Raw genomic sequence first — 115,343 nt, forward strand, 5'->3', positions numbered from 1 at the left:
TATTAACCCCCACTACACCCAACGCTGCGATAAGCGCAGTGATACATGTGCCTATATTTGCGCCCAATGTGAACGGATAGATATCCTTAGCTTTTAAAAATAAGCGAAGCAAAAAGCCACGTAAAGCGGCTTAATTAGAGTATGGGAAACACCTATGTTAAGAAAGCTATTTTTGTCCTCTTTTGCGTTCACTCTATCTTTTTCTGTATGGGCGAACGACGCGTTCTTTGAAGGCGCATCAGCGCTCGACAAGGGCGATATACAATCTGCAATCACGCTTTTTAAGCAGGCTGCTAGTGAAGGGCATGATATTGCGCCTTATACGCTCGGTGTGTTGTATGAAAAAGGTGAGGGCGTTAAACAAGATTTTTATCAGGCAAAAATCTGGTATTCAAAAGCTGTCGATAAAGGACACAGAGGTGCCAGGGCGAGATTGCCGATCATAGAATCAAAAATCGCTGCCCTTGAAGAAGGCAATTAGTGTCCATGCGCATTCCTGTTCAGCAAGGAATGCGTTTTGATATCTTTAGGTCTTCATTTTTTATGGAATCGAATGACTTTTCTGTCTAACTCCTCCTTCATTCTTTCTGCTTGCAGTGCGTTGTAGTAACGGTTAAGCAGGTTATCATTCACCATTTTCAATGTTCTGCTATAACATGACACCTCTACTTCCTTAGGGTTGTTCGGGTCAAACTCTTTAACTTGGTTCGAGCCTTCCATGCTGTCTACCATGATGTCGTTTATGTATTTATGGATCTCGTCTATGAAAGACGCGATATCAACACCTGCACTCTTTAATTCCTGATTTACTTTGCTAATAGCCAACGACAACACAGCGAATTCTAAATGGTACGCCCCCGTACTCATAAATATGTCAAATTTAGAATTATGTTTTATTTGACGCTTTGTATCTAATTCTCTCATATAGATTTGAAGTAATGCTTCTTCTGCGTTCATGTATGCATCTATCCTTTCTGTTAAACGATGATTGCATTTTGCATGCTTTCTGAAGCCTGCCGCGTCATTAAGAGCCCTTTTTTCTGCCGTTAATTCATTTTGCTGTGTTCTCAGTGAAAAACATTTGCCTTAAAAATAAAGGGTATACGGATTTAATGGTTGATGGGGCACCTTCACCCCATCAACCATTAAATCCGTATACCCAAATAAATTTGATATGCATGTCGTCCCGTCCGGGTTTGCTAAAGTGGGCAGCTGGTCTCGACACGACCAATATCCTCATCATATCAACCGCATCAAAAAGATCAATTGTTAGTATTGTCTGAGTAGAACCCTCAAAACCTTCAAAAATTCGGCATCTAGCTGACCACCGAACCTGCCAATCCCAAGGCATTCTTCACTTCTCAATTCAAACAACGAGGAGTGACTATGGAACCTGTGAGTATTCCATCCTATATCGATGACCCGCCGCACTTCCTGCTTTGGAGTGCCGATGAGATGGCTCCCATTCTGTTGGGGCTAGTGATCGGCATTTTTACCGGTAATGCCTTGGTTTTATGCCTGTTGGGGTTGGTGACAACCAAGCTCTATCGGCGTTTTCGTGATGGTCGCCCAGATGGTTTTATTCTTCACGCCATCTACTGGGCCGGACTGTTGCCAACCAAAGCCAAGACGATCCCTAACCCATTTATCAGGAGCTATCTGCCGTGAAGTTCGACGTGTTTTTAAAATCATGGCAAGGCACGCAATTAGAGAACCGATGGCAACGGTTTCTGATTGCAGTGCTGGTGCTATCTAACTTGCTGCTTGCGGTTGCGGCATTTTCTCGCAATACCGTAGTGGCCATTCAACCACCAACCTTGTCTGAAACGGCTGAAGTGTCACGAAACCAAGCCACTCAACCTTACCTGGAGTCCTGGGGGCTCTACCTGGCTGAGCTTATGGGCAACGTGACGCCGGGTAATGTGTCCTTTATCCGGGTTGCTATAGAACCACTGCTTTCTCCAGCGGTGTACCAGCAAGTGGTCGATGCACTGGAGATTCAGGCAAGACAAATCCGGGAAGACCGAGTCACGCTCAAATTCCAACCCAGACAAGTGGAGTATGAGTATGAAACCGGCCATGTCTTTGTGACCGGTTATTCCTTGGTCTCTGGACCATCTGGAGATGAACAGCGCCAAACTCGCACCTATGAGTTTGACATCGATATTGAGCAATACCGTCCAAAGCTCAGTTGGATGGATACGTATGAGGGGCAAGCTAGAACGAAGCGAGTTCGTGAAAAGTTGACCCAAGAGCAAAACCGGAGGGTGAATGATGCGAACCAAAATTAATCGATGGATAACACCAAACTTAATCGCAATGAGCTTGAGTGGCGTCCTGTTATCTCAAGCGTCGTATGCAGACGTGGAATTGCCGATTGTGCCAGCTAGTGTGATGAAGCAGCCCGCTACAGCAAATTCGCCGGTTCAAACCAATACGGTTTCAACGGATGTGCCAACAACGTTACTGATGACACCGGGGGTTAATGAACTGATCCCTGTAGCACTTGGTCATCTGAATCGGATTGTGACGCCGTTTGAATCGCCTCAGGTGAGAACAACCAGTGATGCTCAGACGCAAATCAAGGGGAATGTTGTATATGTAGCCACGGACAAAGAATCACCGGTTTCACTTTACATCACTCCGCCTGGTCAGGAAGCTCCCGCATTATCTGTCACCTTAGTACCTCGTCGTATTCCACCGCGTGAAATCACCTTAGCTATTGATGGTCAGCAGTGGCCTATTAAGGGCGTCGTGAACCGAAAAGCCGCCACTTGGGAAACGGCTCAGCCATACGTCGATAGCTTACGTGATTTACTCAGACGCCTTGCACTAAATGAGTTACCACAAGGCTATGACATCCGTTTAGCTGGCCAAACTGACACAAGCCCGAAATGTTTTCAGCCTGGCTTAAAGTTTGGTTTTAAACAGGGGCAAATTGTGACGGGACATTACTTCACCGTCTATGTAGGACTGGTTGAAAGCTTTGCCGATGGGCCGATAGAAGCCAGTGAAATAGCCTGTCATGCACCAGATATAGTGGCAAGCGCCTACTGGCCTCGCAATATCTTGTTGCCGGGTGAAAAGACTGAGTTGTATGTGGTTGTTCGCAATCATCGTGAAGAAGCGGTGGAAAGTCAGCGACCTTCGCTTCTTGTGGGAGGTGAATAACGATGAAAGCACAATGGGAACAAATGAGCCCGAACATGAAGCGGGGCCTATCGGTTGCTGGTATTGCTGGTGGTCTCATCCTTATGGTGATGGTGTTTTCACCTAATCCTGACGATGACTCAAGTAGTCGGAACCGACAGGAAACGATCCGGCACATTCTTACGGATACCAATACTCGTGATGTTGGGGTCGATAGTTTGGCTGCGAACGTAAAACTACTCAGTGAGCGCAATGAACAGTTACGTCGTGAAGTTGAGCGCTTGCGTCGTGACGTCGATTCAGGACGGCTAAGCCCAGGTTCGCCTTCTATACCAAGTGAAGTCAATGCGGAGCTGGCCCGCCTTAGAGCGGAACTTGATGATGTTCGCGCTGGAGGTGATGCAGCAGTTGAAGGCACAAATAGCCGCTTTGAAGTACCTTTATCTGCCATGGAATTGCCTGAAGAAGAAAAGCCACTGCCGTCTAACCCAGACGACTATTTTGCCAATGCGCCACTTCCTGATCCGCTCTATCAGCAGCCAGCCAATGGCCAAGGTACACGAGCTCGGGATGTTCCATTGCCGCCAATCACGATTCGTATGATTGAGCCTGAAGTGGTTGCTGAACCAGAGGTTGTTGTGCAAGAAGCGCCGCCTTTGTATTTACCGGCGGGCAGCATCATCTCAGGTACTTTGATCACAGGTTTGGATGCACCTACTCACGAGTCCGCAAGACGCGAACCTTTTCCTGCATTGCTGAGGATTCAAAAGGAAGCCATTTTACCCAACCGATTTAGAGCGGATATCAAAGAGTGTTTCTTGATCGCCGCAGGTTACGGTGATTTGAGCTCTGAGCGTGCTTATTTGCGAGGCGAGACCATTTCATGTGTGAGAGAAGACGGTGGCGTCATTGAAACACGACTGGATTCTTATGCTGTAGGTGAAGACGGCAAAGCCGGCATTCGTGGCCGATTGGTGTCGAAACAAGGCCAGCTGGTGGCCAAGTCGATGATGGCCGGATTCCTTCAGGGCTTGGCTGGCGCATTTGATGTAAATCCTGTTCCGACGATTCAGACGGGTAATGCCGGTGATACTCAGCTGTACCAGCAAGTCATGAGCCAAGAAGCATTACAAGGCGCTGCGATTAAAGGCACAGGTAAAGCATTGGATAGAGTGGCCAAGTTCTATTTGGACATGGCTGAAAATATGTTCCCAGTCATAGAGGTAGACGCTGCAAGGAAAATTGAAGTCATAGTCACTCGTGGTGCCTCGTTGTCGTTGGCCACTTCTCAAGGGGGTGGTGCAAGAAGATGAAAAAATCCTGCATGTTGCTAACCGATCGAAGTCCGTTTCAGACAATAAGATGTGTATCCAGAGGAGAGTTAACCATGACGACATCAATGCAGAACAACCCAAAGCACCAGTCAAAACAGTGGTCTAAAGCTGGATTACTTTTATTGGCAGTCGGCTCAACCTTATTGTCTGGCTGTAGTTCATTGGGTCTTGGGAGTAGTGAATATGGATGCCCAGGTATGCCTGACGGTGTGCGCTGTTTATCTGCTCGTGAAGTCTATGAGCTTACCAGTTATGGCGCTGCACCCAAGACGATTGATGCTGTGGCGACTCGAATTGGTTCTCCCTCTGGGTATTCACAATCTGATTTAGAGACAGGACTGCTGAGCCATCCAGCATTACCCGAGACGCAGCAATCTGCACCTATTCGCATTCCTTCAAGGGTAATGCGGATTTGGATTGCGCCTTGGGAGGATGACCGTGGAGATCTGAATTTATCCAGCTACGTGTTTACCGAAATTGAACCGCGCCGGTGGGATATTGGGGTGTCAGCACCTCGAACGGTTTCGCCAGTGCTACGTCCACTTCAGACTCAAAGCGATTCAGCCTCAGCGGGAGCTGATGGTAAGCGCGATAACTTGAGTATCTACGGAGAAACTAACGAATGACAAATGCAGTTCGCAGCATTCAGACTCAGCGCCTAATGACCATTGGTGCGCTTGGTTTAATGGCGTTAATGATTTCGGAGCCCTCATTTGCAGGCACCGGTGGTGATGCTTTCACCGATGTGTGGGATACCCTAAAAGATTGGACCCAAGGTACTTTGGGACGGATCGTAGCGGGAGCCATGGTTCTGGTGGGTATTGTGGGCGGTATCGCTCGCCAAAGCTTGATGGCCTTTGCCTTGGGCATTGGTGGCGGTATGGGTCTCTACAACACACCAACAGTCGTTGAAAGTGTCATGTCTGCAACTTTACCTGTTGTTGCTAGCACTCAAGAAGTCATTGGCACAACAATTCCAGCAATCAGCGCCGTTTTACTGGGCACCTTATAACAATAAAAAACGCCCAAGCGGCCAGATTTCTGACGGCTTGGGCGTCATCCCACCCCGTCCCCGATTACCATGACGGCGTTTCAGTTAATAGGTTTCCCATTCACTTAGCTTGATTACAAGCTGCGGCCATGAATACCGAAAAGAATGCTAGCGCCGCCACTGCAAAAGGCAGTTAGCGGGGCTTTTCTTGAGGGAGCACATTCAAACAGGCTACTAGCCTGATATTTTGAGATTTAGGCGCTCGTTTCTTTTGAGTTAGAGTTACACACTACCAAACAGCTGGATGAATATCAGGAATGATGGCGCTTCATTTGTTGTGTTCATGAGGTTAAAAATAATACGCTTGACCTTCCCATCATGGTAAGCCCTAGACTGTTTAATATCTGAACCAACAATGAGAAATACATCATGAGCATTCATAAAAACCAGCTCTCCAGCAATGCTGAAGCCCGGGTTAGCTTACCTATTGAGGGTATGACCTGTGCAAGTTGTGTAGGACGAGTTGAAGCAGCTTTAAACAAAGTTGAAGGCGTCGTAAACGCAAGTGTCAATCTTGCGACTGAGCTGGCGGATATTCATCTTAAAGCTCCTGTTGATCGACTGAAGTTAATCGAAGCAATTGAAAAGGTAGGATATGAAGTTCCTGTAACATCCGTTGAACTTTCAGTGCAAGGTATGACATGTGCTTCGTGTGTTGGCCGTGTTGAAAAGGCACTCTTAGCGGTTGATGGTGTAAAGGCGGCAACGGTTAACCTTGCAACTGAGAGGGCAACTATTCGCGGAGTGGCTGGCATAGACGATCTCATATCTGCTATTCAAAAAGTTGGCTATGAAGCCCGTGTCATCGATACCCAAAATCAGGTCAGTAATGAGTCTGAAGTAAGAAAGGACGCAGAGAAGGCTTTATTAAAGAAAGATTTAGTTATTGCAACAGCACTGGCTCTGCCGGTATTTGTTCTCGAAATGGGATCTCACATGATTCCAAGAATGCAACACTGGGTGATGAATACCATTGGGATCCAGGAAAGCTGGTACGTCCAGTTTGTATTGACATTGTTAGTCTTAGTGGTTCCAGGTCGTCGATTCTACATGAAAGGCATTCCTGCTCTTACGCGGCTTGCTCCTGACATGAATTCACTGGTCTCTGTCGGGACTATTGCTGCTTTTGGTTATTCTGTGGTTGCTACGTTTGTACCATACCTTTTGCCTGAGGGTACCGTTAATGTGTACTACGAAGCTGCTGCAGTGATTGTCGCTCTCATTCTTTTGGGACGATTTATGGAGGCGAGAGCTAAGGGGAGAACGTCTGAGGCTATCAAACGCTTAGTAGGCTTGCAGGCTAAGGAGGCGCACGTGCTCCGTAATGGCGTAATGAATGATATTCCTGTCAAAGACGTTGTGCTTGGAGACATTATCGAAGTTCGCCCGGGAGAAAGGATTCCGGTCGATGGAGAGGTAAGTGAAGGTACCAGTTTTATAGATGAATCGATGATAACTGGTGAGCCTATACCAGTGGAAAAAATCGTTGGCAGTGGAGTTGTCGGAGGGACTGTGAACCAGAAAGGAGCACTGAGGTTGCGTGCTACTGCGGTTGGTGGTCAGACAATGCTGTCACAAATCATACGGATGGTAGAACAGGCCCAGGGGTCAAAGTTACCTATACAAGCTGTTGTGGACAGAGTGACATTGTGGTTTGTTCCAGCTGTGATGTTGGCAGCACTTTTTACATTCCTGATTTGGTTAGTATTTGGTCCATCACCAGCCCTGTCTTTCGCATTGGTTAATGCTGTGGCAGTGCTAATCATTGCATGTCCATGTGCAATGGGACTCGCGACACCGACATCTATCATGGTTGGTACAGGTCGTGGTGCAGAAATGGGAATTTTATTCCGCAAGGGAGAAGCCCTACAGTTACTCAAAGATGCCAAAGTTGTTGCTGTAGACAAAACCGGAACTCTGACTGAAGGTCGTCCAGTCATGACAGATCTGGAACTAGCTCAGGGTTTTGAACGTAATGAGGTATTAGCAAAAGTTGCCGCAGTTGAATCACGTTCTGAGCACCCTATTGCTCGCGCTATTGTTGAGTCGGCAGAAGGAGACGGCATTTTACTGCCAGAGCTTACTGAGTTTGATTCAATCACTGGTATGGGAGTACGAGCGACTGTTGAAGGGAGCCTTGTAGAAGTAGGCGCTGATCGATTTATGCGTGAGTTAGCATTGGAGGTAACGTATTTTTCCCGGATTTCTGAACGCCTCGGGAATGAGGGGAAATCACCTCTCTATGTTGCTATAGATGGTCGGTTGGCTGCAATTATTGCTGTAGCTGACCCTATTAAATCAAGTACTCCAGTAGCTATAAAGGCATTACATCAGCTTGGTCTCAAGGTCGCCATGATTACCGGTGACAATGCGAATACAGCTCAGGCTATTGCTAAACAATTAGATATTGATGAAGTGGTTGCGGAAGTGTTACCTGAAGGCAAAGTTGAAGCGGTGCGTCGACTGCAAGAAAATTACGGTAAAGTTGCTTTTGTCGGCGATGGGATAAACGATGCCCCGGCACTTGCAGTTGCAGATATTGGACTTGCAATTGGTACAGGAACAGATATAGCCGTGGAGTCAGCTGATGTTGTCTTAATGTCAGGAAACTTGCAGGGAGTTCCTAATGCTATTGGATTGTCTAAGGCAACAATCGGTAACATCAGACAAAATCTCTTTTGGGCATTTGCTTACAATGCAGCATTGATTCCAGTGGCTGCAGGACTGCTATACCCAGCTTATGGAATACTGCTCTCTCCAATTTTTGCAGCAGGGGCGATGGCGCTATCAAGCGTGTTCGTTCTGGGAAACTCATTGCGTCTGCGTCGGTTCCAGCCTCCTTTGGTTGAGGACGCTGAGCATTAACGCTGAGCATTAACAAGGTGGGCTTATGAATATCGGAGAAGCATCGCGTAAATCAGGAATATCCACCAAGATGATTCGTTATTACGAGCAAATTGGATTAATCCCTGCCTCCGAGCGTACGGAGTCAGGTTATCGTAAGTATGCTCTCAATGATGTTCATAGATTGGTTTTTATTCGTAGTGCCCGAGATCTCGGGTTCTCTCTGGAAGATATAGAAGGCTTGCTTACGTTATGGAATGACAAATCTCGCCAGAGCATTGATGTTAAACGCCTGGCTCAGGAGAACATTGCTGACTTAGAACGACGTATGGAAAGTATACGTCAAATGACTGAGAAACTACGAGTTTTAATCCGGAGTTGTGCTGGGGATGAGCGGTCAGAATGTCCTATTCTTAGGACATTAACCAATGCTTCGGGCAAAGCCCGCACCGTAAACCGAGGAGGAGCGGTACAGCGCCGCTCTGGAGATAAGCTGAGCGGCAAAATGTAGTACTTTAAATTGGCCCATAATGGTGTAAGACTACGCAGTTTTAACACCATCACATTTTTTTCATTTTAAACAAGCGCGTGGCATCACTAATGCCCCCCTAAATGGTTGGTTGGTGCGGTTAAGGAAAGATCGCTATCACTTTCATCAGCTGTCAATTTTTGGACTATGCAACATTTATCTATGCTGCGGTCAGCGCTACAAAAAGCATTCAGCTCCTTACGTTGCTCTTCTAACGCTACTAATTCTTTGATTCGATGCTGAATGTGAATTAGGTGGGCGTTGATGATTGCATCTATCGGGCCACATTCTTTACCCTGATTATTGATTGCTAACAGCAAAGCGCGAATTTCCTCATGGGTCATATCGAGAGAACGGCAGCGGCGGATGAATAGTAGTTTTTCAAGACGGGTTTTGTCGTAGTGACGATAATTATTTCCTATGTCTCGTAAAGGTGCCTGCAGTGGACCTTCTTTCTAGTAGTAACGAATCGTTTCTACCGGACAGCCTGCTTTACGCGCCAACTCACCAATTTTCATATATCCCTCGTTTGAACTTGACTCTGTAGTTAGATTAGGGTCTTCAGTAGTCAGTATAGTAAACATATTGGGCAAGTGGTCCCGCAAAAAAGTAAAACTCTAGTAGGAAGGAAGCTGCTAGTTGTATTTAAAAATTAAGCTTGGTTGTGGGAGGCAAGATTCAGAAATCAGGCGAATTGAACAAGGCGAATGGTCATTTGTATGTTCATAATGATTGCAACCATTCGCATGTTGAAAAAGACCTAAATCATGATAAGCCTACTTACAAAGGTTGTGGCCATGACCATGACCAGAAATCGCATGATCAAGATGATCATGGCCTTAGTGGAGACTGTTGCGCGGCTGCGCCTACAAAGATTAAATAATCTGGGGGGGGCGAACTGAAATCCGCATTATGCAAATGGATTGTCCTGTAGAGGAAAAACTGATTAAAAAGAAATAAGGGGATGTATATGGCAGTTATGGGCCTTAATTCTAGACAGTGGCCAGAAGCTGCGATGATTATGGTGCTCTTTACTATTGCTGAACTCATTGAAGCAAAATCACTCGATAGAGCTCGAAATGCAATCGGATCTCTAATGAATTTGACTCTCAAAACTGCAATGGTCCAACTATCAGTATGAACGATGACACCTTGAGGCTGCCCTCGCCAGAACAGCGCCATGGTCAGCACATCGCATATGATGATGATTTGGTTAAAGCAATGGTTCAATGGGTAGATAATTTTTTGAACACTAGATGATCAGTGGAGTCAGATGAATTAAGTCGGCATTTATTTTTGAACTTTAAGAATTATTTATTATTAAACCATGTGGGAAATCTAAACGATCAAGATTTTAATATCATACAAAAAATCTATCGACTTCTCTTGACCTTCCGGTTAGGGGAAGGTTTAACCTGAAGTTAGGTGGGGGCTGGTGAGATTTTTGGGAACAGGTTAATGGTTACTTGGTTCAATGGATTAGGAAATTTCCTTCAATAAATGTTACCCGAAACTATGTTACTTAAAGCTAACTACAGTATTAGTAAAAATCATTTGGGAGGTGAAGATGAACATTGGTGATGCAGCCCGCTTATCGGGAGTTTCGGCGAAAATGATTCGTTACTATGAGGAGGTTGGGCTAATACCATCAGTCTCCAGAACAGAGGCTGGTTATCGGATCTACAAAGATGCCGATGTTTATAAGTTACATTTTATACGTCGATGTCGAGATCTCGGTTTTTCTCTGTCACAGGCAGGAGAGTTACTTTCTCTTTGGGGAAATCATTCGCGTCAGAGTGCAGATGTTAAAAGTATAGTTGAATCTCATATTAATGATTTAACCTTAAAAATTGAAGAATTTCAACGTATGGCATCAATTCTTACCACACTCTCTGCTTGCTGCGCGGGAAATGAAAAACCCGACTGCCCAATACTGAAGGCTCTCTACCTCGCGGATACTTCCCATCTGCAGGACATAGAAAGCTGCCCTTAAACTTTCGACTCCCTTCAATGTTATTAGGTGATCGCCATGGGTGGGAATACGCAGTTTAGCTCGAAAGCTAGACCTTTGTCGTCAGGATGAGGTCGCATGCGGCCTGATTTTTAATTTATTAAAATTCATATGATTAAAGTCAACTTTATTTAATCAGTGCTAACAAGTAAGTTTGTGAGTGATTGGAAGCTGCTGTGGTCAAAAGTCGAAAAGAAAAAAGTACCGAAGCGAACTCCAAGTGTTTATTGGGTTTGTATAAGTCTCGGAAAATTAGTGGGTTGGTTTGATTCAAAAAGGACGGGACGAGTCGGCAGGGAGCGGTTATGGGAAGGATAGTTTTACCACAAACCATCCTTGAAGGTTACCTGTTAGCCAAGTCTCTTGATCAATGAGATGTGATCAAGAGACAGGCACCTTGGTCAGGGCGCACTCGATTCGGACGATGCAGCTCGTGCAGGTCATGCCCTCGATGGGCAGGCTGATCGCTGCTACGGTGGCACGACCAGCACTTGTTAATGGCATGCTCAAGGTGTCTTCTCAAAATTGAAATTAGACATACAGGGTACTTGAGGGTTACTATGTTGTAAGGTTAAGCCCTATTTTGAGCGCTGCTGGTTTGGACGATTTCGCTGCGCATAGACGCGGCGCGCCTTGGCTCGCAGGCTGTCTCCTGATCTTTGTCGGCGAGTGCGATCAAATTATCGCAGCCTCGTTAATTCTGAACGGCATGAGTAGCTGTTCGAGAGTTGGAATTTTTGAGAAATGACTTTACGCAAACAAGTTAACGCGCCCCGCGGTGCAAGCGACGATCTGGCTTCTTTGTCACAGAATGACGTTACGATCCTGGCCGAGACCTTCCGCCTACTGGGCGACCCGTCTCGGTTGAGAATAATGCTGTGCTGCATGAAGGGTTCCTCCTCGGTTGGGGACATCGCGGAATCCCTCGAGCTTTCGCAGTCGCTGGTCAGTCACCACCTGCGGCTGCTGCGTGGAGCCCGCCTTGTGAAGGGGGTGCGCCAGGCCAAGCAAATTTTCTATGAGGTGGACGACAAGCATGTGAACCAAGTGCTGCTGGACATGTCCACTCACATCGTCGAAGAGCACAACGACGATTAGCCGCGGGCGAAGCGCTCGTTGCGATGCGGATTGCGATCTATTACAAGCTGGGGCCGTATGACCGCCCGCGGCTACACTCAATGAGATGAATGCGGGTCCAATTCTGATCAATCAGAAGTTCAGCGCGCTTATCGACCGCAAGTGAGGCCTTATTGAATGCCATCGCGATGACCGCCTCAGCCACAAGTTCGCTGATCTGCGGGCCGACTACATGTACGCCGAGGATTTCGTCTGTCGTAGGATTTGCGATCACCTTGACGAGACCCGCTGTCTCGCTCAATGCACGCGCGCGACCGTTAGCCATGAACGGAAATGTACAGCTACGATATGCTGCGCCCGCGTATTTGAGCTGCTGCTCGGTGCGACCTACCCAGGCGATTTCCGGGCTGGTGTAGATGACGTTGGGGATCGTGTTGAAATCGACATGACCGCGATGGCCTGCAATGCGCTCGACCACAGCGACACCTTCTGCGCTCGACCACAGCGACACCTTCTTCCTCTGCCATGTGCGCTAGCATCAGGCCGCGCACCACATCGGCGATGGCCCAGATACTGGGCACGCTGGTGCGCCATTCGCCGTTCACCACGACGGCTCCGCGCCCATCCAGTTCAAGGCCGACGGCGGCCCGAGTCATAAACGCCAGACCGTTTAAGAACTGCACCTTGTTTTTTCGGAACAGATAGAGTTTGCCTTCGTTGCTCGACTTCACGACCTGATTCTTGCGCTCCAGCATCACAGCCACGTCCATGCGTAGCTCGCCCGTGGACATGATGCCGAGCGCGCCGAAGTGGTGCTTGGCTTGGTCTAAGTTTTTGGACGACTGCAGCAGCGCCTTTGACGGGATGCACCCGATGTTGTTGCATGTACCGTCTTGGGTAGGCTTGCCTTCCTTGGTTTTCCAGGCATCGACGCAGGCGACATTCATGCCTAACTGCTCGGCGCGAATCGCTGCGATGTCGCCACCAGGCCCGGCGCCAATGACGATGACGATGACGATGACGTCGAAGTTCGTGTCCATGATTGAAATCTCCTAGATGTTTTCAGGCGCTTTCCTGCGTGGTGCTCGCGCTGCGGTTTTGGCCAGCCAGCGCCCCGTCCGATCTGGCTCACGACCATCCGAACCTTCCGGCGGGTCATCCTCTATCTGCGTCAGCACTTGGATCTGGGCCAACATCATCACGACCTGATTGTGGACGACCTGCACAGGGTGTGGCCAAGAGGATAGGCGTACTAAATAGCCGCATCGCCGCCACTCATCTTTCGCAGTCCTTAGTATGGTTTGCTAAAAATACATTGCATAAACATATGTTCATGTATTATATTTTACGTACAGTCAACCACCTAATTTCTGCGCGAGGCCCTGATGTCCCAATCGCACGATGAACATGGTCACGACCATGACCACACTCCAAAAGTGACCGGCGCTAACGAACGCAAGGTCTTGCTGTCCTTCTTCCTGATCTTCGGCTTCATGATCGTGGAGGCTGTCGGCGGCGTGCTGTCGGGCTCGCTGGCCCTTCTGGCCGATGCGGGCCACATGCTGACCGATGCAGCAGCGCTGGCTCTGGCATACGCGGCATTCCGGTTCGGGCGCCGACCAGCTGACAGCAAGCGCACCTTTGGCTACCTTCGGTTCGAGGTCATCGCCGGCTTCCTGAACGCTGTGACGCTCTTTGTGATCGTGGCATGGATCGCCTATGAAGCATGGGAGCGACTGCAAGCTCCGCCCGCCATCCTTGCCGGCCCGATGATGATCGTCGCCGTGCTTGGATTGTTGGTAAACGTTCTGGTGTTGTGGATCATGACCCGCGGAGAGACCGATCACGTCAACGTGAAGGGGGCCATCCTGCACGTGATGGGCGACCTGCTGGGCTCGGTCGGTGCCATCGTCGCTGCAGTGGTCATCTATCTCATTGGTTGGACGCCAATTGACCCCATCCTGTCGGTGCTGGTGGCAGCCCTGATCCTGCGCAGCGCCTGGAAGCTCCTGGCGAAATCGATCCACATTTTGCTCGAAGGTGCGCCCGAGGACGCTTCTCCGGAGCAGGTGGAACAAGGCCTGATGGGCGCGGTGCCTGGCTTGGCGGCCGTCAGTCATGTGCATGTATGGCAGCTTACCTCTGGTCGCACGATGGCCACGCTGCACGTTCGCCCTAGTGTGGCTGAGGAAGCGCGCACCGTGGTCAAGTGCGTAGAGGTGGTGCTTCGAGAGCAATTTGGCATCGAGCACGTGACGGTCGGGATCGAATGGAACTCTCCTGGTGAAAAGAACCTTTGCAGCTTGCAGCCGACAGGTGGGCCGCAAGGGCACACCCCACATGAGCATGACACTAGCCACAGCCATGAAAAGGGTCATAAGCACGACCATTCCGTCCCGGGTCATCAACACTGATGCTGCAGCCAGCGTAGTGCTGGCAGCTCAGGGACAAGAAATCCATGACTTCTCGAAAACACGCCAATGGCGACAATGCTCAGAATTGCGCCACCAATGCTCAGCGTTCGGCCCCAGAGCTCTTGGCGCTCTCTCATAGTGACGTCGCTGTTCTCGCTGAGACTTTTCTCCTGTTAGGAGATCAATCGCGCCTGAAGATCCTGCTACAGTGCATGCGCGGATCAGTCGCGGTGGGCGACATCGCAGAAACGCTCGATCTATCCCAATTCTTGGTCAGTCATCATCTGCGGCTCCTGCGTGGAGCTCGACTTGTGCGTGGATAACGTCAGGCGAAACATATCTTCTACGGCATCGCGGATGAGCACATCAGTCAAGTGTTTCAGGACATGGTCTGTCACTTCTCTGAGGAATGATTGCGAATTGCGTCGAACGCAAAGATGCCTACTTTTTGCTGGGCATTTTCGCGATTGCGCAAGAGAGGTGCCAGCCCGTCAGCAACTGTAATGCGCCATCCCAGTCCTGAGTAAGCGCGACTTCGCCCATGCGTGATGTTTGGGTGACGGTTGTATGAATCTGACCGCACTCAATCCCCTGGGCCTCATCAGCCGACGCCAGCTTTCACTCCCCCCCATCGTGAGCGTAGAAATTAACCATGCTAACTTCATGAATTAAATAATTGAACATATCTTCATATGTGTGCTAAAATTCAATCTGCATTTTGAAAATGTGTCGAAACTGTAAGCACGTGCGCCGCACGCCGCACGCCACAACCACAGACGATCGTAAACAGAAGGACAACAGCCTTCTTTTTTAATGATTAACACATGGATGTATGTTCATGTGTTTGTTATATTTAAGCAGTATGTGCGGCGTGCGGCGAACCTAACTTGCAAAGTGTTCAGAGAACTTGGAGGTAGATATGACAAGGGAAATAACGGAGTACCAGGACAAGGCTAGGGAGCAGCTGAGCTTCCGTGTGGAGGGCATGGATTGCGCGAGCTGCGTCGGCAAAATCGAGAAGGCCCTTTCCCGAATGGATGGGCTGACGGACGTGCAAGTCAATTTTTCTAGTGAAACGCTGACGTTGACTCGCAATCTGAAAAGCCGCTTCACTGCTCGCGATGTAGCTAAGAAAATCAAAACTTTGGGGTTCGGTGTGGAAGAACTGCCAGTGTCGTCGCTCTCGATTGCGGCCGTATCGCGCCAATCGGTCCATGCACATGACCACAGCGAAGATCACAAGGATGGTCACGCTTGCGGCGGTGATCATGGGCACGGCCACACGCAAAAGACAAACGGCGGGCATGAACACGGCTCCTGCAGTGGACATGATCACACCTCACACGCTCGCCGCGAGCCCCCTGGTAACCCACCCAACGTTTCGATGCACGTGGAAGGCATGGACTGCGCGAGCTGCGTTGGCAAGATTGAAACGGCTCTTGCTCGCATGGCGGGCGTATCAGATGCCCGCATCAACTTCACGGCAGAAACGCTTGAGCTGACGCTCGCGTCTGGAAGTCCTACACATATTGGCGACATCGAGAAGACCATCAAAAGCCTGGGTTTCGGCGTCTCCGACGTGCGCCGCCTTGATGGATCCTCGCCTGCCGCGCCTGCCCGCGTGCCCTCAGCTATCACTCAACGCTGGTGGCAGACGAAGAAGGGTAAGCATGTGCAGGGCCTAGCAGCTCTCATGGGCTCGGCCTATGCAGTTGCTCAATTTATCCCCGGCTATGCCGAATGGATCTTCGCCGCTGCCGTGATCGCTGGCGTACTCCCGTTCGCGCGCAAAGCCTTCGCGCTGGCCATATCTGGCTCCCCGTTCTCCATCGAAACACTGATGGTTGTCGCCTCGCTGGGCGCGCTCGTGATTGGCGAGGCCGAGGAGGCCGCTGCTGTGGTGTTCCTGTTCGCGGTCGGCGAGCTGCTTGAAAGTGTGGCCGCTGGCCGCGCCCGCGCCGGCATTAAAGCGCTGGCTTCTCTGGTGCCTAAAACTGCTGTCTTGCTCGACGCCAATGGTGGGCAGCGCGAAGTGCCCGCTGCCTCCCTGAGCGTGAACGACCGGGTTTTGGTGCGCCCGGGTGATCGAGTGCCCGCTGACGGCAAGATCTTCCGCGGCGAAAGCAGTCTCGATGAATCTCCGATCACAGGGGAGTCCGTGCCGCGTCAAAAGGCCGGTGGCGATGACGTATTTGCCGGCTCGATCAACGTCGACGGTGTGCTTGAAGTTCTGGTTGAGAAGGCTGCATCGGACAACACCATCTCGCGCATCATCCAGCTCGTCGAGCAAGCTCAATCCTCCAAGGCGCCGACGGCACGCTTCATCGAAAAGTTCAGCCGTTACTACACCCCGGCCGTGATGGCCATCGCGGCGCTGATCGTCGTGGTTCCCCCGCTTACCATGGGTGGTGATTGGGGCACTTGGCTGTACCGTGGTCTTGCTTTGCTGCTAATCGCGTGCCCGTGCGCCTTGGTTTTGTCAACGCCGGCGGCCATTGCCTCGGGACTGGCTGTTGCTACTCGCCGAGGTTTGCTGATTAAAGGTGGCAACGCCTTGGAAACCATTGGTCGCGTTCGCACAGTCGCCTTCGATAAGACTGGCACGCTGACAGAGGGCAAGCCGCGCATCACTGAAGTCGTGCCTTTCGGGCAATCCAAGCAGCAACAGGTACTGGCGCTCGCCGCCGCCGTCGAGTCTGGATCGAATCACCCGTTGGCGAAGGCAATCGTTGCCCACGCCAAGAGCCTCGATGTGGAGGTTCCACAAGCCACCGAAGCATTCGCTATCCCGGGCAAGGCAGTTCGCGCTACCGTGAACGGCAGCAAGCTAGCCGTGGGATCGCCCGTCCATGCAGGGCAGATGGCCACGCTGACCCTCGCGCACCAGCAGGAAATCGCCAAGCTGGAAGATGGTGGCAAGACGGTGGTGGTTCTGTTCGACGAAGCAAGCAAGAATGTCATGGGCCTGTTGGCCTTGCGTGACGAACCTCGCCGTGACGCCCGCGAAGGCGTGGCCCAGCTCAAGGCGATGGGTGTGCGCTCGGTCATGCTCACCGGTGACAATCGGAGAACTGCGCAGGCCATCGCCGGCAAGCTGGATATCGAGTGGGAGAGTGAGTTGCTTCCGCAAGACAAGTTGCGCCTGGTCAACGACTTGAAGCGCGACGCGAAGGTGGCGATGGTCGGCGACGGCATCAACGACGCGCCGGCCTTGGCGACCGCCGATGTAGGGATCGCCATGGGCGGCGGCACCGACGTGGCCCTAGAGACCGCAGACGCTGCTCTGCTCAAGAGCCGCGTCACGGACGTTGCGCACCTGGTGGCGCTGTCCCGCGCGACGATGGCCAACATCCACCAGAACGTAGTGTTCGCCATTGGCCTCAAGGGCCTGTTCCTAGTCACCAGTGTGCTGGGTATCACTGGCCTTTGGGTTGCTGTGCTGGCCGACACCGGTGCCACCGCTTTGGTCACGCTCAATGCGCTGCGCCTACTCCGCTTTAAGGGTGCCCAAGAGCCAGCCGATGGCCAGAACGGAGGTCATCAAAGCTCTGTGTCCGTACAGGATGCCCATTGAGGTATTGCAGAGGGCTTGAACTGCCGTTGTTGCGGCGCCAAGCCCTTCCATATCTTCATCTGTAAATCGATCTCCGAAAACATCGATGTTAGGCGATAAACGAATGCCTTTAGAACAACGAGTTTAAATAGATGGGATGATCGGACGTGGATAATGGGCTCAGATGCGTCCCTTTCGGCCGTAACTGCATCTCATGCGTTCACCGGGAGGCCGGAAGGTTCCAGAGCTTGTAGTCCAGTCCCATGCTCGTCATGGTCATCGAAAAAGGCTTGACCTTGACGTGGTTGTAAGGGCTAGCCTTTAGAAACATATGCGAACCGCTTCGGATGGACCGAAGCCCCGTAATAAAAAAGGTAACTTCCATGCATAAAAAAATCAGGATCATTTTGGTAGCTAGCGTCATCGCGGCCGTCGGGGGGATAGCGGTGGCTGCCCGAGATGGCAAGGATGAAAGTAAACCAGCAGCACCACCAGCTGGCGCACCGATGGCACCGCAGGTGCCTGTGGCTGAGGCCATCACGCGCACAATCACGCCGTCAACTGAGTTCACCGGCTTTTTGGCCGCACCGAAGGTGGTCGAGTTGCGCTCGCGTGTGGGGGGGCCGTCGACGCGGTGAGCGTGCCCGAGGGAAGTCTGGTACGCAAGGGGCAATTGTTGTTCCAGATTGACCCACGGCCTTTCCAAGTCGCGCTCGACACCGCCACGGCGCAGTTGCGGCAGGCTGAGGTGCTGTCCAGTCAGGCTCAGGCCGACTTTGATCGTGCCGAGCGGCTTGTTGCCACTGGCGCCCTGTCTCGGAAGACCTATGACGATGCAGTCTCCGCACGCAATGCGCGTCAGGCGCAGGTACAGGCGGCAAAGGCCACAGTCGCAGCGGCGCAGCTCGACCTGTCCTACGCGCGGGTATCGGCACCAATTGCCGGGCGCGTGGACCGAGTGCTGGTGACCGAGGGCAACCTGGTCAGCGGCGGCGGTGCAGGAGCAGCCACGCTACTTACCACGATCGTGTCCATCGATCCTGTGCACGTCTATTTCGACATCGATGAGGCAACCTACGTCAATGTGGTGAGCCGCTCGAGACCTGGTTCAGGGACTCATGCTTCGTTGCCCGTTCAAGTAGGCTTGAGCACTGACAGAAACTTTCCGTACAAGGGCGTGCTCGACTTCGTCGGCAATGCGATTGATAGAAGTACCGGCACGATCCGCGCTCGCGCGGTCGTCCCCAACCCTGATGGACGGCTGACGCCTGGGCTGTTTGCGAGGGCCAAGCTCTCCACCGCAAGCTCTCGGCAGGCCGTCCTCATCGACGACCAAGCGGTTGGCACCGATCAAGGCCGAAACTATGTTCTGGTCGTGGGTGAAAACAACCAAGCTCAGTATCGTCCGATTGAGCTGGGTCCCGTAGTCGACGGTCTGCGCGTTATAAACGGTGGCCTGCAGGGTGGCGAAAAAATCATAATCAAAGGCCTCGTACGACCTGGTATGACTGTCACGCCGCGCATGGTGCCCATGCAGGGGCCGGCAGCACCGGCCGCCGGCGCTCCCGACGCGACTAAGACTGCGGCTAGTGCCCCGGCAGTCCCTGCGGAGTCTGCCAAGGCCGCTGGGGCCGATCAGGTCAAGGCTGACAGCGCAGCTGGCTCAGCGGAGGCTCGCAAATGAATTTCCCCCGTTTCTTCATCAACCGCCCTATCTTCGCAATCGTCCTTTCGGTGCTGATGCTGATCGCGGGCGCGATCAGCTACTTCCAGTTGCCACTGAGCGAGTACCCTCAGGTTACCCCCCCAACGGTACAGGTCACGGCGAGCTATCCCGGCGCCAATCCGCAAGTGATTGCCGACACCGTGGCATCGCCGCTAGAGCAAGCCATCAACGGCGTGGAAGGCATGATGTACATGCAGTCCCAGATGTCCACGGACGGAAAGATGGTGCTCACCATCTCTTTCGAGCAACACATCAACGCCGATATCGCGCAAATCCAGGTGCAGAACCGGGTGTCGCGTGCGCTACCCCGGTTGCCACCCGAGGTCCAACGCATCGGCGTTGTGACTGAGAAGACCGCGCCCGACATCCTGATGGTTGTGAACATGCTATCGCCAGGGGATCGTTACGACCCGCTGTATGTGTCCAACTACGCGATGCTCAACGTCCGTGACGAACTGGCACGCCTGCCGGGCATCGCCAACGTGTTGCTTGGTGGTGAGGGTGAGTACGCGATGCGGGTCTGGCTCGACCCCGAAAAGGTTGCGTCTCGTGGCATGACCGCTAGCGATGTGGTCGCCGCCATTCGGGAGCAGAACGTGCAGGTTGCGGCCGGCTCTATCGGTCAGCAGCCTAACGCCTCGTCTGCCTTTCAGGTCACCGTCAACGCACTCGGGCGTCTCACCACCGAAGAGCAATTCGGCGATATCGTCATCAAGGCTGGCACCCACGGCCAGGTTACACGCTTGCGCGACGTGGCACGTGTGGAGTTAGGTGCGGAGAACTACACCATGCGCGCCCAACTTGATGGCGGCAACACGGTTGGCATTCAGATCCTGATGACGCCTGGCTCCAATGCACTAGATGTGTCTAGCGCGGTACGCGCGACGATGGATCGTCTACAAGCAAGCTTTCCAGAGGGCATCGAGTACAAGATCGCCTACGATCCTACGGTCTTCGTGCGGGCCTCGCTTCAGTCTGTAGCGGTCACGCTGCTAGAGGCGATTCTGCTGGTGGTGATCGTGGTGGTGCTGTTCCTGCAATCCTGGAGAGCGTCGATCATCCCGCTGATCGCCGTGCCGGTCTCGCTGGTCGGCACCTTCGCCGTAATGCACATGTTCGGCTTCTCGTTGAACACACTGTCATTGTTCGGCCTCGTACTCTCAATCGGCATTGTTGTGGACGACGCCATCGTCGTGGTAGAAAACGTGGAGCGCCACATGGCACTTGGCGAGTCGCCCAAGGACGCAGCGCTCAAAGCCATGGACGAGGTTACTGGCCCGATCCTGGCCATCACCTCGGTGCTGGCGGCGGTCTTCATTCCCTCGGCGTTCCTGTCTGGGCTGCAAGGCGAGTTCTATCGCCAGTTCGCGCTGACCATCGCGTTCTCGACCATCCTATCGGCGATCAATTCGCTCACACTGTCGCCCGCGCTGGCCGCCATCCTGCTCAAGCCGCATCATGGCGCGGCCCAGCCCGATCGAGTCACGCGCCTCATCGACGGCCTGTTTGGTGGCTTCTTCCGCCGCTTCAACCGCTTCTTTGACAGCGCCTCGAATGCTTATGTCGGAGGCGTGCGCCGCGCAGTTCGCGGAAGTGCTGTGGTGCTGCTGCTCTATGTCGGTTTCCTGGGGTTGACGTGGCTGGGCTTTCATAAGGTACCTGCCGGCTTTGTGCCCGCACAGGACAAGTATTACCTCGTGGGCATCGCCCAGCTTCCGACTGGTGCCTCGCTGGACCGCACCGACGCGGTTGTCAAGGAAATGAGCAAGATCGCGCTTGCCGAGCCTGGCGTCGAAAGCGTGATGGCATTCCCCGGCTTCTCCTTCAACGGCCCAGTGAATCAGCCCAACACCGCGCTGGTGTTCGCCATGCTCAAGCCCTTCAACGAACGAAAGGACCCGTCGTTGTCGGCGTTCGCCATTCAAGGCAGGCTCATGGGCAAATTCAGTCAAATACCGGACGGCTTCGTCGGGATTTTTCCTCCGCCACCGGTGCCTGGCCTGGGTTCAATGGGCGGCTTCAAGTTGCAGATCGAAGACCGTGCGGGCCTGGGGCCAGACGCACTTGCACAGGCCCAAGGTCAGATCATGGGCAAAGCCATGCAAGCGCCTGAGCTGGCCAACATGTTGGCCAGCTTCCAGGCCAATGCTCCACAGTTGCAGGTGGACATCGACCGCGTAAAGGCCAAGTCGCAAGGTGTGTCGCTGACCGAAGTTTTTGACACGCTGCAGATCAATCTGGGCTCGCTTTATGTCAATGACTTCAATCGATTTGGCCGAACTTACCGAGTGATGACGCAGGCCGATGCGAAGTTCCGTATGCAGGCTGAAGACATTGGCATGCTGAAGGTGCGGAACGCTTCGGGGGACATGATCCCGTTGAGCGCGATCGCGACGATCTCACGTAGCTCCGGTCCCGATCGAGTGATGCACTACAACGGGTTCCCATCAGCTGACATCAGCGGCGGACCAGCACCGGGCTATTCGTCTGGCCAGGCTACTGCCGCGATCGAGAAGATCGTGAGCGAATCGCTGCCGGACGGCATGACCTACGAATGGACTGACTTGACGTTCCAAGAAAAGCGGGTTGGCAACACCTCCATCTACATTTTTGCGTTGGCAGTGCTGTTGGCATTCTTGTTCCTGGCAGCTCAGTACAACAGTTGGTCGCTTCCATTCGCTGTTCTGTTGATCGCGCCCATGGCGTTGCTTTCGGCGATCGCCGGTGTTTGGCTTACGGGCGGCGACAACAATATCTTCACGCAAATTGGCTTCGTGGTGCTCGTAGGCCTGGCAGCCAAGAATGCAATTCTGATCGTGGAGTTTGCCCGTGCCAAGGAGAGTGAAGGTGTCGATCCGTTGGCGGCCGTGCTTGAAGCGGCGCGGCTGCGGCTGCGCCCGATTCTGATGACGTCACTGGCTTTTATCGCTGGCGTGATACCGCTGGTGCTCGCGAGTGGAGCGGGTGCCGAGATGCGTCACGCAATGGGTATCGCTGTGTTCGCCGGCATGTTGGGCGTGACGGCATTCGGTCTGGTGCTCACGCCGGTGTTCTACGTCGTAGTGCGCAAGCTGGCGTTGCGTCGTGAAGCCAGTCAAGCCCGCGTCGGTATGAGCGACAAGCATAACGGCCAGGAGGAATTTTGAGATGAAGAAACCTTTCGCACTCACACAACCTGCCAAGAGCTTGGCACCGGTAGCTTTCGCGATAGCGTTAGCCGGTTGTTCCATGGCACCCAAGTACGATCGGCCGCCAGCGCCGATTGATATAGTATATCCTTCGGGCGCGGCCTATGCAGAACCGGCGAAAGCGACGCCAGAGGCCCCAGTCACGGACGCGGCCGATATCGGCTGGCGAGATTTCTTCCGCGACCCGCTGTTGCAACAATTGATCGGTATCGCGCTGGAGAGCAACCGCGACATGCGCAAAGCTGCGCTCAACGTTGAGGCGGCGCAGGCACTGTACCGCATTCAGCGCGCTGAGGTGCTCCCGAACTTGGGGGTATCCGGCAGAGGGGCCGCAGAACGACTGCCAGCCGATCTCAGCAACACCGGCGCTGCCGACGTCGTGCGTCGTTACGAGGTTGCTGGGGTGACCGCTGCCTGGGAACTGGACGTCTGGGGCCGTATCCGCAGCCTCAGCAACCAAGCGCTGGCTTCCTACTTGGCTATGGACGAGACTCGCATAGCGACGCAGATGAGTTTGATCTCTGAGGTTGCTAACGCCTATCTCACGTTGCGGGCTGACCAGGAGTTACTGCAGTTAACAGGCGAGACGCTCGGCACGCAAAAGCGTTCGCATGAACTTACTGCCCAACTGTTCGAGGCTGGCAATGCCACGCAACTTGACGTGCGCCGCTCGGAAATTGTACTGCGTACAGCCGAGGCCAACTTCGCGGACTACACACGTCAAACGGCCAAAGACCGAAACGCGCTAGTGCTACTGCTCGGCCAGCCGCTGACGCTTGAGCTGTCGCAGCAACTTGACAAAGCCATAGTGCTGCCGGATGGCATCGTGCCGACCGAACTGCCCAGTGGCCTACCTTCTGAGTTGCTCGTGCGCCGACCGGATGTGCGCGCGGCCGAGCAGGTACTTCTGGGTGCCAACGCCAGTATCGGAGCAGCGCGAGCCGCTTTCTTCCCCACCATCAGCTTGACGGGTTCGGCGGGGACGGCAAGCGCATCGCTTGATGGGCTCTTCGAATCGGGTTCGCGCGCCTGGAGCTTCTTGCCGCAGATTACGGTGCCTATTTTCCGGGGTGGCGCGTTGCGCGCCAATCTGGATGTGGCGCACGTAAAAAAGCGCATCGAGATCGCCAACTACGAGAAGTCCATTCAAGTTGCTTTTAGTGAAGTGGCTGATGGCCTTGCCGGCAAGCGAACACTTGATGAGCAGATTCGTTCAGAGCAATTCCTGGTTGCTGCTAGTCAGGGCATGTATGACCTGGCCGAGCAACGTTTCAGGGAAGGTGTGGACGATAACCTCACCTTGCTTGACGCGCAGCGTACGCTGTACAGCGCGCAGCAGACGTTGGTGCGTACGCGTCTGGCTCGGTTGAGCAACCTTATCGCGCTCTACAAGGCTCTGGGAGGCGGGTGGACAGAGAGCACACCAAGTGGTGTGGCGCAAGCGAGTCGATAGTTAGTTTTTCCCTACTGGCACTGGTATTGGATATTCGTACCAAGAAATGACGCATGGTGGCAGTCGCCTCCATGCGTGTGTAGATGAGTATGAAAACCGGCGAGCTTGCAAAGCTAACGAGGACTCCCTGGGTTCTACGAGGCTCAGGGTCTTTTACCTGCTCCTGATCGTTATAGCAACAACTAAAGGCAATAAAGGCAGGAGCAAGTTGAGCGGTTGCAGCTTATACTAAGTTGCAAAGTATTAGGTATCAGTCTGGAGCAGATCCGGACTATCTCAGGGGGTAGCTTTGACCGACATTTTTGATGTATTACAGGTAAATTTGGGATCGCTTTACGTCAATGATTTTAATGGATTTGGCCGTACCTACCGTGTAATAACTCAAGCTGATGCCCCATTCCGTATGCAGGCAGACGATATTGGATTATTGAAAGTCAGGAATTCTGCTGGTGATATGATCCCTTTATAAGTATTGATCAATATCAAACTAACTTCAGATCCTGATCGCGTTATGAGATACAACGGCTATCCATCCGCTGATATTACGGGAGGTACTGCATCAGGATATTCTTTTGGTCAGGCTACAGATGCTATTGAGAAAATAGTTAAGGAAAATCTACCTGAAGGTATGGCGTACGAATGGACTGATCTGACCTATCAGGAAAAATTAGCGGGCAATTCCGCACTGTATATTTTCCCATTGGCGGTATTCTTTGCATTCTTGATTCTTGCCGCTCAGTACAACAGTTGGTCGCTTCCATTTGCTGTGCTGCTTATTGCACCAATGGCACTCCTTTCTGCAATTGGCGGTATATGGATCTAAACGGTGATAATAACATCTATACTCAAATTGGCTTCGTTGTTTTAGTCGGGCTGGCCGCAAAAAATGCCATTTTAATCGTTGATTTTGCAAGGACTCAGGAGAATTAGTGACGATCACCGCTTGGGGCCGTACTCGAGGCAGCGTACTTACGTTTGCGTCCTATTTTGATGACTTCTCTTGTATTTATTGCTGGTGTGATATCTCTTGTACTAGCTAGTGGTGCTGGAGCAGAAATGCGTCACGCCATGGGTATTGCAGTGTTTGCCGGTATGCTTGGTGTAACCTTCTTTGGATTACTACTTACGCCGGTGTTTTACGTTATAGTAAGAAATCTGTCATTAAGAAAAAACGCAGAAAGTATAGTCAATCTTTAGTGAAAAGATATCAGAGTGAAATGAGTTTAGACCTTGACCTTACAACAGTGGAAAGCCCTACAATCAGAAGTACTCAAACCAAACTGGAGGTATATAAATGCAATTTCATTTAGAAAATATGACATGTGGGGGCTGCGCCCGGACGGTAACTAAAGCAATTAAGGATATAGACCCAGAGGCTACAGTTTTAACTGATCCTCCGACTCGTAAGGTGACGGTAAAAACTTCATTATCAGTTGAAAAGGTCTCCTATGCTCTAATTGAAGCAGGCTTCCCTCCTCGGGATTAGTATTTTCCTTTTACGGTTGCCTCCTGAATGAGGCAACTTTAAATTTCGCATTCAGGGCATTCATTCATAGACTGGACCTTAAGAATTAAGCCCATGCAGTATCCCATCTAACGTGATGTTTTGTTTGTCTTTTGACTGTTGGGCTTTTTGGGCGTTCTTCGTTATATAACGGGTCGCCCAATCTATCCTCTCCGCTATTTCTGACCATGCGTGCTGGCTGATGCTTTCAAGATCGGCAACAGCCAAATTTCCACATTTTTGGCGGCCTTGAATAGCTAGACTGATGGCATGATTTGAAGAAAGACGCTTCGCCGAATGATCAGAGCGAGCAGGCTTGACCATACCAAACCATCTACAATCGCTTTCTGTGCCGCCATAAATTTCTGCAAGTTTGTATGGGATTTCAACTCTTTGAATCGCAACTTCACCTGCCAGCGACAACGATAGATTGCCATAACATCATCCGCTTAGTAGGTTTCCCGCGGGAGGTTGATAAGCCAGATGCAAAATCGTATTTCTCCGGCAAAACAGAGCCTTATTACTCTGAATATCTGCTTTCCTCGACGAACTTGCAAATCGAGCGTAAGCGCCTCATAAACCGCGCATTCTAATCACCTAACACGCAGAATAAGATCAAGTCTCCAACCATAAGGAGATTTAAAATGGCAAACGATGCACCAACCAATAATGGCAAACGCTAATCAAGCAATCTGAATCGAGTTCATTATCAACACTCACATTTTGTAAGCTCAATCAACTCAATCCCTCAACGTTCTCTGCCAAGCGCCAGCAACTCAACAACACTGGCGCATCTCAAGGTTTTGTTAGAGCAGAAGTCGTTGAAAAGATAACTCAGTATCAGGCCCAAGTGGCAACCGCCAACATGACACTCTTCGTCAATGATATCGAACTGCGCAATCCCCAATGCACGCCAGTAAGTAACCTGGCTGAACTCATCGGTGCGCTATCATGAAAGGCATGCTGAGCTCACTAGAGATTTATCTGTATCGTGAAAGTGTCGATTTTAGAAAGTCCATCAACGGCCTTGCCGCGATTATCGAAAGTGACACCGATTTACCGTTAGTAAGTGGCGCATTATTCCTGTTCACCAAAAACAGCGCGATAAAATCAAAGTGTTGTGCTGGCGTGTGCCACGAACAAAAGGTTAATACCTTTTGGATCTGTATTTCTGATGAGAGAAGGCCTCTCGAAATCTACCTGTAGGGGGCGGTTTCAAAACCACCAAGTGCTTCTGTAAAGTGCGGTTTGGAGACTTATCTGATCGCTCATTCAACACTGAGTTCACCTTCGCAGGTGATCTACACTTCGGAGCAGCTATTTAGTAAGGTATTCAATTCTTCAATCTATCTAACCGAGTCCACATAGGACAACTGCATAGACTGGAGCCTCGATTTACATTAACGAGGACTCCTCATGCGAAAACTATCTCCATTTATTCTGGCGCTTGCGCTGTCTCCTTTTGTTCAAGCTGAACCTGTGTCTGAAGTGTCGCCCGTTGGCAAAATTGACGGCATGGTTTCTTTACCTGTCACGGGTATGAAAGCGGTCGAAAGCAATAACCGTATTATTTTTATGTCAGACAGTGGCCGGTTCGTCATTGATGGCACGCTCTATGATGCCTGGTCCAAAAAGCCGCTTACCAGCCTTGAAGAAATTCGAGAAGCGGGAAACACGCTGGACTTAAGTCGCCTTGGCTTAAAAATGGCTGATTTGAACCCACTGACTTTAGGCGAAGGCAAAAAGAAAGTGGTGGTCTTTGTTGACCCTCGGTGCCCACATTGCCATGAGCTTTTGAAACAAGCCCTGCCGTTAACCAAAGAATACACCTTCCAAATTCTCCCTGTGCCAGTGCTTGGTCCAGATTCAGAGCGTCAGGTTCGCCAGCTTGGCTGTGCGCGTGACAAGAAAGCGGCCACCGATGCATTGCTGAATGGCCGGATTGGTAACCTAGAACAGGATGATGCCTGCAACTTAGAACCAATGCAGCGTACCTTGGTGACGGCTCAAATTCTGGGCATTCAAGGTGTGCCTTTCATTGTCGCCAATGATGGTCGCATCAGCCGAGGTCGTCCTTATGACCTTTCTGCTTGGTTGGAGGGGCGTTAATGAAAGCCTCTTTGTATTCAGGACAACGCGCTTCAGAGCTATTGCCAGTATTGGCCTATTCAGACGATGAGCAACTGTTTTTCATGGAAGACCAAAGTGTTGGCTTTGGTTTTCTATGTGACCCATTGCCGGGTGGTGATGAGTCTGTTGCAGACAGGGTTAATGTTCTACTCAACAACGACTGGCCAAAAGACACTTTGCTGCAATTTGGCCTTTACGCCTCGCCTGATATTCAAACCGACCTTCAGCGCATGATGGGCTTACGGCATCGTCAATCTGATCCATTGCTTAGGGCGTCGATACGCAAACGTGCGGATTTCCTCGATGGGGGCACGGTTCAATCGATAGAAGAATCGACCCAGACTCAGGTACGCAACTTTCAACTGATCGTCACCTGCAAATTGCCTTTGGAAAGTCCTATTCCGACGGAGCGTGAGTTGAGTCGAGCATCCGCGCTTCGGGCTTCTTTCTCGCAAGCGCTGGCAACGGTTGGTTTTCGCGTCACTGAGATGACTGACCGAAACTGGCTCGCGGCAATAAGTGCTCAGCTTAACTGGGGAAAAGATGCTTCCTGGCGTAATCCATCACCAATCCGCAGTGAGGCAGATAAACCACTTCGGGAGCAAGTGTTGGATTATGACCGAGCTATCAAGGTGGATAGCCAAGGTCTGATGCTGGGCGATTACCGAGTTAAAACCTTATCGTTTAAACGCTTGCCTGAGCGGATCTGGTTTGGTCATGCCGCAAGTTTTGCGGGCGATATGATGACGGGCAGTCGCGGTTTACGCGGCAGCTTTTTGCTAAATGTCACCATTCACTTTCCCTCAGCTGAGGCGATGCGATCTCGTTTAGAGACGAAGCGTCAGTGGGCGGTCAATCAGGCCTATGGCCCGATGCTCAAGTTTGTGCCGGTGCTTGCAGCCAAGAAAAAGAGATTTGATGTTCTTTTTGAAGCTTTGCAAGAAGGTGATCGTCCTATTCGGGCAAATATGACTTTGACGCTGTTTTCCCCAACGGAAGAAGCGTCCATCAGTTCTGTTTCAAATGCTCGAACCTATTTCAAAGAACTCGGATTTGAGCTGATGGAAGACAAGTACTTCTGTTTGCCCATTTTTCTGAATGCCCTGCCATTTGGTGCCGACCGCCAGGCGATGAACGACTTGTTTCGATTCAAGACCATGGCGACACGGCATGTGATCCCTCTGTTGCCTTTGTTTGCGGATTGGAAAGGCACTGGCACGCCGGTGATTAACTTTGTTTCCCGTAATGGCCAGATCATGAGTGTGTCCCTTTATGACTCGGGCAGTAATTACAATTGTTGCATCGCGGCGCAATCGGGATCGGGTAAGTCATTCCTGGTGAACGAAATCATCTCCTCCTACCTATCAGAAGGCGGGCAATGCTGGGTGATTGATGTTGGCCGCTCTTATGAAAAGCTGTGTGAAGTCTATGACGGTGAGTTCTTACAGTTCGGGCGAGACAGTGGCATTTGCTTAAATCCGTTTGAAATCGTTGAGGACTATGACGAAGAAGCGGATGTGTTGGTTGGGTTATTGGCCGCAATGGCCGCACCTACGCAGTCATTAACCGATTTTCAGATGGCAAACCTAAAGCGTCAGACCCGTGAACTGTGGGAGAAAAAAGGTCGTGCCATGTTGGTTGATGATGTGGCAGAGGCTTTAAAAAATCATGAAGACCGACGTGTGCAAGACGTGGGTGAGCAGCTCTATCCGTTTACGACACAGGGCGAATATGGCCGATTCTTTAATGGCCACAACAATATTCGCTTCAAAAACCGTTTCACCGTTCTGGAGTTAGAAGAGCTTAAGGGGCGTAAGCATCTACAACAAGTAGTGTTGCTTCAGCTTATCTACCAAATCCAACAAGAGATGTACTTAGGTGAGCGGGATCGTCGCAAGATTGTGTTCATTGATGAAGCTTGGGATCTGCTGACTCAAGGTGATGTCGGTAAGTTCATTGAGACGGGTTACCGTCGATTTCGAAAATATGGCGGCAGTGCTGTAACGGTAACGCAGTCGGTCAACGATTTGTATGACAGCCCAACAGGTAAAGCCATCGCTGAAAACTCGGCCAATATGTACCTGCTTGGCCAAAAAGCTGAAACCATCAACGCGCTCAAAAAAGAAGGCCGCTTGCCACTAGGTGAAGGCGGCTATGAATACCTGAAAACGGTTCATACCGTCACGGGTGTCTATTCCGAGATTTTCTTTATTACCGAAATGGGCACCGGGATTGGCCGCCTCATTGTCGATCCGTTTCACAAGCTGTTGTACTCGTCCCGTGCAGAAGATGTAAACGCGATTAAACAGTTAACGCGCAAAGGCCTTTCTGTTGCTGATGCCATCTCTCAGTTGTTGAAGGAGCGAGGCTATGAATAAGACCACGCTTTGGCCATTTATGGCCTCTATTACTTTGTCTATTGCAGGCAGCGGTTTAATGACCAGCTGGCTCTTAATGAAAACACTCGAACCCATCCACAGCCAGTTGGCGTTAAGTACGCCCATTGCAGTCGTAGATTTTGGGGAGGCGGTGTTGTCACTGGGCCCCAATGCCAGCGAACAAGACATCGAATCCAGGTTGCTTCAGACCAATCAGCAAATTGAAAAGTTAAAAACAGCCGGTTTTATCGTGCTGGATGCCCAAGCGGTGGTGGGTGCTGATGATTCCGTATTTGTGCCAGTAGGCTCAAAGGAGGTGTCTCATGCAGATACTCCGTAAAAGAATGCCTTGGCGGCCATACCTCATCCGGTTGACTGTTCTTGCGTTAATCATGGCCTTGGTAGGCACCTACGCCATGATGCGCTACCGAATAGGTATTGATACCCAGCAAGAGCGCTGCCTGCCTGATACCACGGTGTATCTGATTGACCTATGGAATAAAGAGCCCGTTAAGGATGGTTTGTATGCCTTCCACTCAAAAGGACTTGCTCCGTTATATAACGACGGTACTCGGATGCTGAAACGCCTAACAGGGATGCCAGGGGATGAAGTCAAGGTGACGCCTGAGCATGTACTGGTGAATGGTGCTGAAGTCTCTACCGGCATGGCATTAGCCCAGCGTCTTGGTGTGGCTGAAACAGAATTTAGCCGCTCATTGACGCTGCAAGAAAACGAGTATTGGTTTTCCGGTGAGGCCGCAACGAGTTTCGACTCCCGCTATTGGAACGCCGTTAAGCGCGAGCAGATTGTCGGTCGCGCTTGGCCGCTTTGGTAGGAGGTAGATGATGCAAAGACTATGTCTCTTATTTTTGTTGGTTGCGCCATTGGCTTGGGTTCAAGTGTCCTGGGCACAAGAGCCTTTTCCGTTGTCTGACGAAGACAAAAAGATCGTCGAAATGAGCCGCAGCATTTTACAAAGTGCTGTGGATGGTTCATCTGAATTTATTGAGCCTTTTGCACCGATTGAACAACCTGCGTCGCTCAAACACAACGATGAATGGTTGATTTTTGCGTCGTCTTCACTGGGAGATTCGTCACTGAAGCAGCTATTTAAAGAGGCCAGTGCTACCGGCGCTATTGTGTTGTTTCGGGGAATTCCTGAAGGAAAGACCTTGGGGGCGGCTATCCGTGATTGGCATACGCTGATGACGGGGCTTGATCCTGTTCCTCAGGTTCGAATCGATCCGAAAGCCTTTGTGCACTGGCGGGTGACTAGCGTGCCTGCCATTTTCCGCATAGAAGATGACAAGGTGACTGCAAGTGCACTAGGGGTTTACAGCAACGACTGGTTGCAGCGTCAAATTGAAACAGGCAATACCGGTTCATTGGGTCAACGCGGTCCTATTCATTCCATTTTAGAACCGGATTTGATGCAAGTGGCGATGCAGCGTTTACAGTCGATTGACCTGGGCGCATTAAAGAAAAAAGCCATTGAGCGTTTCTGGTCTCGCCAAACTTTCACTGACTTACCCAAAGCCACGCAGTATCGGATAAGAATGGTTGATCCAACCATCGTCATGAAGCGGCCACTATTGGATGCCAATGGCCGAACATTGATCCCAGCAGGAACGCGTATTAACCCGCTAAAAGCCTTGCCGTTTACTCAGCAGCTTGTGGTGTTTAATGCGTCGAACGCTGAAGAAGTGGACGCAGTTGCGCATTGGCTTGAGACGCAAGATAGGACACTGCGCCGCATTACGCTTATCACCACGCAGCTCGACCGTACTCAAGGTTGGAATAGCCTCAATGCGCTCGAAAAGACATTGGACAGTCCGGTTTACCTTCTCAATGCCTCGCTAAAGCAGCGCTTTGATCTGCAAGTCACCCCATCGTTTGTTCAAGCAAAGGGGCTCGCGTTTGAAATAGAAGAAATTCCAGCAAAGGAGCTTGTTCATGAAAAAGCTCAATAATACGTATCGTCTGTTGCGGACTCTCGTTGTCATGTTTGTCCTGGGCGCATCTATTTCTGCTAAAGCCGAACTGACCTGCCCAGACGCGGGTTTATTGTCCGGTAAGTTGCTGACGGATGTTTGCTGGTCATGCATTTTTCCTATCCGGGTTGCAGGTCTTCCACTTGGCTCTGGCAGTGTCCCAAGCGGCGCATCAAACAAGTCGTTTTGCTTATGTGAAGACAACTTAGGTGTGCCAAGGCCAGGTATTGTTACCAGCATGTGGGAGCCAGCGCGTCTGATTGAACTGGTCAGAACGCCGGGTTGTTCGCCTTCACTGGGAGGGATTCGCTTACCGTTAGGTGATAGGCGATTGCAAGGTGGTCATGGTGAAGGTGAATACGATACCGGTGATCTTGCTTTCTATCATTACCATTATTACGCCTTTCCGCTTTTGGTCATGCTCGATTTGTTCATGGATGGCAATTGCAATGCCGATGGTTACATGGATTTTGACTTGATGTATTTGTCGGAATTGGACCCAACATGGCTGAACGATGAACTGGCCTTTTTTACTCAGCCTGAAGCTGCTGCTGTTGCTAATCCATTGGCTATCTCTGCTTGTACCGCTGACGCTGCTTCATCAACGCTTGGTAAACCCATCGATCAGTTGTTTTGGTGTGCTGGCAGTTGGGGCCATCTCTATCCGTTATCTGGCCACACCTTAGCCTTTGGTTCATTAGCAGAAAACACCAGCCATTTAGCGGCGCGTGCAATCGCGGCTCAACACAGGCGTGGTCTTGCAAGACGAACAATGGGGAGCAGTGCGCTATGCCGACCTGTTATCGAACCCATGCTGCCGAAATCCCAATACAAGATGAGTATGTTCTTCCCTGTACCGGAAACTGAAAGTGCGCATGTCATCGGTGAAAGCACCATGAAATGGGGAGAGTGGCGAACGATCCCCGGTGCCGGTGAAGATGCGCTCTACATTTTGTGGCGCTGGCAAGACTGCTGTAACTCGGGAGGTTAACCATGAAACCAACACTTTTTACCCGAGTTTTAGCGGGTATTTTATCAATCACTATGGCGTGCCTGCCCTTACATGGTGTGGCCGCTGATGTGCAGCGCCAATCCGGCTTAAGCGGACAACAAGAAGGTAAGCAATTGCTGCAAAACTGGACGATGCCCGCACTCAATGGCAATACATTGTCGGTGCCGAATGGCAGTGGTAATGAGTCCATTAACTTGCAAGAGCTTTTCCCTGGTATGGATCAGGGCTCATTGGATGTCTTAACGGGCGTTTATGGCTCTGATGCCAGCATGAATCAATTGGGGACACAGCGCCAAGAGAGCATGGCATCCGAAAGTGGCGCTACGGGTGAAGCATTTCGTTCGCTACAGGAAATCAAAGACAGGTCTCGGCCAGATATGGTCAATGATCCGCTTTGGGCATTAACTGATGCGGTTCAAACTGACCCAAATCTATTAACGCAAAGCTTCCCCGGCTGTGAGTCTCAAGGTGAAGGCAGCCCAAACTACCAGCAATGTGACAGGCTCAATACAGCGGTTAACAGCTGCACGATTACTCACGATTACACGGCAGGCATTATTGAGCATGTTTCAGGACCAATGAACCTTCGCTCTTGTGGTGAGGGATGTCTTGAAGTTTGGATTGGACGAATTGGCGACAACTACTGGAGTGGCCGTTGTAAAGTGTTTGAACAGGCCATCACACTCAAAGTCGTGAACCCCGATGCGATTACCTCAGCCGTTCTTGAATACGCCAAATGGGATGACTACATGCAAGTGTGGCTTGGTGATCAGAAAGTCTGGTCTGGGCCGAACAATAACTTTCCACCAGAAACGGCTGGCCGCTGCGAGCTCAGTACAAGTTGGGAGCGCAATCCTAATACTGACTTAACCTCTAAGCTAAAAGCGGTAGAGCCCGGTTTAGAAGTGCCAGTAAAAATTCGCGTATCGGTAACGGGTAGTGGTGAGGGGTATGCACGTATCAAGGTGCGCTTTGATCCAACCAAGGTGGTGATGAATGATAGTTGGTCGCCACAATCCTGTATCGAACAAGCAGCGGATATCCCGACTAAGTTTTCAGACTACAGCATTCAATGCACGGATCAGCCGTCTTCAACCAACGGATGTACGGTGGTCAATGGTGTTTCAGTTTGTGAATCCTACTTTGCTCCAAGCCCTGTTGCTGGCATATCGCCTTTGTGTCGGCGTGTACAAGTCAGTGTGGATGATGAAAGCTATAAGGGGATTGAAAATCAGGCCTGCCAAGTGCTTGAAGCGAATCCTTCCTGTGGATTCATGTCGTCAGAATGTGCCGAAACCAATGATAAAGGTGAATGCATTCGTTTTACCGATACCTATGACTGTGGATTGCAAACCAGCGATCCAAAGTGCGTGGTATCCAATCTTATGCCGAGTAGTTTTGAGGCATGTGAGCCTACTCAGACGATTACGCCATTTACTGAAACCAAGCATGTACCGGATTACCAGGTGTGCGAGAAGATCAGCACGCTTACTCAGTGTCAGTTAGAACGACGTGTATCCGCTGAAACCCATCAACAAAGCTGGTCCATTGAGCGCGGTTGCTTTAGCTCTGAAACGCTCAGCTTTGTTCCACAGCACAGCAGTACCATGCAAACTGGAAACGCGACGCTGAGAGTGTTTGATAATCAAAATACTGAGATAAAAATCACCGAGTCGCCGTCCAAGGCAAATGGCTGGAAAACGACACTCTCATTGACGGGCAACAAGGAGACGGTCACAGAGACGAAACCGTCCATTAAATACCCTGAAATGACCTGTCCAAAAGGAACCTTGGTTGGCTCATTGTGCAAGGTCGTTAATGGGTCGATTATTTCGTGGCATGAACCGCAGGAAGTCACGCGTTCCAGATGTGAGTCCGGCTGGAACAAAGTCGATTTCGATACTTGCAGCCGAGAAGTTCAGAAGTGTTTGGCTCCTGCGAAACTGAGTGCTTCCTTGACCTTCTCTGGCAAATACTTAGAGCAAGACGTTGTTCATCAATCAAGTGATCCGGGCATAGACCAATGCTTGATGCAAACGGATCAGTTCACTGCGGTGCAGTGGCAGTGTTTGGATACGGGCATAAAACGAATCGACGGGTTAACAGTTGGTAGTGGCGAGTTGGCCAATCTTGGAAGCCTTTATCCGACGGTTGTTTCGTCTCCTGCTCATTTAACCAGTCGTGGCAGCTCTGATGGACTGGGGCTCTCATGCTGGAGGGCAAAAGCGACCTACAATGCTTCGACTGCTCATCCAGAATTCAACATGGGCAGCTCAGATAGCTGGGTAGATGCCAATGGTAATACACAAACCATCGTCAATAACGGACAAAACACGACCACCAATACGTGTGCCGCGCTGGAGCAAAACCCGGCCTGCCAGTATGTCAGAACCGAATGCACTGAAGGCGGGGCTGGTCATGAAGGCTTCTGTTATATCCAAAGTTTGGTGTATGACTGTGGACAAAGCGTTGAAGTGCAAAATGCACGAATGGAAACTCAATACAACTGTGAGGGGCCAGTTCGCTGTATGGGCACAGATTGTTTAGAGCCAGAGTCAATCAAGCAGGCTAACTTTGCAGAGGCCGCCGCGATGCTTAATGCGGCGCAGTTTATGACCAATGATATGTCATGCACGGGAGCTGATGGCCAAGATAACGTCGAGTGTACGGTCTTTAAAGGTAATGCTGGCCAGTGCAAAAAAGCCGTTGGCGGTATAGTGGATTGCTGTGAAAAGCCAAGTGGCGTGTCGTTATCGGATTACATCACAATGATTGTGGCGGTCAACAAGCTTGATACGGCAGTCATGGCCATGAATCCGTCGTCGGCAATCTATGGTTCCTGGAATACGCTTAGGGAGCCAATCACGAGTACTTGGAGTGCGGTCAAAGAGCCCTTTGTGTCTGCTTGGGACTCTCTTATGGGGGCTGGGCCATCAACGGCTGCTGGCGCGGGAGCGGAGCAAGCTGCGACTGGCTTCATGCAGGTGTTGACCAACAAAACGGCTGAATGGGTAGGTACGACCTTTGGTTCGGGGGCGCAATCGGCACTGTTTAGTAACGTTGGTGGCGCAGTTGGAGCCGATGGTGTCGTTTCGGGTGGTAACTTTGCGCTGGGTGGCGCTGCGGGCGCGGTTCTGAGTACGGTTATGACGGCCTACATGATTTACTCAGTCACCATGATCCTCATTCAGCTTATCTGGAAATGTGAGCAGAGTGAGTTTGAGATGAACGCTAAGCGGGTATTGAAGAGTTGCCACTATGTGGGCTCTTACTGCAAGTCTAAGTTCTTAGGTGCCTGTGTTGAGAAACGGCAATCATATTGCTGCTTTACTTCGCCGCTTTCACGGATCATTCAAGAGCAAGTGCGTCCGCAATTGGGCCTTGGCTGGGGCAGTGCGAAATCTCCAAACTGTGAAGGATTGACCGCGAGTCAGTTAAACCAGGTGGATTGGAGCCAAGTCAATCTGGATGAATGGATAGGTATCTTATCGATAACAGGCAACCTACCCGAAGTACCGTCACTGGATCTGGAAAGACTCACAGGCTCAGGAAGTACGCTAAACGTTGATGGAAATCGTCAGAGTGCCGCAGACAGAGCCCTTGAACGGCTAAACGGAATGGATGCCCAGAAACTGCGTCAGGAGGCGACGGAGGAAATTTCGGGGAATAACTAGAAGAAAAAATCTTTGTCAGCTCCAGTATATTTTGGAGCTGACATCGCGCTAGATGTTGCATTATATTTAGTAAAGAGAACGTTTTTGAGGACGGTTTATGGCTTTGCAAGTTTTGAACTGAGTAGTTTAGCTAATGACTTTTTAAATGTGCGTTAAATCGGTAATAAACTGTGCTGCATATTGAAGATATTCCTGTTGTGGAGTTCGAATTACATCCCATCTTTTAGCATAGTTAAGGGGCCTGTCGCGTTGTTTAGCGTATGTAAGAACAAGCCGACGCTTGGCACGGGATACACCAACAAAGAAAGCACACAGATTAGAATCTTGATCCCCAAAAAATATTTCGTTCTCAACGGCCAAAATTATCGTTGAGTCGAACTCCAATCCTTTGCTCTTATGGATAGTCAGAATACGCACAGCCTGATCATCAGAGAAACGAGTCAAGGCTTGAGGCAAGTCGGGGGTAAGTTCAAGCAATTCTTCAATGCGCGCTTTGGTATCTCCCACAACTTCACCTAATCTGGCATGTGACTCATAGTCAGGCGAGAGAGCAACAAGAGTCTCCATTCCTATTTTCTTCAAAAATCTACACACAGAATCCCACCATCCCGAAAACGGTTCATCCAACAACTCGGCCATGGCGATGATTTTTCGCTGTTCCTTGAAGAAGCTTTGGAAATTTTGCCTGACGCTAGACTGCACCTCGTCATCGGCAAAGGGAATCAATTGATTCATCAGCCGAATCCAGGCTTTGGGCTCTCGCTGGCCATAGAGACAGGACAAATAGTCAACAACGAGCCTTGCGGCAGGTTCGACAGTAATATCCTGCATCTCCTGCTCATTCCGGTACGGTATTCCCCTAACTTCCAATGCCACCATCAGGTGATTGGCGTAAAGATCTAGTTGTTTGGACACTAATACGGCGATTTCGGATAACGGAACCTGTTCATTTCTTATCCACCCGGCAATCAAATCGGCCAAGTACTCAGCTTCACCCTGGGCATTCTCGAATTGCCACGCGAAGACCTCTCCCTCTTCACCAGCAAGTTGGTGATCTGGCATGACGGAAGCCGGATCGAGCACGCGAATTATCTCGTTCTGCATCCGAAGCAGGCGTGGTTTTGAACGAAAGTTTCGGTACATGTTTAATGGGACCGCTGAAAAATCCCTAGCGAACGTTTGGAAAATTCCGTCCAATGCACCTGCCCATCCCATGATTTTCTGCTTGGTATCACCGACAGCAGTGAGACGAATGCTCGTACCTTGGAAGGCTACCTTCACGAGTTCATACTGCTGATCCGTGCAGTCCTGGAATTCATCCAAGAAAACATCGCTGTAAGTTTGGCGTATGGCATTTCTTGCGACAGTGGAGGCCTTAAGAATTTGAATTGCTAGCGGTACAAGATCATGAAATGTAATTTGCCTTTTTGTGACTTTTCTTTCGCCAATCGAATAATCCAGATCAAGAGCATCATTACCAGTAAGCACTACTCGGAAGCGATCAATAATACGCTTTGCAAACGCATGAAATGTGTAGCTATCAAAACGGGAAGCCAATTCTTGTCCACAGCGTTGCTGGATTCGCTCCTTCAAGTTTTTGCTGGCGTCAACTTTGAAAGAGATAGCGAGTATTCTCTTCGGATAACGGCAGGTTCCGGTTCGTAGGAGGAAGTCAGCTCTTTGTGCAAGCATTTCCGTCTTGCCCGCGCCCGGCCCCGCCGTCAGTGCAAGACAGCGCGCTTGTTCCTTCGCAGCCCGCAGTGCATTGGGTTCAAGAGTTAGCCCATCCGAAGGCAGCCATGCATCTACAGCAATCACTCGGGCAGTTCCGCAAGCTTGGCGATCACGGCATCAGTGAGTCGTCCAAATGATTCAGGCATGTTCGCCAGCAAATCCTCGTCGCTTAGTTGAGCGAGAGCTTCGATATGAGCAGCGGGCTTGCTGCCCAGTTTAAAAAGCTTGTGATACGTAGAGAAAAGATTTAACTCGTCATAGCTATATTGGGATGGGTCATGATGGCTCTTGCCTAACACGGCTTTAATTGTTGAGTCATCCGGAACTTCCTGCTGAACACCGTAAGCATCTGGGAAAGCAAGGAGCATTGAAAAATCTAAATCCATTGGAAATGAGAAAAACACACCACGCATTTCCAGCTCTGCAAATACACTCTTAGTGCCGTTTTCAAAGAAGTGGTGGGTACGAACAGGTACTTTGTCATCATTCCAATCTGATAAAGAAAAAGTATTTGGCAGAACTTTTTCAGGTTGATATAAGCCAAGTTGGTTATTTACATACTTTATTCTTCCCCAGCCCGCTTGATATCTGCCCACATCTAAATCGAGAAGGGTCAAAAATGGGATTTGCAGTGCTGATAACAGGCGCCAAAAATGATTGACATGCCTACCTCCAAGCGGAGCAATCGTAACCGCTGATTCATCAACTGGCGCACCCTTTGCTTGGAAAAGGCGCGGTAGTACAATTTCTTCGCTATCCCCTTCACCCAACACAACCAAACGTGAGAAGTAAATCTCAGGGAATGCCTGGACAGCCTCGCGTACAAACTTGTGCGCTTCATCGGTTTTAGCGGGTAATTGGATTTTCGTAATTCTTGATTGCCGGGTTTCGGTAAGTCGAAGATATCGAATATGTTCCGGATCGACACGTCGTAACATTGACGGAGCATGCGTAGCGATTAGGGCCTGAGCATCCTCGTTGCTCGTCATGGAGTTCAGAGCGCTGACAATCCGCCCCAGATAGTGAGGCGAGAGGCTGTTCTCTGGTTCCTCAAGGGCAATCAAAGTAAAGACTGGCGGACGCAATTTTTCTGGGTCAAAAGAGCCGTCCTCACCGGCAAGGACAGCACGCCCAATTGCTTGAGATGAAAGAACCAATGACAGATAGAGCATCGACTTCTGGCCGTCACTGAGTCTGGAAAAATCGACAAGATGTTCATCATGTCCAGGCGAGAATGATACGGACAAATGACGAAGCAACGCCTCGATCTCAGATGCCACAAAAGTAATCTTGGGATCTGTAAAGTAGCTGCCTTTATGAAGGGTGCCCCAAGTTTTCTTCAGGTGGGCACTAAAAGCATTGACCGATGGATTAGCAGCCAAACTCTCACTAATCTGGTCGGTGAACCCTTTGACTTCCTCCCGTTCATTTTCCCAGTTCACTGCCCGTAGCAAGCGGCCAAGCAGCGCGTTCGTTCCATATGCTATGTGGTCAGTCGGATCTCTTCTTGCGGGCAGATAGTGGACTTGTATGTGATTTCGTTCAGACCTTGGAACCGTTTGAGGATTTAGAGGCGAACCATCCGGGCCAGCTTCAAGCACATACACAAAAGTCTCATCAATATCCCCATCCAGGCCCATAGTGGCACTTAGGCGATATCGTACCCTAGGAATTCCGTCAGGGTCATCAAGGCGCATGTGACTGAAATGGGGAGCAACGGTCGAGTTATCTTCTTCATCCTCCAACTCGGGGAACACGAAGTCCGCCTCAATCCATAACTGCCTTTCTTCGGGCGCTTCTTGTTCATCGTGCGGGACATGGAAGTCTAAGCGCTGAATACGGCGTAATGATGGATCAAATGCAAACAGTCGGCACAAAGCCTGGAGTGCAGCAGTCTTGCCTGACCCGTTGGGGCCAATCAGATAGGTAATATTTTCCAGTGTCAGTTCTGTTGGTTCAGCACCAAAACTCTGAAAATTTGAAACCCGAATACTGTGCAGTTTCATCCTTTTTTCCTAATACATATGGCCCGAAAAATTAAATCTTCCCGTTCCATGGGTGATTTTTACAGAACAAGAATTCCCTACACTCGAGCCCGTGCACGTTCTCTAGCCTTAAGCTCTATGCGTTGTGATATTTGGCTATACAGCTGGGCTTCCTCATTCTCTCGATCAGTGACAGTCACAACCAAGGCATAGTCTTCTTGTTCGAAACTCAACGCCTCACCCCAATCTCTATCTTGTCGAGTAATTACAACAAACCACTTTTCAGAAGGCTTCGGCTGTTTAATCCGCCAAGTTGAAGATTGAACTGTACCTTTACCTCTTAATTCAGCACTTATGTCCCTATTACTTGTAGCATCATCATTTCTGGTTTTAGTTTCATCCTGAGTACTGTGATTGAAATGCCTTTGAACAGACTCAAGCGACTGATCTTTGACTAACCTAAAAGACATTTTAGTGGCCACATAGTCTATCCTAGTTGTCCTGACCGCTGGACAATAAGACAGAGTAACTCTAATTTCTCTGGAAGCACGCTGAGACCTTAAAAAATCATCGGGAAGCGGCAGTTCGAAAAAGTGATGCGAGTTGTTTTCAATTTTCTCTTCAGCCATTAAGACAACGGCATTTTGTGAAGATCTAAAAAGCTCCCCCTCATCAACAGCACCATAACCAGCTATATCTCTAAACGCATCTCGTCCATTTGCGCTCCTATAAGATTTCTTCATATCTTCAGGAAAGCTGCTTTCAATCTCCGACAGCATATTCGCATGATTAACCAGTAGTGCTCTGAGCAAATTAGCAGAAGCCTTCGGGTAGTTATTCAATAAACGACCTGCAAGATGGGTAATGTAAGGTGCCGCAAAACTTGTTCCGCTAATTTCGCTAAACAATGTGTTCCCAACGAATCGACTATTACAGGTCAGTACCCCCATGCCTCGCATAACTGCATTGAGTTCGTTGCCTGTTCTTATTGGAGAAGCCAAGTTTCCACCCATAGCTACCAGCTCGGGTTTAATTGCACCTTTAATAGTGGGACCGTGACGTGTAAATGGGGATGGTTGATTTTCTGTGGCTGGAGCCAATTGCCCAATTTCAGGATACCGTTGAGCATCGAAAGTCGCATTATGTCGAGCCAAGCTTCCCACCGTTAGAACGTTTAGTGCCGGAGCTGGATCTATGATAATACTTTCGTCAGCTAGAAGGTATTCTGGAAACTCGTCTCTCCAGCTATGTCTTGGCACATCTGGATCGATAGAGCCTGAGAAGTTCCCAGCAGAAACGACAAATAAGATATTGAAGTCCCTAGCCAATTTATCCAAGACATACGCAATTCCTCGAATATGACGATTATCGTAAGGTGCATTGGAATTCCCTAACGACAAATTGAAAATCCGACATTGGTGTTCTTCGACAAAATAGGTTACAGCTTCAATGAGAGTTTTTTCGATAGAACTGGAGTCAAATTCTGCATTCTCATCAAGAATTCTACCATTGAAAATCCAAAGTTCAGGGTGCCAATAATTTGTTGAGTTACACGCTTCCAAGTCACCATACAGAGCTACACCAGCAACAGCAGTGCCATGACCATTCAAATCCATGCCGTCTGTATCACCAATAAAGTCTGCACTTTCCGCAATTGCGGGTGCCAACAGGGGGTGGTTAGTATTTACTCCGCTATCAAGGACGCAAACTCTTGCAGCTTGATGAGTAGGGGATTGTATTCCTTCAGGAATTCTATTGATGTCACAATTTAGTTGGCTATAGCGAATACCGCTCTTGGGGGGGAGATCAACAAGTCTGACATCAGAGTGATTCAGCAGTAGATTAGCCTGACTAGAGTTAACCTCCAAACGGTACATTACTAAGCTATCAAGGTTAACTTTATCTGTTCGCCGTATTCCGTTATGAGCTAGCCAACGCTCAAATGCATCACAAGTGCTTAATCTCTCTGGGTGATGAGCAACAGCTACAGGCCAAAGCTCTACATCTAAGAGAAACTTCTCTGACCTTGGTAAGCCATGCCTTCTTAGAGCCCAACTTTTCCGGTCATCACTTGTCCAGTTATCGATTCCCTCTATGGCCTCGAGAATCTGCTTGTACGTCAATTCTGTCTCGTCCAAACCTAAGCGTTGCAGGTGATCTTCAAACACAGTCATTCCGGTTTCATCAACAAAAACAACACACAGATGATTGTCTTCTTGGCTTACAAACTCGATACCATGTTTGTTTAGATGGGTAATATCGAGAAGTCCTGTATAACGAATTTTCAGTACAAAATTACCCGGACGTGACGTTTGCTGACTTTGTGCGAATCTGATTGATTCAGTTAAGTCTCTAGATAATTTTTGACCATGCCCCCGAAGATCACCTCGTGGATGTTTTGGGATATTGACTTTCCTTGTTCTACGTTCATTTTCAAGCAGTTCTCTTTCAATCTTAAGATGTTCATAATTAGCCATTCCTAGTCCCTTTTTTAACTTTCTCGAGAAGCTGCTTGCTTCAAGTCCTTAACGGTCAAAAATTCCTGACTACGTAGGATCATCCTTTTTACTGCTCTACGAACAATACGTTCAATATCAGCGCCACTCTTTGTAGAAAATATCCCGAGGATAGATTTATCATCTAACTCAAATTGGCGACGTACACCACGCAATTTGAGTGAAAGAATTTGTTGTATTTGCAGCTCATCAGGTAATGGGAAGTCAATTTTTTCATCGAAGCGTCGCCAGATAGCACTGTCTAAAATGTGCTCATGGTTTGTAGCTGCTAAAATTAGACTCTTCCCTTGATAAGCGTCCATCATCTGAAGCACTGCGTTAACGACGCGGCGTAACTCACCATGTTCACCTGAGTCAGAACGTTCTTTGCCTATGGCGTCAAATTCATCAAATAAAACCACCATAGAATGTTCAGAAACAAAATCAAAAACTTTGCGAAGATTCGCGGCTGTTTCACCCAAAAAAGAAGATACCAACGCATCGAGACGAACAATTGCAAGAGGTAAATCAAGCTCAAAAGCAATGACCTCAGCTGCTAAGGTTTTCCCGCAACCTGGAGGACCATGAAAAATAATTTTTCCAGAAGGCTTCATTCCAAAACTTCTCAGTACATCGACACGGCGGTGTTCCTCAAGAAGTTCCTCGATGGGTGCGATACTAGATTCAGGTAAAACCATTTCTTCTATTGGTCGCTGAGCTTGTCGAACATCTAAAAGTGGTAGTCCTCGCTCTTTATCTACAGGAGGAGTAGGCAAAGCGTTACGTCCATTTTGTTTAAGCGGTCTTAAATGCTCACCATACAATATCTGCTCAAGATCATTTGCAAGAAGGTGATGTTGCTTTTGACGCTCATCTTGAATAACAGCTTCTGAAGCAAGCCGAAAGGCCTCGGAATCACCAATGGTTCCAGCCCTAATCAACTGTCTCAGTATTTTACCGTTAGCCACTATTATTCCCCTTTGCAATGTTCATTTATAATCGAATTACTCAGTCGTTTATCGTATTAAATACTAATTATTTCATCATATTAATAACGATTTAAAATAATCAGACGTAACTACTTAGTATTATCTGAGGCTATGATGGTGCTTAGCCCATTCGATTTTGCATAATCCAAAATTAGTATTTCTATCATAGACGCTTGAGAGCGATGTTCTTTTTCCGCTGCTGCTTTTAGCAACAGCTTGATTTCTTTAGATGTTCGTATTGACAAAGTCTCTTCTTTGGAACGCGACACTGTGCTTCTCCATGATAAATAAGCAATACAATGTACTGCATTATGCGTACATTGTATACTGTTTATTGAACTCATTACCGATAGCATGGATAGCGATATAGTGCCCCTTCGAGAGGGGCTGGTTGATGGGAGCCTAGTTGGCTAGTTGGCGGGGTTATCTGTTTCCTCTTCAGTGATATCGTCATCGGTTGAAGGCACCGCTTGCTCAACTTCTGCTTCTTTACCCTTAGCTTGGGCTGATTTTCGTGCTCGAATTTCGATATCAATAATGCGTCGTGCAAGTTTGATAATGCGCTGTTGCCATGCGTAGTTGCCATCAACGCGTTGCTTGTTGCTAAGCACGCTAGATAACCAGAGTGTGTCCATTGAGATCATCAACGCATCGAGTTTGCGCACTAAGCCAACAAACTGGCCAACCTGAGGCGAGCTGATTTTGGCGTTGAAGGTAATCGGATCGGTGTAGTCAGGTACTTCATCGATACCGTTGGACTCCATCAGTTTGTCCAAACGAGCTTGTTCGTTGTCTACCGCCATAGCGCAATCCTCGATCAGCTGGCTAATGATCTGTTCCACTTCATCAATTTCGTTCTCATCGCCAATGATGCGTAGGATGACATCGATTCCGTAGAGCGCACTGACCGTGCGCCTAAAAACACGGTCAACGACACGTTGCGCCTGTAAGCTGTTAATTGTGAATGATTGTTCAAAGATGGGTTTTGAGTAATTGGGTTTTGCTTGGGCCATAAGTTTGCTCCTGATATGACAATAATCAGTCCCTAGACTAATCCTCTGTGAGGTAATGGCCTTTCAGCTAGGTGGAAGAATTGAGCATCTTTCTAACTATCCTGTCTGGATAAGACGGTTACACTGACTATCAAATATTGCTGATCTGTTTCAGTGATATCTGCGCCTGAGAGCATGAGCTCAAAGGAAGCCCGCCGCTGAGTTTTCTCAGTGGTACTAAGAGGTAGCTAGCCTCCTTAAACAAATAGCCTGCATGTTTTTACATGCTCAACCATGCGTTCCTTACGGTTCGCCTTTTCACCACCCAGCTGGGGGAGTTTTCCCCAGTTGGGGGTGACTCCTTCAAAACCAACATAAGGAGTCACCAATGGAATATATCTTCGGATTTATTATCCAAATCGCAGGCATTATGTTGCTTGCAAAACTGAGCTGGTCGCTTTTGCGATTGCTTGCTCGTCAAAGCGTGCGCCCGTTTCGATTTGTACTTACTCAAATCAAGCGATTGCTCACACCAACACCAAAACGTCGTCCAATGGCAGTGCCTAAAGCTCCTGGTATGCCCCGTTTGACATCTGCGTTTTACAAAGAGCCACATCAGTACGACATGGCTTTACTCGAAATACCAACCTATCTGCGTCGTCAGTCTTCTTTGCCCAGCCGGGTAGAAGCGACTGTGTGCACAGAGTTCAACTAAGACGAGGAGAACATCATGAAAAACCAAGTAACACTCATAGGCTACGTTGGTGCTGAGCCAGAGACGCGAGCCTATCCATCAGGTGATTTGGTGACCAGCATTTCGCTGGCCACTTCTGAGAAATGGCGCGACCGTCAATCCAATGAGCTCAAAGAGCATACGGAATGGCATCGGGTTGTTTTTCGAGATCGTGGTGGATTTAAGTTAGGGCTAAGGGCAAAAGATTTAATCCAAAAAGGCGCGAAGCTTTTTGTTCAAGGTCCTCAGCGCACGCGTTCATGGGAGAAAGATGGTATTAAGCATCGATTGACCGAAGTGGACGCGGACGAGTTTTTGCTTCTTGATAGTGTGAACAAAGCATCTGAGCCATCACCAGCGGATGATGCGAGCTCCCAAGCTAATTGGGCACAAACTTATCCTGCACCAGATTTTTAACCGAGCAAAAACGCTTTAACCCAGCCGGGAGTACTTTCCCGTCAGGGGCAGACTCCCACTTTGATTGTCGGAGTCCATAATGGAAAAACCAAAGCTAATCCAACGCTTTGCTGAGCGCTTTAGTGTCGATCCAAACAAATTGTTCGATACCCTAAAAGCAACAGCATTCAAGCAACGTGACGGTAGTGCACCGACCAATGAGCAGATGATGGCGCTCTTGGTGGTTGCAGATCAGTACGGCTTGAACCCTTTCACCAAAGAGATTTTTGCGTTCCCTGATAAACAAGCTGGAATTATTCCAGTGGTAGGTGTCGATGGATGGTCTCGCATCATCAATCAACACGACCAGTTTGATGGCATGGAGTTTAAGACTTCAGAAAACAAAGTCTCACTGGATGGCGCGAAAGAATGCCCTGAATGGATGGAATGCATCATCTATCGGCGCGACCGTTCGCACCCAGTCAAAATCACTGAGTATCTGGATGAAGTCTATCGACCACCTTTTGAAGGTAACGGCAAAAATGGCCCTTACCGTGTAGATGGTCCATGGCAGACGCACACTAAGCGAATGCTAAGACATAAATCCATGATCCAGTGTTCCCGCATTGCGTTTGGCTTTGTGGGAATTTTCGATCAAGACGAAGCAGAGCGAATTATCGAAGGCCAAGCAACACACGTTGTTGAGCCATCGGTGATTCCACCCGAGCAAGTTGATGATCGAACCCGAGGGCTTGTTTACAAGCTTATCGAGCGGGCGGAAGCTTCAAACGCTTGGAATAGTGCATTGGAATATGCCAATGAACATTTTCAAGGTGTTGAACTGACGTTTGCGAAACAAGAAATATTTAATGCACAGCAACAAGCAGCCAAAGCGCTCACACAGCCTTTAGCTTCTTAGCGCCACGCATTCATTTTACTAACCCTGGCGGGATTATTCTCCCGTCAGGGGGAAGGTCTCGTCTTTTTTTGGAGATCTTCCATGACTAAATCAGCCTCACTTTTTCGCTTGGTATTGGTTGTTGCCCTTGTCTTAGGTTCGATTCAAGCCGGTAAAGCGGCAATTGATTCGGTTCAAGCAAGTGTTGTTCAGCACCAAACAGCGTTAGCACAAGCAGCAAAGTAACCACTTAACCCTGAAGGGGAGTTCTCTCCTTCGGGGGAGTCTCCCCCTCAAAGGAGGCAATATGAAGGTTATCGACCTATCACAACGTACTCCTGCATGGCACCAGTGGCGCATTGCAGGGGTTACGGCATCTGAAGCCCCAATTATTATGGGGCGTTCACCCTACAAAACACCTTGGCGATTATGGGCAGAAAAAACTGGATTCGTATTACCGGAAGACCTGTCGAATAATCCAAATGTGCTTCGCGGTATAAGGTTGGAGCCTCAAGCAAGGCGAGCATTTGAGAATGCGCATAATGACTTTCTTCTGCCGTTATGTGCAGAAGCCGATCATAACGCAATCTTTCGAGCCAGCTTTGATGGCATCAACGATGCGGGCGAACCCGTTGAACTGAAATGTCCTTGCCAGTCAGTTTTTGAGGATGTGCAAGCTCACCGAGAACAAAGCGAGGCGTACCAGTTGTATTGGGTACAAGTACAGCATCAAATACTGGTCGCCAATAGCACGCGTGGTTGGTTGGTATTCTATTTTGAGGATCAACTGATTGAGTTTGAAATACAACGAGACGCGGCGTTCTTAACTGAGTTGCAAGAAACGGCGCTTCAGTTTTGGGAGTTAGTTCAAACTAAAAAAGAACCGCCAAAATGCCCTGAGCAAGATTGTTTTGTTCCCAAGGGTGAAGCCCAATACCGTTGGACATCGCTGTCTCGACAGTATTGCTCAGCACACGCCGAAGTGGTCCGACTGGAAAACCACATTAAATCTTTGAAAGAGGAAATGCGAGATGCTCAGTCGAAATTGGTCGCTATGATGGGTAACTACGCTCATGCCGACTATGCTGGGGTCAAACTCAGCCGCTACATGATGGCAGGTGCGGTGGACTATAAGCAATTGGCCACCGATAAATTAGGCGAGCTGGATGAACAGGTTTTAGCCGCTTACCGAAAAGCGCCACAAGAGCGGTTGCGCATCAGCACCAATAAGCCAGATCAGCCCGTTGAAACACCAATCAAAATCAGCCTTGAGCAAGAGAACTTAGTTCTGCCAGGTGACTCGCCGAGCTCATTCTACTTTTAACGTTCACTTGGAGCCGATTTCGGCTCCTTTCTAATGCGCTTATACCAAGTGCATCAGAAAGCAGTTTCACTCGTAGCCAATGCTGGATACGAATGATAGAGCGAGCTGAACTCTTACATACACAGCCATACCACAATCAACACACCACCCGACGGGGACTTCATTCCCTGTTGGGGCATGGGGCCTCGTCAAAACTGATGAGGTTTATCATGACTGAACAATCCCCATTTTTGGTTCAAGTGAATCAAGCGTTTAATGTCCCGGCTCCTGATGCTTTCGTTCTGGAAGGATTTGGTGCCGACACTACCCATCCAAACATTCCCGTTCGCAAGGACGAGTATGTTTTTAGAAAAGAAGACTTACGTGACGTATTGGCGTTTTTGTCTAACCCAGACGGTGACGGTTTGTATATTACAGGCCCCACTGGATGCGGTAAGACCTCGCTAATTTGCCAAGTTGCTTCTCGATTGAATTGGCCTGTTCAGCAAATTACTGCGCACGGTCGATTGGAGTTGTCCGATCTTATCGGTCACCACACGCTGGTTAATGGCAACATGACCTTTGTGTATGGACCGCTGGCAATGGCTGTCAAGCATGGCCATTTGCTGATCATTAATGAAATGGATCTTGCTGAGCCTGCTGAACTGGCTGGGCTCAATGACATTTTGGAAGGTGCCCCGTTGGTCATCGCACAAAATGGCGGTGAGATCATCATGCCACATAACAAGTTTCGTTTTATCGCAACCGGCAACAGTGCGGGCAGCGGTGATCAAACGGGCTTGTATCAAGGTGTGCTTCAACAGAATTTGGCTTTTCTTGATCGCTTTAGAATCATCGAAGCGACCTATGCAGAGCCTTCTGTAGAGGAAGCCATTCTGGAGAACGTTGCGCCGGGCTTGCCAGAAGTCTTTCGCCAAAAAATGGTGAAGGTGGCTGGTGACATTCGTCGTCTTTTTATTGGGGGCGCGGATGGCGGTGCTGAGCTTAGTATCACCATGTCCACTCGGACCTTGGTGCGCTGGGCAAAGTTAACACTTGCTTTTAAAGGTGCTCCTAACGCAGTGGAGTATGCACTGGTTCGGTCTTTGACGGCTCGTGCTGAGTTGGAGCAACGTGAAGCCATTCACCGTATTGCCGCTGATGTCTTCGGTGATCACTGGGAGGATTGATGATGGAAAAGTGCTTTGCTCTTTACCGTTACAGTCATTCTGATGGGACAGCCAAAGAATGGGCCATTTATGTTGGATCAGATAACCAGGAGATTGAAGTTCGGTTTGGAAAAGCCGGTCAATTGTCGCAGCAGCGATTGATTGATTCGACTGATCCTAACGCAGAAGCAGACCGAAGAATCAATGAGAAAATCAACAAGGGTTATCGATTTGTTGGACACGTCGGTATTGATCATCAAGGGCGGCCATTTGAACTCTCAAATGCGCTTGATAGTGTCGCGTGCGCCAATAACGTCAGTTGGGAGTTTCGTACTCGCAAGGACGTCAATGGCCAAATCTCGCTGGCGCAAAAAGCGTTGTTCGATATGGCAAAGCTGCTTGAAGCCTATGGCTTGGCTGTTATTGATGATAACCGGGTCAGGATTGGAGAATGGTCATTAGGATTTTGCAAAAGCGGATTACCTAGTACCAATCAAATCAGCATGGTGTCAGGTGAAGGCGCTGGCATTGTTAACACTGATGATGGCCCATGGCCATTGTTATTGTTACTGGCCTTTAAGCGTCAATTACCACCACTGTGTTCGCTCACAGTAGCGAGTCCTGATGGGATAGAAGTATCTGACCAACTGAAGTTGGAAAAAGATGTATTGAGGCTTTTAGGCAGTGATTTAGAGCGGGTTCGCCCGATAGCTGAAGCACTGGACTTAATGCCTGCGAAAATCGATCTCAACCAATCGTCGCCTGATTCGCAAAATTACTATTTCTGATAGTGATGTTGCCATTAGCGCGTCAACTACTACCACCCAAATGGGGGCCATTGCTCCTGTTGGGAGTGGTGCGTCCCCATCTCGCATGAGGATGCACTATGAGTATTCAAACCCTCGACAAACTTTTGATTTGTCACATCGACTGTTCCATCTGGAGCGGTAGAAAAAAACTAAGGCCTGAAGATTTCAGATTAGCCAATGGTAGCCAACTTCCACCGAAGGATGTTGCCAGCTTAGGGAGTAAAAAAATTTGCGACCCTGAGGCATTGGCGAACTTTGAAAGGCTTAAGAAAGAAGCGCAGCGCTTGTGTGAGCAAGTCGGTGTGCGGTTTTTAGGTGGCTATGCCGTCCCTGAGGACCGAATTGATCAGATTGTTCCAGAGCTTGACCGGATCGGTCAGGAGTTTGCGCAGTGCAAGCAGTTGTTCTTGGACAACTATGATCAGGTGACGTTTGACTGGGTTGCAAAACACCCGGAATTTGCAGATGCAATCCGGCGTGCGCTGTCACCCATCGAAGACGTGGAACAACGGCTTCAGTTCGATTATGCCATCTATCGAATGCAACCGGCTGAACAAGGTGGTGGCTTAGATGACAAGGTCAATGGCATGGGACACACCCTCTTTAGGGAGGTGGCTCGTGATGCCAATGAACTGTTTGAGCGTTCCGTTGCAGGTAAGAATCAAATCAGCCAGCGAGCCCTTAATCCTCTCAAGCGATTAAGAGACAAGTTGGATGGTTTGTCATTCCTGGATCATCGAGTTCAGCCGATGGTTGAAGCGATGGACAATTTATTTGTTCGTCTGCCGAAGACCGGCCCTGTGACAGACAATCTCTATCACGAACTGATGGCGACCATTTTAATTTTGTCTGATCCAGACAAGATGAGAATGCACGGTGAAGGTCAATTGGATATCAGACAACTGATGCCCAAACCTGAACCTAAACCCGCACAGCCAGTATCTACTCAGGCAGATAACTTACGTGCAATACCACAACCAACCGTCAGACCAAACCTTGGTTCGACTGTACCAAACTCATTTTATTTCTAACGTCCTTGAGGGCATGTTGCCCTGAAGGGCGCATGTCCTCTGAACTATGTAAGAGGAAATTATGCAATCAACCATCCATAACCCCAGCCAACTGAACCAGTTTGAACCGCATTTTCGTGGTGTGACTGATGCGGTTGAAAGTGAATCGATACCAGAAGTGGCGTGTTGTCGAGCGTTAGTACAACGGTCGTACTCAACACATAGTGTCGTGATCCCTAAGAACCCTGTGCTGATCGCAGATGCGGACGCACAAGGTGTTTGGTTATCAGCCATGGTATTTGTTCCAAACATGGCATTGCAGCAAGCCGCTTTTGAGCGGGACTGGCTGCAATATCAACACGAGGTGTCTACTCAGTTACAGGACCAGTACGGTCTGACATTGGATGACATCCTGAGTTTAGACCAGCTTAAAACGTCATTTGAACAGCACGAGAGTCCAGCTCAATTGGTGGCTTGGTTAGGTCAAAAATACGACCTGGATAAGCTAAAAGCACAGGTTTAAACATCCACATTCCCAGCGGGGAAACGCTCCCGCTGAGGGAGTATTCCCCCTAATGATTAGGAGACTCCCATGAATCATCCATTAAAAAACGCACTGCCAATCGTTGCCGCCGCTTATGGCGAAAAGTTTGGTGTGAAGGTGCTTATTCAAGGACAAGATGCGTTTACCGATGGTGAGCGGATTGTGATCCCAACAGCAAACCCAGACGACCCACACTATCAACAGATAGCTTGGGGTTATCTGGCTCATGAAGCGGCGCATATTCGGCATACTAATTTTGAAATGGTGCAGAAGGCGTCGTCCAAGCCGATCCGAAAGGCACTTCTCAATATCATTGAGGATGTTCGCATTGAAAACGAATTGGCAAAGGATTACCCCGGAACCCGGCGCAGTATTTCGCAAGTGATTGAGTACATGGTGGACACACAGCAAATGTGTGTACCTGAACAGCTTGAGCCTGCATCTAACTTGCAAGCATGGTTGTTGTTCCGTTTGAGATGCCATTTTCTGGGCCAGAAAGCGCTGACGCCTTTGTATCAAGCAGTCGATGAAAGAGTGAGACAACTCTTTCCTGCCGCAGCGATGAGCCGGTTAAGCGCCATGCTGACAGCAGTGCCTAGCCTAGTGTCTACAGGTGAAGTGCTAAAACTTGTCGATGCCATCGTTTCCATGTTGGAAGAAGAATCTCGTCCACCACAGGATGAGTCGGATGCTGATGGCGGTGATGACATTGGACAAGATGCGAGTAATTACAGCAATAACAGTAGTGACAGTCAAACCCCGGAAGCAGACTCGTCTGCAATGGGGGATGCTGCTGAAACGGGGGATTCAGATCACTCTGATCAAGCTGACAATTTGCGACAAGCCTTAGAGGCCAGTGCTGCTCAGTTTGAACCCGATACCTTTGCCCAAGTGGCAGAAGTGTTGTCGGAACAAGCTGAAGGACATCAGGGTGTCACTCCACTCAGTTTGCCCCAAGCAGAGCACGCTATGTTGGGTGATGAGGCCATCTTGACCTTATCGGCGTCTGAGTCCGCTCAAATTCGAGCCCGACTTAGGGGCATGGTTCAGTCCAGTCAGGACAATCGGAATCATGCCAAACGGCACGGTCTTCGAGTTGCAACCCATCGTCTTGCCGCTTCACAAGCAGGTGAGTCGAGATTGTTTATTCAAAGGCAACCTCGCATTGCGCCTAATGCTGCTGTGCACTTGCTGGTCGATATATCGGGTTCAATGGGTAAACCCATTGGCGAAGGTAATCGAAAGTACTTTCATGTTGCCAATGAAGCCGCTTTGGCTTTGGCCATGGCACTGGAAGGCATACCGGGTGTTGTACCTGCGGTCAGTTATTTTCCTGGTATTCATCAGGAAGTTTCTATCGCGTTATTGCCCAAGCAATCGGTTCGACATCGGGCCGCCTGTTTTGACCAAAAACCACGAGGTTGTACGCCTATGGCACAAGCAATGTGGTTTGCGGCAAACAGTTTGTTAGCGCAAAAACAGAAGCGAAAGCTAATGATAGTGCTAACGGATGGTGACCCAGATGATTGGGCTGCCACGCATGACATTGTTGACCGGTGCAGACGCAGTGGCTTTGAGCTGCTGGGGATCGGGATTCAAACACGCAGTGTTGAGAAATTCTTTCCTCAAAGCATTGTGATTAATGACGTCAAAGATCTAAAGCGTGAGTTATTCGAAGTAACACAACAACTGTTAATTCAGTAACCACATCAATTATACCACCCTGCGGGGACGATTCCGTCCCCTTCAGGGCATGGGTTCGTCTCCGCTTTTTTTTGTGGAGACTCCTATGAAAAACAAAAAGTTCTTAGCTGGCGAAGAAGCCGGTACTTACATCGTTCCTGAGCAAGTGACTGAAGCGGATATTTTAGATATGGCGCTCAAGCTTGCCCGTGGTCGATTGAGTAAAGGTCGCAAAATTGAACAGCCATCATCGGCGTTCTCATACCTGCAAACACTGATGCACGAGTATGAGCACGAAGTCTTTGGCGTGCTGTTTCTTGATACAAAGCATCGCGTTATTCGATTTGAAGAGCTGTTCAAAGGCACTTTAGATGCGGCGAGCGTGTATCCAAGGGAAGTAACAAAGCGTGCGCTAGAGCTTAATGCGGCAGCAGTGATACTGGTTCATAACCATCCATCGGGTGATCCTGAGCCCAGTGAAGCTGATAAACGCATAACTCATCGACTCCGTGACGCCTTGTCACTTGTTGATATTCGAACGCTTGACCATGTTGTGGTCGCATCCGAGGGCTGCGTTTCGCTTGCCGAACGCGGTTATCTTTAATGAATGGGCGCATTGCCCATTCTCCTACATCACAAAAGCAGTCCCATCAACACACATCATCACAGCTCGAATTTCTATTTGAGTTTGATGATGCCCCAGTCACTTGGTCTGACACGGAAATCTGGCAGTTACGCGAAGGCATTCTATTGGATGCGATCCGAGTATTGCTGGACGGTCGTGTCAGCACTCGGTTGCGCAAGGATGTGTTGTCGTGGATTCAAAATGACGAAATAGCGCCATTTTGCTTTCGTGTTTGCTCAATGGCTGCGGTTGTCGATCCTGATGTGCTTCGTGATTCCATCATGTGGCTATTAAGACGACATGGTATCCAGCTTGACTAACGTTCCTGCATTAACCAAACGGCTCATTGCAGGACCCAAGCTGACTTTTACCTCCTGTGGTAGGAGTCGGCATTTTACTTAAGGAGGTTATATGGCGTTACCTTTACAAATTGACACAGTAAGGCCATATCTCAATGGCCAATGGCTTCAAGTCTTGGCGGCGTTGGTGCCAGAACTTGATGCTGCTATTGCTCGAAAAGGCCGTCATGTGGCTTGTCCTGTTCATGGCGGTCGTGATGGCTTTAGGCTGTTCAAAGATGCTGAATATACCGGTGGTGGCGTTTGTAATACCTGCGGTATCTTTCATGATGGCTTTGAACTGTTGTCTTGGATTAATGGATGGAACTTTGCTCAGTCTATTGAAGCAATCGGTCAAGTTCTAGGTATTCAACCCGGACAAGTACCAACTCGGGTAATACCGAGTAACGCTGTTGACTGGAAGACGAAAAGGCAGGAAGAGGACAAAGCGATTATCCATCGCTTGAATCAAACCTGGGGAGAAACGTTTTCTCTTGCAGATACTCGTGCGCAACCAGTTTGGAACTACATGCATCGTCGTGGCATTGTTACCCGGCTTCGTCCTGAATGGGATTCGGTGCTGAGGTTTCATCCAAACTTGCCTTACCATGATGAAGATGGCCTGTTTATCGATAGCTACCCAGCGCTGCTAGGTAAAATCGTTACTCAGCAAGGGCGTTCGGCCACGTTCCATCGGATCTACCTAAGTGAAGATGGATTCAAAGCGCCGGTTGAAAGGCCTAAAAAGATGATGCCGATACCAAGTGACAGAACAATCACAGGTGGTGCCATTCCGATTGGTGAGCCTGGTGAGGTACTAGGTGTTTCTGAAGGTATCGAAACGGCTTTAGCGGTTACCAGAGCAACGGGACAAACATGTTGGTCGGTTGTGAATGCAACCCTACTGGCTAGGTTTGAACCACCAAGTAATGTGAAAATGCTGTACATCTGGGCAGATCATGATCTCTCTGAGACCGGCCTGAATGCAGCGAATGAACTCAAGAAAAAAGCCTGGCAGAAAGGCATTCTGACACAAGTCTTGATCCCTCCGATACCAACGTCACTTGGCGTGAAAAGTTGGGATTGGAATGATGTGCTGAATGTTTACGGTGCCATGGGCTTTCCGAAAGTTCATATCTGATCCAAGGGGCTTCGGCCCCTTTTTTTACGCCTTGCATATTTGAAAAAACATGGAGAATGAAAAATAGAGAACCAATAGGAGAAACAAACATGATGGTATTAACCCTGTTAACAAAGCAGATTGATGGTGAATTTACGGTTTACTGGAAGACCGGCCTTCGAAGAGGTGGTGAGCTAAAGGTCGATTTAGGTGAGCAATACGACAAGCTACCTGAGCAGCAAAAGCCAATTGCAGCTGAGCTTTATGCTATTCATCACCTACTGTCAGTGAAAGAGGTGATGGGAAGTAACCGAAGCGGTCATGGGCTTCAAATCCGGGTCAGTAAAGGAGCTATCAAAAAGTTACAGAAACAACGCTCAACTCAGCATTCACTTTACAGCCTGACTAGGTTTTTGCTAACTCGATACCAGGAAGCACAGATCTCGGTAGAGAAGCAGGACGATTGGCTCTCACATTCCTTCGAAGAATACAGCGTCGATAATGCTACAGTGAGAGACATCGATGAGGTCATCAACGTTCCGAAAATTGGACCTGTCGTGGTGACTCGTCACGCGCTTGAAAGATTCGTGGAACGGCTTTCAGACGGCGTACCTAAGCATCCTTGGAAGTCTTTGTGCTCAAAGCTGCTATGTTCGGGGCTAACTAAAACTCAGTTGCCAGAAAACGTCGCTATCCAAAAAGCAAAAAAATATGCACAAGAGGCCGAGGTCTGGCAGCATGTGGGGAGCAATATGTACTTTGTTATGATTCCTGGTGGCTCAATTAAAACGTTGGTTACGGTTTTCGAAGTAAAGTGAGCTAATGTGTATTGGCGATACTTACTTAGGTGCCGATAGCAGACCTCAGCAACCTGGTACAACTCAATGATACCTTTTCCATTATCCTCTTTTATGAATTAAATCAGGAGTATCATTACTCCTAACCAAAGACATTCATTTTACTTAATCAGTACTATTTCGGTATAACGCTAATAACTCAGTGGGTAGTAAGAAGTTCAACAACAAATAACTCTAGGCACGATGAGTGCCCAAAATGTTTATCATTTAGAGCTGATGGTCGAAGAAATTAACTCGCGTAGCCAAATGCCTTTGTCTTCATTGTTTCGGCTGGAATGCCACAGCATGGCAATATCAAAATCCGCAACGGCGATCGGCGGCTTAACAGTAATGAGATCGTCCGAAAAGCCCTCCGCCAACGCCATTTTTTCTGGCACGATGGCAATTAGATCGCGCTTTTTCAATAAATGCCGAATGGTGAGAAAATTGCGCGAAGCCACGGTGACTTTACGCCTCAAGCCGTGTTCTGCGAGCTTTTGGTCTACTTGTGTCTTTAAGCTCCCATCGGGACTTACCAGAGCTTGCTCGATGTTAGCGAACGCTTCCAGAGACAGCTGTGTTTCCCCTTTCAATACCTGTTTATCACACATGCACACGTGTTTTTCGGTGTACAAGTACAAGCTCTCAAAGTTGTCATCTAACAACGGAATGCTGCCAATAATGACATCGAGCTTTTCCTGCTCTGTTAATGCCACGTAGTTGCTACGATTGACGTTAATAAAACTGATCTGCGCCTCTGGTGCGCGCTGACGTATTTCGTCATAAACCCGAGGCGCAAAGATAAACTCAGCATAATCCGTTAACCCAATGCGACATACACCCGCGTAATTTTCAGGTTGGAAGGCAGACTTAGTGAGCAAGTCTTTGGCGATAGAGTCCAGCAAGTTATGCACGGTTGGCGCGATGTGGTGAGCGTGCTCTGTGGGCTGCATCTTATGCCCTTTGCGCTCAAAAAGCGGGTCATCAAACAACAACCTCAAACGAGATAAACTATGGCTCATCGCCGACTGGCTAACGCAACTTTTCTCTGCCGCGACGCTAACGCTTCGATGGCGATACAGGTAGGAAAACGTCACCAACAAGTTCAAGTCAATGTTGCGCCACTGAATGTCCTCTTTCACTTCAACACCCTCATCCCATTTCATTCATAGATGAAATCAAAATCATCAATTTGAGTCATTTTATAGCATTCGATAAATTAGCAAAAATGCTTTTTAAATAAACAGGCTCGACATGTTCACTATCTTCAAGACTTTTTTCTGGCTGGGTTGGTTCAGCTTCGGCGGCCCAGCGGCTCATATTGGTTATTTTCGCCAAACCTTTGTTGAGAAACTGAAATGGCTTGATGACAGCGAGTACGCTCAAATTGTCGCGCTCAGTCAGTTTTTGCCGGGACCGGGATCAAGCCAAGTCGGCTTTGCATTGGGTTATAAGCGCGGCGGTTTAAGTGGTGCATGCGCAGCATTTGTCGGATTCACGCTTCCTTCGGTGATCATCATGTTGGCGCTAGCGATGGTGAGTAGCCAAATCACCGACACCGCAATGTTTCAAAACATCGTTCACGGGCTAAAACTACTAGCTGTCGTTGTCGTGGCGGATGCGACCTGGGGCATGTACAAAAACTTCTGCCAAAGCAAACTGACCGCTGGTTTGTGCGTCGCGACTGCGATTGCGTTGTTGGTGGCACCAAGCATCATGACGCAAATGTTCGTGTTGCTCGGAGCCGGTATTGTCGGTTTGCGATATCTGAGGAAAGGCTCCGTGCCATCAACCGAGCCGTTTAAACCGTCTATAGCGCCACTGGCTCTATTTGCGGTGCTTTTACTCGGCTTACCGTTAGTGGCTCATACGTTGCCTTTGCTTGGGCTGTTTAGTGATTTTTTCCAAGCTGGTAGCTTAGTGTTTGGTGGCGGTCATGTGGTGCTGCCGCTTCTGCAAAACATTGTTGGCGATCAGCTCAGCCCAGATGTATTTTTAACAGGCTACGCCGCTGCACAAGCTGTACCGGGGCCAATGTTCACCTTTGCAACTTTTATCGGTTATGAGCTTTCGGATACGCCAATTTTAGGTGCGCTGATCGCAACGCTTGGTGTATTCCTACCAGGTTTTCTTTTACTGCTTGGCGTACTTAAAAACTGGCAAGCACTGGCAAGCAAACCGTTGGTCTCCGGCGCCATCAACGGTGTAAACGCCTCGGTAGTAGGATTGCTACTCTCGGCACTTTACCAGCCAGTATTTAGCAGCGCAGTTGTTGCTCCCATCGACATGGCGTTAGTGATTGTAGGTTTCTATCTACACAAAAAGCTCAACCTTTCGGTGCTGTGGATGATCGTATTTTTTGTGGCGGCAGGCCTTGTCACGGGCATGATGTAGCCTCCTGATTAGCCAGCCATTGAATCCAGATAAACCATGGGCACTCAAATACGAGTGCCCTTGTTCTTAGATTAGATAGCGATAACGGAACAGACCCCGATTAAAAGAGCATCACAAAGGTAGGAGATTATTATCCCATATTTACACTGCATCCGGCTTTGTTGCTTAAATCGATGGAACTAAATCAAGAAGCTACGATCTGATCGGCTCCCCCCATCAATCGTCGTCATATATTTTGCTCATTAAAGTTAGCTGTTGTTACTGGTCAAAACAGCTAGTCAGAAACACACACGATTCCTTCATCTATCTGGCCAATCGCTCTTATGGGGATCTTTAGCATGTTAGCTCTATGAAATTTTCTGGAGCTGACAATGAGAACCCCTTTGTTACCTTGGTTTATCCTATGGGTGACCATCCCAATCATTATTTTATTTCTATTCATCTTGCCCGCCCATGCCAGTGATGGGCCATTCTATCAGCGTGGTCAGGAAGGCTGGTTTTGGTATCAGGTCATTCCTGAACCTGAGCAGCCTGATGAGCTGATAGAGCCGGAAGCTGGTGTCGTGGAGTCCAGTCAGAGCGAACTAAAGCCCTTCAGTGCCGCATGGTTCCGAGAGCATATGCAATCGTTTATGGACAAGGCAATTGATGAGCCAACGAGTGAGAATGTCAGAGCCTATCTTTATCTTCAGCGCGTCATGATGGATAAGGGCTCACTATTTGCTGATGTTAGTCAGCAGGTGGTCATGGGTGATCCTGTTTTGGATGAAATCAGTCGAAGACCCTTGGCGACTTATGCCGCCAATCGGATGGATAGAGAAGCTGGCACTCAACGGGATGTTGCTTTAGTTGAGGTAGCAAAACGAGCTGGCTTGTTCTTCTTCTATCGTTCGGATTGCCCTTACTGCCATGCTCAAGCGCCTATCATCGAATCCATGGCTTTGAACTACGGTTTTGAGGTGTTTGCTATTGCTGTCGATGGCTTGCCTTTACCGGGTGGAGAGTTTCCCAATTTCAAAGTCGATTCAGGACAAGCTCAATCATTGTCCGTTACGACTGTCCCTGCCGTGTTCTTAGTTGATCCGCCTAATGTCATCACTCCGATTGGCCAAGGCGCAATGAGCCTTGATGAGCTCAATAATCGAATCATTCTCGCAGCCCATCAAGCCGGTTGGATTGACGATCAAACTTACTATGCCACCAGACCTGTTCAACCCGGCGTGTCACTCGCGATGTCAGCCCAAGAGCTTAACGAAAAGATATTACAGGACCCTGAGTTCCTTGTTCGCTATCTGCGTGCACAAGGAGGGTTATAACGATGAAAAAAGTATTCCGAGTATCGCTAATCGCCTGTGCGATTGGTTTTTCATCTATGAGCCAAGCAAGCTTGCAACAGGAGATGAACCAGTTGTTTGGTTCAATGACCAACACCACTGCGCCAGGTGTATTCGAGAGTCAGCGGCGTGGCGTTATATCTGGTGGAAGCGTTGTTGTCCGTAACAGAATCATGAACGAGAACCTCGTCTCTATGGTGCCTCCGTCATTCCAAGCCGGTTGTGGTGGCATTGATATGTTCGCGGGAAGTTTGTCATTTGTTAACGCGGATCAGTTTGTTCAATTACTTCGCTCTGTTGCTGCAAACGCCAAGGGGTACGCATTCCAATTGGCGCTCAGTGCTATGTGTGAGAAATGCTCCCAGCACATGGAGACACTGCAAAAGAAAATCCAGCAGTTGAACGAGTATTTCGGCAATTCCTGTCAAATGGCTCAGGGAGTTGTGAACGATACCCTGGCTGCTTTTGGTATAAAGGGGCAAACAGAAGCCAGCATGTTGAGCTCACTTAAAGGGGCTGGAGACGTTTTTACCAGTTGGAGTGAATCCAATGGTAAGAACCCATATGAGAACGCTTCGAGTGTCGCGGCATCTGATGTAAACAGAACGATTAAAGGTAATTTGGTTTGGCGAGCACTGAAACGTCATTCGGCATCAAGCTGGTTTGCATCGGGGGATGACCGTTTTCTTGAAGCAGTTATGTCGGTGACGGGTTCGATCATTGTTGGTGATCTAGCTAATGCCGCTGATGGCCAAGGTAAAGCCCCGAAACTGACCAGACTGAATGGCAATAAAGTGACTATTGAGCATCTAATTCACGGCGGTAACGTCGCTATGTACCGATGTGACACAGTGACGCAAGACGGTTGTTTGAACCCGACAATCACTAACGTGACCCTTACCGGGTTATCAACTCAGGTAGAAAATTTACTTCTTGGTACAGGTTCTAGTAACGGCATTATTTTTAAATTTGCTCGAAATACAGGGGCTGCTAGCACCACCGAACAGGCTTTTATGACCTCGGCTCCCGCGAGCATTGGCGGCATGATTAGAACACTTTCTGCATTAAATGAAGGGGCTGCTAGGTCGTTTGCTTCACGAGCGGCTCCATTTATTGCTGTTGAGATGGCCCGAGCATTGGTTGAAGACATGCTCAACGCAGCTAGAAGCACATCGGGTGTGGAAGATCATGCCTATGCGAAGTTGTTAACGGAAGATCTTGAACGTGCACGTCGCCAAATCAATGAGGAGTACGCCGCGTTGCAGCGAAGATACGGCTCAGAGCAAGAATTGCTGGCGCACTTTAACCAAGTGATTCAGACCATTCGCAAACAGCGTTATTACACCGTTAAATCTACGGCGCTGGGGGAATAGGTTATGTGGGAGATCTATTCCATCGGGGATTCGGCTTTTTTAGAGCAGGTCCTGAACGCTGTCGCGATGATCACTGGTACAGGCGATTTTACTTCAATGGTTCGCATTGGCTTGCTCATTGGGGTATTGATGGTCTCTGTTCAGGCCTTAATGCAAGGTGGTCGTGGGATTAACTTTCAACATGTTTTAGTCTCATGGCTAGTCTTTGCAACCATGTTTGGGCCCAGTACCCGAGTGAGCATTGAGGATGCGTACACGGGACAAGTTCGAGTGGTTGATAATGTGCCCATCGGTGTTGCTGCCGCAGGCAGTACGATTTCGACTGTTGGCTTTCAAATCACGCGATTGTTTGAAACGGCGTTCTCAACTCCCGCCATGACGGAATACGGCTTTGCATCCAGTTTACAGTCACTGATTAAAGTGAGAAAACAGGTGATGGATCGCTCTGGGTTGGGTGATGCAAATCGTGTCGGTGGCTCAGATATCGAACAATCGTGGTTTAACTACATCAAAGAATGCACCTTGATTGGTATCGACATCGGCCAAAAGAACCTCGATCAGGTGCTGAGTGATCCTAACCCGATGACTGCGATTAAGTTTGATTCGCGCATTTATGGCACTCGAATCATGCTCAGTGGTAGCAGTAGCGATCTGGACTGCACCGATGCCTACAGCCAGCTGAAACTCATAACAGAATCAACCTTCATTCCAAGGCTTAAACAGGTTCTGTCGGCCTCATTGGGGACTTCGTCAGCAACGGACACTGATGACGTGATCCGAAATGCACTGAATAACCTTGGTTTGGCTTCGGTTAACACCCAAGAGTACATGACCGCGTCGGTGCTTTTGCCTATTTATGAGCAAAGCGTGACGGGCAAATATATGGATGATCAAGCTTTCACCGCAGCCGTTATGGTTAACCAAGCGATTGAGCAGCGCAATACGCAATGGGCGGCAGAGCAGACCCTGTTCCAAAGTATCGTTCGTCCGATGATGACATTTTTTGAGGGATTCATTTACGCCATCACCCCTTTGATGGCCTTTGTGATAGCCCTTGGCCAAATCGGGATGCGAATGGCCGGGAAGTACTTGTTAATCCTGCTTTGGATTCAACTTTGGATGCCTGTCATGGCCATCATTAACCTATATATCCATTTAACTGTTGCTGGGAAAATGTCGGCTCTTGATGCCTTTGCAGGTACAGAAGTGCCATCTTTTGCTGGGATGATGCAGATGGATTCAGTGCTGCAAACCTGGATAGCTACTGGCGGCATGTTGGCGTCGAGTGTTCCGGCGATTTCGCTCATGCTCGTGTATGGCTCAGCAATAACTGCAACCCACTTGGCTGGACGTCTTCAAAACGGTGATGCCATTGATGAAAAGATGGCAAGTCCAGATGTCGCGAAAAATGCCCCGGTGATGCAATCACAGTCAATGTTCCAGAATTCAGCCCTTACGGGTTCTGCTATGACCGGCGCGTCAAACCTACTAAGCAGTTTCTCTGTCGGAAACGCAGTGGGTTCAATGGTCGGCTCTGCAAAAGAATCCATGACTCAGGCAACTCAAGCCTTTAGCCGTCAGGTTGGCAATACCATGAGCCGAACCTTTGGTGAAAAGCTAAGTTACGACAACCTTTCTTCGGTTGGACGTCAGATCGGTTCTTCTAATTCCGCATCTAGCGCCGTTGTTAATCAGGTTACTGATGACCTGCAAACACGGTATGGTTTCGGAGACGATAAAAAAGACGCTGTACGTGGCTTGGTATCGGGCGTGTTATCGGGAGGCCTTAGGGTCGGTGGAGATGGAACCATTACTAATCCCGGTGAGAAAGAAGTTGCCGATAAGGGTTTTCTTGGGAGGCTTCTTGGAACGGGAGGCAATGATTCTCCACAAGGTAATTTGCCTGGAGTTGATAAGCCAGATTCATCTCGTGTACCAAAACTATCAAGGGTACGAGCTGGGTTGGATCTAGGTGGTAACTTTAGTGGCCAAGTTGAGTCGTCAGAAGGCAGTTCTCGGTCTACGAGCGCAAATACGCTCACTGGGGAGATGCAAAGCTTGGCATCGAGTGATTCACGACGTGCTGAGTTTCGCGATGCGATGGTTAAGGACCTTTCAGATTCAAGACGCTCTGGCGTTGAGATGTCGTTGTCTAATCAAGACTATCAGTCACTTCAGAGTTCAGCACAAGACGTTATCACGGCATCAAACCGCTTTAGTGAGCTTGATCAGGCCAGCTACAGTCTATCAGGACAAAGGAACACGGATGGTGCGACGTTAACTCGATTAGCAGCGGATAATCCTGAAGTCATGGATTATTTAGGTCGCTATATGAACCAACATGTTGAAGCAGGTAACCGATTACGTGAAAACCTTCCAATGTATCAGCGCTTGCTACCTGATGATAATCAGGCGTATGTGGCAGCAGCTATGGAGTCTTTAACCTATAGCAACTCCTCTACGCCCGCTGAACGAGACAATGACTATCAAGCAGCAATGACTGTTATGGCCATGGCTACCGGAGCCGATTTACGATCTATTCAGCCACGCTCTAATGAAGGCTTGTCATCAACGGCACCTACTTTTGGTGGCACTCAAAGCCAAGTTGAATCAGGTGTTTTGGGAGGCTATGAGGATGCTGCAACAGTTCAAACGCAGTTCAATTCGGCTCAATCTGCTTACCAAACCAATCTTTCTGGTGTAGATGGACAGCTGAATGCGCATCAGCAACAAGCCCAGCAGGCCGTAGCTTCTGACACAAGTACCTATCAATCTGGACTAAACAGTGAAGCTGGCTCTCAGTGGCGATCTCGCATTATGGCTGATGATAGCGGAGTCTCTGGTGCTGAAATGTTCTTCAACAGCGCCAGTGCTATTGGTGATTTCAGTGGCAAGCATACTGATGCAGCATTGCATACCTTGAATCATTTTGGCGAAGATTATGAGAGTTACAAAGAACAGGCGCTTGAAGATCCTGGCTCACGAGGTTTCTTGCACAATGCTACGGTGGCCAGCAAATCAACATGGGATGGCTTAAAAGCAGCCGTTGACGCAGGAACCTCTTTGGAAAACCCATTGACGGCGTTTAATGATGCATACAGTGGATCGAGTTCGCAGTATGCCTCCGAAGTAAACTGGGGCACTAAGTCTGAAGCCATGTTGGCGGGGGCATTTGGTGCGGCAGTTAACAATCGGTATGGTGAGTTCTTAGAACAGTACGCCGATGATTTTAAACAGGAAGCATACAGCGAAGGGCAGAGAATGGGATTGACCCCGATTCAAAGTCAAGTGTTCGCTCAAGCTTTCAATGAAGGTTTGGCGGGGCGCGTTTTCAACTCTGAAGACTCATCGAGTTGGTCGCCTGAAATGCTTGATCTAAGGGAGCAAATGCTAAATGACTATCGTCAAAAGGATGAGAGTGGCGCTTACATCCCTGACAGTGTGTCCGAAGAAGATAAAGCATTTGTGGATAAGCAGATAGCGGTGATCTCAAATGCATCCCTTGCGGGAGATTATGCTCAGAACAACTTGATCGATATTAGAGCCTATAACCAGGCATCAGGAAGGAACTGAAAATAGAAGGTAGCCAGCTTGTGGTGGGCTGGCTATTTTTTTGGCTTTTTGGGATACCTTGGATAAAAGCCATCAAAAAACGAATGGAGCTTATACCAATACCATTTTTCTTCAATGCTCAAAGTTCTACCCGAATCTTTAACTTGGCTGCTCAAGAATCTAATTCCAGTACAAATAGCTATGAAAAAGAGTCCCAAACCAACAATTGTCCAACTCGCTTGCCAATATGCGATTGCTAAAAGCATCGTGATGATGGCTATTAGGCCGATGGGGTTACAGGTCGCTTTGAATCCCAAGTAGCCGAAAAAAACGACGGTGCAGAACAGAAATGGTAAAGCCGCTAACTTGGCTGATGCTGTTAATATTTCTGATGGAAAAAAGTGAGCCGCAGCCAAAGTCGCCAGAAAAAGCCCCAGTGATATAACCCAGCAGCGTGCTGGTAAAGATTTAAGTAAGTTTGTCATCTTCTTAGTACTCTCAAAGTGCACGGGCGGTGCACAATCAAATCATGCATCAGCATGTTAGTTCTCAAAAAGTGCTCTAGTGGTTTGCTCGGCCATAATCTCACACACAGGACATTTAAGCTGAATGCGCTGTTGAGATACCGTCAAATACAGACTACCGCATCGACACCGGTGTAAGGATGCAAGCTGTGATCTTAAATCACGAGCTAGAACCCAACCTTCATTGATGGTCAGTTTTTTCCAGGGGATCTCAGCTGGAAGATCTGCTTCTTCTCTTGCAACCAAGTACGCATCGTAAGCCTTCATCAAAGCATCAATATTTAATTGCTTGTAGACATTGTCACCACCAATATTGATATAAAGCGCCATCAGCAGGGAGCCTTCAACTAAGGCTCTTCTGCTTTTAACAATGGCATCAGATTCTGGCAATTGACCAGGACAAGGTGACTTGCCAGTCACTTCTTTGTGAAGCCTTCTGATAATGTGGATTGGCAAACCAGTATCGAGCGCGATAATGGTTGTTCGAAATCCATATTTAATAAGTAGCGAGGCTCGGGTAAACAGCTCACTTTTGGACAGGTTATCAATCATGTATCCCCCTTGTTGTTTAGGGTTGATAATAAATAAGCGATTCTTGGAATACCGGTGCCTTTGCTCTTCACCATCTCAATCAGTTGGCTTTGGTTACCCCTTGGTTGAAACAGCATGAATGATGAGGTCGCCACTCGTTGCAGGTCGTCAACACCAGCATTAATCAGAGCATCAACCACATCGCGTGTAAGTCCAAAGCGCAAGACAGCCTCTTGCGGATCAATGCGCGCCAATTCCCGTGCTGCGTGCAGGTACGCCAAATTTAATTGATAGAAGTCTTGTTGATTGGTTGTCATTGACGGACCTCCAGTTCATGTAAAATATTGCGATAGATAGAAAGCACTCTTTGCCCATACCAGCGTGCACGCTCTTCGTTCCAACTGTGATAGCGGCCTATGCCAAGCTCTAAATCGTTTGGTGAAGACTTGATTGCTTCGGCCAAAATACTTGAGCCGACGGTAAGGTTGGTGATGGGGTCTAGCAGTTCCGCCGCTGAGCTCACCCGATGCCCATGCCAATGCAAATTGATTTGCATTAGGCCAATATCGAGCTGGTATTTTTCACTCTTTTGAAGTGCCTGGTTTAACAGTTGCTCAGCTTCTGTCTTAGATTTGGCGTAGGTTGCATTTGAACCATTGCGAATTGCGTATGGCCATGGACTGGTCATGTTAAGACCACGATGTGAGGCCGACTCAGCCAAGGCAACGGCGAAGAGCATGACTGGATCAATACCAACGCTTTGTGCTGCTTTTTCCCACTGATAGCCCGGAAACGCATAGACTGAAGTGCTTGCGGACATGGCTATCACTAGGGCAATGGTTTTTGCTTTAATCGTTTTCATTTTTATCCTCTAATTGATTTCCGAGAAGCGCCTGAATGGCTTTCGGGCTTATTCTTTTCAAAGGCACTGCGCTAAAGTCAGCGATGCCTCTTGTATAAACTTGTGCTGCTTTTGACCAGTCGCCCACGGCAACCGGCGCTTGCATATCAAATCCTTTTTGCTGGTTCTGATGGTCTGCAATACCCTGTAATAGCCTTGGGTATTCACTCACTTCGTCCCGCAGTAAGTAAGCCTGGTAGCGTGTTAAAAACTCTTTTTGCTTAAAGGGGTATTCCCTGTCGTCAACCTTGCAGAGTTCAACCCATCCCCCCATGTCTGAAATCACGCGGTGAATAAGCGCATCGTCAAACATCACGGATGTCCAAGCGCCAACCTGACGAACAGCCTTGTCAACTTTGTTCCAAGCAACCATGGCTCTTGAACCCGAGTTGCCATCGATATGCTTGATGACGTCAGCGGGCTTTGGAAAAAATTGCCCAGTATCCGGTGATTGAATATGCCGAGTCAGACCGATTCGCACTTCTTCAATGCTATAAGCACGAAGGGCTTCAAATGCGATGGATAGCAATTGTGGTGATACGCTTTTGCCATACATGGCCCAAGCTGCTCCCCAAACATCAGCAAACTCGCGTTTATCAACCTCCTGCACTTGAACGAACCTCCCGAATACCTGGTCCGGCCCAGCTTTCAGCAATGCGGCGATTGCTTTCTTCAATATTCAATTGGTGATTGCTGACCTTTAGGCTCGTCGATGATTGCTGTACTTCATCAATGCGAACGTACTCGTCTTCCCATTGCCGGTTTAAAAGCCAGTTATGTGGCATAGGGGTCTTAGTCCGATCTTGATACTGCAATCGGTTGTCTCGTTGCTCTTTCCAGCGTGTTAGGACTTCCAAGGCGAGTTCATGGTCTTCATTGAGGCCCATGCGAAGCCATTCTTCTTTGGCTTTCGCTTTTTTTTCTTTGCGTATTTGTACATCCCAGAAGTCTTCAAACTGTATCTGGTCAACAGTTTTAACTGTTGGTTTATTGCTTCTCTCAGAGTCATCCGACCGTTGAGAGTCCCTTACCGGGTTGCCATCAGGCGTAAACAATGATGAAAATTCTTCTGGAAGCCGAGCTTGAAAAGCGGCAAGAGATTTCAAAAGCGATGCCATACCAACGAAGTCGGCAGGTACATCTTTAAGCAACCGAAAGGCTGCTTTACCTTGGTTTGGGTTTTCGATTGGGTTGTGCTTCAGAAAGCTTCGAATCAAAGTCCAACCAGATTCCTCGCAACGAATCAGGAACTGATCTTGTTCTAACTCATTTAGAGCCTTGGCAACCTGTTGCTCATCCCAGTTCAAGTCAGAAGCAACGTAACCAATCGGCAATCGAAAGCAGCCAAGCAAATTACAATGTGGGCATGTAAGCAAATACAGTCCTAGCAACTTCGCTGAGTCACTCCAGGACAAAACATTTTGCTTTAGCCAAAAGCGGGTATAGACCTTGCCATAATCACGCATGGAGGTACTCGCTTTTGTGTTTACGTAAAATGCTGACCATTACTTGCCCTAAATCCTACTGGTTACTGGCTTTCAGTTCGCTTGGGCATTCGGGGTAGATGTCCGGTCTTAACTGAGATCGGGTTACCTGTCCTTGCGTAGCTTGTTCGATGGGTAAAACGAATTCAGCGGGAACACGCCCTGATTTATTCAACCAAAACCAGACGTTTTGCTGTTTTGAGTTGATGGCTCGTGCTAATGCTGATTGCCCGCCGACCAAGTCAATGGCACGGCGGAGATGTTTTTGTGTCGTGTTGAACACTTCCATACCGTCTCCTGTTACAATAATAACTGTTACAAGATTGAATGTTACAGTTTAAACTGTAGATAAGTCAACAGTTAAAATTGTTGAAAGGCTACAGTTTTATTTGTAGAATACGGGCTTATGAAAACTTTATCAGAACGACTAAACCATGCCTTGCAGCTTACTGGGGTGACTCAGTCTGAGTTGGCTCGTCGCATTGGTATCAAACAGCAGTCGATCAGCCAGATTTGCTCTGGTAAATCGGCTAGGTCTCGTTACACCATGCAGATCGCGGAGGCGCTTCGCGTGAATGCTCATTGGCTCGCCACAGGTGATGGCGAGATTGGCTTGGGGGTCGGTAATGTAGAAGTAGGGCCTGACATTAAAGGGAGTATTCCTCTTATTAATTGGGTTCAGGCTGGGGATTGGACTGAAATAGCGGAGGGATTTGCCTTTGAAGATGCAGAGGAGTGGCGTGAAGTCACTGGGAAAGCACATGAAGGTTGTTTCGCACTGCGCGTGAAAGGCGACAGTATGGAAAATCCAAGCGGCAAAAAATCAATACCAGAAGGTGCTGTTATAGTTGTAGATCCTGATGCTCCTTACTCATCTGGTTCATTGGTTGTAGCGCGGCTTGACGATTCAAGAGAAGCAACCTTTAAACAATTAGTCTTGGATGGTGAGCAAAAATATTTGAAGCCTCTTAATCCACAGTATCCAGCAATACCGATCAACGGCAACTGCTCAATTATAGGCGTTGTTAAACAAGCTATCATCGATTTTTGGTAGCGAAGGAATTTGTGGTTTAGCCACAGTTGTTCATGAGCTGAAGAAGCAACGATTGCAAACAGCTACAACTGAGCATTGGCGCACGCTGAGAGTAAATGGTAACCGATTAGATAACCATTGATTGTTTATAAAGTCAAGATCAGCGAAAATAGCGGCCAATTACGATTAACACGACGGATTTGACAAGCGAAGAACTGAAAAGAGAGTACTTCCAAAAGTGTGTACAAATCCGTGTACAAACTAAAAGAATTTATACATGGCAAACCAAGATTTTCTTAATGAAATCAATAAGCGAAGGACCTTTGCTATCATCTCGCACCCGGATGCGGGTAAAACCACGATTACCGAAAAAGTATTGTTATTCGGACGCGCCCTGCAAACTGCCGGTACCGTAAAAGGTAAAAAGTCAGGTCAGCATGCTAAATCTGACTGGATGGAAATGGAAAAAGAGCGTGGTATCTCGGTAACCACCTCGGTCATGCAGTTTCCATATAGCGATCACTTAGTAAACCTGCTGGATACTCCGGGGCACGAAGACTTTTCTGAAGATACCTATCGTACACTGACGGCCGTTGACTCATGCCTTATGGTTATCGACGCAGCGAAAGGTGTAGAAGACCGGACTCGAAAGCTAATGGAAGTTACCCGTCTGCGCGATACGCCGATTGTAACTTTCATGAACAAGCTTGACCGTGATATTCGCGATCCTATGGAACTGCTCGATGAAGTAGAAACCGAGCTTGATATCCTGTGTGCACCAATCACTTGGCCAATTGGCTGTGGTAAAAGCTTTAAAGGTGTATATCACCTTCACCGCGACGAAACTATTTTGTATCAAAGCGGCCAGGGTCACACTATCCAAGACGTGCGCATCATCAAAGGGTTAGATAATCCTGAGTTAGATACTGCAGTAGGAAGTGACCTCGCTGAAACCTTGCGTGACGAGCTTGAGCTTGTACGCGGTGCATCTAACGAATTTGAACAAGAGCTTTTCTTGGAAGGCCAGTTAACGCCAGTATTTTTCGGTACAGCATTAGGTAACTTCGGTGTTGATCATATGCTTGACGGTTTGGTTGAGTGGGCACCTGCGCCACTTGGCCGCGAAACCGAAGAAGGGACTATCGAAAGTACCGATGGTAAGTTCAGTGGCTTCGTATTTAAAATTCAGGCCAACATGGACCCGAAACACCGAGACCGCATAGCATTCTGTCGTATTGTGTCGGGCAAGTACGAAAAAGGCATGAAAATGCGCAACAGCCGATTAGGTAAAGATGTGCGTATTTCTGATGCATTAACCTTCTTGGCTGGTGACCGTTCATTGCTAGAAGAAGCCTATGCCGGCGATATCATCGGCTTGCACAACCACGGTACCATTCGCATAGGGGACACCTTCACGTCAGGCGATAACTACCGCTTTACGGGTATTCCAAACTTTGCGCCTGAGCTATTTAAACGCATCCGCTTGAAAGATCCGCTTAAGCAAAAGCAACTGCTGAAAGGGCTGATCCAGCTTTCTGAGGAAGGGGCGGTACAGGTGTTTAGACCGCTTGCCAACAACGATTTGATTGTTGGCGCAGTAGGTGTGCTTCAGTTTGACGTGGTAGTCGCGCGATTAAAAGCCGAATACAACGTAGACGCACTTTATGAGCATATTAACGTGAGCACTGCCCGCTGGGTTTACTCTGACAATGAGAAGAAGCTTGATGAGTTCCGCCGTAAAGGTGAGCAAAACCTTGCACTAGATGGCGGCGATAACCTGACGTACATCGCACCTACTATGGTGAATTTACAGCTAGCGCAAGAGCGCTACCCTGATATTCAGTTCAAGAATACGCGCGAAAATTAAGCTAATAAAGATTAAACAAAGACACAATATATTATGAATATACATGCACTATTAGTTAACCGTTTCACTGAAGCTCTACAAGAAATGGGCGTAGAAAATGCGCCAGTGCCAGTTTCGCGCAGCGCTCGACCTGAATTTGGTGAATATCAGTTTAACGGCGCGATGGCGCTAGCCAAGCAGCTTAAGCAAAAGCCGCGCGATATTGCAGAGAAAATTGTTGAGACTGTAAAGCTCGACGATATTGCCAGCAAGCTAGAAGTGGCGGGCCCTGGTTTTATCAACGTTCATTTAAATGACGAATGGCTGTCTAATCAGTGTGAGTTGTCGCTAACCGACCCACGTTTAGGTATTGCTAAGTCAAAAGAACAAAACATTGTTGTTGATTACTCATCGCCTAACCTGGCCAAAGAAATGCACGTGGGCCACCTGCGTACTACTATCATCGGCGATGCTGTGGTTAAAGTGCTTGAGTTCTTGGGCCACAACGTTATTCGTCAAAATCACATGGGCGACTGGGGCACACAGTTTGGCATGTTGCTTGCGCACCTTTCAGACAAGCTACAAGATGAAGTGGCTGAAACTGCGCTCTCTGATCTTGAAGACTTTTACCGCGAAGCCAAAGTACGCTTTGACGAAGAAGAAGGTTTTGCCGACCGCGCCCGTGAATACGTAGTGAAGCTGCAGGGTGGTGACGCTCAGTGTCTGGCGCTATGGGAAAAGTTCATTGACGTGTCTATTGCTCACTCAGAAGAAGTGTACGACAAGCTAAACGTAAGCCTGACCCGTAAAGATATTATGGGTGAGTCGGCTTACAACGACGATTTAGCCAACGTAATCAGTGACCTTAAAGCGAAAGGCCTTGCAGTAGAAGACCAAGGTGCGCAGGTAGTATTTATACCTGAGCTTGCTGATAAAGAAGGTAACCCTGCGGTTTACATCGTTCAAAAGTCGGGTGGCGGCTATTTATACGCAACGACAGACCTTGCGGCAATGCGCTATCGCAGCGGCAAGTTAAACGCTGACCGTACGCTGATTCTTACTGACGCGCGTCAGGCACTGCACTTCAAGCAAACTGAAATTGTGGGCCGTAAAGCGGGCTTTATGAAAGAAGAGCAAACTTACGAGCATTGCCCATTTGGAATGATGCTAGGCAGTGACGGTAAGCCATTTAAAACGCGTACTGGCGGTACAGTTAAACTGGTCGAATTGCTTGATGAAGCCGTTGAGCGTGCGGGCAAACTTATCGCCGAGCGCGACAACGATTTAAGCGAAGACGAGCTTAAAGAAGTCGCTCACAAGGTGGGTATTGGCGCTGTGAAATACGCTGACCTATCTAAAAACCGCACAACTGATTACATGTTTAACTGGGACTCCATGCTAAGCTTTGAAGGTAACACGGCGCCTTACCTTCAGTATGCTTATACCCGTGTGAAAAGCTTGTTCAGAAAAGCGGGTGTGGATATGGCCACCATGCCAGTAGATATCAATATTGCTGAGAAACAAGAGCACGCGCTAGCTGTATTACTTGTGCAGTTTGAAGAGGTGATTGGTACAGTATCTCGTGAAGCCACGCCTCATGTACTGTGTACTTACCTCTATGATGTGGCTTCAGCGTTTATGTCATTCTACGAAGCATGCCCGATGTTAAAAGCCGGTATTGAGCCAGCTGTACGCGATAGCCGTCTAGCGTTGTCAGCTCTGGTTGCCAAGACGCTAGAGCAAGGATTAACCCTACTTGGCATCGAAACACTAGAAAAAATGTAGTGTTCGCGGTACAACATACATATTGATAACAAAGAGGCTGACATTGATTGTCAGCCTTTTTTTATGCGAAACATAAGCGTCAACCCTACAACGCTCGTTTGCGCTAATCGTGATCCTTATACCAGTGGGCATAGATTATTGCGTACTCAGCGAGACTTAAAATGTTCGTAATCGCGGCGTGTAACCGCAGGTACAGTGGTATAACATTTCGATTAGAACCGATTGGGCGATAGCTTCCTATAAATCAGACAACTAGAACACTACTTAAATTAACGACAGGAAACTCAAATGACTAAGATCCTTGCATTTGCAGGTAGTACCCGTAAAGGTTCATTCAACCAAGCTATTATGAAAGTTGCCGCAGAGGGCGCACGTGAGGCTGGCGCAGAGGTTACCGTTATAGACCTCGCTGACTTTCAAATGCCGTTGTTTAATGAAGATGAGGAAGCCGAGTTTGGTATGCCTGAAAAAGCACAGGCGTTCAAAGAATTGCTAATGAGCCATGATGGTTTTCTTATTGCTTCACCAGAATACAACTCAAGCTATCCCGCACTACTAAAGAATGCCATCGACTGGGCATCGCGCATGGGGGAAGGCGAAAAGCCATTACAAGCATATCGCGGTAAGGTGGCTGGAATTATGGCTGCGTCTGCTGGTGGGCTAGGCGGCATGCGCGTGCTGGTGGTACTGAGAATGTTACTTGAAAATCTAGGTACTATGGTGCTGCCGAACCAAAAAGCTATTGCGAAGGTAAATACGCTTATGGAAGATGGCGCAATTACGGATGAAAAGACGATTAAGCAGCTTAAAAATTTGGGTAAAGAAACTGCTGAGCTTGCCGCCAAAGTAAAATAGCTGAAAGTAGGTAATCAAATTTGAAGCCTACTAAATAAAGACTGGCCACCTTGTAATTGCAGTATCTATACGTGGCTAGTCTTTGGTTAATGTTCGAGGTTTTAGTTTTGTGCACGGTTAGTTGAGAGTGCTTAAATTCAACTTTTAGCGTGTTACTATAGACAAATCATTACTGCAAAATCTGCTACAGACGCACATATCTCCAAAAATAAAATATTCATGAAACTTACTCAAGAAATAATAAATCAAGCAATGCAGGCGTTCGGTGCCGGTGAATTTAGCCGAGTCATATCGACGCTTTCTCCTGTCTATGAGCAGCATCCAATGGCAAAAATGGTATATGCTACGGCACTAGGAAAGGTTGCTGAATTTACTACGTCGTTTGAAATATTTGAAAGCCTTCAGTCTGATTATCCTCAAAACACTGATGTGGCGTATAATTATGGGCTATTGCTAAAAGAAGCTGAGCGGTTTGATGACGCACAAATGCAGCTTTCAAAAGCGATAGCAATTAACCCAAACTACCACGTTGCTTTTCATGCACTTGGAAATTTAATGTCTGAGCTTGGCCGATATGAAGAAGCACAGTTAGCATATGAAAAAGCAATAGCAAAAAATCCTAAAAATATTCAGTACGGACAAAGCCTGAGTAAGTGTCTTTATCAGCAGGAAAAATGGTCTCAGTTGGTCGCGCATATTAAAAGAGAGGGTCTTCATCTAAGCGATAAACTTAGCGCTGAACTGTATACAGAAGCATGTTACAGAATTCATTCGAGAGGAGAATTAGCTAAGCAGAGTAATATGCTAAGTTCAACGTACTCAGATTCTTATTCGATCCACTATTTTTTGGCGTTGTCAGCATTGGAGTCGAAGCGTTACGTTCATGCAAAGCGTCATCTTGAAAAATCACTTTCCCTCGCTGATTCATCGGATAAAGAAGAGTTACTGACGTACTTAGACTATGTTTCTTGGCTACTCAATGCCACTAAAGACAACCTTGATGTCCTCAATAGAAAGTTTGAAAACACCGATAACATTCAGTTACTAGAGCTGGCCTTTAATATTAACGAAAACAGGCGTGAGCTAGCTGAAGCTGAGAAGTTTCTTGGCAAAATTCAATTAATTCAAGCTGAGGGCGACAAGGAGCAACACGAGTTAAAACGTTCGCTGTTGGCCTTCGCAAAAGGAGAGTTTGAAGAGGGGCTGCGAATTAACGAGCACTTCTTAGTAAAACAACCCAAAAGCCTTCCTCATCTTTACCAGAAGATTAGAACCCTTGAAAAGCTCAAGCGTTTTAGCGATGCCGAAGAGGTCATCAGGTTTATCGCACATAACGTGAATAACCTTCATTCCAGTAAATTCGCAGATTTGTCCTCTGGCGTCATGCTCAATGGTTTTGATGTATCACCTTCTCCTATCGTTAACACGTCAAGTAACAGCACAAACATTCTCTTTATTGTTGGATTTCCTCGTTCGGGAACGACATTGATAGAAAGTTTGTTACTTAAAAATGCGAATGTTGAGTTATTAGAAGAAACAGATGCTGTCGAAACCTTTTATAACCAGATGGTTGAACGCGAGATTGTTGACCCTGAGACGGGTGATATAAAGCGGACAAACCAAAGTGAACTAGACGCTTTGGCAAATGACTATCTTGAGCATTTAACGGCTTATTCTCCTAGTGTTGACAGCAATAAACTCATCGTAGATAAGATGCCGCTTAACTTCCCTTATTTACCTGCAATGTTGACCTTATTTCCTAACGCAAAAGTACTTTGTTGCCTACGTAACCCGAAGGCAGTTGCGTTGAGTTGTTTACAGTTCGAGGAAATAAACTTGTACACCGTTGAGCAATTCGCTGAGGCTTATAATAAAGTCTTCACGTGCTGGGAAAAAATGGAACCAATCTTAAGGGACAGAGCAATAAGCATTAAATATGAAGATGTTGTTGCTGACCCTGAATCTTCTATAGCATCCATATATCAGTTTTCAGGGCTGACAGAAGGGGAGACTAAGACCTTAGAAAGTAATAGTTCGCCTTTGTTCCAAACACCGAGCTACTATCAAGTTAGTCAACCAGTGTATAAGTCTTCAATGCAAAAGTATGAGAACTACCCAACGCTTTTCTCTGAATGTCCCCCTCTTTTAGATGAATGGGAGCAAAAGTGGGGATATTAAGAAAGTAAGTATGAATGGGTGTTAGTGAAGGTAATGGGCGCTGGCTATATCGAACGGCTCAATGTTTTCTTTCCACCCAATCACAGTTACCAGTTAATAGGACAGTTTATACATTCGTCCATGAAAGTGCCCTGAAATGTTGCGTAGTGGATGCGCGTGCCGGTTAGGTTCGCTCGATACAAACTTGCATCGTTCAGTTTTGCTTCCTGAATATTGGCGTTAATCAGTGAAGCACCTTCAAAGTTTGCTTTGTTCATCCAAACCCGCTCTAAGCGTGCGGCACGTAAGTTGGTGTTTACCATTGTCGCACCTGATAAACGCGCTTGGTCCAGGTTAGCACCTGAAAAGTTAGAGTTAGTAAAATCAACCCCTTGACCGAAAAGCGCCCAGCCATCTACGCCTTCTAAGTTAGCGTTGCGAACTTTTGAGCTGCGTAAATCTACGTGTTTTAAATTGGCGGTAGCTAAATCAGCGTGATCTAGGTTACTTTTCTTAAACGTCGCATAGCTTAAGTTGGCGTGCCTTAAATCTGTTTTGTTGAAGTTAACGTTGGTGAATACTGCCCCGTGCAAATTTGCATGGCTCAAATCAGCACCGCTTAAGTCTGTATCGCTACACACTGTCTTTGGTTTTATTTCACATCCGTTGATAATTTTCACGTCATCTTCGAAATCGGGAATGGCACTGGCACTGGCAGTTGCTGAATGTAGGACAACTAATAATATGGGGAGTTGTTTGGTTGCTTGAAAACGTAAGCGCATAAGAGCTCCTTAATGCCGAGAGGCGTTTTCACCGCCTCTCGGTTTGGTTTGTTGCAAAGATAAAGCTATTGTTTAGCGACGTTTTGCTTTTTATTGTGATTAGGAAGTTTAAATACCCAGAACGAACCACCTTGCGCGACAGGTTTGGTGAGTTCAGCCATATCTCCACCCCATAGAGGTACTGCACCACCATACCCTGACGCTAAGCCAATGTATTGCTCACCATCTTCTTCCCAGGTTATAGGGCATGAAATGATGCCCGAGCCCGTTTGGAACTTCCAAAGTTCTTCACCGGTTTCCTCATCGAAAGCTTTGACATAGCCATCGCCCGTTCCGGTAATAATGAGTCCGCCTTTCGTCGCCAGTACCCCAGCCCACATAGGAAGTTTCTCTTTGTGTGTCCATTTAATTTCACCTGAAATGGGGTCTACGGCACGAAGTACGCCCACGTGGTCGTCATACATGCGCTTAATTCTAAAACCCTGTCCTAGGTAAGCGGCACCTTTTTTATAGGTCACTTCTTCCGTCCAGTAGTCTTCTTTCCAGTGGTTTGCGCCCATATAGAACCAGCCGGTATTCTGGCTGTAGGCCATCGGGTTCCAGTTCTTTCCGCCCAAGAATGGAGGCGATACCTCTATTGACTTTCCTCGTTTTTCACCCGGCTCAGGCAGTGGCGGGCGCTGTCCGTCTACTTCAACTGGGCGACCCGTGTCAGGGTCAATGTGTGTGGCCCACGTAATGTTATCTACAAAGGGAAATCCTCTAATGAATTCACCGTTTTGTCTGTTAACTACATAGAAAAAGCCATTTCTGTCTGCATGAGCCGTCGCTTTTATGAGCTTTCCATTATCGTAATAGTCGAATAGAACAAGTTCATTGTTGCCAGAGAAATCCCATGCGTCGTTAGGTGTATGTTGATAGAACCATTTAACCTCACCAGTGGTTGCATCTACACCCACTTGTCCGGAAGTATAAAGGTTATCCCAATCTCGCGGATCGCCACCTTTGGCGGTGCGTTTCCATGTATTCCAAGGAGCGGGGTTACCTGCACCTATGATGATAGTGTTAGTTTCAACATCGAAGCTTGCACTCTGCCATGGTGCGCCACCACCGTGGTGCCATGCCTCGACCATTTCGCCGTTTTCATCCTTTGGCCACGTTGTCACTTCGTATGAACCACCCGTGGGTGTGCTGTCTTTTCCATTTAATCTGCCCATGTGCCCTTCAACAAATGGACGCATCCAAATCTCTTCACCGGTTTCAGGATCGCGTGCAAACAGTTTTCCTACAACACCAAACTCATCACCTGATGAACCGTGAATAAGCATGACCTTTCCTGACTTTTGGTCTTTAACAATCGTAGGTGCCCCCGTCATGGTGTAGCCTGCACGATAGTCTTCAAAGCGCTTCTTCCATTTTACTTTGCCCGTTAGCCGGTCAAGGGCAACAACGCCAGCATCCAGCGTACCGAAAAAGACTAAGTCACCATAAATTGCTGCGCCGCGATTTACCACGTCACAACACGGTCGAATCCCTTCTGGAAGGCGGTGGGCGTAGTCCCATAACTTCTTACCTGTTTTTGCCTCATAGGCGTAGATACGGGAGTAGCTACCGGTTACATAGACAATACCGTCGTACACGATTGCCTGGGACTCTTGACCCCGTTGCTTTTCATCACCAAAACTCATCACCCAAGCCGGAGATAGCATGTGTACATTTTCTTTGTTGATTTGATCAAGTCCGCTGTAACGCTGAGCTTCTGGACCCATACCATACATCAGTACGTTCTCAGGCGTCTTGGCATCATTTTCAATGTCTGCCCATGTCACGCCATCGTCCGCATATAAATGTGAACTCGTACCTAAACCAATAATTACGCTTAAGGCCAATGAAGCCTTTGAATAGAACTTAGCCATAGTTTTATTTCCACTGTTACCTTGATGTTGTGTTAACAGTATGTAACTAAGTAGAGGCCCTGATAAACGGATTCCGTCCTTCAAAATACGGGAAAAATTCCCTTAGATTGAAGTGTAATGAAAACGCTAATATATTGATTTACATGAGGTATCTTTATCATGAGACAAAGTTAGTACCAAAGGGGTATAAAAAAATACGAAAGTACAGGGAAGTTTTCCCGACCTTGTTTAGTGGCGCTTGTTTAGCTGGCAATTTTGATATAACCCTGCTTTATGGCAAGGTGAACAAACTCGGCATTTGTCTGTAGCTCAAGTTTTCGCTTGAGCTGGGTGATAACGTTTGAGACCGTCTTTTCAGAAATATTGAGGCTTTCAGCGACCTGTTTTCGGCAAAGCCCGTTGGCTATACCAAGAAATATATCCAACTCTCTTTGTGTCAGATCTGTTAAGTTGCCTCCAGAATGTGACAGGTTGAATGTAGCGAGCTCAATGGCAGTATTGTGTTCTAAATAGCGGCGGCCTTTAATGATAGATGTCACCGCGCTTATCAGTACATCAGGTTCACTTTGTTTACTAACATACCCCATTGCCCCTAGTTTCATAGCTCTATCGATGATGGAAATATCATCGAACATGCTGAACATAAGTACTTTTGCGTGCTCCCAGCGCTGAACAATATATTCCGCTAGCGTGAGTCCGCTGGTGGTTCCTAAATTAATGTCTAAAATAATGAGGTCGAAGTGGTTGGCACGAAGTGCATTTGTGGCTTGCTGCGCATTTTTTGCATTGGTGACGACAGCGCCTTCGAGTACCGAAGATAACAGTGTAGAAAAGCCTTCTCTCACTATTGCGTGATCATCAACAAGTAAAATTTCCATAGCTGCGCTTTATTCATATCACCATAGAATGAGCATGCCACGGTAGGCGTGTGAGACGAATAGCACTTTAGTGCTCATTCATCTCACACTTTAGTAGGATATAAGTTAATTCAAACCGCGCTGTGTTTCTAAGTAGCTGGCAAAGCTGCCAAGCCAATGGCTGCCCATATAGTGCATGTCACCAAACACCGCGTTGAGCCCGGCCTCACGATGTGAACTTAATGCTTTCTTAAGCACAGGTAAGCGTTTGTCACCTTCAGGCAAAGCTTGCATTATGCCTTCTATCATCCACGCTCGGCTGATGTTCAGCCCGTCTAGGTGAGCGAGTTTACCATCCGTCTTGTCAGTCACTGTAGCGGGAGCTAGCCAATTTGATGTTCTAGCTGTGAGGCTTGGAAAGAACGCTGAAAGCCATTGGCTATAGTCCTTTTTAGACATTACTCTTCGCATTAAATCAGCTTCGGCCAAACACGGTGATAAGAAATCTTGTCCCGAAGGCTCGTAGGCAAGAGGGCACTGTGTATCGTCTTGATAGTAGTCTTTCACCCTGGACGTTAACAGCGCTTCAAACTCCTTATTACCTGCTGTTTTCGCCCAATCGAACATTAAGCCAAAAGCAAAGGCGGTTTGGCTATGCTCACCCGTCCGAATTGGGTAAGCCAATTTGGGTAACCACGCGCTCACCCTGGCCACAATTTCGTCCTCGAGAGGGCGTAAAGTATTTAGCCATTTTGTTGCTTCAGGAAGGGAAGATTGACGTAGTTCAGCGGTTAGCTGCAGGAACCAAGCAAGACCATAGGGACGTTCAAATGAGGCATTGTTTTCACGCTTAAGCCTCGTCAATTCACCTTGGATATTTTTAGGCGTGAAGCTGATGTTGAGCTTTTCAATGATCTCATCCTTATCCACTGCATCTTGCGCAGTGTTTAGCATTCTTACTAAAAGCCAATGGCCATGAACCGACGAGTGCCAGTCTAAACAACCATAAAATGAAGGGTAGAGTTGATTTGGTGCCTTAACGTCATCGCCGTTATTCATCATGTGTTTCACTACATTTGGAAACTCTTGATGAATACAATGAAGCGCGAGGTTAGCAAAAACGCTTTCGTAATTGTTGTTAGGAATGTCAGTGTTGGCGGTCGCGTCTGCGGCTCGGTTAATACTAGTGTTGCTTGTGTTCGCAGTTTCAACAGTCGACGTACTGGTAGCAAAAGCAGTGTGTGCAGCAAACGCTGTGGCAAATGCAACTGTACAGCTAACAACGTTTTTTATTTTGATCATAATTTTGCGCGCTTTATCAATGAGAAGTATATCGCCAATGTATAGAGATAAACGCTTTGAATAAAGTGCTGCGCGATACATAACGCCCCAGCACTTTAAACAGCAGAAACAGGCTATTTAAGCAGGAGCTCCGATGGCCTCTAGTTTGGTGGTGTATTCAGCGAATGAGCCAATGGTCTTTTCTACCCAACCAGCATTATAGTAAGTTTCACTATACCGCTCTCCGCTGTCGCACATAAGCGTTACGATCGATCCCATTTCTCCTCGCTGCTTCATTTGTTCAGCAATACTTAATGCGCCCCATAGGTTTGTGCCGGTAGACGGGCCAGCTTTAATTCCCATGGTGTTGTTTAACCAATGCATGGTTGCAATACTGGCGGCATCGGGAACGGCAATCATGTCATCTATAACGTCATGTTGAAAAGAGGCTTCCACTTTAGGGCGTCCTATCCCTTCTATGCGGCTACCACGGGTAGCAGTAAGTGTATGATCGTTGTTTTTGAAGCTATCAAAAAACACACTGAATTCTGGATCTACCACGACAAGCTGAGAAGAGAGACCTTTGTAGCGAATGTAACGCCCTATGGTAGCTGATGTTCCACCTGTACCTGCACTCATAACCACGGTGTGTGGAATAGGGTGGGGCTCGGCTTTCATTTGCTCAAAGATACTCTCAGCAATATTGTTATTGCCTCGCCAGTCTGTAGCGCGCTCTGCGAAAAGGAACTGATCCATAAAATAACCATTAAGCTCGTGAGCTACTTTGGTTGCTTCGCTGTGCATTTGCGTAGGGCAATCTACAAAGTGACACTGCCCGCCATATCGCTCAATAAGCGCGATTTTACTTTGGGCGGTAGATTTAGGCATAACCGCAACAAACGGAACGCCAATCATTTTAGCAAAATAAGCTTCAGACACCGCTGTGCTGCCTGACGAGGCTTCTACTACAGTAGTTCCTTCTACAATTTTTCCATTACAAAGGGCGTACAGAAAAAGGGACCGGGCTAGACGGTGCTTTAGGCTGCCTGTTGGATGGGTGCTTTCATCTTTAAGATAGATATCAATATCTCTAAAGGCGATCTGCTCTAATTTGATTAAGTGCGTATCAGCCGAACGTTGATAATCTGCATTGATAATATTGATCGCTTTTGAAACCCAGCTTTTCATAACTTTCTCTCATTCACCCAAAATGCGAAACGTTAAGCGTAGTTCGCTTGACGCTAGCTGTATAAAACAAAATTAGAATATCAGTTAAGAGCGAGTATTTGATTCTATTATTTTAGTATTGGTGCTTTATAGTAAAAAATATTTCTTTTATAGGTCTCATTTATGAAAATAAATTTCTTTTTTTTCTGCAAGAGCGAGAGCATTACCATCTTGTTGATACAACGATCTTTATTAAAACAAAAAAGTTCAGATAAGCCGCTAAAGTTGCTATCTTTGCATTTCGCTTTTACTTACAGGTAACAACATGAAAAATAGGGCGCTTTTCTGTGCGATAGCTCTTTTACCCGCATTATTCGTATCTACGCTGGCTAGCTCGCAAGAAGAGCAAATGCTTAAAGTCGCAACGTTTAATGTAAGTATGGAAGCCACTAACTACAAAGCGTTGGGTATGAAGCCAAGCGATCAGGTACTTCAACACGTTCTTTCAACGGGGGAGCATAGCCAAGTTAAAAACATTGCTGAAATTATTCAACGCGTTAACCCCGATATCTTAATGTTGAACGAATTTGACTACATTGCAGATAAGCGTAAAGGGGTAGAAGCATTTGTTAAGAACTACCTGAATGTTTCACAAGACGGCCTTGAGCCTGTGGATTACCCGTATACGTATGTGGCCACAGTCAACACAGGGGAGCCCACGAAATTCGACTTAGATAACAATGGCAAAGCAGAAGGTTTTGGTGGCGATGCATATGGTTTTGGGCTTTATCCCGGGCAATATGGTATGGCGCTTTTGTCGAAATACCCTATTGATGTTGATGGTATTCGCACCTTTCAGACGTTTAAATGGCATCACATGCCTCATCCACGGGTTCCTATTATTCCCGATGAGAGCGGAAGTACTGATAAGGGCAAGCCATGGTACGACGTAGAAGAGTGGGCCGCGCTAAGGTTGAGTTCTAAGTCTCACTGGGATGTGCCGGTGAAAGTAGCGGGCAAAACCGTACACATACTTGCTATGCATCCAACACCACCTAATTTCGATGGAAGCGAGGATCGCAACGGCAAGCGCAACTTTGACGAAATTAGGCTTATGGCAGATTATCTTTCTCCGGATAAAGGGGCCTACATTTACGATGATAATGGCGAGAAAGTCAGCCTGTCAGAGAACGCGCGTTTTGTACTTGTTGGTGATTTTAACGCGGCGGATATTGGAGATAAACATCGCGAGGGTGTAATTGAACAGTTAACTGAGCACCCGTTAGTTAATAAAGACATCATTCCAACAAGCGCAGGTGGTGCAGGCGCGTCAGGTGCAGAGTTTAGTAACCGCTTTACTGCCTATTGGGGAGCCAGAGCTGACTATGTTTTGCCATCTCGATTTGGCTTCGATGTGAACGATGCTGGCGTTTTCTGGCCTGCAAAAACCAGTGACCTATATCGATTAGTTAAAGACCGCGAAGCCAGCTCAGATCACAGGTTAGTTTGGATTAGCTTGTCGTTGACCGACGATAACTAAAAACCACAATTTTTGTGTTAGTTAATAGATAGAGGTATTATTACACTGTCTATCTAATAACGTACCGAGAAGCCATTGAAGTTTGTGTCTCGCACTTTTGTGATGTGTTTGCTGTGGGTGATACCCATAGATGGCTTTTCGGTAGAGTCTTCTCAGCTCATGCCGCTCAACCGGTATTTCCCTCAATCGTGGGGAACGAAAGACGGGCTTCCTCACAATAGTATTCACGCACTAGCACAAACGTCCAATGGGTATCTATGGGCGGGTACCTGGGAAGGTGTAGCTCGGTTTAATGGTCAGCAGTTCACTGTATTTACCCGCGGCGCGCAAACAGGATTACCAGACTCCGGCATTCGAAGCTTGTATTACAACAAGCCCCGCGACGAGCTACTGGTGGCAGGAAACCGAGGCGGTGTAACGTCGCTTATTGCCGAGCAGTGGCATGCTCAAGCGCCCCTGTCTTCAATGGTTAATCATGCATTCAGAGACAGTAATAACGTGTTATGGTTTGCGCTGGAAGACACGGGGATTGCAATGAGAACGCCTGACGGCACGCAAAAAGAATACATTGTAAATTCGAGTGCTTACCGCATAATCGAAGACGGATTTGGCGTAATCTGGTTTGCAACAAGCCAAGGGTTATTCAAATACATAAACGATAAATTTCAGCTAGCTGTACCCGACCATAACATACTCTCTGGTCCATCATTTACTCTCGCTCTTGATAGCAAAAAACGTGTTTTAGTTGGCACAGAACACGGTGTTTGGCAGCAAACAAACGGTACCTTCGCGCTACTTCACAGCTCACTTGCCGACAAATCAGTTAGTAGTATTTTGCTTGATCATCAAAATAGCATTTGGGTAGGCACCATTAATCATGGCCTCTACCGTCTAAGTGGCTTAGGCCTAGAGAAACTGGATGCGACAACAGGTCTTCCCAACAACCGCGTTTTTTCACTGCTTGAAGATTTGGAAAAAAATATCTGGATTGGCACTAATGGTGGTTTGTTTAGGCTGCGTCGTGCGCTATTTACCACATTCTCGCAAAGCCAAGGAATGAGTGGAGACTTTTTGCGAACTGTTTTGCAAACGTCTGATGGCCAACTTTTAGCAGGTGGAAGTGCTGGATTAGATATATTTTCCAATGATGCGTTTTCCAGCGCATCGCTCACTACGGGTGAAGCCTTTTCTGTACTCAGTTTGGCAGCGGTAACTGAAGAAGTAACGTTAGTTGGCACCTATACAAAAGGTGTGCTGCGATATGAAAACGACCAACTTACTCCTTACCTCAATAGACATTTAGGGTTACCGAGTAATGAAGTAAGGGCCATTCTTTTAGCGAGTGATAACAGTGTTTGGTATGCCACTGCGCAAGGTGTAGTTCAACAAACGCCAGATGGAAAGCTAATCCATTTTAATGAACAAAATGGGCTACCTGCTCATTTTTCAATGGGCTTGGCAGAAGATCGTGAAGGACGAATCTGGATTGCTACAGGGACAGGGCTCGCCTATATCCAACAGGGTATTGTGCACACAGTGTCGTTTCCTGAACATTCAGATGCGCAGCACGCGTTCAGTTTTAGCGTTGTTGAAAAGGGAACTTGGATTACAACCGATCGAGGCCTTGCGTATTTTGACAATGCTACTCAGGCACTTAGTGTAATCGAAAAGTCGCAGGGGCTTCCCGTAGATAAACTGTTTTCAATCGGTATAGATCACAACAGCGGTGTATGGCTAAGTTCAAACCAAGGGGTCATTCTCACTTCACTATCAAGTCTTAAGGAGTGTCTGACATATCCAAGTGCATTATTGGAATTTGAACATTTTAAGGAAGAAAATGGCCTGGCGAGTATTCAAATCAATGGTGGATCACAGCCATCTCAGATTGTCGATGTAGACGGAAATGTTTGGCTTCCTACTGCGAAAGGGCTCGCTACAGTGACGCCTGCAAACCTTGCCATGTTGAGTGAATTCCCTATTCCGGTAAGTATAGAGGCGGTACTACTGGACGGTGCTGACCAGCAATTTGATACGGATAAAAGGGAAGTAGACGTAACGCCGTTAACCACGCGAGTAGCGTTTCAGTATGCAGGGTTGGGTTTCGCTATGCCTTCGCGTATAGAGTATCAGGCTATGTTAGTAGGATATGACCAAGATTGGGTTAACCGTCATCAATTTAGAATGACTGAATACACTAATTTAGCACCTGGTCGTTATCAGTTTAAAGTACGTGCTCGTTACATTGGAGGCACCTGGCAAGAGATTACGTCACCATTTTCTATTCGCGTGCTCCCTAGCATTTATCAGACATTTGCTTTTAAATTCTCGGTTTTTCTTTTCTTCTGTTTTGTTATCTATGCACTTTATAAAGTACGTTTTCATCACTTGAAAAAATCAGAAATGATTTTAAAACAAAGGGTCGATGAACAAACCAGATCATTAGAATTACAAACCAAGCGGTTCGAGTTCCAAGCAACTCATGATGATCTAACCGGTATTGCAAATAGACGAGCATTCGACCGCTGGCTTGTACAATATTTTGAAGAGGCTAAAGCGAAACAAACTCCTCTATGTCTTGCCGTTATCGATATCGACCATTTTAAACAGGTAAATGATCAGTACTCTCACTTAGTAGGAGATAAAGTCATTACTGAGGTGGCCCGTATATTAAATCGCGAAGTTCCGCATTATGCTAAATGTGCAAGGTGGGGCGGCGAAGAGTTTACTGTGTTGTTACCCGAATATGACTTGATAAATGCAAGGGTAGCTATGGATCATGTTCGAAAAATCGTGGCAGCACATGATTTCAGTTTTATAGCGCAAACGCTGAAAGTCACAATCAGTATTGGTGTAGCAAGTGCAAATGGCGCGAGAGATCACGACAGAATGTTAACCCATGCCGACCAAGCACTTTATACTGCAAAAGAAAATGGCCGCAATCAAGTGACCATTTTCGAATAAACGATAAGTGAGGTAGTGGTTAATTACTACAACATCTTTAACCTGACTTTGCCGTAAAGCTTTACTGTGGCGATTGACCCAACTGCGCTTCTTCGCGTTCTCGTGAAACTGCCTCGAACAGCGTAAAGTAAGCCACCACAGCAAGATTAGCGACAAACCAAAGGTCTTTAATAACGAACTGACCTAGGCGATTGACGATAGTCGTGCTGTTAAAGGTATCCGGTACAGTAAACAAAAACGTTTGTGTCATTAGAAAAACCGATAAACAAGCCAGTCCGCTCGCAATGATCATCGGCTTGTTCTTAGTAAAGATGCCCGCACCCAATAGCAGTGCAAAGAGGACATCAAACCCACCAATTACATTCGATGCCCCTTGAACGCTAAACACAGCATATAGCCACGACATAAACGGTGATGTTTCAACTAGCCCCACAATCGCATTAGCTTCAAACTCGAAAAACTTCATGCCTCCTATCCATAATAAGACCATGGCTACAGGAGCAAAGTTGAGGTATGTCAGTTGCTTGTGCGAAAATTTTTCGCGATAAAACAAGAATAGGAAAAGCGGTAATACTGCGAAGTACTTGATGATGCCTTGACCGCTGCCAATAATCGGGAAGCCCCCTAAATCGGCCATCCATCTTGTTGGTGATAATAACGTCAGCAATGGAATGGCAGTTACAAAAGCGGCATATAGTGTTACTGCTTTTGCTGAAACAAGGTTAAAACGTGCTGCAATGGTCATTAACGGTAGCAACAGCAACGCGATACCAGAAAAAGCACCAAGGGCACTCTCGCTCAACATAGTGTCTAACGAGTAGAATTTAAATGTAGCGATAAGTGCATTGGGGTTTGCACCCAATAAAAATGTTAGGCCAAGAACTGCGAAGCTAAAAGTGAGCAATGCGGTGACCATGTTTTCGGTTTGGTTTAGTGTCATAAAGCGTCCGTAAATACTGCTAGTTTTGCGAAGTGTATGTAGAGACCCGTCGAGGTAGCACTAAAATTTCATAGGTTTGATAATTATTAGGCATAGCGCAATAAGCAAATAAGGATTTATTGACAAAATAAGAACTTATCTAATAGCGGTTGTCATAAGTAGCAGAGGTCTTAAATAAATTAGGTCTTGAGTAGTGTAGGGCTTAAATAGTTTGGTTTTTAAAAAGTAGTGGTTTAGAAAGTAAAATAAATTGAGAGAAAAAATGAAACAAGCAAGCAGTAGAGCACTGAAGCGTTTTAGGATCTGGTTAATAGCAGGCGTGTGTGCAGCCTTGTCTGCTTGTGGCGCTCAGCCCCCGGAACCTATTGATGAGCCAATCATGAGTGTTGAAGACGTCGAGAAATTAGAGCAAGATGTTGATACCTCTTTGCCTTTGGTGCAGCAGGCCTATTCCATTGAGTCTGAAAAAGTGTGCGATAAACACGGTGGTAACTGGAAGAAAGTAGGCCGTCAGCAGGCGCATGCTTGTGTGCTACCAGCAAACGATGCTGGTAATGCGTGTAATGACAGCAGCGACTGCGAAGTGGCTTGTGTTACAGGAAACAATCAGGTAGAAGCAGGGCAAAAGGCCAGTGGCGTGTGTTTAGAAACTACCGACCTTTTTGGCTGCAGAGCCTATGTTTCAAAGGGCGTTGTGGAGCATACCCTTTGTGTTGATTAAATCAAAAGGGACGAGAGGCGTTTTATCCACGTATGACTCTGTCTTAACTTTTTGATTGATGCTTCAATATCTTTAGTCGTGTACTCATTGAAAACCTGAGAACTGGGGTATATTGCCGGCAATTCATTTAGCATTTGCTTCTGGTGCTCTGTTGCATCAAAAAGAACTGGGGTGCCTTTGGCAAGAGGAAATATCAATCGTTCATGAAGTGCAAATAGAAAGCCGGGAGAATTGTGAACGACATACTTGGCTTTCTCCATTTTTTTGAGCAGATCTGTGTAGGGTATTTCTTCATGATAGTCATGTTCAGGGTACTCTTCTGCGTATTTTCTAACGTTTCTTCCATAAACTGATAGACGTACACCGTTATCTTGATAATTGCTAAGCACCTGATTACGAGACAATGCTCTAATATAGCGATCTGCTTCGCATGTGATTTTATATACCTTCTCATCTAACGCTGTCGTAGGAGGTCTATTACCGTTGGGCAACACGCCAATGGCCATTAAGAATTCATTAATACTTTTTACTTGCTCTAATGCTGGCTTTATTTGTTCGAAAACACCAAGTTCGATTAGAGCTTGTTTGGCGGCGTTAAAATCCATATAGCTGGCTGGAAATAATACTTCGTCAGTTCTATCAATATTCGCAACAACCGTATCGGTGATATCTTTGCTGCTGACAGCGTGGAAAAAGTCTTTCGCTGGGATATTAAGCAAGTTAGCAAACGCAGTATGTTCTTTTGCAATGCAGAGCAATTCATATCCCTTATACTTTTGCAGGTGTGGTAAAAGTAAAAGCGGATGGTCAACAGCTAGAGCATAGGTTTTGCCAAGCGCAAGCGCAGTATCCAAGCCAGAACCGTTCATGCAAATGCTAAACTTTATCTGACTATGATCTATCTTGTTAAGAATATTTGCTGCTAATTCACCGTCGTTCACAGGTAATACAGTGCATTGTTCTCCCAGTATGGCTAAGTCTTCTTGAATACCTGAGCTGAAGTGTGACAATACACCGTATTGATTGATAACACCGAATATTAGAATCATCCTAATCCTTCTTTATAGAGTTGGTTTTAATGTTTTAGTTGAACATTAAAACATTCACTAAGCAATTTAGTGGTTTTACGTTATGGGCTATTTTTTCTAGTAAAATTAAAAACATCATTATCTGAAGCCGTCTCATTACATTCGCCTAATAGGTGCAGTCTATCTTCGGTTTGATGTGTATCGATTTCTATATAGCCTGTTTGGCAATAACCTGTTTCATCCAATTTTTCATCAAGAGAGGCATAGAGTTGCTCAGTCATTCTATCACTGCTATCAGAAGATTTTTGTGATGAGCCTCCTCGGCTTTCTTGCCCTCCACGGCCGCCACGACCACCACCATCACCCCCTTGACCGCGACCGCCTCTGCCGCCACCGCCTTCTCGCGGTTTCATTAGAGGAATGCTAAAGGCGAAGAGCTTGGTACCGTCTTGCTTGATCTTCGTTTCAAAAAATATTTCATCCATGTCTAAAGGTGGTGGCCTATGAGCGCACGCACTGACAATCAAAGAGGTCGTTATTACTAATAGTGTTTTATTCATTTTATTTAACGCTTATTTGAACCACGTCACTTTGAGATTCAAACGCCTCTTTAGTTGCAGCACCCAGTGTAAGTTTTAAGTAAAGTGTGGATTTGTTTTTTAAGGTTTAGCATTCTCGCGGTGCACTTATTGTGCAACACTTGCGTATTCATATTTTAAATCACTTGCATCCGCAATTTGCTTATTTACAGGGATAGGTTCCATGCTTTCCAACATCATTCGCTTTGCGAAAAACATCGTCGTGTCGTTAATTGCAATCTTTGTGTGTTTTGGTGTGCTCGACTTCTTGTGGCTTGGCGTTATTGCGGATGGCTGGTATCAAAGTGAAATGGCTCCTCTGCTTAGAAGCCAATTTATCACGTGGCCTTGGGTGGTTTTTTACCTCATGTATGGATGTGTGGTGTTTGTACTTGCTGTGGTGGCGAACAGAGATAAGTCGTTACTTTATGCTGGGATCGATGGCGCGCTTCTAGGGGTGGCCAGTTATGGTGCCTACAATTTAACGGCGTACAGCATTATTGAAGGTTTTACATTGTTTATCATGTTGGTTGATTGGGCGTGGGGCACGTGCCTAACCAGCGCGAGCGCTATGGCCGGCTGGTTAGGGTTTCAACTGGTTAAGGGAAAGAGTAGCGAATAATGCGTTTTAACACGCTGGCGTATTGTTTTAAAAAGCTGCCAGTGTTGTAGTGCATGCCGTGTTCTTCGAATACGGCTTTTACCTTGGGGGCCATCTCTCGGTAGCGTCTGGCTGGGATATCTGGAAACAGGTGGTGCTCAATTTGAAAGCTTAAATGCCCAGTAAGCACGTGAAACAGGTTTCCGCCCTTTATGTTCGACGAGCCCAGCGCTTGTCGGTAGTACCATTGCCCTCGGGTTTCATTAACACAATCTTCTTGTTTAAACGTTTCCACGTCGCCAGTGAAATGGCCGCAAAAGATAATAGTAGATGTCCATAAATTGCGCAGTAAATTGGCGATAAGGTTGCCGGTAAATACCCATAAAAATAACGGCCCAGCTAACAAAGGAAATAGTACATAATCTTTTACTAACTGACGTGCGCCTTTACTAAAAAAGCGTTTCTTAAGTTCATTATGGGTAACCTGATTCTTACGGTTGTCCTTCTTTTTTCCAAAAAAGACCCGCTCAGCGGCCATTTCGTGATACGACACACCCCACTGAAATAAAACACTAAGTACGATGTAAGTCGCAAACTGCCATAGGTTTTTTACACGCCATCTAAAATCGTTAGACAGGCGAAGCAAGCCGTAGCCAAAGTCTCTGTCTTTCCCAATAATATTGGTATACGTGTGATGCTCGTAATTATGAACGCGATTCCAGCTCGCACCATCGCAGGCAATATCCCACTCATAGCCTTTCGAATTAATGTGTTTGTCGTTCATCCAATCGTACTGGCCGTGCATTACGTTGTGGCCTATTTCCATATTATCGAGAATTTTTGCTGTAGCTAAACTCAATACGCCGGCAACCCAGAGCAGCGGTTGAATGAACCCCAACATTAAAAGTATCCGTCCGCTCCACTCGCAAATTCGCTGAACAAGAATAATACGTCGGATATAGGCCGCATCTTCAGCACCCACTTTTCGTTTAATGTCAGCTTTAATTTCATCAAGCTGAGCGGCAAGTAACTCGTAGTTCGGTTTCTCTTTAGTGCTCGTTGACCGAATAGCTTTGGTTTCACTTATCGGAGAATGCGCCTGTTCGATGGCTTCTTCACGGTGTTGGTTGTCTATTGCAACGCTGGTGTTCATAGTTGAATCTCCAAATCAGTAACGGCTTGTGATACACACAGCTGAATAAGTTGCTCTGCGCTATCTGAAAGCTCACCCGTGCGGGTATCTCTCACTACGCCCCGTTTCTTAACACATTGGCATTGATGACAAATTCCCATGCCACAGCCATAAGTCACAGGTTGTTCTGCTTGCTGAAGTTGTATAAGTAGGGTTTGCTGATTGTCGACAGTTAAAGATTGGCCGTTGTGTACCAAGGAAAAGGTTTCACTTTGGCTAAGACTAGAACTGATTAGGACAGGAAGCGCAGCGAAGTGCTCGCTCGAAACAGGGACGTTGATCGTATTTGCATAACTTTCAACTTGCTCGAACATGGCATGTGGACCACACACTAACCAGTGTGCATTGGCAAAGTTACAAAGATGCGCTTCTACGTCTCCGTCTTTTTGCTTGCTCAAAATATCATAGGTGAAGTGCTCACAGCGCTGACTGAACGCTGATAATTCATTGAGTAATACATGCTCGTCCGGCTTAGCAAAATAAAGTAAGTGTACCGGTGTATGGTTTAGCTGCGCGTTGTTGACGGCATCGTCAAGCATGGCAATGAAAGGAGTTATACCCGAGCCGCCCGCTATCATAAGTAGGGGCTTTTCAACCTTCGGCCAGATAAATTCCCCCATAGGGGCTGAGATATTTACCCATTGATTAGGCACACAAGAGTGAAGATAAGGTGTTAATGCGCCCTGAGTTTTAACCTTGGTTACAAGACGAATCTGCTTTTCTTTTTGTCGGGTGTTAGCACCACTCGCTATGGTAAACACGCGAGTGGTGAGCCTGCCATTAATTTCTATGGTTAATGCGATATGTTGCCCTGCAACATGCGTTGGCCAAGACCTCTCTGGTATAAGTAACACCTCGAGCATATCCGTGCTCAGTTTTTTTACGGTCACGACCCTAGCTCTGAAATACCCATCGCGCCACGCGGGTCTAACTTGCTGCATCAGCACTTCCCAGTAGCCCTTCCAAGAGGCATGGTGAAAAATGCGATCAGTGAATTTATCTAGTAATAGTCTCAATGTAGAAATCACACCTGTATTTCGTCGGAATATCTTAAATACAAAAAGGATGAAAATATTTTAGCTTACACTTGTACGCTAATTCAGCGCACAAGTGTAAGCTTAATTTTTTCTGCGTCAAGAGGAGATGCATGAAATTTGGGATAACGTCGTCGAAATACACCGGTACTCTTGTGAAAAATGCAAAAGTGCTTTGTTAAAAGTACGGGTTCTAAGCCAGCTATAGGGCCTTATATTTACCGTTATCTAAACGTGTAAATTGCAAGAATAAAGTTCAAAGGATCGTATTATGAAATTATTTGAAAGCCTATCGCTGGCTGGAAAAACGCTGAACAATCGGGTTGTTATGCCGCCAATGACCCGCTCCCGCTCAACACAGCCGGGAGATGTGCCCAACACCCTTATGGCTGAATATTACGCTCAGCGCGCAAGTGCAGGGCTTATTGTGAGTGAAGGCACACAAATTTCGGCACTCGGTAAGGGTTATGCGTGGACGCCGGGTATTTATACCAAGGCGCAAATCGATGGCTGGAAGTTGGTAACAGATAAAGTCCATGAAGCGGGTGGTGTGATGTTTGCGCAGCTTTGGCACGTGGGCCGCGTATCCCATCCTTCAAATACAGAGGGGCAGCAGCCAATTAGCGCATCGGCGATTCAAGCAAAAGGCGTAAAAGTATTTGTTGATGAAGGCGACAACCCTGGCTTTGTTGAGTCGGTCATGCCCCGAGAAATGAGCATTGAAGATATAAAAGCCGTGGTGGAAGAGTATCGCGTTGCGGCGCGCAATGCCGTAGATGCCGGATTTGATGGCATTGAGTTGCATTCGGCTAATGGTTACTTGCTTAACCAGTTTATTGATTCTCAAAGTAATACAAGAACTGATGAATACGGCGGAAGTGTACAGAACCGCATTCGATTCTTGAAAGAAGTGGTGCAGGCCGTGTCTGAGGAAATTGGCGCTGATAAAGTAGGTGTACGTTTGGCGCCCCTAACAACATTAAACGGGACGGTCGACGACAATCCCGAAGAGACCTATCTTGCTATTGCTTCCATGCTTAATAGATTCAAGATTGGCTATATGCATATTGCTGAAGCCGACTGGGATGATGCGCCGCAAATGCCAATATCATTCAAGATGGCTATTCGTGAAGCCTATAGCGGTCTGCTTATTTATGCCGGAAAGTACGACACAGAGCGTGCCGAAAAAGCTTTAACTGAAGGATGGGCAGATATGATTGGTTTTGGTCGACCTTTCGTGGCGAACCCAGATTTAACCTACAGACTGGCGAATAATGTACCGCTGAATGAGCACAACCCCGATACGTTATTTGGTGGTGGTGAGAAGGGCTACACAGATTATTCTTTTGCTAAATAGCCGGAAATTCCAGCGGGTGTGTAAAAAACACTTTGCTCAGGAAAAAGGGGCAATCCATTAAAAGTGAGCATGGCTCTTTTTTTACCAGAACGAACAGCACTTAAAACGTGTTGTTCGTTCTAAAGCTTACTTTCGTCAGTCAGCAGTTAGACTCATTACGTAACAGCTATACGCAGTGATGTGTTAACACCGTCGATACTCACCGAGTCATTTCTGCACTTTACGGTTAATATTTACGATTGCGATATAGCCAAGTGAAAATTCCGCTTCCCGCTATTAACATTGACGTGGCAAGCCACAATTTAGAAATGGGCGTGCCGTTGGGGCACTGCAACGCCATCGTCGCCCCGGCAAGGTTCTGGCAATCGACGAGTTGGCCCAAGGCCAATACAAAAAGACCGAGAAGTACGCCGATAACGGCATAAGACAAATTATTGAACGACATACTTTTCCTAAAAGATTTTCCAATCAATTCGCACACTAAACGCACGCGACAATAAGCAATAATGCTCCAAACTAGTGCAGCTGAAGGCTGCTTTTTCAAACATTTACTCTATTTGTATGGGCTAAGACAGCCTACCCAACAGTATGTGCGCGCCATTGAACGGTGAAAATACTCGCTTCAACGAAGGTGCTTAAAATCCATACGAAAATTAGCACAAGCCCAGTGTCGCAATATTTGCGCCAACCCCTATCAAAATTCCTTCAAATTCGGTACTATCCGCGGTCTTAAATTTTTAACGAAATAAGCGGACTATGTTTGAAATAAACCCCGTTATGAATGCGATAAAAGATATCCGCGAGCGCACTGAAGCGCTTAGGGGGTATCTTTGACTTTGATGCAAAGTCAGAGCGTTTAGAAGAAGTTAGCCGAGAGTTAGAAAGTCCTGACGTTTGGAACGAGCCAGACAGAGCGCAGGCCCTTGGCAAAGAAAAAGTCACCCTAGAGCAAATCGTAGAGACGATCCACAAGCTCGATCAGGGAACTGAAGACGTTGAAGGTCTCGTTGAATTGGCCGTTGAAGCCGAAGATGAAGATACCTTCGTTGAGGCCCAAAGTGAGCTTGAAGGCTTAATTGAGCAGCTAGAAGTGCTTGAGTTTCGCCGCATGTTTTCTGGCCCTAACGACGAAAACGACTGTTATATTGATATTCAGTCGGGCTCTGGTGGTACAGAAGCACAAGATTGGGCCAACATGCTGCTGCGCATGTATTTGCGTTGGGGCGAAGCGCACGGTTTCAAAACGGAACTTATTGAAGTGTCGGAAGGCGAAGTCGCGGGCATTAAAAGTGCTACGCTGCGCGTTCAGGGCGAATATGCGTTTGGCTGGCTACGCACAGAAACAGGCGTACACCGCTTAGTACGTAAATCGCCGTTTGACTCGGGCAACCGCCGTCATACGTCGTTTTCATCTGCGTTTGTATATCCTGAAATTGATGACGACATCGATATTGAAATCAACCCGTCTGATTTACGTATAGACACCTATCGCGCATCGGGCGCGGGTGGCCAGCACGTAAACAGAACAGATTCAGCGGTACGTATTACCCATGAACCTACGGGCATTGTGGTGCAGTGTCAGAACGACCGCTCGCAGCACAAAAACAAAGATCAGGCGATGAAGCAGTTAAAAGCCAAACTTTATGAGTTTGAACTGCAAAAACAAAACGCTGAAAAACAAGCGATGGAAGACAGCAAGTCTGATATCGGCTGGGGAAGTCAAATACGCTCTTACGTTTTGGACGACTCCCGCATTAAAGATTTGCGTACTGGCGTGGAAACACGCAACACTCAAGCCGTGCTGGATGGCGACTTGGACAAATTTATTGAAGCCAGCCTGAAATCCGGGCTGTAAACCGAACAACGAAGTGAAAGGTTATGACTGACCAACAAACAGACGATAACAAATTGATTGCAGAGCGCCGTGCTAAGCTAAGCGCTATTCGCGAGCAGTGCCGTGCAAACGGTTTCCCAAACAGCTTCCGTCGCGAAAACTATGCGGATGAGCTTCAAGCTAAGTTCGGTGAATTCGACAAAGAAACGCTACAAGAGCAGGGTAACAAAGTAAGCATCGCTGGCCGTATTATGGCAAAGCGTGGTCCTTTCATGTTGCTTCAAGATATGACTGGCCGCATTCAGGCATACGCAGATAAAGACACGCAAAAAGCCCTTAAAGCAAAATATGGCGCACTAGATATTGGCGACATTATTGGCGTGGCGGGTGACCTGCATAAGTCAGGTAAAGGCGACCTTTACGTGAACATGGAGCAATACGAGTTGCTAACCAAAGCACTTCGTCCATTGCCAGAAAAATTCCACGGTTTGAGTGACCAGGAAACGAAATATCGCCAGCGCTACGTTGATTTGATCACAAGTGAACAAACGCGCAAAACGTTCATGATCCGTAGCAAGATCGTAAACGGTATTCGCAATTATCTTACCGATCGTGACTACCTTGAAGTAGAAACACCGATGCTTCAGGTTATTCCTGGCGGCGCGACGGCGAAGCCGTTTGTGACTCACCACAATGCGTTAGACATCGATATGTACCTGCGTATTGCACCAGAGCTTTATCTTAAGCGCCTAGTGGTTGGTGGTTTTGAGCGTGTGTTCGAAATTAACCGTAACTTCCGTAATGAAGGCTTATCAACCCGTCACAACCCAGAGTTTACTATGCTTGAGTTCTATCAAGCGTATGCAGACTACAACGACCTGATGAACCTTACCGAAGATATGCTGCGCACGCTGGCAGAAGATATTCTTGGTACAAGCATTATCAAAAACACAACTAAAGACGCTGAAGGTAACGTAACGTCTGAAGTTGAATACGATTTTGGTAAGCCGTTTGACCGCTTAAGCATGGGCGAAGCTATTCTTAAGTACTGGCCAGAAGCTAACGAAGAAGCTATCCGCGACCCAGAGGCGAACCTTGACGCGCTTAAAGCAATGGCGAAACAGCTTCACATCAAAGAGCCTGAAGTTGACGGCATTTGGGGTGCGGGTAAGTACCTTTGCGAAATCTTCGAAGCGACCGCGGAAGAGAAGCTTATTCAACCTACGTTTATTACAGAATATCCGTGGGAAGTATCGCCGCTTGCGCGCCGTAACGACAACAACCCATTCATTACCGACCGCTTCGAGTTCTTTGTAGGTGGACGTGAATTAGCGAATGGCTTTAGCGAGCTTAACGACCCGGAAGATCAGGCGGAACGTTTTGCGAAGCAGGTTGAAGAGAAAGACGCTGGTGACGATGAAGCCATGCACTTCGACGATGATTACATTCGCGCGCTTGAATATGGTTTGCCGCCAACGGCGGGTGAAGGCATCGGGATTGACCGTCTAGCTATGCTATTTACTGATAGCTCAACAATTAAAGATGTTATCTTGTTCCCACACATGAAGCCTCAGGCGCCAAAAGACGCGCAAGAAGCGGGTGAACAAGAATAATCTTAATCCTTACATTGCGTGATTTAGGTGCTCGGCGCTGTTAAAGCTTCAGCGCCTTAACACGCTCTACTAAAAGGGTATTCTCGGGAACGGGAATACCCTTTTTTGTTGCCATATCTACAATGTAACCGTTGATGGCGTCTATTTCTGTTTGTCTACCGTGAGCAACATCCTGATGCATACTTGAGTAGTTTTCTCCGGTCGCCTTGGCTACAGACAGCACATTTTCATGAACTGACAGTGCATCAAAATCTAGCCCGTAAGCATTCGCTACCTGAGTAAACTCATTGCAAATTGAAATACGGCTTTGTTCAAATTCAGGCTTAGCAATGTGCTTATTTTGGATATTGTGAAGCGCCGTTAGTGGGTTAATCACGGCATTAACGGAAAGCTTCGTCCACAATGCTCTTAGAATATTATTTTGGTATTGCACCGGCGGAAGTGCGTTGTCTAACGTCGCAATTGCGCTGGCTAGCTGTGGCGCTATTTGTGAGAGGGCGGCCAATGTTTGAGGTGATGGTTTATTTACATTTGGCGCGCCAATTTGCGTTGCGCCAACGCCAGTATACTTAACATGAAAATCGCCGCTCGACGCGCTTACTTTTAACGAGCCATGACTGGTTGTAGCAAGAAGCAGCGGATAATCGCCGCCAAGTAAATGTCTTGCGACCTCAAGCCCGCCCATACCGTTGTGAAGCAGCACAACGGTAGGCTGTTGTGTGAGATAGGGAAGCCATTGCAATAGGGCTGCTTTAAGTTGATATACTTTTAAGGGGAATATCAGCACATCACTTTTAGGTAACACGATAGGTGAAGACTTCGCAGGTTTTAGCGCAGTGGTTTGGCCGTTTTGCCAGTGTGCGCAAGAGGGCATGGTTTTCATGTCTCTGGGGTAGCAGTCATACGGCACGCCATTTTTCTGGGCGCTCGCAGCAATTAGGCTTCCTATGGCACCGCCGCCAACTATATGTAGTTTACCCATTAGCACCTATTAAACACTCAATGTCGTTCTATTTTATTATGGTCATCGACACTTATCAGGCCTATCGCACTTTTCCTTATTGCGCCGGCATATAGCGTGCGGGCAGGGAAGGCCATGGATAAGTCTCAGGCGCATTAAGCCCGTTATACCAGGCCTGCACGTCGTCTTCGTTTATTACTTTACCGGTATCGAAAGGTGCAGTAACCGATAATTCACCAGAAGACAAAGGAAGGCGCAAATGCCATGCATGAAGATACAGCCTGTCTGATGCCTCACCACCATAAAGTGTATCACCCAAAATAGGTGCGCCAATGCTTTTAAGCGCCACACGAATTTGATGGGTTTTCCCCGAGTGAGGCTTAACGATAAACCCTCGGGTACCGGGCTTAGCCGCGCTACTGAAAAACTGAGTGATAGCCGGGTTTTCTGTGGTTTTTAGCAAAATCCGCTGGCCGCCTCGACGATTTTTCATATCGCCCATTATCATGCCTTGTTTCTTTTTAGGCTTGTGATCACTTAGCGCCAAGTAGTATTTGCTCACACGTCGTGATGAGAAAAGCTCGCCAATTTCTCCGGCTACAGCTGCATTTTTAGCAAGACACAAGCAGCCCGACGTGCCCGTATCTAAGCGGTGGCATAGATGCAGTTCTGTTTCGGCTAACTGCTTTTTTAATCGGGTGACAATGCCGTCTATTTTTTCTGGCTCGCCGTTTTTGGCAATATTTTCTCTAACATCTGCCTCATTAGTGGCATCGTGCATAGCAATACCAATAGGTTTGTTAACAATAATGAGGTCTGTATTTTCAAAGAGAACGGGGATCGGCTGCACTAGCTATTTTCTAACTCTGATATGGCTTCTTCATAGTCAAGTTCGTCTACCGCATCGATAATAGCTGAGCGCTTTTCTTGAGGTAGGGCAAGGGCATCTAGCCATTCATCCAGTTTGTCCTGGGCGATAAACTCGCTCGCTTTCAGCGCTGTCATTAACTGTTTTCGCGCTTGCTCAGCTGCTGCTCCATTCGCCGGTGCCGGGGCAGAAGCTGTGACTTCTGGCTCTTTGATCAACGCATCAACCGCAGCAATGGTTTCATCAAGTACTGCGATAAAAGCAGGGTATTGTTCAGCAACGCGTTTGTCGTTTCTAAAGCCGCTTTCTACAGGCTTGCTCGCATTGTGCAAAGCAAAAAGCCCTAGGTTTCCTGTCACGCCTTTTAGTGTGTGAACAAGAGAGTAAGCCTCATTAAAATCACCCTTAGCAACATGCGCCTGCAAGTCAGCATCAAGAGAACGGTATTCGTCCGTAAACTTACCAAGTAGGGTGAACAACAGTTTTTTGTTACCACTTAGCTGTGACATTCCAAAATCAATATCGACTACTGTTGTTGACTGATCCATGCAACTATCCTTTTTATTTCGCAACTTCTATTGGGCTATTTCTATTCCAAATGGAAACCGTTTGTCAGTTCATTCGTACCACTTAGCGAATTCAACTGGCTAAAGCCTATTTTACAAAAGACTATGAAGTGTAAGTGTATTTCAGAAATACACAAATTAATACAATCATAGCAAAGTCGAAGCAAGTAAAGCGCTAAAAAGTCTGGTAGTCTTCGAAAATTCGCTTGCGCTATAGAGATAGCAACCTCTGTTTTCACCCAATAAGCCAAGTACCACTCAGTGAATATAGAGTGAAAAGGCAGAGTGAAGAATGTGTAGTAATTTAAAAGGAATCATCATGTCAGGAAAACTGACCCTACGTACCTTCGTTATGACCATAGGCGTCATTGCAGTAACAGCGTGTCAGCACGTACAGGAAGAGAAGACGAATAACCAACTAAACACAGTAGCTGATTCGTCGAACACCGTGTCTATTCCTTACGAAAAGTACACATTAGAAAACGGACTTACCGTCATTCTCCACGAAGACCATTCTGATCCACTGGTTCATGTTGACGTTACCTATCACGTTGGCTCTGCGCGAGAAGAGGTAGGTAAGTCAGGGTTTGCTCACTTTTTTGAACACATGATGTTTCAAGGCTCAAAACACGTTGCCGATGAGCAGCATTTCAAGGTGATTACAGAATCGGGCGGTAACTTAAACGGCACAACCAATACCGATCGCACAAACTATTTTGAAACCGTACCGGCTAACCAACTGGAAAAAGTTCTTTGGTTAGAATCTGACAGAATGGGCTATCTGTTAGAGGCCGTAGACCAAACGAAGTTTGAAAACCAAAGAGAAACGGTTAAAAACGAGCGTGCCCAACGGGTGGATAACCAGCCTTATGGATTGCGTTTCGAGCTTAATGGTGAAGCGCTATACCCAGAAGGGCATCCATACTCGTGGATGACAATCGGCTATGTAGAAGATTTAGACCGCGTTGACGTCAATGACCTAAAAGCCTTTTTTAAACGCTGGTATGGCCCGAACAATGCGGTCCTTACTATTGGTGGCGATATCGACGTAGCCAAAACCAAAGCGTGGGTGAATAAATACTTTGGTGAAATCCCAACAGGCCCGAAAGTAGAAGAGCCCGAGCCTCAGCCAGTAACGTTAGACGAAACCCGTTATGTAACGTTAGAAGATAAAGTTCATCTTCCACTTCTGCAAATAACTTACCCTACTGTGTATGGTCGCCATGAAGACGAAGCGCCACTGGACGTATTGGCCGAGATTTTAGGCGGTGGAAAAACCTCTCTGTTTTACAAAAACCTAGTGAAAGAAGGCATGGCGGTGCAAGCCGTGGTGTCTCACCCTTGCCGCGAACTTGCCTGTGAGTTCCAGCTACTCGCTTTGGCTAACCCTGCAAAAATTACCTCACTTTCTACTCTCCAGAACGTACTGAATGAAACCCTAAAAGAGTTTGAGACACGTGGTGTAACGGCAGATGATTTAGCGCGTACAAAAGGACAAATTGAAGCGCGTACGGTATTTGGCTTACAAAGTGTGTCTGGCAAAGTGTCAGCCCTCGCCGCTAACGAAACCTTTTACCAAACGCCAGATTTGATTGCCGAAGATATTGCGCGCTACAACGCCGTAACTGCTGAAGACGTTATGCGTGTTTACAATAAATATATTAAAGACGCCAATAGCGTTGTATTAAGCGTGGTGCCCAAAGGGCAGGTTCAGCTCGCTGCGGCTAAGCAGACCTTTGAACGTCCGGTGAGAAATATTGAAATCGATACGGTAGATGTGTCTGATGACGAAGCCTTTTCCAGTGCCCTATCTACCAATACCGCCCCTAGCTTTGATAGAAGCGTAATGCCGAAAGCCGGTGAGGCACCGGTTGTGGAAGTTCCTGATTATTGGGAATCTGAACTTGCTAACGGCATTGAAATACTTGGCGTAACCAGCACCGAAACGCCAACGGTAACGCTTACATTAGGTATGGATGGCGGCATGTTGCTAGACCCTGAAGGTAAAGCGGGTACGGCCTACTTAACCGCGTTACTTATGAATGAAACTACAAAGCATTACAGCAATGAAGAATTAGCTAGCGAACTTGCAAAACTGGGTAGCGCTATCCGATTTAGTACTGCAGGTAGATACTCACAGGTTTACGTGTCTACTTTAACCAAGCATTTAGATGAAACCCTAGCGCTGTTAAAAGAAAAGCTGTTCAACCCTGCGTTCACTCAAGAAGATTTCGACCGCATGAAAGAGCGTGTTGTACAAGGCTTGCAGCAACAAGCGAAAACGCCGTCTAGCTTAGCTCGCCGCGCGCGTGACCTCGTTCTTTTTGGTGAAGATAACCGCGTGAGCCTGCCGGATGAAGGCACGCTGCAAACTGTGCAGAATATCACGTTGGAAGATGTTAAAACGTTTTATGCCAATTACTATTCGCCAGATAAAGCGAGTATCGTCGTTGTTGGTAACTTACTGAAAAAAGACATGGTGAATACACTAGACTTTATTGGTCAGTGGAAGGGGAATACCTATGAATTTGCTGATTACAGCGACTTTCCCAAGTACGAAGAAAACCAAATTTTCCTAGTGGATAGCCCAGAAGCGGTTCAGTCGGTAGTATTTATTGTTGATAGAAGTTTACCTTTTGATGCGACAGGCGATCACTTTAAGTCTCGCCTTATGAACTTCCCATTAGGGGGAGCATTTAATAGCCGCATAAATCTGAACCTTCGAGAAGATAAAGGCTTCACCTATGGAGCAAATAGTGGTTTCGTTGGTGGCAAAACCCTTGGTTGGTTTGAAGCAAGTACCGACCTCACTGCTGCTAACACAGGTGAAGGTATCGCTGAAATTTTAAAAGAGATTAATCGCTACCGCACTGAAGGTGTAACCGAGGAAGAAATTGCGTTCATGCGCAATGCCTTTACGTTAAGCGACGCACTTGAATTTGAAACACCTACCAGTAAAGCGCGCTTTTTAAGGCAATTGCTTAGCTATGGTCTTGATAAAGGCTATCGTGAAGAGCAGCTTGCTATTATCAACAATATTGATAAGAAAACGATGGATACCTTGGCAAAGCAATATTTGAATCTTGATAAGATGCAAATTATTGTAGTAGGCGATAAAGCTAAAATTTTGCCTCAGTTAAACGCGCTATCGATGCCAATTATCGAGTTATCAGTAGAGAGTAATACCCGAGAAACGTTAAACTGATAGATTGATTTTGTTGAATTTACATTATTGCCCCCCATAACAGGGGGCTATATTGACATAACGGACCACCATTTTGACTGTAGACTCATCCCGTTTTGAAGCGCGCATTGCTGCGCTTAAGTCACCCGAATTTCTCGCTGCGCTAAAAGATATTAAGCGCGGCGTTGAGCGCGAAGCCCTTCGTATAAACCCGAACGGTACGTTGGCACAAACACCCCATCCTAAACCGCTGGGATCTGCGCTAACCCATGATTCAATCACCACAGACTTTTCTGAATCGTTGCTTGAATTCATTACGCCGCCAGAAAACAGTGCTGCCAAAACGATTTCTCAGTTAAAAGATATCCATAAATTCGTTATTGATAATATTGGTGAAGAGCAAATATGGCCGCTAAGTATGCCATGCTTTATAGATGATGAAGCGCACATTCCCATCGCCTATTTTGGTGAGTCAAATGTGGGCAAGATGAAGCGTGTATATCGCATTGGTCTTAAAAACCGCTACGGCAGTATGATGCAGGCAATTGCTGGCGTGCATTTCAACTTTTCTCTTCCCGAAACGTTTTGGAAGCTATGGGCTGAACTGAACGGAAAAGAACATTCTCAAGAGCAGACTTCAGCCGATTATTTTGGGCTTATCCGCAACTACCGCAGGTTGTGTTGGCTTATTCCTTATTTGTACGGTGCATCCCCTGCATTATGTGGATCGTTTTTAAAAGGAAAGCAGCATGCGTTACCTTTTAAAAAGGTAGGTAAGGGCACGGTATACATGCCATACGCGACATCACTTCGCATGAGTGATTTAGGCTACACAAGTGCAGAGCAATCGTCGCTTAAGATTTGTTACAACAAGCTAGACAACTATGTCACCTTGCTGCGCGATGCGATGAATACGCCGTCATCCCGGTTCAGCCAGTTTGCTGCAGGCGAAGAGGGCAATTATCAACAGTTAAGTCGCAACATCATTCAAATTGAAAATGAACTGTACTCGCCTATACGCCCTAAGCAGCCCACTCAGTCAATGGAAAAGCCAACAGACGCTTTGGTTAGACGCGGTATCAGCTACATTGAAGTGCGCGCTCTAGATGTAAATCCATTTTCGGCAATTGGTATTTCACAGACGCAATTCGATTTCTTAGATGTGTTCTTAGTGGCGTGCTTACTAATGCCAAGTGCAGAACTTGACGAAGCGCAGCTTAAAGAAGCTAAAGAGAATATGAATAAAGTAGTGTTAGAAGGGCGAAACCCTGATTTGCTCCTGCAAAATGGCGGAGAAAATATTTCACTACCTAAATGGTGTGCCTCTCTGTTTAAGTCCTTCGAGCAAGCGGCCGAATTACTCGATTTAGCCAATGATACGTCGCGTTATACACAAGCGGTGAACGTCGAGGCTGAAAAAGTGGCGGATCCGGCGCTAACACCGTCAGGTAAACTACTTGCTACTTTGCTAGAAAGTGACAAAGATAATGGCGTGTTGGGCTTAGAACTGGCACAAGCTTATCAAGCTGAGATGAAGTCTTTTGAATACACGGATACGGATGCTGCTGGTTTTGCTGCCCAAGCTGACGTGTCGTTTGCTGCTCAAAAAGAAATAGAAGCTGCTGATGTTAAAGACTTTGATACATTTATTCGTGATTATTTCGCTGAGGCCCCAGCAAAAAAAAATGCCTGACATAGGTCAGGCATCGAAGGGTTCCAGGGAAACACACATTTTACTAGAACATTAGTTAAGACAAGCTATGAACCAAAAGTTCAAAAAATTGGTTGTTTTTTTATCAACTCTCATCGTTCTTTTTCCGCTGTTTATCGCTGGGTGTGCAACTACGCCTCCTAAAGACATCAGTAATTTATGCGAAATATTCTACGAAAAGGACGATTGGTATGATGCAGCTGCTGATGCCCGCGATAAATGGGGTGTGCCTATACATGTTCCAATGGCCATGATGTATCAAGAAAGTTCCTTCCGCCACGATGCGCTTCCACCGCGTGATTACGTTTTCTTCGGGCTTATTCCTTGGGGGCGTGTTAGTTCGGCTTATGGCTATTCACAAGCGAAAACACCTACCTGGTCTGACTATATGAGAGAAACAGATAACAGTGGTGCGGATCGTGATGATTTCGAGGACGCTATCGACTTTATGGGATGGTTTATTTACAAGTCGCAAAAAGTGAACGGTATTTCTAAATGGGACGCCTACGCGCAATACCTTAACTATCACGAAGGATGGGGCGGGTACAAACGCAGAAGCTATGATAGAAAGCCGTGGCTGAAGAAAGTGGCGTCAAAAGTTAAAGCGCGCTCGCTGCGCTATGCTACGCAACTTAAAACCTGCGAGGAAGATCTTCAAAAAGGTTGGTTTATGAAGCTGTTTAGCTAAATTAAAGAAGCGAGAAAAAGCGACGTGATAGTCGCTTTTTTTATGCGTCTATGAACGTTGATTAAAATAAGTAGAAAAATATATTGAAGAAAAAAATTGAGGGATAGACGGGCGTCTATCCCTCAGCGACGCTAAGCCAAGACCGTTTTTTACCCAACGTCGAACAGGCATTTACAAGATAGTGTAAATGAGAATGATTTGCAATACCTTTTTGTGAATTAATTCTATCCCTCAATATGCAACAAATTTATCTGGCCCTAATCTTGTTCTATACTTTTCAAGTGGAGGAACGTATGGATATAGACAAGTTTAGTGCGCATGGAGAAGTTCACGCTCATTTTCAAGCAGAGCAAAATATTCTACATATAGACTTAGTAGGTCCGTTTAATCTTGAGTTCATGCAAAAGTATGAGCGTGTGGTTGGCGCACAAAGAAAGAATATTGATACACCGTGTTGGGGAAGCTTAGTAAATGTGCATGGTCTAGCACTTGCGCCCATGGAGGCTACTAACGCTGGGCAAGAAATTGTTAGTAAAGCCGTAGCATTGGGACTAATCGCCACGGCAGTGGTGCTTCATGAACCAGAAGGTGTGGCAATGCAAAAGAAGTTTTGGTCTCGTGTTTATGAATCTTCAACACTAGCATTCGAATACTTTGACGACACTGCTCAGGCAACACTGTGGTTGAGTGAAAAAGTACTTGCTTGTCTGCAGGCCCACAATGTTAATCAGTTCAATAATGCCAGACGATAGCCATAACAGCCCTAACTAGGCGAACTCGCCCTGTTAAAACTGATCTTTGCTCAGTGCTCCACTCTATCAATTGAATGAAGGCATAACAGGAGGTAGCCATGGTAGGTAGTCAGCATCAATACCGTTTTTTCAACGTCAACAATGTGCTATTCGATATACCAAGCAATGTATACGACGATAGCGTTGTCGACGGGTGGTTTAGGAATATCGCAAGAGAGGGTCAGAAACTTGATAAGTGGGTAATTCTATCTATACCCGATAAAAGTTTAACGATTACACATACTGCCGCATCTCAACTTTGCTCACGACTTCCCTTTCTGCGAACGTATGGATGTTTGGGGTTTCTTTTGCTTGCGAACCATGTAAACGCCAAAATCTTTCAACACAGTCTTCGAGCAACACCCCCCAATTTTGATATACAAGTTAGTGAGTCGATGGAGCAGCTGTGCCGTAATGCGGAGGCGTTGCTTGGTTATGAGGGAGACCTGAACATATTCAATCGTTACAACTAAGTATGGCAAAGCCCCAATTGTGATGGCGCGACGAATATGTGGATTCGTATTAACTGTATGTTGACCTGGATCAAATAATTAGGCCGACAGCTAACGACTAGAAATCGAATTTGATCTGGATCACATCCTCTATCTAACGCCTCTTCTACTATTTACTTAGTTGAAGAGGAGATTACTTATGTTGTGGACTATGATGAAAGACCCCGTAGTATGGGGCTCACTACTCGGTATAGGCATTATTGTAGCGATGATGATGTATTACACTTATTTGTTTATGCACAACAGTGCAGATGAAGACAAATAAGTCACCATGTATGAGTGTCCAGGCGCAAATTAACGCTTGTTGTTTTGAAGCGGTATGTCGATGAGTACCAGTAGTGCTGCTTGTCCACCGTATTCGAGGGGCGCTTGATGAAATGCACGTACGTGTGGGTGCTGAACTAAGTAATGGGGCAGGGCGGCTTTTAGCACGCCCTGACCAAAACCATGCATTACACACACGCAATCTATCAGTTCTTTTCTTGCCGTGTGAATAAGTGCGGCAAGCTCGGCTTTTGCCATCTCTCGGGTAAGGCCATGTAAATCTAACGTCATTTCTGGCGAGTAGTCGCCACGGCGCAGCTGCTTCAAAATATGCGTAGACTCACCTTCTTGGCAAAAGCGCATGGGCCCTTCTTGCGGCAACGCTGCCTGGTACATATCAGAAAAGTCGAAGCTTGCCGCTAATTGCTTACTGTGTTTTAGATGTTTACCTTTTACCTGCTGTGACTTCTTAAATAACTCAACTTGCTTATCAGGCTCAACTTTATCTTGTGATAAAGGCGTCACTCCCTGCATTGCATCGGCAAATGAAAAGGTCTCTTCCTCGGTATTCGTAGACATATTTCCATTACGGGCGCCTTCCTGTCTCGCCTGACTTTTATGGCGATGAGGTTCAGAAAGTTGCTTCTTTAATGCTTTGAGTTCTTTTTTAAAGGTTTTCATCAACAACAGCTTGGGTAAATACACTCGAGTTTAACGATTCAAAACGCCTAAATTATAACGAATAGAAAGATTCGGTACGTAGTTAATTATGTGAATCGGTATGAAGTTTGGGTATGATACCAGCTTTAAAATTTTTGATGTACCCAAACGCCATGACCGATAAGTTTTACCTTGAAGAAGCCATTGAAGATCTGCATACCCTGTTAGATATGACACGATGGGCAACCAGCCGTTTTAACGATGCGGCCTTGTACTTTGGTCATGGTACTGACAATGCATGGGATGAAGCGACAAGCCTAGTTATGCAAGCCTTACATTTGCCTCATCCTATATTGGAGCAAGTTGGGGACAGCGTAATGACGTCTCGCTTAACGAAAAGCGAGCGAGAGAAGATTGCAGAGCTTGTTTTAAAGCGCGTGCAAACTCGCATGCCATTGCCTTATATCACAAACGAAGCCTGGTTCTGCGGTATGCCGTTCTACGTAGACGAGCGAGTGCTCATTCCTCGCTCTCCATTTGCTGAACTTATTCAAAAAGAGTTTGCGCCATTTGTAGAATCTACGCCTAACAGTATTCTTGATATGTGCACGGGCGGCGCGTGTATTGCTATTGCGCTTGCTCATGCATACCCAGAGGCGCAGGTAGATGCCGTTGATATCAGCACAGATGCATTGGAAGTGGCCGATATCAATATTCAGGAGCATGGTCTTAGTCACCGTGTTTATCCCATTCAGTCTAACCTGTTTTCAAGTTTAGAAGGGCAGAAATACGACCTTATCGTGTCTAATCCGCCTTATGTTGACGCAGAGGACATGGCTGACTTGCCTGAAGAGTATCACCACGAGCCTGAGCTTGCCCTTGCCGCAGGTGAAGACGGTCTGGAACTGGTTGATATCATGCTTAAAGAGGCGCCAACTTACCTTAATGACGGTGGCTGGTTATTCGTTGAAGTTGGAAATAGCGAAGTGCACATGAGCGAAAGGTTCCCTGGCTTAGAAGTCATTTGGCTTGAGTTCGAAAATGGCGGTTCAGGTATTTTCGCAATTCAGAAAAACACATTAGTACAGTATTTTAGTAGTAAGGATTAACAGTTAATTATGTCAGGTAACAGCTTCGGAAAACTTTTCACTGTAACCACGTTTGGTGAAAGCCACGGCATTGCAATTGGCGGTGTGGTAGACGGTTGCCCTCCAGGACTTGAGATCACAGAAGAAGATCTTCAGGTTGATTTAGACAGACGTAAGCCCGGCACCTCTCGTTATACTACGGCGCGAAGAGAAGACGATGAAGTACAAATTTTATCTGGCGTATTTGAAGGTAAAACTACTGGCACCAGTATTGGTTTATTGATTAAAAATAAAGATCAGCGAAGCCAAGATTACGGCAATATCAAGGACCGCTTTCGTCCAGGCCACGCTGACTATACCTACGATCAAAAGTACGGAAGCCGTGACTACCGCGGTGGTGGGCGTTCGTCTGCACGTGAAACGGCTATTCGCGTAGCTGCAGGTGGTATTGCGAAAAAGTACCTTAAAGAAGTGCACGGTATTGAGGTATTAGGCTATTTGTCTCAGCTTGGGCCGGTAACGGTAGATAAGGTTGATCACAATGTAACCAACACTAACCCGTTTTTCTGCCCTGATGAGTCTAAGCTTGACGCGCTGGACGAGTACATGCGAGACCTTAAAAAGTCAGGCGACAGCATTGGCGCGAAAGTATCGGTTGTTGCGAAGAATGTGCCTGTAGGCCTAGGCGAGCCTGTTTTCGATAGGCTAGATGCTGAAATCGCCCACGCCATGATGGGAATTAACGCAGTGAAAGGCGTGGAAATTGGTGATGGTTTTGATGTTATTAATCAAAAAGGCAGTGAACACCGCGATACGCTTACTCCCGAAGGATTCACATCTAATCATGCAGGTGGCGTGCTAGGCGGCATCTCTACCGGTCAGGATATTGAAGTACACATGGCGCTTAAGCCGACCTCAAGTATTTCGGTTCCCGGTAAAACTATCAATAAAGACAATGAGGAAATCGATATCGTCACCAAAGGTCGTCACGACCCGTGTGTGGGTATCCGTGCTGTACCTATTGCCGAAGCCATGCTGGCACTGGTATTGATGGATCATCTGCTGCGCCACCGCGCTCAAAATGCCGGTGTGCAGTCGACCACGAAACCAATTGCGGGTCAGGCATAGCAGTTTTTTAAATCGCAAGACCGCAATGCCAAGACTGCGACGTTAACGCGGATTAAAGATACACGCAGCATGAGCGCATGTTGCGCTAATTAATTTTATCATTCGCCACTGCCGGTTCTGCGCTAGTGGCGTTTTTGCATATGGAGATGTGAATTGTCACCAAATGGCCTAAACGATGCCAACAATACTGCGGCGAGCCCAGCAAGCAGCAAAACCGGCCTCTTTATTCTTGCTATCACCTACTGGCTTTACTTCGGTCAGCTTGGCGTGCTTGTGCCTTATTTAGGTATCTTCCTTGATGGGCGGAGATTTTCTTCTGCCGAAATCGGTGAACTTTTTGCTGTTATAACGCTAGCGCGTATTTTAGGGCCAGGCTTGTGGGCTGGCGTGGCCGATAAAACGGGTAATGCCATTGGCGTAATGCGTTTAGGCTGCTTGCTCACCGTACTAACTTTCAGTTCGGTGTTTTACTTCACCAGTTTTTGGGGGCTTACGTTGGCTTTCGGGTTAATGATGATGTTCTGGACAGCGGTGTTGCCTCAACTTGAAGTTATCACGATGAACACGGTGGCGAAAACCAATGCCACGTATGGGCAGGTAAGGCTATGGGGGAGCGTTGGCTTTATTTGTTTGACGGTAGGTGTGGGTAAAGCCCTAGATATTTTTTCTACCGACACGCCAGTGCTCGCCAGTATTGGCGTACTCGCGTTACTGTTCATCAGTACCTTGTTCATACGTGCGCCCAAAGAAGCTGCACCTGAAACGTCTACGGCGGGAAGTATTTGGAAATACGCCAAACAAAAACCTTTCGCCATCTTTATATTCGCTTCAGCGTGCTTGCAAATTAGCTTTGGTGCGTATTACGGATTTTTCGCACTTTACATGCGCGACCTTGATTACAGCGGCCAACAAACTGGCATCTTTATCGCGCTTGGGGTACTTGCCGAGGTGGGGATATTTCTTATTGCCCGCCGTCTGATTAGCCAGTTTGGCGTGTGGAATTTATTGTTTGTGAGCATCGCACTGACAGGGCTTCGCTGGTATGTCATGGCGGCATTCGCTGATACCTTTATGGTGATTGTGTTGAGTCAGCTTATTCATGCGTTAAGCTTTGGTTTAACGCATGCAGTATCGGTGCATTTTATCCACCAGTTCCTGCCGAAGGCGTATCAAAGCCGAGGGCAAGCGGTATACATCAGTATAGCGTTTGGATTAGGTGGCGCATTTGGAAACTACTTGGCAGGGCAGCAGTGGCAGCAAGGCACTAACGCTTATGAGACGTTCGTTACCGCAGCAGTTTTTGCAGCAATAGGCGCACTGTCACTGCTACTGTGTTCCAGAAAAGAAATGGAAAGTGCAAAGGCGGCTTAAAATCTTGTTCTGATGGCTGACCGCAGGCTTACGCCTGCGGTGCACGTTTACACTCTGATATCACGTCAATACCATCATCACCATTGTCTTGCTCTAAACGTACATCAAATTTCCACAGCCTGTGCAGGTGGCGCATAACTTCATCTTTTGAATCGCCTAGCGGAATTCCTCGCTGAGGAATATAGCGAAGAGTAAGCGAACGGTCGCCTCTTACATCAACGTTATGTACCTGAATGTTGGGTTCTAAATTACTCAAATTGTATTGAGCAGACAGCTTCTCTTTAATAATTTGATAACCCATTTCGTCATGAATAGCGCTCACCGCAATAAAGGGCTTGGTGGTGTCATCTTCAAGGGCGAATAACTTAAAGTCGCGAATAACTTTAGGCGATAAAAACTGACTGATAAAACTTTCGTCTTTAAAATTTTCCATGGCGAAATGCACGGTCTCAAGCCAGTCTTTTCCCGCAATACTTGGAAGATATTTATAGTCTTCTTCAGTGGGAGACTGACACACCCGTTTAATATCCATGAACATGGAAAAGCCTAACGCATACGGATTGATGCCAGAGTAATAAGGGCTGTTGTACTCTGGCTGCATAACGACGCTTGAATGACTGTGCAAAAACTCCATCATGAAGCGGTCGCTGACCAAACCCTCGTCATACATCTCATTTAGAATGTGGTAGTGCCAAAAACAGGCCCATCCTTCATTCATTACTTGGGTTTGTTTTTGCGGATAAAAATACTGCGAAACTTTCCGTACAATACGCACAATTTCACGTTGCCAAGGTTCAAGTAAAGGTGCGTTTTTTTCAATAAAATAAAGCAGGTTTTCTTGCGGTTCTTGTGGAAAACGAATTTTTTCTTTGTGTTTGCTATGCGGGCTATTTGGCAGGGTGCGCCAAAGCTCGTTCACTTGCGATTGCAGGTAGGCCTCGCGCTCTTCTTGTCTGTTTTTCTCTTCTTGTAACGAAATTTTCTGCGGGCGTTTGTATCGGTCAACGCCGTAATTCATTAGCGCGTGGCACGAGTCGAGCATATTTTCGACTTCATCAAATCCATATTTTTGTTCGCATTTAGCAATGTAGTTTTTAGCAAAGACCAGGTAGTCGATGATAGAGCTGGCATCGGTCCAGGTTTTAAATAAGTAGTTGCCTTTGAAGAATGAGTTGTGACCGTAGCACGCATGAGCCATAACGAGCGCTTGCATGGTAATGGTGTTCTCTTCCATTAAATACGCAATGCAGGGGTCAGAGTTAATGACGATTTCGTAAGCCAGCCCCATTTGTCCACGACGGTATTGTTGCTCAGTTTGAATAAACTTTTTGCCAAAGCTCCAGTGCGTGTAGTTAAGCGGCATGCCGATGCTGGCGTAAGCATCCATCATCTGCTCTGCGGTGATCACCTCAATTTGATTGGGATAGGTGTCTAACTTAAATTTTTTGGCGATGCGATCGATATGTTGCTCATACTCTTCGATAAGTGGAAACGTCCAGTCGGGCCCATCGCTTAATAAGTGGCGTTTTGATGTTTCAGGCTTGCTGTTTTCTTTTGCCATAGCGTCGGTTGTCATATTAGGCTCCTTGCTGCGCATCTTGTTCAGAGCGTTTGAATAGCTCTCTGAACACAGGATAGATGTCAGCCTGTGTTTGTATGTGCTTACATACAAAGTTGTCGTGAGTGGCGGCCACTTTCTCGTATTCTCGCCACAAACTTTGGTGCTGCCTCTCGGTTATCTCTATATAGGCATAGTAACGGGTTGCGGGTAGCAGTTTAGCGGTAAGCAAGTCACGACACTGTGGCGAGTCATCAGCCCAGTTATCGCCATCTGACGCTTGTGCTGCATAGATATTCCAGTTTCCATCGCTGTAGCGCTCGCGAACGACTTCATCCATTAGCTTCAATGCACTTGAAACAATAGTGCCGCCGGTTTCTTGAGAGTAGAAAAACTCGTGCTCGTCTACTTCCTTTGCTTGCGTGTGATGACGAATGTACACCACGTCTACATTTTCGTAGGTTCGCGTCAAAAAGAGATACAGCAAGATATAAAACCGTTTAGCCATGTCTTTGGTGGCTTGGTCCATAGAGCCAGATACATCCATTAAGCAAAACATTACGGCTTTGCTTGAGGGAAGCGGACGCTTGTCATAGTTCTTAAAGCGCAAATCGAAAGTATCAATAAAAGGCACTCGGGCTATTTTGGCTTTAAGTGCTTCAATTTCTTCTTTTAATGCATTTATGGCTAACGTATTGTCGTGCTTGTCTTCTATAAGCAGTGCAAGTTTTTCTTCAAGCTCTCTCAGTTTCTTTCTATCACTTCCGCTTAAGGCAATACGCCTTGCCACAGAGCCTTTGAGTGAGCGAACAATATCTAAATTACTTGGCACGCCATCGGTCTGATAACCTGCGCGATAGGTTTCGTATTGGGTGACTTTATCAAATTGATTTTTCTTTAAATTGGGAAGCGCTAAATCTTCAAAAAGTAGGTCTAAATATTCGTCTTTGGATATTGAAAATACGAACTCATCTTGGCCTTCGCCTTCATTGCTGGCGTCGCCTTCGCCTGCGCCCTTGCCACCGCCACCTGGCGGTCTATCAATTTTATCACCCGCCGTGAATTGGTCGTTGCCAGGGTGGACAATATCTCTACTGCCGCCGCGGCCGGTATGAAAAATAGGTTCAGAGATATCTCTGGCTGGAATGCTAATTTGCTCGCCAGAATCTAAATCGGTAACAGAACGTTTACCCACTGCATCAGAAACAGCGCGCTTTATCTGCTGTTTGTAACGCTTTATAAAGCGCTGGCGGTTTACCGTACTCTTACCTTTGCTGTTTAACCTTCGGTCAATAAAATGCGCCATACACACCTGCTTGTCTTGTTGTGAACTACAAATACCCGTGCTGAAGCACGCATTACACGCGCTTCAGCACCACATGCGTTTAGCGCTAAGACGCTTTACGTACGCGCAGGTACCATTCACACAGCAACCGAACTTGTTTTTGCGTATATCCCTTCTCGGTCATACGATTTACAAAGTCGTCGTGTTTTTTCTGCTCCTCTGCAGAGCCTTTGGTGTTGAAAGAAATAACCGGCAGTAAGTCTTCCGTGTTAGAGAACATTTTCTTCTCAATCACGGTGCGAAGTTTCTCGTAACTGGTCCATGCTGGGTTTTTGCCGCCGTTATTTGCACGGGCTCTCAAAACAAAGTTAACGATTTCGTTACGGAAGTCTTTCGGATTACTTATTCCTGCAGGCTTCTCTGTTTTTTCTAACTCAGCATTCAGTGACGCTCTGTCGAACAGCTGTCCGGTTTCTGGGTCGCGATACTCTTGGTCTTGGATCCAGAAATCAGCATAGGTTACATAGCGGTCAAACAGGTTTTGCCCATATTCAGAATACGATTCTAAGTAAGCCGTTTGAATCTCTTTACCAATGAATTCCACGTAGCGAGGAATGAGGTAGCCTTTCAAAAACTCCAAATACTTATCAGCGGTTTCTTGAGGGAACTGCTCCCGTTCAATTTGACGCTCCAGTACATAAAACAAATGGACTGGGTTTGCCGCCACTTCTTGATGATCGAAGTTAAAAACCCTGGAGAGAATCTTAAATGCAAAGCGGGTGGATAACCCTTCCATGCCTTCATCGACACCGGCGTAGTCGCGGTACTCTTGATAAGACTTGGCTTTCGGGTCGGTGT

The 115,343-nt window shown here is 47.4% G+C and carries 100 protein-coding genes and 5 pseudogenes (1 of these 105 running past the window's edge); 68 read left to right on the forward strand and 37 right to left on the reverse strand.

Annotation, left to right across the window (positions count from 1 at the left end; all coding sequences use genetic code 11):
* The first annotated feature begins 154 nt into the window (after positions 1-154).
* The gene (locus tag MHM99_RS04600) at positions 155-481 is read left to right on the forward strand and encodes an SEL1-like repeat protein (protein ID WP_020744997.1); all 327 of its coding nucleotides are present in this window, start codon (positions 155-157) and stop codon (positions 479-481) included.
* 53 nt (positions 482-534) lie between these two features.
* Here the strand turns inward: MHM99_RS04600 and MHM99_RS04605 are convergent, their stop codons facing one another.
* On the reverse strand, positions 535-957 hold the full coding sequence (locus tag MHM99_RS04605) for a hypothetical protein (protein ID WP_035234747.1): 423 nt from the start codon (positions 955-957) through the stop codon (positions 535-537).
* Positions 958-1,386: 429 nt separating this feature from the next.
* Here MHM99_RS04605 and traL point away from each other — a divergent pair, with 429 nt between their 5' ends.
* From traL to cueR (MHM99_RS04645), 8 genes are all read left to right on the forward strand, one after another.
* A complete protein-coding gene (gene traL / locus MHM99_RS04610; protein WP_000433891.1) occupies positions 1,387-1,668 on the forward strand; it encodes a type IV conjugative transfer system protein TraL in 282 nt (93 codons plus the stop codon).
* Positions 1,665-2,291: a TraE/TraK family type IV conjugative transfer system protein gene (locus MHM99_RS04615; protein WP_000667170.1), complete on the forward strand. Its 627-nt coding sequence runs from the start codon at positions 1,665-1,667 to the stop codon at positions 2,289-2,291. The genes traL and MHM99_RS04615 overlap by 4 nt, the downstream gene beginning before the upstream one ends.
* Entirely contained in the window at positions 2,275-3,171 is an 897-nt protein-coding gene (locus MHM99_RS04620) for a type-F conjugative transfer system secretin TraK (RefSeq protein WP_020745000.1), read from the forward strand. The genes MHM99_RS04615 and MHM99_RS04620 overlap by 17 nt, the downstream gene beginning before the upstream one ends.
* Positions 3,172-3,173: 2 nt before the next feature.
* Positions 3,174-4,463: a TraB/VirB10 family protein gene (locus MHM99_RS04625; RefSeq protein ID WP_020745001.1), complete on the forward strand. Its 1,290-nt coding sequence runs from the start codon at positions 3,174-3,176 to the stop codon at positions 4,461-4,463.
* Positions 4,464-4,537: 74 nt separating this feature from the next.
* Entirely contained in the window at positions 4,538-5,110 is a 573-nt protein-coding gene (locus tag MHM99_RS04630; RefSeq protein ID WP_015066557.1) for a TraV family lipoprotein, read from the forward strand.
* Positions 5,107-5,496, forward strand: a complete 390-nt coding sequence (gene traA / locus MHM99_RS04635) for a TraA family conjugative transfer protein (RefSeq protein ID WP_011788478.1) — start codon at positions 5,107-5,109, stop codon at positions 5,494-5,496. The genes MHM99_RS04630 and traA overlap by 4 nt, the downstream gene beginning before the upstream one ends.
* A 408-nt stretch (positions 5,497-5,904) precedes the next feature.
* Positions 5,905-8,400: a heavy metal translocating P-type ATPase gene (locus MHM99_RS04640; protein WP_011788479.1), complete on the forward strand. Its 2,496-nt coding sequence runs from the start codon at positions 5,905-5,907 to the stop codon at positions 8,398-8,400.
* 25 nt (positions 8,401-8,425) lie between these two features.
* Positions 8,426-8,890: a Cu(I)-responsive transcriptional regulator gene (gene cueR, locus MHM99_RS04645; protein WP_011788480.1), complete on the forward strand. Its 465-nt coding sequence runs from the start codon at positions 8,426-8,428 to the stop codon at positions 8,888-8,890.
* Between the two features lie 86 nt (positions 8,891-8,976).
* On the opposite strand, the pseudogene MHM99_RS04650 reads toward cueR (MHM99_RS04645), so the two are convergent.
* Positions 8,977-9,492, reverse strand: a pseudogene (locus MHM99_RS04650) (Cd(II)/Pb(II)-responsive transcriptional regulator).
* A 983-nt stretch (positions 9,493-10,475) separates the two neighbouring features.
* On the opposite strand from MHM99_RS04650, the gene cueR (MHM99_RS04655) reads away from it, so the two are divergent.
* The 3 genes and pseudogenes from cueR (MHM99_RS04655) (at position 10,476) to MHM99_RS04665 (ending at position 12,017) form a co-directional block, all read left to right on the forward strand.
* Entirely contained in the window at positions 10,476-10,901 is a 426-nt protein-coding gene (gene cueR, locus MHM99_RS04655; RefSeq protein ID WP_011788488.1) for a Cu(I)-responsive transcriptional regulator, read from the forward strand.
* A 183-nt stretch (positions 10,902-11,084) separates the two neighbouring features.
* A pseudogene (locus MHM99_RS04660) lies at positions 11,085-11,234 on the forward strand (IS4 family transposase); the annotation flags it as partial.
* A 429-nt stretch (positions 11,235-11,663) separates the two neighbouring features.
* The gene (locus MHM99_RS04665; RefSeq protein WP_011788489.1) at positions 11,664-12,017 is read left to right on the forward strand and encodes a metalloregulator ArsR/SmtB family transcription factor; all 354 of its coding nucleotides are present in this window, start codon (positions 11,664-11,666) and stop codon (positions 12,015-12,017) included.
* 40 nt (positions 12,018-12,057) lie between these two features.
* On the opposite strand, the gene MHM99_RS04670 is transcribed toward MHM99_RS04665, so the two are convergent.
* Together MHM99_RS04670 and MHM99_RS04675 are read right to left on the reverse strand one after the other, a co-directional pair.
* The gene (locus tag MHM99_RS04670; protein ID WP_223420022.1) at positions 12,058-12,426 is read right to left on the reverse strand and encodes a hypothetical protein; all 369 of its coding nucleotides are present in this window, start codon (positions 12,424-12,426) and stop codon (positions 12,058-12,060) included.
* Positions 12,338-13,036, reverse strand: coding sequence for an FAD-dependent oxidoreductase (locus tag MHM99_RS04675; protein ID WP_015066563.1), 699 nt, complete (start codon positions 13,034-13,036; stop codon positions 12,338-12,340). The genes MHM99_RS04670 and MHM99_RS04675 overlap by 89 nt, the downstream gene beginning before the upstream one ends.
* Before the next feature lie 345 nt (positions 13,037-13,381).
* Here MHM99_RS04675 and MHM99_RS04680 point away from each other — a divergent pair, with 345 nt between their 5' ends.
* Positions 13,382-14,410, forward strand: coding sequence for a cation diffusion facilitator family transporter (locus MHM99_RS04680; RefSeq protein ID WP_011788490.1), 1,029 nt, complete (start codon positions 13,382-13,384; stop codon positions 14,408-14,410).
* Between the two features lie 44 nt (positions 14,411-14,454).
* Positions 14,455-14,823, forward strand: a pseudogene (locus MHM99_RS04685) (metalloregulator ArsR/SmtB family transcription factor).
* Here the strand turns inward: MHM99_RS04685 and MHM99_RS04690 are convergent.
* Positions 14,805-14,993 carry a hypothetical protein gene (locus MHM99_RS04690; protein ID WP_148290650.1) on the reverse strand — a complete coding sequence of 63 codons (189 nt, stop codon included), beginning with the start codon at positions 14,991-14,993 and terminating at the stop codon, positions 14,805-14,807. The pseudogene MHM99_RS04685 and the gene MHM99_RS04690 overlap by 19 nt on opposite strands.
* Before the next feature lie 336 nt (positions 14,994-15,329).
* Here MHM99_RS04690 and MHM99_RS04695 point away from each other — a divergent pair, with 336 nt between their 5' ends.
* The 7 genes and pseudogenes from MHM99_RS04695 to MHM99_RS04720 all read left to right on the forward strand — a co-directional run bounded on the left by MHM99_RS04695 (position 15,330) and on the right by MHM99_RS04720 (position 25,816).
* A complete protein-coding gene (locus MHM99_RS04695) occupies positions 15,330-17,984 on the forward strand; it encodes a heavy metal translocating P-type ATPase (RefSeq protein ID WP_011788492.1) in 2,655 nt (884 codons plus the stop codon).
* Between the two features lie 362 nt (positions 17,985-18,346).
* Positions 18,347-18,601, forward strand: coding sequence for a hypothetical protein (locus MHM99_RS21165; protein WP_269464978.1), 255 nt, complete (start codon positions 18,347-18,349; stop codon positions 18,599-18,601).
* Between the two features lie 2 nt (positions 18,602-18,603).
* A complete protein-coding gene (locus tag MHM99_RS04700; protein WP_343213270.1) occupies positions 18,604-19,647 on the forward strand; it encodes an efflux RND transporter periplasmic adaptor subunit in 1,044 nt (347 codons plus the stop codon).
* Positions 19,644-22,835, forward strand: a complete 3,192-nt coding sequence (locus MHM99_RS04705; RefSeq protein WP_011788494.1) for an efflux RND transporter permease subunit — start codon at positions 19,644-19,646, stop codon at positions 22,833-22,835. Before MHM99_RS04700 ends, MHM99_RS04705 begins: the two co-directional genes overlap by 4 nt.
* A gap of 1 nt (position 22,836) precedes the next feature.
* A complete protein-coding gene (locus MHM99_RS04710) occupies positions 22,837-24,330 on the forward strand; it encodes an efflux transporter outer membrane subunit (RefSeq protein WP_011788495.1) in 1,494 nt (497 codons plus the stop codon).
* A gap of 274 nt (positions 24,331-24,604) precedes the next feature.
* Positions 24,605-25,527 (forward strand): annotated as a pseudogene (locus tag MHM99_RS04715) (efflux RND transporter permease subunit); the annotation flags it as partial.
* Positions 25,528-25,624: 97 nt separating this feature from the next.
* Positions 25,625-25,816, forward strand: coding sequence for a heavy-metal-associated domain-containing protein (locus MHM99_RS04720; RefSeq protein WP_015066565.1), 192 nt, complete (start codon positions 25,625-25,627; stop codon positions 25,814-25,816).
* A 78-nt stretch (positions 25,817-25,894) separates the two neighbouring features.
* On the opposite strand, the pseudogene MHM99_RS04725 reads toward MHM99_RS04720, so the two are convergent.
* Positions 25,895-26,397: pseudogene (locus MHM99_RS04725) on the reverse strand (IS4 family transposase); the annotation flags it as partial.
* Positions 26,398-26,785: 388 nt separating this feature from the next.
* On the opposite strand from MHM99_RS04725, the gene tnpB reads away from it, so the two are divergent.
* The 8 genes from tnpB to traN all read left to right on the forward strand — a co-directional run bounded on the left by tnpB (position 26,786) and on the right by traN (position 37,020).
* Complete coding sequence (gene tnpB / locus MHM99_RS04730) at positions 26,786-27,040, forward strand: IS66 family insertion sequence element accessory protein TnpB (RefSeq protein ID WP_011788498.1); 255 nt, start codon at positions 26,786-26,788, stop codon at positions 27,038-27,040.
* Positions 27,041-27,250: 210 nt separating this feature from the next.
* Positions 27,251-27,943 (forward strand): DsbC family protein, encoded by a 693-nt coding sequence (locus MHM99_RS04735; protein WP_015066567.1) that lies wholly within the window; start codon positions 27,251-27,253, stop codon positions 27,941-27,943.
* Positions 27,943-30,342: a type IV secretion system protein TraC gene (traC, locus tag MHM99_RS04740; protein WP_015066568.1), complete on the forward strand. Its 2,400-nt coding sequence runs from the start codon at positions 27,943-27,945 to the stop codon at positions 30,340-30,342. Before MHM99_RS04735 ends, traC begins: the two co-directional genes overlap by 1 nt.
* Positions 30,335-30,682: a hypothetical protein gene (locus MHM99_RS04745; RefSeq protein ID WP_015066569.1), complete on the forward strand. Its 348-nt coding sequence runs from the start codon at positions 30,335-30,337 to the stop codon at positions 30,680-30,682. The genes traC and MHM99_RS04745 overlap by 8 nt, the downstream gene beginning before the upstream one ends.
* Positions 30,666-31,178, forward strand: coding sequence for a S26 family signal peptidase (locus MHM99_RS04750; protein WP_015066570.1), 513 nt, complete (start codon positions 30,666-30,668; stop codon positions 31,176-31,178). Before MHM99_RS04745 ends, MHM99_RS04750 begins: the two co-directional genes overlap by 17 nt.
* A gap of 10 nt (positions 31,179-31,188) precedes the next feature.
* The gene (locus MHM99_RS04755) at positions 31,189-32,313 is read left to right on the forward strand and encodes a TrbC family F-type conjugative pilus assembly protein (RefSeq protein WP_015066571.1); all 1,125 of its coding nucleotides are present in this window, start codon (positions 31,189-31,191) and stop codon (positions 32,311-32,313) included.
* Positions 32,297-33,325 carry a TraU family protein gene (locus tag MHM99_RS04760; RefSeq protein ID WP_015066572.1) on the forward strand — a complete coding sequence of 343 codons (1,029 nt, stop codon included), beginning with the start codon at positions 32,297-32,299 and terminating at the stop codon, positions 33,323-33,325. The genes MHM99_RS04755 and MHM99_RS04760 overlap by 17 nt, the downstream gene beginning before the upstream one ends.
* 2 nt (positions 33,326-33,327) lie before the next feature.
* Complete coding sequence (traN, locus tag MHM99_RS04765) at positions 33,328-37,020, forward strand: conjugal transfer protein TraN (protein ID WP_015066573.1); 3,693 nt, start codon at positions 33,328-33,330, stop codon at positions 37,018-37,020.
* A 141-nt stretch (positions 37,021-37,161) separates the two neighbouring features.
* Here the strand turns inward: traN and MHM99_RS04770 are convergent, their stop codons facing one another.
* The 5 genes from MHM99_RS04770 to MHM99_RS04790 all read right to left on the reverse strand — a co-directional run bounded on the left by MHM99_RS04770 (position 37,162) and on the right by MHM99_RS04790 (position 45,236).
* Positions 37,162-38,838 carry an ATP-dependent helicase gene (locus MHM99_RS04770; RefSeq protein ID WP_015066574.1) on the reverse strand — a complete coding sequence of 559 codons (1,677 nt, stop codon included), beginning with the start codon at positions 38,836-38,838 and terminating at the stop codon, positions 37,162-37,164.
* Complete coding sequence (locus MHM99_RS04775; protein ID WP_187446816.1) at positions 38,835-40,760, reverse strand: AAA family ATPase; 1,926 nt, start codon at positions 40,758-40,760, stop codon at positions 38,835-38,837. The genes MHM99_RS04770 and MHM99_RS04775 overlap by 4 nt, the downstream gene beginning before the upstream one ends.
* A gap of 77 nt (positions 40,761-40,837) precedes the next feature.
* On the reverse strand, positions 40,838-43,216 hold the full coding sequence (locus MHM99_RS04780; protein WP_015066576.1) for a S8 family peptidase: 2,379 nt from the start codon (positions 43,214-43,216) through the stop codon (positions 40,838-40,840).
* A gap of 14 nt (positions 43,217-43,230) precedes the next feature.
* On the reverse strand, positions 43,231-44,202 hold the full coding sequence (locus MHM99_RS04785; protein WP_020744900.1) for an ATP-binding protein: 972 nt from the start codon (positions 44,200-44,202) through the stop codon (positions 43,231-43,233).
* Positions 44,203-44,633: 431 nt separating this feature from the next.
* Positions 44,634-45,236 carry a hypothetical protein gene (locus MHM99_RS04790; protein ID WP_015066579.1) on the reverse strand — a complete coding sequence of 201 codons (603 nt, stop codon included), beginning with the start codon at positions 45,234-45,236 and terminating at the stop codon, positions 44,634-44,636.
* Between the two features lie 367 nt (positions 45,237-45,603).
* On the opposite strand from MHM99_RS04790, the gene MHM99_RS04795 reads away from it, so the two are divergent.
* The 14 genes from MHM99_RS04795 to MHM99_RS04860 all read left to right on the forward strand — a co-directional run bounded on the left by MHM99_RS04795 (position 45,604) and on the right by MHM99_RS04860 (position 56,661).
* The gene (locus MHM99_RS04795; protein WP_000455722.1) at positions 45,604-45,930 is read left to right on the forward strand and encodes a hypothetical protein; all 327 of its coding nucleotides are present in this window, start codon (positions 45,604-45,606) and stop codon (positions 45,928-45,930) included.
* Positions 45,931-45,945: 15 nt separating this feature from the next.
* Positions 45,946-46,365 (forward strand): single-stranded DNA-binding protein, encoded by a 420-nt coding sequence (ssb, locus tag MHM99_RS04800; RefSeq protein ID WP_015066580.1) that lies wholly within the window; start codon positions 45,946-45,948, stop codon positions 46,363-46,365.
* A 79-nt stretch (positions 46,366-46,444) separates the two neighbouring features.
* Positions 46,445-47,263: a phage recombination protein Bet gene (gene bet / locus MHM99_RS04805; RefSeq protein WP_000414662.1), complete on the forward strand. Its 819-nt coding sequence runs from the start codon at positions 46,445-46,447 to the stop codon at positions 47,261-47,263.
* Positions 47,264-47,344: 81 nt separating this feature from the next.
* Positions 47,345-47,488, forward strand: a complete 144-nt coding sequence (locus tag MHM99_RS04810) for a hypothetical protein (protein WP_015066581.1) — start codon at positions 47,345-47,347, stop codon at positions 47,486-47,488.
* Between the two features lie 61 nt (positions 47,489-47,549).
* On the forward strand, positions 47,550-48,566 hold the full coding sequence (locus MHM99_RS04815) for a lambda-exonuclease family protein (RefSeq protein ID WP_015066582.1): 1,017 nt from the start codon (positions 47,550-47,552) through the stop codon (positions 48,564-48,566).
* A 209-nt stretch (positions 48,567-48,775) separates the two neighbouring features.
* The gene (locus MHM99_RS04820; protein ID WP_015066583.1) at positions 48,776-49,735 is read left to right on the forward strand and encodes an AAA family ATPase; all 960 of its coding nucleotides are present in this window, start codon (positions 48,776-48,778) and stop codon (positions 49,733-49,735) included.
* Positions 49,735-50,502: a hypothetical protein gene (locus MHM99_RS04825; protein ID WP_015066584.1), complete on the forward strand. Its 768-nt coding sequence runs from the start codon at positions 49,735-49,737 to the stop codon at positions 50,500-50,502. Before MHM99_RS04820 ends, MHM99_RS04825 begins: the two co-directional genes overlap by 1 nt.
* A 98-nt stretch (positions 50,503-50,600) precedes the next feature.
* The gene (locus tag MHM99_RS04830; protein ID WP_015066585.1) at positions 50,601-51,554 is read left to right on the forward strand and encodes a DUF3150 domain-containing protein; all 954 of its coding nucleotides are present in this window, start codon (positions 50,601-50,603) and stop codon (positions 51,552-51,554) included.
* Positions 51,555-51,615: 61 nt separating this feature from the next.
* The gene (locus MHM99_RS04835) at positions 51,616-52,056 is read left to right on the forward strand and encodes a hypothetical protein (protein ID WP_015066586.1); all 441 of its coding nucleotides are present in this window, start codon (positions 51,616-51,618) and stop codon (positions 52,054-52,056) included.
* Between the two features lie 69 nt (positions 52,057-52,125).
* Entirely contained in the window at positions 52,126-53,781 is a 1,656-nt protein-coding gene (locus MHM99_RS04840; RefSeq protein ID WP_015066587.1) for a VWA domain-containing protein, read from the forward strand.
* Between the two features lie 85 nt (positions 53,782-53,866).
* Positions 53,867-54,364 (forward strand): DNA repair protein RadC, encoded by a 498-nt coding sequence (gene radC / locus MHM99_RS04845; protein ID WP_000791199.1) that lies wholly within the window; start codon positions 53,867-53,869, stop codon positions 54,362-54,364.
* Positions 54,364-54,705, forward strand: coding sequence for a hypothetical protein (locus MHM99_RS04850; protein ID WP_015066588.1), 342 nt, complete (start codon positions 54,364-54,366; stop codon positions 54,703-54,705). The genes radC and MHM99_RS04850 overlap by 1 nt, the downstream gene beginning before the upstream one ends.
* A gap of 91 nt (positions 54,706-54,796) precedes the next feature.
* Complete coding sequence (locus MHM99_RS04855) at positions 54,797-55,864, forward strand: primase-helicase zinc-binding domain-containing protein (protein ID WP_015066589.1); 1,068 nt, start codon at positions 54,797-54,799, stop codon at positions 55,862-55,864.
* Between the two features lie 89 nt (positions 55,865-55,953).
* Positions 55,954-56,661, forward strand: a complete 708-nt coding sequence (locus tag MHM99_RS04860) for a hypothetical protein (protein ID WP_015066590.1) — start codon at positions 55,954-55,956, stop codon at positions 56,659-56,661.
* A gap of 242 nt (positions 56,662-56,903) precedes the next feature.
* Here MHM99_RS04860 and MHM99_RS04865 read toward each other — a convergent pair whose 3' ends face one another.
* Positions 56,904-57,845 carry a LysR family transcriptional regulator gene (locus MHM99_RS04865; protein WP_041702643.1) on the reverse strand — a complete coding sequence of 314 codons (942 nt, stop codon included), beginning with the start codon at positions 57,843-57,845 and terminating at the stop codon, positions 56,904-56,906.
* Positions 57,846-57,933: 88 nt separating this feature from the next.
* Between MHM99_RS04865 and chrA the strand changes: the two genes are divergently transcribed.
* The 4 genes from chrA (at position 57,934) to MHM99_RS04885 (ending at position 65,353) form a co-directional block, all read left to right on the forward strand.
* Complete coding sequence (gene chrA / locus MHM99_RS04870) at positions 57,934-59,073, forward strand: chromate efflux transporter (protein ID WP_015066592.1); 1,140 nt, start codon at positions 57,934-57,936, stop codon at positions 59,071-59,073.
* A gap of 371 nt (positions 59,074-59,444) precedes the next feature.
* On the forward strand, positions 59,445-60,389 hold the full coding sequence (locus tag MHM99_RS04875) for a thioredoxin family protein (RefSeq protein ID WP_015066593.1): 945 nt from the start codon (positions 59,445-59,447) through the stop codon (positions 60,387-60,389).
* A gap of 2 nt (positions 60,390-60,391) precedes the next feature.
* Positions 60,392-61,780 carry a conjugal transfer protein TraH gene (locus MHM99_RS04880; protein ID WP_015066594.1) on the forward strand — a complete coding sequence of 463 codons (1,389 nt, stop codon included), beginning with the start codon at positions 60,392-60,394 and terminating at the stop codon, positions 61,778-61,780.
* A 3-nt stretch (positions 61,781-61,783) separates the two neighbouring features.
* Entirely contained in the window at positions 61,784-65,353 is a 3,570-nt protein-coding gene (locus MHM99_RS04885; RefSeq protein WP_015066595.1) for a conjugal transfer protein TraG N-terminal domain-containing protein, read from the forward strand.
* A 32-nt stretch (positions 65,354-65,385) separates the two neighbouring features.
* Here MHM99_RS04885 and eexS read toward each other — a convergent pair whose 3' ends face one another.
* From eexS to MHM99_RS04920, 7 genes are read right to left on the reverse strand one after another with little or no spacing between them, the layout of a single operon-like run.
* Positions 65,386-65,817, reverse strand: a complete 432-nt coding sequence (eexS, locus tag MHM99_RS04890; protein WP_015066596.1) for an entry exclusion protein EexS — start codon at positions 65,815-65,817, stop codon at positions 65,386-65,388.
* A 57-nt stretch (positions 65,818-65,874) separates the two neighbouring features.
* Positions 65,875-66,408 (reverse strand): FlhC family transcriptional regulator, encoded by a 534-nt coding sequence (locus tag MHM99_RS04895; RefSeq protein ID WP_015066597.1) that lies wholly within the window; start codon positions 66,406-66,408, stop codon positions 65,875-65,877.
* Positions 66,405-66,704, reverse strand: coding sequence for a flagellar transcriptional regulator FlhD (locus MHM99_RS04900; protein WP_015066598.1), 300 nt, complete (start codon positions 66,702-66,704; stop codon positions 66,405-66,407). Before MHM99_RS04900 ends, MHM99_RS04895 begins: the two co-directional genes overlap by 4 nt.
* Positions 66,701-67,249 carry a lytic transglycosylase domain-containing protein gene (locus MHM99_RS04905; RefSeq protein WP_015066599.1) on the reverse strand — a complete coding sequence of 183 codons (549 nt, stop codon included), beginning with the start codon at positions 67,247-67,249 and terminating at the stop codon, positions 66,701-66,703. The genes MHM99_RS04900 and MHM99_RS04905 overlap by 4 nt, the downstream gene beginning before the upstream one ends.
* The gene (locus MHM99_RS04910) at positions 67,236-67,898 is read right to left on the reverse strand and encodes a DUF6475 domain-containing protein (protein ID WP_015066600.1); all 663 of its coding nucleotides are present in this window, start codon (positions 67,896-67,898) and stop codon (positions 67,236-67,238) included. The genes MHM99_RS04905 and MHM99_RS04910 overlap by 14 nt, the downstream gene beginning before the upstream one ends.
* The gene (locus MHM99_RS04915; RefSeq protein ID WP_015066601.1) at positions 67,885-68,754 is read right to left on the reverse strand and encodes a hypothetical protein; all 870 of its coding nucleotides are present in this window, start codon (positions 68,752-68,754) and stop codon (positions 67,885-67,887) included. Before MHM99_RS04915 ends, MHM99_RS04910 begins: the two co-directional genes overlap by 14 nt.
* 55 nt (positions 68,755-68,809) lie before the next feature.
* Positions 68,810-69,061: a helix-turn-helix domain-containing protein gene (locus tag MHM99_RS04920; protein WP_000451746.1), complete on the reverse strand. Its 252-nt coding sequence runs from the start codon at positions 69,059-69,061 to the stop codon at positions 68,810-68,812.
* A 117-nt stretch (positions 69,062-69,178) separates the two neighbouring features.
* Here MHM99_RS04920 and MHM99_RS04925 point away from each other — a divergent pair, with 117 nt between their 5' ends.
* From MHM99_RS04925 to MHM99_RS04945, 5 genes are all read left to right on the forward strand, one after another.
* The gene (locus MHM99_RS04925; RefSeq protein ID WP_015066602.1) at positions 69,179-69,826 is read left to right on the forward strand and encodes a LexA family transcriptional regulator; all 648 of its coding nucleotides are present in this window, start codon (positions 69,179-69,181) and stop codon (positions 69,824-69,826) included.
* 256 nt (positions 69,827-70,082) lie between these two features.
* Positions 70,083-71,672, forward strand: a complete 1,590-nt coding sequence (prfC, locus tag MHM99_RS04930; RefSeq protein WP_061094535.1) for a peptide chain release factor 3 — start codon at positions 70,083-70,085, stop codon at positions 71,670-71,672.
* A 33-nt stretch (positions 71,673-71,705) separates the two neighbouring features.
* Positions 71,706-73,436, forward strand: coding sequence for an arginine--tRNA ligase (gene argS / locus MHM99_RS04935; protein ID WP_239218376.1), 1,731 nt, complete (start codon positions 71,706-71,708; stop codon positions 73,434-73,436).
* A 288-nt stretch (positions 73,437-73,724) separates the two neighbouring features.
* Positions 73,725-74,291, forward strand: a complete 567-nt coding sequence (locus MHM99_RS04940) for an NAD(P)H-dependent oxidoreductase (RefSeq protein ID WP_014975958.1) — start codon at positions 73,725-73,727, stop codon at positions 74,289-74,291.
* A 219-nt stretch (positions 74,292-74,510) separates the two neighbouring features.
* Complete coding sequence (locus tag MHM99_RS04945; protein ID WP_239218378.1) at positions 74,511-76,469, forward strand: sulfotransferase; 1,959 nt, start codon at positions 74,511-74,513, stop codon at positions 76,467-76,469.
* A gap of 86 nt (positions 76,470-76,555) precedes the next feature.
* On the opposite strand, the gene MHM99_RS04950 is transcribed toward MHM99_RS04945, so the two are convergent.
* The 5 genes from MHM99_RS04950 to MHM99_RS04970 all read right to left on the reverse strand — a co-directional run bounded on the left by MHM99_RS04950 (position 76,556) and on the right by MHM99_RS04970 (position 82,472).
* Positions 76,556-77,230: a pentapeptide repeat-containing protein gene (locus MHM99_RS04950; RefSeq protein ID WP_156086091.1), complete on the reverse strand. Its 675-nt coding sequence runs from the start codon at positions 77,228-77,230 to the stop codon at positions 76,556-76,558.
* A gap of 65 nt (positions 77,231-77,295) precedes the next feature.
* On the reverse strand, positions 77,296-79,146 hold the full coding sequence (locus MHM99_RS04955) for a methanol/ethanol family PQQ-dependent dehydrogenase (RefSeq protein ID WP_014948731.1): 1,851 nt from the start codon (positions 79,144-79,146) through the stop codon (positions 77,296-77,298).
* Positions 79,147-79,388: 242 nt separating this feature from the next.
* Positions 79,389-80,024: a response regulator transcription factor gene (locus MHM99_RS04960; protein ID WP_014975961.1), complete on the reverse strand. Its 636-nt coding sequence runs from the start codon at positions 80,022-80,024 to the stop codon at positions 79,389-79,391.
* Between the two features lie 105 nt (positions 80,025-80,129).
* Positions 80,130-81,386 (reverse strand): DUF2891 domain-containing protein, encoded by a 1,257-nt coding sequence (locus MHM99_RS04965; protein WP_239218380.1) that lies wholly within the window; start codon positions 81,384-81,386, stop codon positions 80,130-80,132.
* A gap of 36 nt (positions 81,387-81,422) precedes the next feature.
* The gene (locus MHM99_RS04970; protein ID WP_061485126.1) at positions 81,423-82,472 is read right to left on the reverse strand and encodes a PLP-dependent cysteine synthase family protein; all 1,050 of its coding nucleotides are present in this window, start codon (positions 82,470-82,472) and stop codon (positions 81,423-81,425) included.
* Positions 82,473-82,776: 304 nt separating this feature from the next.
* Between MHM99_RS04970 and MHM99_RS04975 the strand changes: the two genes are divergently transcribed.
* Entirely contained in the window at positions 82,777-83,991 is a 1,215-nt protein-coding gene (locus MHM99_RS04975) for an endonuclease/exonuclease/phosphatase family protein (protein ID WP_239218382.1), read from the forward strand.
* Positions 83,992-84,093: 102 nt separating this feature from the next.
* Positions 84,094-86,952, forward strand: coding sequence for a diguanylate cyclase (locus MHM99_RS04980; protein WP_343213271.1), 2,859 nt, complete (start codon positions 84,094-84,096; stop codon positions 86,950-86,952).
* A gap of 61 nt (positions 86,953-87,013) precedes the next feature.
* On the opposite strand, the gene MHM99_RS04985 is transcribed toward MHM99_RS04980, so the two are convergent.
* Positions 87,014-87,892 carry a DUF417 family protein gene (locus MHM99_RS04985; protein ID WP_239218386.1) on the reverse strand — a complete coding sequence of 293 codons (879 nt, stop codon included), beginning with the start codon at positions 87,890-87,892 and terminating at the stop codon, positions 87,014-87,016.
* Between the two features lie 262 nt (positions 87,893-88,154).
* On the opposite strand from MHM99_RS04985, the gene MHM99_RS04990 reads away from it, so the two are divergent.
* The gene (locus MHM99_RS04990; protein ID WP_239218388.1) at positions 88,155-88,613 is read left to right on the forward strand and encodes a hypothetical protein; all 459 of its coding nucleotides are present in this window, start codon (positions 88,155-88,157) and stop codon (positions 88,611-88,613) included.
* Here the strand turns inward: MHM99_RS04990 and MHM99_RS04995 are convergent.
* Both MHM99_RS04995 and MHM99_RS05000 read right to left on the reverse strand, forming a co-directional pair.
* A complete protein-coding gene (locus tag MHM99_RS04995) occupies positions 88,610-89,662 on the reverse strand; it encodes a hypothetical protein (RefSeq protein WP_239218390.1) in 1,053 nt (350 codons plus the stop codon). The two genes, MHM99_RS04990 and MHM99_RS04995, sit on opposite strands and share 4 nt — an antisense overlap.
* Before the next feature lie 80 nt (positions 89,663-89,742).
* Positions 89,743-90,126 (reverse strand): hypothetical protein, encoded by a 384-nt coding sequence (locus tag MHM99_RS05000; RefSeq protein ID WP_239218392.1) that lies wholly within the window; start codon positions 90,124-90,126, stop codon positions 89,743-89,745.
* Between the two features lie 277 nt (positions 90,127-90,403).
* Here MHM99_RS05000 and MHM99_RS05005 point away from each other — a divergent pair, with 277 nt between their 5' ends.
* Positions 90,404-90,841 carry a DUF2177 family protein gene (locus tag MHM99_RS05005; RefSeq protein WP_187447661.1) on the forward strand — a complete coding sequence of 146 codons (438 nt, stop codon included), beginning with the start codon at positions 90,404-90,406 and terminating at the stop codon, positions 90,839-90,841.
* Here the strand turns inward: MHM99_RS05005 and MHM99_RS05010 are convergent.
* Positions 90,819-91,973, reverse strand: a complete 1,155-nt coding sequence (locus MHM99_RS05010; protein WP_081099348.1) for an acyl-CoA desaturase — start codon at positions 91,971-91,973, stop codon at positions 90,819-90,821. The two genes, MHM99_RS05005 and MHM99_RS05010, sit on opposite strands and share 23 nt — an antisense overlap.
* Positions 91,970-93,028 carry an FAD-binding oxidoreductase gene (locus MHM99_RS05015; RefSeq protein WP_239218394.1) on the reverse strand — a complete coding sequence of 353 codons (1,059 nt, stop codon included), beginning with the start codon at positions 93,026-93,028 and terminating at the stop codon, positions 91,970-91,972. The genes MHM99_RS05010 and MHM99_RS05015 overlap by 4 nt, the downstream gene beginning before the upstream one ends.
* Before the next feature lie 289 nt (positions 93,029-93,317).
* On the opposite strand from MHM99_RS05015, the gene MHM99_RS05020 reads away from it, so the two are divergent.
* On the forward strand, positions 93,318-94,403 hold the full coding sequence (locus MHM99_RS05020; RefSeq protein WP_239218404.1) for an alkene reductase: 1,086 nt from the start codon (positions 93,318-93,320) through the stop codon (positions 94,401-94,403).
* Positions 94,404-94,629: 226 nt separating this feature from the next.
* Here the strand turns inward: MHM99_RS05020 and MHM99_RS05025 are convergent, their stop codons facing one another.
* Complete coding sequence (locus tag MHM99_RS05025) at positions 94,630-94,947, reverse strand: hypothetical protein (RefSeq protein ID WP_239218406.1); 318 nt, start codon at positions 94,945-94,947, stop codon at positions 94,630-94,632.
* A 212-nt stretch (positions 94,948-95,159) separates the two neighbouring features.
* Here MHM99_RS05025 and prfB point away from each other — a divergent pair.
* Both prfB and lysS read left to right on the forward strand, forming a co-directional pair.
* Positions 95,160-96,258, forward strand: a protein-coding gene (gene prfB / locus MHM99_RS05030) for a peptide chain release factor 2 (RefSeq protein ID WP_152910863.1) whose coding sequence is annotated in 2 segments (ribosomal slippage) — positions 95,160-95,234 and positions 95,236-96,258 — 1,098 coding nt in all. Because the reading frame shifts where the segments join, the coding sequence is not laid out codon by codon here.
* Positions 96,259-96,281: 23 nt separating this feature from the next.
* Positions 96,282-97,850: a lysine--tRNA ligase gene (gene lysS / locus MHM99_RS05035; RefSeq protein WP_239218408.1), complete on the forward strand. Its 1,569-nt coding sequence runs from the start codon at positions 96,282-96,284 to the stop codon at positions 97,848-97,850.
* Positions 97,851-97,890: 40 nt separating this feature from the next.
* Here the strand turns inward: lysS and MHM99_RS05040 are convergent, their stop codons facing one another.
* From MHM99_RS05040 to MHM99_RS05050, 3 genes are all read right to left on the reverse strand, one after another.
* Entirely contained in the window at positions 97,891-98,832 is a 942-nt protein-coding gene (locus tag MHM99_RS05040) for a 2-dehydropantoate 2-reductase (RefSeq protein WP_239218410.1), read from the reverse strand.
* Between the two features lie 76 nt (positions 98,833-98,908).
* The gene (locus MHM99_RS05045; protein WP_239218412.1) at positions 98,909-99,661 is read right to left on the reverse strand and encodes a pseudouridine synthase; all 753 of its coding nucleotides are present in this window, start codon (positions 99,659-99,661) and stop codon (positions 98,909-98,911) included.
* Positions 99,661-100,227, reverse strand: a complete 567-nt coding sequence (locus MHM99_RS05050) for an Hpt domain-containing protein (protein WP_014948751.1) — start codon at positions 100,225-100,227, stop codon at positions 99,661-99,663. The genes MHM99_RS05045 and MHM99_RS05050 overlap by 1 nt, the downstream gene beginning before the upstream one ends.
* 337 nt (positions 100,228-100,564) lie before the next feature.
* Here MHM99_RS05050 and MHM99_RS05055 point away from each other — a divergent pair, with 337 nt between their 5' ends.
* The 6 genes from MHM99_RS05055 to MHM99_RS21170 all read left to right on the forward strand — a co-directional run bounded on the left by MHM99_RS05055 (position 100,565) and on the right by MHM99_RS21170 (position 107,396).
* On the forward strand, positions 100,565-103,450 hold the full coding sequence (locus tag MHM99_RS05055) for a pitrilysin family protein (RefSeq protein WP_239218414.1): 2,886 nt from the start codon (positions 100,565-100,567) through the stop codon (positions 103,448-103,450).
* Between the two features lie 73 nt (positions 103,451-103,523).
* Positions 103,524-105,122: a glutamate--cysteine ligase gene (gshA, locus tag MHM99_RS05060; RefSeq protein WP_131138032.1), complete on the forward strand. Its 1,599-nt coding sequence runs from the start codon at positions 103,524-103,526 to the stop codon at positions 105,120-105,122.
* A gap of 67 nt (positions 105,123-105,189) precedes the next feature.
* Positions 105,190-105,828, forward strand: coding sequence for a hypothetical protein (locus tag MHM99_RS05065; RefSeq protein ID WP_014948754.1), 639 nt, complete (start codon positions 105,190-105,192; stop codon positions 105,826-105,828).
* Positions 105,829-106,121: 293 nt separating this feature from the next.
* Positions 106,122-106,580 carry a hypothetical protein gene (locus MHM99_RS05070; RefSeq protein WP_014948755.1) on the forward strand — a complete coding sequence of 153 codons (459 nt, stop codon included), beginning with the start codon at positions 106,122-106,124 and terminating at the stop codon, positions 106,578-106,580.
* 98 nt (positions 106,581-106,678) lie between these two features.
* Positions 106,679-107,092 carry a hypothetical protein gene (locus MHM99_RS05075; RefSeq protein ID WP_156078075.1) on the forward strand — a complete coding sequence of 138 codons (414 nt, stop codon included), beginning with the start codon at positions 106,679-106,681 and terminating at the stop codon, positions 107,090-107,092.
* Positions 107,093-107,270: 178 nt separating this feature from the next.
* Positions 107,271-107,396, forward strand: coding sequence for a hypothetical protein (locus tag MHM99_RS21170; RefSeq protein ID WP_012517787.1), 126 nt, complete (start codon positions 107,271-107,273; stop codon positions 107,394-107,396).
* Between the two features lie 29 nt (positions 107,397-107,425).
* On the opposite strand, the gene smrB is transcribed toward MHM99_RS21170, so the two are convergent.
* Positions 107,426-108,076, reverse strand: coding sequence for an endonuclease SmrB (smrB, locus tag MHM99_RS05080; RefSeq protein WP_014948757.1), 651 nt, complete (start codon positions 108,074-108,076; stop codon positions 107,426-107,428).
* A 152-nt stretch (positions 108,077-108,228) separates the two neighbouring features.
* Here smrB and prmB point away from each other — a divergent pair, with 152 nt between their 5' ends.
* The 3 genes from prmB (at position 108,229) to MHM99_RS05095 (ending at position 111,642) form a co-directional block, all read left to right on the forward strand.
* The gene (gene prmB / locus MHM99_RS05085; RefSeq protein ID WP_061094557.1) at positions 108,229-109,164 is read left to right on the forward strand and encodes a 50S ribosomal protein L3 N(5)-glutamine methyltransferase; all 936 of its coding nucleotides are present in this window, start codon (positions 108,229-108,231) and stop codon (positions 109,162-109,164) included.
* A gap of 9 nt (positions 109,165-109,173) precedes the next feature.
* Complete coding sequence (gene aroC, locus MHM99_RS05090; protein ID WP_156078076.1) at positions 109,174-110,271, forward strand: chorismate synthase; 1,098 nt, start codon at positions 109,174-109,176, stop codon at positions 110,269-110,271.
* A 153-nt stretch (positions 110,272-110,424) separates the two neighbouring features.
* Positions 110,425-111,642, forward strand: a complete 1,218-nt coding sequence (locus MHM99_RS05095) for an MFS transporter (protein WP_156078077.1) — start codon at positions 110,425-110,427, stop codon at positions 111,640-111,642.
* 28 nt (positions 111,643-111,670) lie between these two features.
* Here the strand turns inward: MHM99_RS05095 and MHM99_RS05100 are convergent, their stop codons facing one another.
* From MHM99_RS05100 to MHM99_RS05110, 3 genes are all read right to left on the reverse strand, one after another.
* A complete protein-coding gene (locus tag MHM99_RS05100) occupies positions 111,671-113,218 on the reverse strand; it encodes a SpoVR family protein (RefSeq protein ID WP_014978686.1) in 1,548 nt (515 codons plus the stop codon).
* A 1-nt stretch (position 113,219) separates the two neighbouring features.
* A complete protein-coding gene (locus MHM99_RS05105; protein WP_014948762.1) occupies positions 113,220-114,506 on the reverse strand; it encodes a YeaH/YhbH family protein in 1,287 nt (428 codons plus the stop codon).
* An 85-nt stretch (positions 114,507-114,591) separates the two neighbouring features.
* Positions 114,592-115,343 carry the 3' end of a PrkA family serine protein kinase gene (locus tag MHM99_RS05110; RefSeq protein WP_014975982.1) on the reverse strand. Its footprint extends 1,171 nt past the window's final position, so only the last 752 of its 1,923 coding nucleotides appear in the window; its start codon lies beyond the right edge, outside the window; it ends in the stop codon at positions 114,592-114,594.

It is taken from the genome of Alteromonas sp. MmMcT2-2 (genome assembly GCF_022348305.1).
Taxonomy (GTDB): Bacteria; Pseudomonadota; Gammaproteobacteria; order Enterobacterales; family Alteromonadaceae; genus Alteromonas; species Alteromonas macleodii.

What these genes read in the sequence shown, in the direction of transcription:
- MHM99_RS04630 (WP_015066557.1), top strand. Translation starts at nt 4,538, where the DNA reads ATGACGACATCAATGCAGAACAACCCAAAGCACCAGTCAAAACAGTGG.
- MHM99_RS05040 (WP_239218410.1), bottom strand. Translation starts at nt 98,832, where the DNA reads ATGGGTAAACTACATATAGTTGGCGGCGGTGCCATAGGAAGCCTAATT.
- MHM99_RS04995 (WP_239218390.1), bottom strand. Translation starts at nt 89,662, where the DNA reads ATGATTCTAATATTCGGTGTTATCAATCAATACGGTGTATTGTCACAC.
- MHM99_RS04920 (WP_000451746.1), bottom strand. Translation starts at nt 69,061, where the DNA reads ATGGAAGTGTTCAACACGACACAAAAACATCTCCGCCGTGCCATTGAC.
- prfC (WP_061094535.1), top strand. Translation starts at nt 70,083, where the DNA reads ATGGCAAACCAAGATTTTCTTAATGAAATCAATAAGCGAAGGACCTTT.
- MHM99_RS05105 (WP_014948762.1), bottom strand. Translation starts at nt 114,506, where the DNA reads ATGGCGCATTTTATTGACCGAAGGTTAAACAGCAAAGGTAAGAGTACG.
- MHM99_RS04600 (WP_020744997.1), top strand. Translation starts at nt 155, where the DNA reads ATGTTAAGAAAGCTATTTTTGTCCTCTTTTGCGTTCACTCTATCTTTT.
- traL (WP_000433891.1), top strand. Translation starts at nt 1,387, where the DNA reads ATGGAACCTGTGAGTATTCCATCCTATATCGATGACCCGCCGCACTTC.
- cueR (WP_011788488.1), top strand. Translation starts at nt 10,476, where the DNA reads ATGAACATTGGTGATGCAGCCCGCTTATCGGGAGTTTCGGCGAAAATG.
- MHM99_RS04705 (WP_011788494.1), top strand. Translation starts at nt 19,644, where the DNA reads ATGAATTTCCCCCGTTTCTTCATCAACCGCCCTATCTTCGCAATCGTC.
- MHM99_RS05075 (WP_156078075.1), top strand. Translation starts at nt 106,679, where the DNA reads ATGGTAGGTAGTCAGCATCAATACCGTTTTTTCAACGTCAACAATGTG.
- MHM99_RS04750 (WP_015066570.1), top strand. Translation starts at nt 30,666, where the DNA reads ATGCAGATACTCCGTAAAAGAATGCCTTGGCGGCCATACCTCATCCGG.
- MHM99_RS04735 (WP_015066567.1), top strand. Translation starts at nt 27,251, where the DNA reads ATGCGAAAACTATCTCCATTTATTCTGGCGCTTGCGCTGTCTCCTTTT.
- prmB (WP_061094557.1), top strand. Translation starts at nt 108,229, where the DNA reads ATGACCGATAAGTTTTACCTTGAAGAAGCCATTGAAGATCTGCATACC.
- MHM99_RS04820 (WP_015066583.1), top strand. Translation starts at nt 48,776, where the DNA reads ATGACTGAACAATCCCCATTTTTGGTTCAAGTGAATCAAGCGTTTAAT.
- MHM99_RS04945 (WP_239218378.1), top strand. Translation starts at nt 74,511, where the DNA reads ATGAAACTTACTCAAGAAATAATAAATCAAGCAATGCAGGCGTTCGGT.
- MHM99_RS04975 (WP_239218382.1), top strand. Translation starts at nt 82,777, where the DNA reads ATGAAAAATAGGGCGCTTTTCTGTGCGATAGCTCTTTTACCCGCATTA.
- MHM99_RS04855 (WP_015066589.1), top strand. Translation starts at nt 54,797, where the DNA reads ATGGCGTTACCTTTACAAATTGACACAGTAAGGCCATATCTCAATGGC.
- MHM99_RS04795 (WP_000455722.1), top strand. Translation starts at nt 45,604, where the DNA reads ATGGAATATATCTTCGGATTTATTATCCAAATCGCAGGCATTATGTTG.
- MHM99_RS04830 (WP_015066585.1), top strand. Translation starts at nt 50,601, where the DNA reads ATGAGTATTCAAACCCTCGACAAACTTTTGATTTGTCACATCGACTGT.
- MHM99_RS05065 (WP_014948754.1), top strand. Translation starts at nt 105,190, where the DNA reads ATGAACCAAAAGTTCAAAAAATTGGTTGTTTTTTTATCAACTCTCATC.
- MHM99_RS04620 (WP_020745000.1), top strand. Translation starts at nt 2,275, where the DNA reads ATGCGAACCAAAATTAATCGATGGATAACACCAAACTTAATCGCAATG.
- MHM99_RS04905 (WP_015066599.1), bottom strand. Translation starts at nt 67,249, where the DNA reads ATGAAAACGATTAAAGCAAAAACCATTGCCCTAGTGATAGCCATGTCC.
- MHM99_RS04965 (WP_239218380.1), bottom strand. Translation starts at nt 81,386, where the DNA reads ATGTATCGCGCAGCACTTTATTCAAAGCGTTTATCTCTATACATTGGC.
- MHM99_RS04720 (WP_015066565.1), top strand. Translation starts at nt 25,625, where the DNA reads ATGCAATTTCATTTAGAAAATATGACATGTGGGGGCTGCGCCCGGACG.
- MHM99_RS04960 (WP_014975961.1), bottom strand. Translation starts at nt 80,024, where the DNA reads ATGGAAATTTTACTTGTTGATGATCACGCAATAGTGAGAGAAGGCTTT.
- chrA (WP_015066592.1), top strand. Translation starts at nt 57,934, where the DNA reads ATGTTCACTATCTTCAAGACTTTTTTCTGGCTGGGTTGGTTCAGCTTC.
- MHM99_RS04915 (WP_015066601.1), bottom strand. Translation starts at nt 68,754, where the DNA reads ATGCGTGATTATGGCAAGGTCTATACCCGCTTTTGGCTAAAGCAAAAT.
- argS (WP_239218376.1), top strand. Translation starts at nt 71,706, where the DNA reads ATGAATATACATGCACTATTAGTTAACCGTTTCACTGAAGCTCTACAA.
- aroC (WP_156078076.1), top strand. Translation starts at nt 109,174, where the DNA reads ATGTCAGGTAACAGCTTCGGAAAACTTTTCACTGTAACCACGTTTGGT.
- MHM99_RS21170 (WP_012517787.1), top strand. Translation starts at nt 107,271, where the DNA reads ATGTTGTGGACTATGATGAAAGACCCCGTAGTATGGGGCTCACTACTC.
- MHM99_RS04880 (WP_015066594.1), top strand. Translation starts at nt 60,392, where the DNA reads ATGAAAAAAGTATTCCGAGTATCGCTAATCGCCTGTGCGATTGGTTTT.
- MHM99_RS04695 (WP_011788492.1), top strand. Translation starts at nt 15,330, where the DNA reads ATGACAAGGGAAATAACGGAGTACCAGGACAAGGCTAGGGAGCAGCTG.
- MHM99_RS04810 (WP_015066581.1), top strand. Translation starts at nt 47,345, where the DNA reads ATGACTAAATCAGCCTCACTTTTTCGCTTGGTATTGGTTGTTGCCCTT.
- MHM99_RS04665 (WP_011788489.1), top strand. Translation starts at nt 11,664, where the DNA reads ATGACTTTACGCAAACAAGTTAACGCGCCCCGCGGTGCAAGCGACGAT.
- MHM99_RS04710 (WP_011788495.1), top strand. Translation starts at nt 22,837, where the DNA reads ATGAAGAAACCTTTCGCACTCACACAACCTGCCAAGAGCTTGGCACCG.
- MHM99_RS04625 (WP_020745001.1), top strand. Translation starts at nt 3,174, where the DNA reads ATGAAAGCACAATGGGAACAAATGAGCCCGAACATGAAGCGGGGCCTA.
- MHM99_RS04640 (WP_011788479.1), top strand. Translation starts at nt 5,905, where the DNA reads ATGAGCATTCATAAAAACCAGCTCTCCAGCAATGCTGAAGCCCGGGTT.
- MHM99_RS04925 (WP_015066602.1), top strand. Translation starts at nt 69,179, where the DNA reads ATGAAAACTTTATCAGAACGACTAAACCATGCCTTGCAGCTTACTGGG.
- MHM99_RS04940 (WP_014975958.1), top strand. Translation starts at nt 73,725, where the DNA reads ATGACTAAGATCCTTGCATTTGCAGGTAGTACCCGTAAAGGTTCATTC.
- MHM99_RS05055 (WP_239218414.1), top strand. Translation starts at nt 100,565, where the DNA reads ATGTCAGGAAAACTGACCCTACGTACCTTCGTTATGACCATAGGCGTC.
- MHM99_RS04835 (WP_015066586.1), top strand. Translation starts at nt 51,616, where the DNA reads ATGCAATCAACCATCCATAACCCCAGCCAACTGAACCAGTTTGAACCG.
- MHM99_RS05050 (WP_014948751.1), bottom strand. Translation starts at nt 100,227, where the DNA reads ATGGATCAGTCAACAACAGTAGTCGATATTGATTTTGGAATGTCACAG.
- MHM99_RS04675 (WP_015066563.1), bottom strand. Translation starts at nt 13,036, where the DNA reads ATGGACACGAACTTCGACGTCATCGTCATCGTCATCGTCATTGGCGCC.
- MHM99_RS04875 (WP_015066593.1), top strand. Translation starts at nt 59,445, where the DNA reads ATGAGAACCCCTTTGTTACCTTGGTTTATCCTATGGGTGACCATCCCA.
- MHM99_RS04885 (WP_015066595.1), top strand. Translation starts at nt 61,784, where the DNA reads ATGTGGGAGATCTATTCCATCGGGGATTCGGCTTTTTTAGAGCAGGTC.
- MHM99_RS04860 (WP_015066590.1), top strand. Translation starts at nt 55,954, where the DNA reads ATGATGGTATTAACCCTGTTAACAAAGCAGATTGATGGTGAATTTACG.
- MHM99_RS04895 (WP_015066597.1), bottom strand. Translation starts at nt 66,408, where the DNA reads ATGATTGATAACCTGTCCAAAAGTGAGCTGTTTACCCGAGCCTCGCTA.
- MHM99_RS04900 (WP_015066598.1), bottom strand. Translation starts at nt 66,704, where the DNA reads ATGACAACCAATCAACAAGACTTCTATCAATTAAATTTGGCGTACCTG.
- MHM99_RS04790 (WP_015066579.1), bottom strand. Translation starts at nt 45,236, where the DNA reads ATGGCCCAAGCAAAACCCAATTACTCAAAACCCATCTTTGAACAATCA.
- MHM99_RS04955 (WP_014948731.1), bottom strand. Translation starts at nt 79,146, where the DNA reads ATGGCTAAGTTCTATTCAAAGGCTTCATTGGCCTTAAGCGTAATTATT.
- traA (WP_011788478.1), top strand. Translation starts at nt 5,107, where the DNA reads ATGACAAATGCAGTTCGCAGCATTCAGACTCAGCGCCTAATGACCATT.
- MHM99_RS04605 (WP_035234747.1), bottom strand. Translation starts at nt 957, where the DNA reads ATGAACGCAGAAGAAGCATTACTTCAAATCTATATGAGAGAATTAGAT.
- bet (WP_000414662.1), top strand. Translation starts at nt 46,445, where the DNA reads ATGGAAAAACCAAAGCTAATCCAACGCTTTGCTGAGCGCTTTAGTGTC.
- lysS (WP_239218408.1), top strand. Translation starts at nt 96,282, where the DNA reads ATGACTGACCAACAAACAGACGATAACAAATTGATTGCAGAGCGCCGT.
- traC (WP_015066568.1), top strand. Translation starts at nt 27,943, where the DNA reads ATGAAAGCCTCTTTGTATTCAGGACAACGCGCTTCAGAGCTATTGCCA.
- MHM99_RS04825 (WP_015066584.1), top strand. Translation starts at nt 49,735, where the DNA reads ATGATGGAAAAGTGCTTTGCTCTTTACCGTTACAGTCATTCTGATGGG.
- MHM99_RS04990 (WP_239218388.1), top strand. Translation starts at nt 88,155, where the DNA reads ATGAAACAAGCAAGCAGTAGAGCACTGAAGCGTTTTAGGATCTGGTTA.
- MHM99_RS04950 (WP_156086091.1), bottom strand. Translation starts at nt 77,230, where the DNA reads ATGCGCTTACGTTTTCAAGCAACCAAACAACTCCCCATATTATTAGTT.
- ssb (WP_015066580.1), top strand. Translation starts at nt 45,946, where the DNA reads ATGAAAAACCAAGTAACACTCATAGGCTACGTTGGTGCTGAGCCAGAG.
- MHM99_RS05100 (WP_014978686.1), bottom strand. Translation starts at nt 113,218, where the DNA reads ATGACAACCGACGCTATGGCAAAAGAAAACAGCAAGCCTGAAACATCA.
- MHM99_RS04775 (WP_187446816.1), bottom strand. Translation starts at nt 40,760, where the DNA reads ATGAAACTGCACAGTATTCGGGTTTCAAATTTTCAGAGTTTTGGTGCT.
- MHM99_RS04980 (WP_343213271.1), top strand. Translation starts at nt 84,094, where the DNA reads ATGTGTTTGCTGTGGGTGATACCCATAGATGGCTTTTCGGTAGAGTCT.
- cueR (WP_011788480.1), top strand. Translation starts at nt 8,426, where the DNA reads ATGAATATCGGAGAAGCATCGCGTAAATCAGGAATATCCACCAAGATG.
- traN (WP_015066573.1), top strand. Translation starts at nt 33,328, where the DNA reads ATGAAACCAACACTTTTTACCCGAGTTTTAGCGGGTATTTTATCAATC.
- MHM99_RS04755 (WP_015066571.1), top strand. Translation starts at nt 31,189, where the DNA reads ATGCAAAGACTATGTCTCTTATTTTTGTTGGTTGCGCCATTGGCTTGG.
- MHM99_RS04850 (WP_015066588.1), top strand. Translation starts at nt 54,364, where the DNA reads ATGAATGGGCGCATTGCCCATTCTCCTACATCACAAAAGCAGTCCCAT.
- MHM99_RS05020 (WP_239218404.1), top strand. Translation starts at nt 93,318, where the DNA reads ATGAAATTATTTGAAAGCCTATCGCTGGCTGGAAAAACGCTGAACAAT.
- MHM99_RS05070 (WP_014948755.1), top strand. Translation starts at nt 106,122, where the DNA reads ATGGATATAGACAAGTTTAGTGCGCATGGAGAAGTTCACGCTCATTTT.
- smrB (WP_014948757.1), bottom strand. Translation starts at nt 108,076, where the DNA reads ATGAAAACCTTTAAAAAAGAACTCAAAGCATTAAAGAAGCAACTTTCT.
- MHM99_RS21165 (WP_269464978.1), top strand. Translation starts at nt 18,347, where the DNA reads ATGCATAAAAAAATCAGGATCATTTTGGTAGCTAGCGTCATCGCGGCC.
- MHM99_RS05005 (WP_187447661.1), top strand. Translation starts at nt 90,404, where the DNA reads ATGCTTTCCAACATCATTCGCTTTGCGAAAAACATCGTCGTGTCGTTA.
- radC (WP_000791199.1), top strand. Translation starts at nt 53,867, where the DNA reads ATGAAAAACAAAAAGTTCTTAGCTGGCGAAGAAGCCGGTACTTACATC.
- MHM99_RS04865 (WP_041702643.1), bottom strand. Translation starts at nt 57,845, where the DNA reads ATGAAATGGGATGAGGGTGTTGAAGTGAAAGAGGACATTCAGTGGCGC.
- MHM99_RS04680 (WP_011788490.1), top strand. Translation starts at nt 13,382, where the DNA reads ATGTCCCAATCGCACGATGAACATGGTCACGACCATGACCACACTCCA.
- tnpB (WP_011788498.1), top strand. Translation starts at nt 26,786, where the DNA reads ATGAAAGGCATGCTGAGCTCACTAGAGATTTATCTGTATCGTGAAAGT.
- MHM99_RS05010 (WP_081099348.1), bottom strand. Translation starts at nt 91,973, where the DNA reads ATGAACACCAGCGTTGCAATAGACAACCAACACCGTGAAGAAGCCATC.
- eexS (WP_015066596.1), bottom strand. Translation starts at nt 65,817, where the DNA reads ATGACAAACTTACTTAAATCTTTACCAGCACGCTGCTGGGTTATATCA.
- MHM99_RS04840 (WP_015066587.1), top strand. Translation starts at nt 52,126, where the DNA reads ATGAATCATCCATTAAAAAACGCACTGCCAATCGTTGCCGCCGCTTAT.
- MHM99_RS05000 (WP_239218392.1), bottom strand. Translation starts at nt 90,126, where the DNA reads ATGGATGAAATATTTTTTGAAACGAAGATCAAGCAAGACGGTACCAAG.
- MHM99_RS04985 (WP_239218386.1), bottom strand. Translation starts at nt 87,892, where the DNA reads ATGACACTAAACCAAACCGAAAACATGGTCACCGCATTGCTCACTTTT.
- MHM99_RS04745 (WP_015066569.1), top strand. Translation starts at nt 30,335, where the DNA reads ATGAATAAGACCACGCTTTGGCCATTTATGGCCTCTATTACTTTGTCT.
- MHM99_RS04760 (WP_015066572.1), top strand. Translation starts at nt 32,297, where the DNA reads ATGAAAAAGCTCAATAATACGTATCGTCTGTTGCGGACTCTCGTTGTC.
- MHM99_RS04970 (WP_061485126.1), bottom strand. Translation starts at nt 82,472, where the DNA reads ATGAAAAGCTGGGTTTCAAAAGCGATCAATATTATCAATGCAGATTAT.
- MHM99_RS04815 (WP_015066582.1), top strand. Translation starts at nt 47,550, where the DNA reads ATGAAGGTTATCGACCTATCACAACGTACTCCTGCATGGCACCAGTGG.
- MHM99_RS04780 (WP_015066576.1), bottom strand. Translation starts at nt 43,216, where the DNA reads ATGGCTAATTATGAACATCTTAAGATTGAAAGAGAACTGCTTGAAAAT.